This is a genomic window from Neobacillus sp. B4I6 (assembly GCF_050434045.1).
In the GTDB taxonomy this organism is placed as follows: Bacteria; Bacillota; Bacilli; order Bacillales; family Cytobacillaceae; genus Neobacillus.
This window is the reverse complement of the sequence record NZ_JBNPWB010000002.1, coordinates 5,900,515-6,015,857: the sequence shown is the minus strand read 5'-3', so window position 1 is coordinate 6,015,857 and position 115,343 is coordinate 5,900,515. Positions and strand designations below refer to the sequence as shown.

General features: G+C 40.5%; 112 protein-coding genes, 2 rRNA genes, 5 pseudogenes and 2 riboswitches (2 of these 121 only partly in view). Of the genes and pseudogenes, 28 read left to right on the top strand and 91 right to left on the bottom strand.

Features of this window, described 5'->3' with window-relative positions; all coding sequences use genetic code 11:
* Positions 1 to 732, bottom strand: a 23S ribosomal RNA gene (locus QF028_RS31840); it reaches 2,206 nt to the left of the window's first position.
* 196 nt (positions 733 to 928) lie between these two features.
* Positions 929 to 2,478, bottom strand: a 16S ribosomal RNA gene (locus tag QF028_RS31835).
* Together the 16S and 23S rRNA genes form the textbook arrangement of a ribosomal RNA operon.
* A 413-nt stretch (positions 2,479 to 2,891) precedes the next feature.
* Between QF028_RS31835 and QF028_RS31830 the strand changes: the two genes are divergently transcribed.
* Positions 2,892 to 3,509 carry a LysE family translocator gene (locus tag QF028_RS31830; protein WP_429471712.1) on the top strand — a complete coding sequence of 206 codons (618 nt, stop codon included), beginning with the start codon at positions 2,892 to 2,894 and terminating at the stop codon, positions 3,507 to 3,509.
* A gap of 53 nt (positions 3,510 to 3,562) precedes the next feature.
* On the opposite strand, the gene QF028_RS31825 is transcribed toward QF028_RS31830, so the two are convergent.
* The 3 genes from QF028_RS31825 to QF028_RS31815 form a co-directional block, all read right to left on the bottom strand.
* Positions 3,563 to 3,853 (bottom strand): YheC/YheD family protein, encoded by a 291-nt coding sequence (locus tag QF028_RS31825; protein WP_429471710.1) that lies wholly within the window; start codon positions 3,851 to 3,853, stop codon positions 3,563 to 3,565.
* Positions 3,807 to 3,932, bottom strand: coding sequence for a hypothetical protein (locus QF028_RS31820; RefSeq protein WP_429471708.1), 126 nt, complete (start codon positions 3,930 to 3,932; stop codon positions 3,807 to 3,809). Before QF028_RS31820 ends, QF028_RS31825 begins: the two co-directional genes overlap by 47 nt.
* A 187-nt stretch (positions 3,933 to 4,119) precedes the next feature.
* Positions 4,120 to 4,839 (bottom strand): glycosyltransferase family 2 protein, encoded by a 720-nt coding sequence (locus QF028_RS31815; RefSeq protein ID WP_429471706.1) that lies wholly within the window; start codon positions 4,837 to 4,839, stop codon positions 4,120 to 4,122.
* Positions 4,840 to 5,025: 186 nt separating this feature from the next.
* Here QF028_RS31815 and QF028_RS31810 point away from each other — a divergent pair, with 186 nt between their 5' ends.
* A complete protein-coding gene (locus QF028_RS31810) occupies positions 5,026 to 5,277 on the top strand; it encodes an NAD(P)-binding domain-containing protein (protein WP_429472640.1) in 252 nt (83 codons plus the stop codon).
* Positions 5,274 to 6,227, top strand: a complete 954-nt coding sequence (locus QF028_RS31805) for an NAD-dependent epimerase/dehydratase family protein (protein ID WP_429471704.1) — start codon at positions 5,274 to 5,276, stop codon at positions 6,225 to 6,227. Before QF028_RS31810 ends, QF028_RS31805 begins: the two co-directional genes overlap by 4 nt.
* A 428-nt stretch (positions 6,228 to 6,655) precedes the next feature.
* Here the strand turns inward: QF028_RS31805 and QF028_RS31800 are convergent, their stop codons facing one another.
* From QF028_RS31800 to QF028_RS31790, 3 genes are all read right to left on the bottom strand, one after another.
* Entirely contained in the window at positions 6,656 to 6,796 is a 141-nt protein-coding gene (locus tag QF028_RS31800; protein WP_429471702.1) for a hypothetical protein, read from the bottom strand.
* 54 nt (positions 6,797 to 6,850) lie between these two features.
* A complete protein-coding gene (locus tag QF028_RS31795; protein WP_429471700.1) occupies positions 6,851 to 7,282 on the bottom strand; it encodes an SRPBCC family protein in 432 nt (143 codons plus the stop codon).
* 140 nt (positions 7,283 to 7,422) lie between these two features.
* The gene (locus QF028_RS31790; protein ID WP_179195958.1) at positions 7,423 to 7,587 is read right to left on the bottom strand and encodes a hypothetical protein; all 165 of its coding nucleotides are present in this window, start codon (positions 7,585 to 7,587) and stop codon (positions 7,423 to 7,425) included.
* A gap of 46 nt (positions 7,588 to 7,633) precedes the next feature.
* A riboswitch (cyclic di-GMP riboswitch) is annotated at positions 7,634 to 7,718 on the bottom strand.
* A gap of 257 nt (positions 7,719 to 7,975) precedes the next feature.
* On the opposite strand from QF028_RS31790, the gene QF028_RS31785 reads away from it, so the two are divergent.
* Positions 7,976 to 8,722, top strand: a complete 747-nt coding sequence (locus QF028_RS31785) for a M15 family metallopeptidase (protein ID WP_429471698.1) — start codon at positions 7,976 to 7,978, stop codon at positions 8,720 to 8,722.
* A gap of 168 nt (positions 8,723 to 8,890) precedes the next feature.
* Here QF028_RS31785 and QF028_RS31780 read toward each other — a convergent pair whose 3' ends face one another.
* Together QF028_RS31780 and QF028_RS31775 are read right to left on the bottom strand one after the other, a co-directional pair.
* Positions 8,891 to 10,069, bottom strand: a complete 1,179-nt coding sequence (locus QF028_RS31780; RefSeq protein ID WP_429471696.1) for a toxic anion resistance protein — start codon at positions 10,067 to 10,069, stop codon at positions 8,891 to 8,893.
* Positions 10,066 to 10,722, bottom strand: a complete 657-nt coding sequence (locus QF028_RS31775; protein ID WP_429471694.1) for a 5-bromo-4-chloroindolyl phosphate hydrolysis family protein — start codon at positions 10,720 to 10,722, stop codon at positions 10,066 to 10,068. Before QF028_RS31775 ends, QF028_RS31780 begins: the two co-directional genes overlap by 4 nt.
* Before the next feature lie 440 nt (positions 10,723 to 11,162).
* On the opposite strand from QF028_RS31775, the gene QF028_RS31770 reads away from it, so the two are divergent.
* The gene (locus QF028_RS31770) at positions 11,163 to 11,744 is read left to right on the top strand and encodes a hypothetical protein (RefSeq protein ID WP_429471692.1); all 582 of its coding nucleotides are present in this window, start codon (positions 11,163 to 11,165) and stop codon (positions 11,742 to 11,744) included.
* A gap of 164 nt (positions 11,745 to 11,908) precedes the next feature.
* On the opposite strand, the pseudogene QF028_RS31765 reads toward QF028_RS31770, so the two are convergent.
* From QF028_RS31765 to wecB, 3 genes and pseudogenes are all read right to left on the bottom strand, one after another.
* Positions 11,909 to 12,133, bottom strand: a pseudogene (locus QF028_RS31765) (TM2 domain-containing protein); the annotation flags it as partial.
* Positions 12,134 to 12,413: 280 nt separating this feature from the next.
* The gene (gene gloA2 / locus QF028_RS31760; RefSeq protein WP_168245785.1) at positions 12,414 to 12,800 is read right to left on the bottom strand and encodes an SMU1112c/YaeR family gloxylase I-like metalloprotein; all 387 of its coding nucleotides are present in this window, start codon (positions 12,798 to 12,800) and stop codon (positions 12,414 to 12,416) included.
* A gap of 174 nt (positions 12,801 to 12,974) precedes the next feature.
* A complete protein-coding gene (gene wecB, locus QF028_RS31755; RefSeq protein ID WP_429471690.1) occupies positions 12,975 to 14,117 on the bottom strand; it encodes a non-hydrolyzing UDP-N-acetylglucosamine 2-epimerase in 1,143 nt (380 codons plus the stop codon).
* Between the two features lie 235 nt (positions 14,118 to 14,352).
* Between wecB and QF028_RS31750 the strand changes: the two genes are divergently transcribed.
* The 3 genes and pseudogenes from QF028_RS31750 to QF028_RS31740 all read left to right on the top strand — a co-directional run bounded on the left by QF028_RS31750 (position 14,353) and on the right by QF028_RS31740 (position 16,618).
* Entirely contained in the window at positions 14,353 to 15,735 is a 1,383-nt protein-coding gene (locus QF028_RS31750; RefSeq protein WP_429471688.1) for a trypsin-like peptidase domain-containing protein, read from the top strand.
* Positions 15,736 to 15,865: 130 nt separating this feature from the next.
* Positions 15,866 to 15,973, top strand: a pseudogene (locus tag QF028_RS31745) (zinc transporter ZupT); the annotation flags it as partial.
* A gap of 84 nt (positions 15,974 to 16,057) precedes the next feature.
* Positions 16,058 to 16,618, top strand: a complete 561-nt coding sequence (locus QF028_RS31740; protein ID WP_429471686.1) for a glycerol-3-phosphate acyltransferase — start codon at positions 16,058 to 16,060, stop codon at positions 16,616 to 16,618.
* 108 nt (positions 16,619 to 16,726) lie between these two features.
* On the opposite strand, the gene QF028_RS31735 is transcribed toward QF028_RS31740, so the two are convergent.
* Both QF028_RS31735 and QF028_RS31730 read right to left on the bottom strand, forming a co-directional pair.
* A complete protein-coding gene (locus QF028_RS31735; protein WP_429471684.1) occupies positions 16,727 to 18,220 on the bottom strand; it encodes a YifB family Mg chelatase-like AAA ATPase in 1,494 nt (497 codons plus the stop codon).
* On the bottom strand, positions 18,205 to 18,813 hold the full coding sequence (locus QF028_RS31730) for a transposase (protein WP_429471682.1): 609 nt from the start codon (positions 18,811 to 18,813) through the stop codon (positions 18,205 to 18,207). The genes QF028_RS31735 and QF028_RS31730 overlap by 16 nt, the downstream gene beginning before the upstream one ends.
* Before the next feature lie 354 nt (positions 18,814 to 19,167).
* Between QF028_RS31730 and QF028_RS31725 the strand changes: the two genes are divergently transcribed.
* Positions 19,168 to 19,479 carry a hypothetical protein gene (locus QF028_RS31725; RefSeq protein ID WP_429471680.1) on the top strand — a complete coding sequence of 104 codons (312 nt, stop codon included), beginning with the start codon at positions 19,168 to 19,170 and terminating at the stop codon, positions 19,477 to 19,479.
* Between the two features lie 127 nt (positions 19,480 to 19,606).
* On the opposite strand, the gene QF028_RS31720 is transcribed toward QF028_RS31725, so the two are convergent.
* A complete protein-coding gene (locus QF028_RS31720) occupies positions 19,607 to 20,047 on the bottom strand; it encodes a ferritin family protein (protein WP_429471678.1) in 441 nt (146 codons plus the stop codon).
* 325 nt (positions 20,048 to 20,372) lie between these two features.
* On the opposite strand from QF028_RS31720, the gene QF028_RS31715 reads away from it, so the two are divergent.
* Positions 20,373 to 20,822 carry a DUF6376 family protein gene (locus QF028_RS31715; RefSeq protein ID WP_410889502.1) on the top strand — a complete coding sequence of 150 codons (450 nt, stop codon included), beginning with the start codon at positions 20,373 to 20,375 and terminating at the stop codon, positions 20,820 to 20,822.
* Positions 20,823 to 21,041: 219 nt separating this feature from the next.
* Entirely contained in the window at positions 21,042 to 23,084 is a 2,043-nt protein-coding gene (locus QF028_RS31710; RefSeq protein WP_429471676.1) for a molybdopterin-containing oxidoreductase family protein, read from the top strand.
* A gap of 26 nt (positions 23,085 to 23,110) precedes the next feature.
* Here the strand turns inward: QF028_RS31710 and QF028_RS31705 are convergent.
* The 11 genes and pseudogenes from QF028_RS31705 to QF028_RS31655 all read right to left on the bottom strand — a co-directional run.
* Positions 23,111 to 23,701 (bottom strand): annotated as a pseudogene (locus QF028_RS31705) (YitT family protein); the annotation flags it as partial.
* A 197-nt stretch (positions 23,702 to 23,898) separates the two neighbouring features.
* On the bottom strand, positions 23,899 to 24,870 hold the full coding sequence (galE, locus tag QF028_RS31700; RefSeq protein ID WP_429471674.1) for a UDP-glucose 4-epimerase GalE: 972 nt from the start codon (positions 24,868 to 24,870) through the stop codon (positions 23,899 to 23,901).
* Between the two features lie 137 nt (positions 24,871 to 25,007).
* Complete coding sequence (locus QF028_RS31695; protein WP_429471672.1) at positions 25,008 to 25,541, bottom strand: PepSY-associated TM helix domain-containing protein; 534 nt, start codon at positions 25,539 to 25,541, stop codon at positions 25,008 to 25,010.
* 222 nt (positions 25,542 to 25,763) lie between these two features.
* On the bottom strand, positions 25,764 to 26,921 hold the full coding sequence (locus QF028_RS31690; protein WP_429472638.1) for an ABC transporter permease: 1,158 nt from the start codon (positions 26,919 to 26,921) through the stop codon (positions 25,764 to 25,766).
* Positions 26,908 to 27,618: an ABC transporter ATP-binding protein gene (locus QF028_RS31685; protein WP_251033367.1), complete on the bottom strand. Its 711-nt coding sequence runs from the start codon at positions 27,616 to 27,618 to the stop codon at positions 26,908 to 26,910. Before QF028_RS31685 ends, QF028_RS31690 begins: the two co-directional genes overlap by 14 nt.
* On the bottom strand, positions 27,618 to 28,589 hold the full coding sequence (locus tag QF028_RS31680; protein WP_429471670.1) for an efflux RND transporter periplasmic adaptor subunit: 972 nt from the start codon (positions 28,587 to 28,589) through the stop codon (positions 27,618 to 27,620). Before QF028_RS31680 ends, QF028_RS31685 begins: the two co-directional genes overlap by 1 nt.
* A 469-nt stretch (positions 28,590 to 29,058) precedes the next feature.
* Positions 29,059 to 31,215 (bottom strand): alkaline phosphatase PhoX, encoded by a 2,157-nt coding sequence (locus QF028_RS31675; protein ID WP_429471668.1) that lies wholly within the window; start codon positions 31,213 to 31,215, stop codon positions 29,059 to 29,061.
* 148 nt (positions 31,216 to 31,363) lie between these two features.
* A complete protein-coding gene (locus QF028_RS31670; protein WP_429471666.1) occupies positions 31,364 to 32,293 on the bottom strand; it encodes a phosphate ABC transporter substrate-binding protein in 930 nt (309 codons plus the stop codon).
* 218 nt (positions 32,294 to 32,511) lie between these two features.
* Entirely contained in the window at positions 32,512 to 35,634 is a 3,123-nt protein-coding gene (locus tag QF028_RS31665; protein WP_429471664.1) for an efflux RND transporter permease subunit, read from the bottom strand.
* Positions 35,635 to 35,802: 168 nt separating this feature from the next.
* A complete protein-coding gene (locus tag QF028_RS31660; protein ID WP_429471662.1) occupies positions 35,803 to 38,160 on the bottom strand; it encodes a bifunctional YncE family protein/alkaline phosphatase family protein in 2,358 nt (785 codons plus the stop codon).
* Between the two features lie 322 nt (positions 38,161 to 38,482).
* Positions 38,483 to 38,650 carry a hypothetical protein gene (locus QF028_RS31655; RefSeq protein ID WP_214998612.1) on the bottom strand — a complete coding sequence of 56 codons (168 nt, stop codon included), beginning with the start codon at positions 38,648 to 38,650 and terminating at the stop codon, positions 38,483 to 38,485.
* 305 nt (positions 38,651 to 38,955) lie between these two features.
* Here QF028_RS31655 and QF028_RS31650 point away from each other — a divergent pair, with 305 nt between their 5' ends.
* The 4 genes from QF028_RS31650 (at position 38,956) to QF028_RS31635 (ending at position 43,894) form a co-directional block, all read left to right on the top strand.
* Complete coding sequence (locus QF028_RS31650) at positions 38,956 to 39,459, top strand: Lrp/AsnC family transcriptional regulator (protein WP_214998610.1); 504 nt, start codon at positions 38,956 to 38,958, stop codon at positions 39,457 to 39,459.
* Positions 39,456 to 40,670, top strand: coding sequence for an aminotransferase (locus QF028_RS31645; RefSeq protein WP_429471659.1), 1,215 nt, complete (start codon positions 39,456 to 39,458; stop codon positions 40,668 to 40,670). Before QF028_RS31650 ends, QF028_RS31645 begins: the two co-directional genes overlap by 4 nt.
* A 194-nt stretch (positions 40,671 to 40,864) precedes the next feature.
* On the top strand, positions 40,865 to 42,373 hold the full coding sequence (locus tag QF028_RS31640; protein ID WP_429471658.1) for a diguanylate cyclase domain-containing protein: 1,509 nt from the start codon (positions 40,865 to 40,867) through the stop codon (positions 42,371 to 42,373).
* A 219-nt stretch (positions 42,374 to 42,592) separates the two neighbouring features.
* Entirely contained in the window at positions 42,593 to 43,894 is a 1,302-nt protein-coding gene (locus QF028_RS31635) for an NCS2 family permease (RefSeq protein ID WP_214998651.1), read from the top strand.
* A 221-nt stretch (positions 43,895 to 44,115) separates the two neighbouring features.
* Here the strand turns inward: QF028_RS31635 and QF028_RS31630 are convergent, their stop codons facing one another.
* A complete protein-coding gene (locus QF028_RS31630) occupies positions 44,116 to 44,307 on the bottom strand; it encodes a hypothetical protein (protein ID WP_088089707.1) in 192 nt (63 codons plus the stop codon).
* Between the two features lie 330 nt (positions 44,308 to 44,637).
* Here QF028_RS31630 and QF028_RS31625 point away from each other — a divergent pair, with 330 nt between their 5' ends.
* The 3 genes from QF028_RS31625 (at position 44,638) to QF028_RS31615 (ending at position 47,967) form a co-directional block, all read left to right on the top strand.
* Positions 44,638 to 45,447: an N-acetylmuramoyl-L-alanine amidase gene (locus QF028_RS31625; RefSeq protein ID WP_429471655.1), complete on the top strand. Its 810-nt coding sequence runs from the start codon at positions 44,638 to 44,640 to the stop codon at positions 45,445 to 45,447.
* Positions 45,448 to 45,719: 272 nt separating this feature from the next.
* Complete coding sequence (locus tag QF028_RS31620) at positions 45,720 to 47,342, top strand: N-acetylmuramoyl-L-alanine amidase (RefSeq protein WP_429471653.1); 1,623 nt, start codon at positions 45,720 to 45,722, stop codon at positions 47,340 to 47,342.
* A gap of 208 nt (positions 47,343 to 47,550) precedes the next feature.
* Positions 47,551 to 47,967 (top strand): VanZ family protein, encoded by a 417-nt coding sequence (locus QF028_RS31615; RefSeq protein WP_429471651.1) that lies wholly within the window; start codon positions 47,551 to 47,553, stop codon positions 47,965 to 47,967.
* Positions 47,968 to 48,275: 308 nt separating this feature from the next.
* On the opposite strand, the gene QF028_RS31610 is transcribed toward QF028_RS31615, so the two are convergent.
* The 11 genes from QF028_RS31610 to QF028_RS31560 all read right to left on the bottom strand — a co-directional run bounded on the left by QF028_RS31610 (position 48,276) and on the right by QF028_RS31560 (position 59,673).
* The gene (locus QF028_RS31610) at positions 48,276 to 49,298 is read right to left on the bottom strand and encodes an SIS domain-containing protein (protein WP_429471649.1); all 1,023 of its coding nucleotides are present in this window, start codon (positions 49,296 to 49,298) and stop codon (positions 48,276 to 48,278) included.
* A 3-nt stretch (positions 49,299 to 49,301) separates the two neighbouring features.
* On the bottom strand, positions 49,302 to 50,315 hold the full coding sequence (locus tag QF028_RS31605; protein ID WP_429471647.1) for an SIS domain-containing protein: 1,014 nt from the start codon (positions 50,313 to 50,315) through the stop codon (positions 49,302 to 49,304).
* Between the two features lie 218 nt (positions 50,316 to 50,533).
* Positions 50,534 to 51,499 carry an SIS domain-containing protein gene (locus QF028_RS31600; protein ID WP_429471645.1) on the bottom strand — a complete coding sequence of 322 codons (966 nt, stop codon included), beginning with the start codon at positions 51,497 to 51,499 and terminating at the stop codon, positions 50,534 to 50,536.
* A 13-nt stretch (positions 51,500 to 51,512) separates the two neighbouring features.
* Positions 51,513 to 52,736 (bottom strand): MDR family MFS transporter, encoded by a 1,224-nt coding sequence (locus QF028_RS31595; protein ID WP_429471643.1) that lies wholly within the window; start codon positions 52,734 to 52,736, stop codon positions 51,513 to 51,515.
* A 60-nt stretch (positions 52,737 to 52,796) separates the two neighbouring features.
* Complete coding sequence (locus tag QF028_RS31590; RefSeq protein WP_214717278.1) at positions 52,797 to 53,630, bottom strand: TIM barrel protein; 834 nt, start codon at positions 53,628 to 53,630, stop codon at positions 52,797 to 52,799.
* A 198-nt stretch (positions 53,631 to 53,828) separates the two neighbouring features.
* Positions 53,829 to 54,731, bottom strand: coding sequence for a carbohydrate ABC transporter permease (locus tag QF028_RS31585; RefSeq protein WP_429471641.1), 903 nt, complete (start codon positions 54,729 to 54,731; stop codon positions 53,829 to 53,831).
* Between the two features lie 5 nt (positions 54,732 to 54,736).
* Positions 54,737 to 55,624: a carbohydrate ABC transporter permease gene (locus QF028_RS31580; RefSeq protein WP_098932649.1), complete on the bottom strand. Its 888-nt coding sequence runs from the start codon at positions 55,622 to 55,624 to the stop codon at positions 54,737 to 54,739.
* A gap of 112 nt (positions 55,625 to 55,736) precedes the next feature.
* The gene (locus tag QF028_RS31575; RefSeq protein WP_429471638.1) at positions 55,737 to 57,029 is read right to left on the bottom strand and encodes an ABC transporter substrate-binding protein; all 1,293 of its coding nucleotides are present in this window, start codon (positions 57,027 to 57,029) and stop codon (positions 55,737 to 55,739) included.
* Positions 57,030 to 57,121: 92 nt separating this feature from the next.
* Positions 57,122 to 57,964: a fructoselysine 6-kinase gene (locus tag QF028_RS31570; RefSeq protein WP_429471636.1), complete on the bottom strand. Its 843-nt coding sequence runs from the start codon at positions 57,962 to 57,964 to the stop codon at positions 57,122 to 57,124.
* A 71-nt stretch (positions 57,965 to 58,035) separates the two neighbouring features.
* Entirely contained in the window at positions 58,036 to 58,773 is a 738-nt protein-coding gene (locus QF028_RS31565; RefSeq protein ID WP_429471634.1) for a GntR family transcriptional regulator, read from the bottom strand.
* A gap of 429 nt (positions 58,774 to 59,202) precedes the next feature.
* A complete protein-coding gene (locus QF028_RS31560; protein ID WP_429471632.1) occupies positions 59,203 to 59,673 on the bottom strand; it encodes a hypothetical protein in 471 nt (156 codons plus the stop codon).
* 288 nt (positions 59,674 to 59,961) lie between these two features.
* On the opposite strand from QF028_RS31560, the gene QF028_RS31555 reads away from it, so the two are divergent.
* Positions 59,962 to 60,138 carry a hypothetical protein gene (locus QF028_RS31555; protein WP_180247483.1) on the top strand — a complete coding sequence of 59 codons (177 nt, stop codon included), beginning with the start codon at positions 59,962 to 59,964 and terminating at the stop codon, positions 60,136 to 60,138.
* 254 nt (positions 60,139 to 60,392) lie between these two features.
* On the opposite strand, the gene queF is transcribed toward QF028_RS31555, so the two are convergent.
* The gene (gene queF, locus QF028_RS31550; RefSeq protein WP_429471630.1) at positions 60,393 to 60,893 is read right to left on the bottom strand and encodes a preQ(1) synthase; all 501 of its coding nucleotides are present in this window, start codon (positions 60,891 to 60,893) and stop codon (positions 60,393 to 60,395) included.
* Positions 60,894 to 61,020: 127 nt separating this feature from the next.
* Positions 61,021 to 61,067, bottom strand: a riboswitch (PreQ1 riboswitch).
* A gap of 292 nt (positions 61,068 to 61,359) precedes the next feature.
* Between queF and QF028_RS31545 the strand changes: the two genes are divergently transcribed.
* On the top strand, positions 61,360 to 62,271 hold the full coding sequence (locus QF028_RS31545) for a DMT family transporter (protein WP_214998596.1): 912 nt from the start codon (positions 61,360 to 61,362) through the stop codon (positions 62,269 to 62,271).
* A 90-nt stretch (positions 62,272 to 62,361) separates the two neighbouring features.
* Here QF028_RS31545 and sinI read toward each other — a convergent pair whose 3' ends face one another.
* The 3 genes from sinI to QF028_RS31530 all read right to left on the bottom strand — a co-directional run bounded on the left by sinI (position 62,362) and on the right by QF028_RS31530 (position 63,918).
* A complete protein-coding gene (gene sinI, locus QF028_RS31540; protein ID WP_168240876.1) occupies positions 62,362 to 62,499 on the bottom strand; it encodes a DNA-binding anti-repressor SinI in 138 nt (45 codons plus the stop codon).
* Positions 62,500 to 62,903: 404 nt separating this feature from the next.
* A complete protein-coding gene (locus tag QF028_RS31535; RefSeq protein WP_214998594.1) occupies positions 62,904 to 63,194 on the bottom strand; it encodes a hypothetical protein in 291 nt (96 codons plus the stop codon).
* Between the two features lie 208 nt (positions 63,195 to 63,402).
* Positions 63,403 to 63,918, bottom strand: coding sequence for a DoxX family protein (locus QF028_RS31530; protein ID WP_429471628.1), 516 nt, complete (start codon positions 63,916 to 63,918; stop codon positions 63,403 to 63,405).
* Between the two features lie 225 nt (positions 63,919 to 64,143).
* On the opposite strand from QF028_RS31530, the gene QF028_RS31525 reads away from it, so the two are divergent.
* On the top strand, positions 64,144 to 64,362 hold the full coding sequence (locus QF028_RS31525) for a spore germination protein (protein ID WP_429471626.1): 219 nt from the start codon (positions 64,144 to 64,146) through the stop codon (positions 64,360 to 64,362).
* Between the two features lie 166 nt (positions 64,363 to 64,528).
* Here the strand turns inward: QF028_RS31525 and QF028_RS31520 are convergent, their stop codons facing one another.
* The 7 genes from QF028_RS31520 to QF028_RS31490 form a co-directional block, all read right to left on the bottom strand.
* Positions 64,529 to 64,774 carry a hypothetical protein gene (locus QF028_RS31520; RefSeq protein ID WP_429471624.1) on the bottom strand — a complete coding sequence of 82 codons (246 nt, stop codon included), beginning with the start codon at positions 64,772 to 64,774 and terminating at the stop codon, positions 64,529 to 64,531.
* Positions 64,775 to 65,000: 226 nt separating this feature from the next.
* Positions 65,001 to 66,380 carry an NlpC/P60 family protein gene (locus QF028_RS31515; protein ID WP_429471622.1) on the bottom strand — a complete coding sequence of 460 codons (1,380 nt, stop codon included), beginning with the start codon at positions 66,378 to 66,380 and terminating at the stop codon, positions 65,001 to 65,003.
* A 312-nt stretch (positions 66,381 to 66,692) separates the two neighbouring features.
* Entirely contained in the window at positions 66,693 to 67,838 is a 1,146-nt protein-coding gene (locus QF028_RS31510) for an ABC transporter permease (RefSeq protein WP_429471620.1), read from the bottom strand.
* Positions 67,838 to 68,950 (bottom strand): ABC transporter permease, encoded by a 1,113-nt coding sequence (locus QF028_RS31505; RefSeq protein ID WP_429471618.1) that lies wholly within the window; start codon positions 68,948 to 68,950, stop codon positions 67,838 to 67,840. The genes QF028_RS31510 and QF028_RS31505 overlap by 1 nt, the downstream gene beginning before the upstream one ends.
* A 13-nt stretch (positions 68,951 to 68,963) precedes the next feature.
* Positions 68,964 to 69,902 carry an ABC transporter ATP-binding protein gene (locus QF028_RS31500; protein WP_251032808.1) on the bottom strand — a complete coding sequence of 313 codons (939 nt, stop codon included), beginning with the start codon at positions 69,900 to 69,902 and terminating at the stop codon, positions 68,964 to 68,966.
* Between the two features lie 116 nt (positions 69,903 to 70,018).
* Complete coding sequence (locus QF028_RS31495; protein WP_429471616.1) at positions 70,019 to 71,125, bottom strand: sensor histidine kinase; 1,107 nt, start codon at positions 71,123 to 71,125, stop codon at positions 70,019 to 70,021.
* A 1-nt stretch (position 71,126) separates the two neighbouring features.
* Positions 71,127 to 71,768, bottom strand: a complete 642-nt coding sequence (locus tag QF028_RS31490) for a response regulator (RefSeq protein WP_429471614.1) — start codon at positions 71,766 to 71,768, stop codon at positions 71,127 to 71,129.
* Positions 71,769 to 71,984: 216 nt separating this feature from the next.
* On the opposite strand from QF028_RS31490, the gene QF028_RS31485 reads away from it, so the two are divergent.
* On the top strand, positions 71,985 to 72,374 hold the full coding sequence (locus QF028_RS31485) for a hypothetical protein (RefSeq protein ID WP_429471612.1): 390 nt from the start codon (positions 71,985 to 71,987) through the stop codon (positions 72,372 to 72,374).
* A gap of 207 nt (positions 72,375 to 72,581) precedes the next feature.
* Here QF028_RS31485 and QF028_RS31480 read toward each other — a convergent pair whose 3' ends face one another.
* Positions 72,582 to 72,749 carry an aspartyl-phosphate phosphatase Spo0E family protein gene (locus QF028_RS31480; RefSeq protein ID WP_168240888.1) on the bottom strand — a complete coding sequence of 56 codons (168 nt, stop codon included), beginning with the start codon at positions 72,747 to 72,749 and terminating at the stop codon, positions 72,582 to 72,584.
* A 348-nt stretch (positions 72,750 to 73,097) separates the two neighbouring features.
* On the opposite strand from QF028_RS31480, the gene QF028_RS31475 reads away from it, so the two are divergent.
* Positions 73,098 to 73,568 carry a DUF6376 family protein gene (locus QF028_RS31475; protein WP_429471610.1) on the top strand — a complete coding sequence of 157 codons (471 nt, stop codon included), beginning with the start codon at positions 73,098 to 73,100 and terminating at the stop codon, positions 73,566 to 73,568.
* A 259-nt stretch (positions 73,569 to 73,827) separates the two neighbouring features.
* Here the strand turns inward: QF028_RS31475 and QF028_RS31470 are convergent, their stop codons facing one another.
* Positions 73,828 to 74,283, bottom strand: coding sequence for a hypothetical protein (locus QF028_RS31470; RefSeq protein ID WP_429471608.1), 456 nt, complete (start codon positions 74,281 to 74,283; stop codon positions 73,828 to 73,830).
* An 18-nt stretch (positions 74,284 to 74,301) separates the two neighbouring features.
* A complete protein-coding gene (locus QF028_RS31465) occupies positions 74,302 to 75,066 on the bottom strand; it encodes a hypothetical protein (RefSeq protein WP_429471606.1) in 765 nt (254 codons plus the stop codon).
* A gap of 146 nt (positions 75,067 to 75,212) precedes the next feature.
* Here QF028_RS31465 and QF028_RS31460 point away from each other — a divergent pair, with 146 nt between their 5' ends.
* Complete coding sequence (locus tag QF028_RS31460) at positions 75,213 to 75,623, top strand: NUDIX domain-containing protein (protein WP_429471604.1); 411 nt, start codon at positions 75,213 to 75,215, stop codon at positions 75,621 to 75,623.
* Between the two features lie 369 nt (positions 75,624 to 75,992).
* On the opposite strand, the gene QF028_RS31455 is transcribed toward QF028_RS31460, so the two are convergent.
* The 31 genes and pseudogenes from QF028_RS31455 to QF028_RS31305 all read right to left on the bottom strand — a co-directional run bounded on the left by QF028_RS31455 (position 75,993) and on the right by QF028_RS31305 (position 105,697).
* Positions 75,993 to 76,418 (bottom strand): OsmC family protein, encoded by a 426-nt coding sequence (locus QF028_RS31455; protein ID WP_429472636.1) that lies wholly within the window; start codon positions 76,416 to 76,418, stop codon positions 75,993 to 75,995.
* Between the two features lie 150 nt (positions 76,419 to 76,568).
* Positions 76,569 to 76,713 (bottom strand): annotated as a pseudogene (locus tag QF028_RS31450) (PfkB family carbohydrate kinase); the annotation flags it as partial.
* A gap of 195 nt (positions 76,714 to 76,908) precedes the next feature.
* Complete coding sequence (locus QF028_RS31445; protein ID WP_429471602.1) at positions 76,909 to 78,387, bottom strand: glycoside hydrolase family 32 protein; 1,479 nt, start codon at positions 78,385 to 78,387, stop codon at positions 76,909 to 76,911.
* A gap of 75 nt (positions 78,388 to 78,462) precedes the next feature.
* Positions 78,463 to 79,818, bottom strand: coding sequence for a glycoside hydrolase family 172 protein (locus QF028_RS31440; protein WP_214717875.1), 1,356 nt, complete (start codon positions 79,816 to 79,818; stop codon positions 78,463 to 78,465).
* 29 nt (positions 79,819 to 79,847) lie between these two features.
* A complete protein-coding gene (locus QF028_RS31435; RefSeq protein ID WP_429471599.1) occupies positions 79,848 to 80,756 on the bottom strand; it encodes a carbohydrate ABC transporter permease in 909 nt (302 codons plus the stop codon).
* A gap of 5 nt (positions 80,757 to 80,761) precedes the next feature.
* Positions 80,762 to 81,655, bottom strand: coding sequence for a carbohydrate ABC transporter permease (locus tag QF028_RS31430; protein ID WP_429471597.1), 894 nt, complete (start codon positions 81,653 to 81,655; stop codon positions 80,762 to 80,764).
* A 68-nt stretch (positions 81,656 to 81,723) separates the two neighbouring features.
* A complete protein-coding gene (locus QF028_RS31425) occupies positions 81,724 to 83,019 on the bottom strand; it encodes an ABC transporter substrate-binding protein (protein WP_429471595.1) in 1,296 nt (431 codons plus the stop codon).
* Positions 83,020 to 83,058: 39 nt separating this feature from the next.
* Positions 83,059 to 84,078 carry a LacI family DNA-binding transcriptional regulator gene (locus QF028_RS31420; protein ID WP_214998580.1) on the bottom strand — a complete coding sequence of 340 codons (1,020 nt, stop codon included), beginning with the start codon at positions 84,076 to 84,078 and terminating at the stop codon, positions 83,059 to 83,061.
* A 448-nt stretch (positions 84,079 to 84,526) separates the two neighbouring features.
* The gene (locus QF028_RS31415; protein ID WP_429471593.1) at positions 84,527 to 85,135 is read right to left on the bottom strand and encodes a YesL family protein; all 609 of its coding nucleotides are present in this window, start codon (positions 85,133 to 85,135) and stop codon (positions 84,527 to 84,529) included.
* 255 nt (positions 85,136 to 85,390) lie between these two features.
* Positions 85,391 to 86,065 (bottom strand): hypothetical protein, encoded by a 675-nt coding sequence (locus tag QF028_RS31410; RefSeq protein ID WP_429471591.1) that lies wholly within the window; start codon positions 86,063 to 86,065, stop codon positions 85,391 to 85,393.
* Positions 86,066 to 86,209: 144 nt separating this feature from the next.
* Positions 86,210 to 87,172 (bottom strand): VOC family protein, encoded by a 963-nt coding sequence (locus QF028_RS31405; protein ID WP_429471589.1) that lies wholly within the window; start codon positions 87,170 to 87,172, stop codon positions 86,210 to 86,212.
* 34 nt (positions 87,173 to 87,206) lie between these two features.
* Complete coding sequence (locus QF028_RS31400; protein WP_429471587.1) at positions 87,207 to 87,992, bottom strand: SDR family NAD(P)-dependent oxidoreductase; 786 nt, start codon at positions 87,990 to 87,992, stop codon at positions 87,207 to 87,209.
* A gap of 26 nt (positions 87,993 to 88,018) precedes the next feature.
* A complete protein-coding gene (locus QF028_RS31395) occupies positions 88,019 to 88,531 on the bottom strand; it encodes an aromatic-ring-hydroxylating dioxygenase subunit beta (protein ID WP_429471585.1) in 513 nt (170 codons plus the stop codon).
* Positions 88,532 to 88,582: 51 nt separating this feature from the next.
* Positions 88,583 to 89,887, bottom strand: a complete 1,305-nt coding sequence (locus QF028_RS31390; RefSeq protein WP_429471583.1) for an aromatic ring-hydroxylating oxygenase subunit alpha — start codon at positions 89,885 to 89,887, stop codon at positions 88,583 to 88,585.
* A gap of 101 nt (positions 89,888 to 89,988) precedes the next feature.
* Positions 89,989 to 90,771, bottom strand: a complete 783-nt coding sequence (gene nadX, locus QF028_RS31385) for an aspartate dehydrogenase (protein WP_429471581.1) — start codon at positions 90,769 to 90,771, stop codon at positions 89,989 to 89,991.
* Between the two features lie 15 nt (positions 90,772 to 90,786).
* On the bottom strand, positions 90,787 to 92,232 hold the full coding sequence (locus QF028_RS31380; RefSeq protein WP_429471579.1) for an aldehyde dehydrogenase family protein: 1,446 nt from the start codon (positions 92,230 to 92,232) through the stop codon (positions 90,787 to 90,789).
* A gap of 12 nt (positions 92,233 to 92,244) precedes the next feature.
* Positions 92,245 to 93,933: a thiamine pyrophosphate-binding protein gene (locus QF028_RS31375; protein WP_429472634.1), complete on the bottom strand. Its 1,689-nt coding sequence runs from the start codon at positions 93,931 to 93,933 to the stop codon at positions 92,245 to 92,247.
* Positions 93,934 to 93,958: 25 nt separating this feature from the next.
* Positions 93,959 to 94,750 (bottom strand): SDR family oxidoreductase, encoded by a 792-nt coding sequence (locus QF028_RS31370; protein WP_429471577.1) that lies wholly within the window; start codon positions 94,748 to 94,750, stop codon positions 93,959 to 93,961.
* 17 nt (positions 94,751 to 94,767) lie between these two features.
* Positions 94,768 to 95,682 (bottom strand): VOC family protein, encoded by a 915-nt coding sequence (locus tag QF028_RS31365; protein ID WP_429471575.1) that lies wholly within the window; start codon positions 95,680 to 95,682, stop codon positions 94,768 to 94,770.
* 135 nt (positions 95,683 to 95,817) lie between these two features.
* Complete coding sequence (locus tag QF028_RS31360; RefSeq protein ID WP_429471573.1) at positions 95,818 to 96,354, bottom strand: cupin domain-containing protein; 537 nt, start codon at positions 96,352 to 96,354, stop codon at positions 95,818 to 95,820.
* Between the two features lie 159 nt (positions 96,355 to 96,513).
* Positions 96,514 to 97,791, bottom strand: coding sequence for an MFS transporter (locus QF028_RS31355; RefSeq protein WP_429471571.1), 1,278 nt, complete (start codon positions 97,789 to 97,791; stop codon positions 96,514 to 96,516).
* A gap of 284 nt (positions 97,792 to 98,075) precedes the next feature.
* Entirely contained in the window at positions 98,076 to 98,873 is a 798-nt protein-coding gene (locus tag QF028_RS31350) for an IclR family transcriptional regulator (protein WP_429471569.1), read from the bottom strand.
* 80 nt (positions 98,874 to 98,953) lie between these two features.
* Positions 98,954 to 99,754, bottom strand: coding sequence for an alpha/beta fold hydrolase (locus QF028_RS31345; protein ID WP_429471567.1), 801 nt, complete (start codon positions 99,752 to 99,754; stop codon positions 98,954 to 98,956).
* A gap of 205 nt (positions 99,755 to 99,959) precedes the next feature.
* Positions 99,960 to 100,040 carry a YjcZ family sporulation protein gene (locus tag QF028_RS31340; RefSeq protein ID WP_429472632.1) on the bottom strand — a complete coding sequence of 27 codons (81 nt, stop codon included), beginning with the start codon at positions 100,038 to 100,040 and terminating at the stop codon, positions 99,960 to 99,962.
* Positions 100,041 to 100,235: 195 nt separating this feature from the next.
* Entirely contained in the window at positions 100,236 to 100,943 is a 708-nt protein-coding gene (locus QF028_RS31335; RefSeq protein WP_429471565.1) for a DUF421 domain-containing protein, read from the bottom strand.
* A 247-nt stretch (positions 100,944 to 101,190) separates the two neighbouring features.
* A complete protein-coding gene (locus tag QF028_RS31330) occupies positions 101,191 to 101,994 on the bottom strand; it encodes a prohibitin family protein (RefSeq protein WP_429471563.1) in 804 nt (267 codons plus the stop codon).
* 386 nt (positions 101,995 to 102,380) lie between these two features.
* Positions 102,381 to 102,764: a YkvA family protein gene (locus QF028_RS31325; RefSeq protein WP_429471561.1), complete on the bottom strand. Its 384-nt coding sequence runs from the start codon at positions 102,762 to 102,764 to the stop codon at positions 102,381 to 102,383.
* 304 nt (positions 102,765 to 103,068) lie between these two features.
* Positions 103,069 to 103,755, bottom strand: coding sequence for a DsbA family protein (locus tag QF028_RS31320; protein ID WP_429471559.1), 687 nt, complete (start codon positions 103,753 to 103,755; stop codon positions 103,069 to 103,071).
* A 48-nt stretch (positions 103,756 to 103,803) separates the two neighbouring features.
* On the bottom strand, positions 103,804 to 104,208 hold the full coding sequence (locus QF028_RS31315; protein ID WP_410884540.1) for a DoxX family protein: 405 nt from the start codon (positions 104,206 to 104,208) through the stop codon (positions 103,804 to 103,806).
* Between the two features lie 210 nt (positions 104,209 to 104,418).
* Positions 104,419 to 105,279 carry a M56 family metallopeptidase gene (locus tag QF028_RS31310; RefSeq protein ID WP_429471557.1) on the bottom strand — a complete coding sequence of 287 codons (861 nt, stop codon included), beginning with the start codon at positions 105,277 to 105,279 and terminating at the stop codon, positions 104,419 to 104,421.
* Between the two features lies 1 nt (position 105,280).
* Positions 105,281 to 105,697 carry a BlaI/MecI/CopY family transcriptional regulator gene (locus QF028_RS31305; protein ID WP_214998561.1) on the bottom strand — a complete coding sequence of 139 codons (417 nt, stop codon included), beginning with the start codon at positions 105,695 to 105,697 and terminating at the stop codon, positions 105,281 to 105,283.
* A 188-nt stretch (positions 105,698 to 105,885) separates the two neighbouring features.
* Here QF028_RS31305 and QF028_RS31300 point away from each other — a divergent pair, with 188 nt between their 5' ends.
* A complete protein-coding gene (locus tag QF028_RS31300) occupies positions 105,886 to 106,755 on the top strand; it encodes a cation diffusion facilitator family transporter (RefSeq protein ID WP_429471554.1) in 870 nt (289 codons plus the stop codon).
* Between the two features lie 101 nt (positions 106,756 to 106,856).
* Here the strand turns inward: QF028_RS31300 and QF028_RS31295 are convergent, their stop codons facing one another.
* The 4 genes from QF028_RS31295 to QF028_RS31280 form a co-directional block, all read right to left on the bottom strand.
* Positions 106,857 to 107,285 (bottom strand): protein-tyrosine phosphatase family protein, encoded by a 429-nt coding sequence (locus QF028_RS31295; RefSeq protein WP_429471552.1) that lies wholly within the window; start codon positions 107,283 to 107,285, stop codon positions 106,857 to 106,859.
* A gap of 75 nt (positions 107,286 to 107,360) precedes the next feature.
* Positions 107,361 to 107,780 (bottom strand): arsenate reductase (thioredoxin), encoded by a 420-nt coding sequence (gene arsC / locus QF028_RS31290; protein WP_429471550.1) that lies wholly within the window; start codon positions 107,778 to 107,780, stop codon positions 107,361 to 107,363.
* Between the two features lie 12 nt (positions 107,781 to 107,792).
* Complete coding sequence (locus QF028_RS31285; RefSeq protein ID WP_429471548.1) at positions 107,793 to 108,434, bottom strand: aquaporin; 642 nt, start codon at positions 108,432 to 108,434, stop codon at positions 107,793 to 107,795.
* Between the two features lie 440 nt (positions 108,435 to 108,874).
* The gene (locus QF028_RS31280; RefSeq protein ID WP_429471546.1) at positions 108,875 to 109,648 is read right to left on the bottom strand and encodes a phytanoyl-CoA dioxygenase family protein; all 774 of its coding nucleotides are present in this window, start codon (positions 109,646 to 109,648) and stop codon (positions 108,875 to 108,877) included.
* A gap of 89 nt (positions 109,649 to 109,737) precedes the next feature.
* Between QF028_RS31280 and QF028_RS31275 the strand changes: the two genes are divergently transcribed.
* Complete coding sequence (locus tag QF028_RS31275) at positions 109,738 to 110,661, top strand: helix-turn-helix domain-containing protein (RefSeq protein WP_429471544.1); 924 nt, start codon at positions 109,738 to 109,740, stop codon at positions 110,659 to 110,661.
* Between the two features lie 60 nt (positions 110,662 to 110,721).
* On the opposite strand, the gene QF028_RS31270 is transcribed toward QF028_RS31275, so the two are convergent.
* Positions 110,722 to 111,618 (bottom strand): DMT family transporter, encoded by an 897-nt coding sequence (locus tag QF028_RS31270; RefSeq protein WP_429472630.1) that lies wholly within the window; start codon positions 111,616 to 111,618, stop codon positions 110,722 to 110,724.
* 177 nt (positions 111,619 to 111,795) lie between these two features.
* Positions 111,796 to 112,578, bottom strand: a complete 783-nt coding sequence (locus QF028_RS31265; protein WP_429471542.1) for a LamB/YcsF family protein — start codon at positions 112,576 to 112,578, stop codon at positions 111,796 to 111,798.
* 271 nt (positions 112,579 to 112,849) lie between these two features.
* Here QF028_RS31265 and pxpB point away from each other — a divergent pair, with 271 nt between their 5' ends.
* Together pxpB and QF028_RS31255 are read left to right on the top strand one after the other, a co-directional pair.
* Entirely contained in the window at positions 112,850 to 113,584 is a 735-nt protein-coding gene (pxpB, locus tag QF028_RS31260; protein ID WP_429471540.1) for a 5-oxoprolinase subunit PxpB, read from the top strand.
* Complete coding sequence (locus QF028_RS31255; RefSeq protein WP_429471538.1) at positions 113,581 to 114,576, top strand: biotin-dependent carboxyltransferase family protein; 996 nt, start codon at positions 113,581 to 113,583, stop codon at positions 114,574 to 114,576. The genes pxpB and QF028_RS31255 overlap by 4 nt, the downstream gene beginning before the upstream one ends.
* A 96-nt stretch (positions 114,577 to 114,672) precedes the next feature.
* Here QF028_RS31255 and QF028_RS31250 read toward each other — a convergent pair.
* Positions 114,673 to 115,343, bottom strand: a pseudogene (locus tag QF028_RS31250) (IclR family transcriptional regulator) (it continues 84 nt past the right edge of the window).

Genomic DNA, 115,343 nt, shown 5'->3' with positions numbered 1-115,343 from the left:
TCACCTGGTTTCGGGTCTACGACCACATACTCATACGCCCTATTCAGACTCGCTTTCGCTGCGGCTCCGTCTCTTCAACTTAACCTTGCATGGGATCGTAACTCGCCGGTTCATTCTACAAAAGGCACGCTATCACCCATTAACGGGCTCTAACTACTTGTAGGCACACGGTTTCAGGAACTATTTCACTCCCCTTCCGGGGTGCTTTTCACCTTTCCCTCACGGTACTGGTTCACTATCGGTCACTAGGGAGTATTTAGCCTTGGGAGATGGTCCTCCCTGCTTCCGACCGGATTTCTCGTGTCCGGCCGTACTCAGGATCCACTCAGGAGGGAACGAAGTTTCGACTACAGGGTTTTTACCTTCTATGACGGACCTTTCCAGGTCGCTTCATCTACCCCGTTCCTTTGTAACTCCATGTTGAGTGTCCTACAACCCCAAGAGGCAAGCCTCTTGGTTTGGGCTATGTCCCGTTTCGCTCGCCGCTACTCAGGGAATCGCGTTTGCTTTCTCTTCCTCCGGGTACTTAGATGTTTCAGTTCCCCGGGTATGCCTTCCATACCCTATGTATTCAGGTAAAGATACTGTTCCATTACGAACAGTGGGTTCCCCCATTCGGAAATCTCCGGATCAAAGCTTACTTACAGCTCCCCGAAGCATATCGGTGTTAGTCCCGTCCTTCATCGGCTCCTAGTGCCAAGGCATTCACCGTGCGCCCTTTCTAACTTAACCTAAAAGGTTTGTTTCTTCTTATTAAATAAGAAATTGGCATTGACTCGGTTCTTACATTGACTTCTTCATTACGATTATCTAGTTTTCAAAGAACGATTAAAAAAAGCTTTGAGAGAATTGTACTCTCAAAACTAAACAAACAAAGATCGTGTCACAAACTGTTTTGTCTGGCTCACAGGTCCAGCTTTATCCTTAGAAAGGAGGTGATCCAGCCGCACCTTCCGATACGGCTACCTTGTTACGACTTCACCCCAATCATCTGTCCCACCTTAGGCGGCTGGCTCCTTGCGGTTACCCCACCGACTTCGGGTGTTACAAACTCTCGTGGTGTGACGGGCGGTGTGTACAAGGCCCGGGAACGTATTCACCGCGGCATGCTGATCCGCGATTACTAGCGATTCCGGCTTCATGCAGGCGAGTTGCAGCCTGCAATCCGAACTGAGAATGGTTTTATGGGATTGGCTAAACCTCGCGGTCTTGCGGCCCTTTGTACCATCCATTGTAGCACGTGTGTAGCCCAGGTCATAAGGGGCATGATGATTTGACGTCATCCCCACCTTCCTCCGGTTTGTCACCGGCAGTCACCTTAGAGTGCCCAACTGAATGCTGGCAACTAAGATCAAGGGTTGCGCTCGTTGCGGGACTTAACCCAACATCTCACGACACGAGCTGACGACAACCATGCACCACCTGTCACTCCGTCCCCCGAAGGGGAAAATCCTATCTCTAGGAGTGTCAGAGGATGTCAAGACCTGGTAAGGTTCTTCGCGTTGCTTCGAATTAAACCACATGCTCCACCGCTTGTGCGGGCCCCCGTCAATTCCTTTGAGTTTCAGCCTTGCGGCCGTACTCCCCAGGCGGAGTGCTTAATGCGTTAGCTGCAGCACTAAGGGGCGGAAACCCCCTAACACTTAGCACTCATCGTTTACGGCGTGGACTACCAGGGTATCTAATCCTGTTTGCTCCCCACGCTTTCGCGCCTCAGCGTCAGTTACAGACCAGAAAGCCGCCTTCGCCACTGGTGTTCCTCCACATCTCTACGCATTTCACCGCTACACGTGGAATTCCGCTTTCCTCTTCTGCACTCAAGTCCCCCAGTTTCCAATGACCCTCCACGGTTGAGCCGTGGGCTTTCACATCAGACTTAAAGGACCGCCTGCGCGCGCTTTACGCCCAATAATTCCGGACAACGCTTGCCACCTACGTATTACCGCGGCTGCTGGCACGTAGTTAGCCGTGGCTTTCTGGTTAGGTACCGTCAAGGTACCGGCAGTTACTCCGGTACTTGTTCTTCCCTAACAACAGAGCTTTACGACCCGAAGGCCTTCATCGCTCACGCGGCGTTGCTCCATCAGACTTTCGTCCATTGTGGAAGATTCCCTACTGCTGCCTCCCGTAGGAGTCTGGGCCGTGTCTCAGTCCCAGTGTGGCCGATCACCCTCTCAGGTCGGCTACGCATCGTTGCCTTGGTGAGCCGTTACCTCACCAACTAGCTAATGCGCCGCGGGCCCATCTGTAAGTGTCAGCCGAAACCGACTTTCAGCTTTTCCTCATGAGAGGAAAAGGATTATCCGGTATTAGCACCGGTTTCCCGGTGTTATCCCAGTCTTACAGGCAGGTTGCCCACGTGTTACTCACCCGTCCGCCGCTAATCAACAGGAGCAAGCTCCTATTGATTCGCTCGACTTGCATGTATTAGGCACGCCGCCAGCGTTCGTCCTGAGCCAGGATCAAACTCTCCAAGAAAGTTGATTAGCTCATTTTGTTACGTTGGCTTAGCTTCATATTTGAAACTAAAAGTTTTTTTGTTTGTCTACACGTCTTGTTTGTTTAGTTTTCAAAGAACAATTCATTCAATGGGACAACTTTTACATCATACCATTTTCTTTTATTTGTTGTCAACAACTATTTTAATATTTTTAAAGAAAAGATTAATAGTTTCGAAGACAACTTTTATATATTATCATTACGCAATCACATTGTCAATAAGTTTTATAAAACATTAATAATCTCGCTGACAACTTATATATCTTATCACCTACAATACAATAAAGCAACAGAATTTTTATCCTTATTTAAAGTTACTTAATCTCTCGAATTAATTTTTTAAATATTATGATAAAATTAGATATATATTTTATATAAAGGAGCGCGGAAAATTGCTGTCATTTATTATAGTAGTTATCGTATTGTTTCTCATTCCTGGTCCAGCTGTTTTACTAACCATTTCTCAAACCGCTCAAGGCGGGAGGAAAACTGGCATCATCACCGGTATCGGGATTGCGGTCGGTGATTTAATCCATACGATTGCAGCCGTACTTGGACTTTCAGCCATTCTAATGACCTCGGCACTCGCCTTTGAAATCGTGAAATATCTTGGTGCCGCTTATTTGATCTTTTTAGGGATTAAGTCCCTCCTTGAAAAATCCAAAAAACAAGATGCGCCGACCGTAAAAAAGAACAACACAGCCACATCGTTTCGTCAGGCCTTATTAATTGAATTACTCAATCCTAAAACGGCTCTCTTTTTCTTAGCCTTCTTACCACAGTTCGTCCACAACAATGGGACCCCTGTTGTCATTCAACTACTTATTCTTGGACTCACCTTTGTGTTAATGAGCATAATGTACACCACATTGCTAGCATTCCTAACAAGCACGATAGGTGAACGACTTTTCTCAAACCAGAGCGGAAAACTTTCACGCTGGCAAGGGAAGGTTATTGGCTCTATCTATATTGGCTTAGGTCTTCAGTTGGTTTTTCAGAATCAAAAATAATGAAAAGTTATGTACTTATATAGGAAAAGTGAATTTATTAAATATCGCTTTTCCTATTTACGAAAATCCCTGAAATTACGAAGAATTTTTTTGTCGAGGAATTTTTTGAAGATGCCAATGCCTGGTTTGAGGTTTGCTTCGATGATATAGAGTTGCCCCTTGCTGGTAATTCCGATGTCTAAGCCAATCATTCGTGAGTTTTGATAATAGGCTCCTAATTTAGCGGCCTTCCCTGTCACATACCATTCCTCTGCTCCTTGTTTACGCTGGACCATGACGCGGATAACAAATGGACATTTACCTATGCAAGCTAACGGAATCTTTTCTTGAACATTCCATTCCATTCCCTATATCAAATGCTACTTTCCCAAGCATCTCTTTAATGAAACCAGCTATTATGATGGAGTTGGTTCCTGCCGCCAATAAGGCTAAATTGAAATCATAAATAGCGATTTCTTCCTTACTAATATTGTTTTCCTTACTCCTCTTTACTACATGATTCGGAAGCCTGCGAAATTTATAGTGTCATTCAGATATCGAAAGCTTCTCAGTCGTGCTGCTTGGTTAATATAGAAATGGTTGGAAGGGAGGATATCCTGCCTTCTTTTTATCAAGTATTGAAAAATGTTTCAATCGAAGCCGTATTGATGACCAATTTGCTACGTCCTCTTAACATCCGGTCCGTTGCATCGGAGGTATGATGATACGGTAGTCCAGAGCGTACATACACATAATGATCTTTTGATAATGAATACATTTTGACATGGTTCTCAAAGCATCGTCGCTGAAAACCGCTGTCCTCCCCTTGATTAACGTGTGGGAAGGCGATTTTTTTCAAAAGATCTTTCTTAAAAATCAGTGTCGCTCCACTTAAAAAATGGGAGGTTTTATAAAGATTTTGACCATTATTAATGATCCAGCTATTTTCATGATGTGGATTATATAATCTCAGTTCTTGTTTCTTCTTAAAATAAATATAGAAGCTGCTTTTCCCAACTAGTTCTGCCTTCGTTTGCATGAGCGCTTCAAACGCTTCCGTTAGATAGCTGCTCCCGTAATAGTCATCATCGTCCATTTTCCCAATGTATTCAAAATTGGCCTGCTTAGCTCCCTTGTTTAAACACTCCCCTAAACTCATTTCGTCTGGAAATTGGAATAACTGACTGTTTAATTTAGCCTCATCCAATTCCCGCTCAATTTGTTTGAAATTCATTTTAGACGAATTAAGAACTAAAATGAGTTCCTTCTCCTTGAAGGTTTGTTTTTGAAAATTAGCAATGATGTTACTGACAAACTTCTCTCGATTGGTACAAGCAATGATGGAAATCAAGACCTTCCGCCTCCCAAAACCACAAGTTCAACCACTTAGTACAGAATGTATTTTTTAAAAGTTTTTCTATTTCTGTATATTCACCTATCCCCTCCTAAGACCCGTCCGCATAGGATAAGTGAACACGAAACTTAAAAAATAATTATGAGTAAGGGACGGAAAACATGTCAGAAATAACGATAACGGCTGATTTCCTCTTTTAAAAAAATAGGGGTAATTGGATTAGGATATGTTGGTTTACCGCTTGCCCTTCTATTTGCCAACAAGGGATTCGATGTCATTGGAATTGATGTCGACGAGCGAAAAGTGAATAGTTTAAAACAGAATACTTCATATATACCGGAAACTGTTGAATTTCTATCCTTCTATCGATCCGATGAAAGCTTAAGGAAAACAATTGCTTGGTATCAAGCAGAATGGGAGAAGGGTCAAGTATGAGAGTTATGGTAACAGGCGGAGCGGGATTTATTGGCTCCCATATTGTTGATTTGCTGATTACTGAGGGTCATGAAGTGATTGTGGTTGATAATTTAAGTACGGGGAATAAAGAGTTTGTTAATAATAGGGCGACCTTTTATGTCGCAAATATATGCTCACCGCAGTTAGAGGGGATTTTTTCAAAAGAAAAACCAGAGTATGTGATTCATCAAGCGGCCCAAGTCGATGTTGCCAAATCGATTCAGGATCCTGTTTTTGATGCGCAAACGAATATTCTTGGTACGATTCGTTTGTTGGAATGCTGTCGGAAATTTAATGTCCGAAAAATAGTTTACGCTTCCTCCTGTGCAGCCTATGGCGAAACGGACGACCGCAGTATTAAAGAGAGTTCGATGACGGAACCCATCTCCTATTATGGGATTTCCAAGCATACGCCGGAAAGATATATTCAACTCTATTCGCAATTTTATAAGCTTCCCTTTACGATCCTGCGTTATGCAAATGTATACGGTCCACGTCACACTCCCAAAGGAGAAGGCGGTGTCGTGGCTATTTTTCTACAGAAGGCTTTAAAGGGCGAACAATTGACGATTTACGGGAACGGGGAACAAACACGAGATTTTGTTTTTGTGAAAGATGTTGCTGCAGCCAATCTCCTTGCACTTGGCAAAGGAAACAATGAAATCATCAACATTGGTCTAAATCAAAAAACGAGCATTAATCAACTGTTTGGAGTCATTTCCTCGCTGGGTGAAATTCCTCTGGGTGTCCCTGTTTATCTTCCTGCTCGTAACGGTGACATCCTCTACAGTCAGTTAAATAATACAAAAGCACTGCAACTGTTGGGGTGGAAGCCTCGCTATGATTTGCTTAGCGGCCTAAAAGAGACAAAGCAGTTTTATGAAACAGAAGAGTCCTTTAAAGCAGGGGATACAGATGAACAAAAGTGAAGTGACCGTCCTGATCCCCTTTTATAATCCAGGGGCCTATATTAGGGAAGCATTGGCTAGTGTTTTTGCTCAAACCGAATAGATGTGCCGTTGTTAAACCATCGTCGTCATAGAAAAAATCAAACCAATCAGATGGAAATATACGAGGAGAGGATATTAACAAGGTTATCAACATTAATTACCTCTATATCCACACCATATAAGAAGATATCAACAGATTTCAGCCATTTATACACAGATTATGTGAATAACTTTTTCTTTTTCATAAAGGAATTACAAATCAGGGGATTTATCCACATATTCCACAGTATTATCCACAAAACCAACAGATTTGCCCACAATCGACTTATATATATCCACATTTTATATGGATTTTATCCACATTTCTCATTACAAAAGGCCTAGACTAATCTCTAGGCCTTTTGTATTTAACTGTTCGAGTTTTCCTCTGGATTTGCACTGTCATAACGATCGACAATTTCTTTTAACTCACCCTTATCCCCTTTTGCATTAATGATCTCAAACAGTTCATTTAACCCTTCACTAATTTTCTCATCATCCTGTTTCATTGATTTTACCTCCCTTTTTTATTCATAGGATGACCCTTGAGAAAAGAAACTATGTTATTTAACGATTGCTGCCCTTAAATTATGAATCCCAAACTCCAAATACCCCTTTAAACAGGTCAACATATACACCCAGCCTTCTTTATTATCAATCAACTGAGCGATTAACTCATCATCATCTTCGCTAAAACCTTCTTCGATCACTTCAATAATGGTACTTGATTGATCCAATTCTTCCAGAGAAATTGTTACACAATTCCCTTCTCCATCTGTCCCCCACCGGAACACGATTTTCTTATTTACCTCGACTTCGAGTACTTCAATATCGACTTGTGCATCGTATTCTTCATATCTTAATGTGACTGTTTGGCCCTGCTCCCATCTCGAACTTGATGAGAACCAGAAATTCCTGATTTTCGAAGGGTCTACGAAGGCTTCAAATACTTCATTAGCTGGTTTTATTATTTTAAATTTTGTCAGATTGTACATTTCGAAATCATCCCTCTTTTACTATGGTTAATATATGTAATGGTTGTCCTATTGTTTTATTTTATACCTTTTAGTCTATAAAAACATAAAAGCCTGTACCAACTACACAGATACAGGCTTTTTTTAAAATATGATTTCGCTTAGATTTTTAAACCAAACTCGACAACTTTACTATTATGATAGCTTGCTCTAATCATAAACTTGGCTCTTAATTCTTCATCCAGGCAATCTTGCTGTAACAGCGCGTTGTGTCTGTGCTGGATTAAATGATAATAATATTTTCCCTTTAAGAACATTTTCAACACAAAAAATCCTCCTCAATAGTTTACATAAATCGACGGAGTTATCGTGTTCGGTAACTGGCAAGCATCGTCGTTAAACCTTAGCCCCTTTAGTTTTGCGTCACCATTTTTCAATGGCTTTGCCGTTTCGTACGATTTATGTGTTATTAAAAATATATGCAACTGAATTATAAAATAAAAGTGTCTTTATACCTACACTCACTTAAAAGTTAATTTCCTTCTGTCGTTATACGATGGCTGCCAATTGATTCTACCAAACCTATCGATGAAACATCCTTAGATTCACAGCCGTTTTGAAATCATCTTGGACAGAATTTAGAATGACGTTTTAAAGTCTCTAATCCTGTCCATGATGTTTACTGAAGTGAATTTTAAAAAAAGGGAGTTAACTATGTTAAAATTACGTTTCGTCTTTTTGACTCTTATGGTGTTTGCAATCTCTTTGACCGGCTGCACTGGAAAATTTCATTTTATGCAAGACGATGGAAAATTAGACAACAATTCCTCAACTGGTGCAGAAGATCAGCAACAGGATGCTAACGTCCAAGTTGGTTCCTCCCCAAAGGTGATCCCTGTTCTTGTTAATAAGGACAATAAACTGCCCGATAATTATCAGCCAAGTGATTTAATTTACCCTGACATCCCATTTACGTTCGCACAGAAAGCAGAAAAGCGGCAAATGAGGGCCGAGGCAGGTGCGGCGATCGAAAAATTATTCGCAGGCGCAAAACAACAGGGTGTGCATCTGTTAGGTGTTTCTGCCTACAGGTCCTATGCTGCCCAAACAGCTTTATTTAATTACTATGTTGATCAAGATGGATACGAAGCGGCTAGAACTTATAGTGCGGTTCCAGGAACGAGCGAGCATGAAACTGGCCTGGCTATTGATGTGACCGGCGGAAATGGAACATGTGCGGCCGAGGACTGCTTTGAAGGAACAAAGGAGGCAAGCTGGCTCCAAGATCATGCAGCGGAGTACGGCTTCATCATCCGCTATCCGAAAGGTAAAGACTCGATCACCGGCTACCAATACGAACCCTGGCACCTGCGCTATGTCGGCAAGGCAATCGCCAAAGAAATCATGAGCCGCGGCATCACCCTCGAAGAATACTATAATGCCACAGTTGTGAATAATTAATTGATGTGGTGCTTTTATGTGGTGTCAGGCACCGTAAAAAGCGGAGTGCCCGTTTAGCTGGTTTCCGGTGCCTCGATTTCTGGTGCCTGACATCGAAATGGTTCGCGCATGTGTAAGAGTCAAAAAGGCCCTCACTACAACCGGAGTTGTAGTGAAGGCCTTTTGTGTTTATTTCCCTTTTATCTCTAATAATTTCAGGCGAAGGTCGTTTTCCATCGAAGCTAGTTCCTGTTCTGCTTGGCGGCGCTTATGGCGGCCTTCCTCTTGGATTCGCATGGTTTCTTCAAGTGTCGTGATTAGGCTTTCCTGAGTTTTCTTTAAGGTTTCAATATCAACGATGCCGCGCTCATTTTCTTTCGCCGTCTCGATTGTATTGGTTTTTAGCATTTCTGCATTTTTCAAAAGGAGTTCATTGGTCGTTTTCGAAACCTGTTTCTGAGCCTCGACTGCATGACGCTGGCGTATTAACGTCAACGCAATCGCGACCTGATTTTTCCATAACGGAATCGCCGTCATAATCGATGATTGGATTTTTTCCACTAGGGCTTGGTTCGTGTTTTGAATCAAGCGAATCTGCGGAGCACTTTGAATGGTAATTTCCCGGCTTAATTTTAAATCATGGAGACGCTTATCTAAGCGATCCGCAAATTGGATCATATCGTTAACTTCTTGAAATTTCATTTGGTCATTGGTTACTTCGGCTGCTTTTTTCAGATGTGGAATTGTCTTTTCCTGCATTTCTTCAAGCTTGATCTCCCCAGCTGCAATATAGACATTAAGGGCATGGAAATATTCCTTATTCGTCTCATATAACTGTTCAAGCAATTTAATATCCGACATCAGGACATTTTTGCTGCGATCCAGCTTTACACTGATTCGGTCAATTTGGGCGCCTGTTTTTTGATATTTTGAGAGCACTTCTTGAATCGAACCTGAAATTTTTCCAAACATACGAGCAAATAAGGATGGTTTCCCATCCTTCAAATCATCCGGATTCACTTCATCAAGTCTCTTCATTAAATCACTGATGATTTGCCCAATTTCACCCACATCTTGTTTCTGCACATGCTCTAGCATTGTATGCGAGAAGGATAATAGCTTACCTTGGGCTTGGGTACCATATTGAATCATCGACTGATGGTTTGTTGGATCGATTTGTTCAGCAATCTGATACGCCTTTGCGCGATGTTCTTCTGGTATCACATCAATTAATTTAACAGGCCTAGCCTCACTTGTGTGCTGGACCGGATTTTTTGAAAGCTCTAGTTTATCCCCAAACGGGTCGGCAAGGATATCATTTAATAAATTTCCAGTTTTGTTGGGTTGGATTGGGTTGTTTTCGTTCATTTTAGCCACCTATTTTCTTCCGGGAATTTAGCGTCCTTTTCCTTATTAAGGGTATGCTTTGCGACGTCAATTTCAAAATTTAAGTGATCGATATCATCGGAAATCACTTTATATAAATCCTCTTCCAATACCTTTGTTAGTTCATTTAGTGTATGACGAGTTTCAATAAGAGATTGGCCCATTTCCATGTTCTTTTTCGGCTGGGAGGATAAAAAGCTATATTTCTCGGTAAGTTCAACAATTGAATCTAAATGTGAAAAATAAAACTGCTCAGCCTGGTAAAATCGCTTCGGCTCTTTGGTTGTCATCTTGTGTATTTTTTTTGTAATTCGAAGAAGATCAATTCTTTGTTTTACGGATGAAATATCACGAATGGTAAAAAGGTTTTTATTTAAGCGATTGATTTTCTGTTTGGCTTCCATAAGGTTTTTCCGAATGTATCGATATTCTTTTCTTGATATCTGATGCTTTTTTAAAAAGCTTCTATTCATAACGATGGAAAGGATTAAATGGGTAAGAATCCCCCCGGTAATGGCAATGCCCGTTGACGGCCAAAATGCTTGACCCAAAGGAAAAAAGCAGACCAGCCAAGTTACCACTGTTAATGGGACGGCTACAAATGAGCGAAGAAGAAACGACAAAATCGGGTTCATAATAAATCGACTCCTGAGTTAAGACATCTTTATATTCCTACGGATGAATGCAATGGAATGTTTCAATTTCCTAAAAATATAAACCAAAAAGAAAATTATTTCCATTTACTACTTCAACAATACACGAAAAAACTCCTCCCTGCCATAGACCTCAAACGGAAAGAAATCTAGGTCTTGAGACGTATTTTTAGATGGCGTCATATTTATTGGTGCTTTTATGGTGTCAGTTATGGTGTTAGTTATGGTGTCATTATGGTGTCAGGCACCGCTCGTGGACACTTGCACCATTTGTCCACGCACAGTGGACAACGTGTTTTGGGTTTCCATTCTTTTCAAGTGCGATGCCTTTATGAGGAATCCCAATTATCTAGGCTTCTGCCCAAGAGTAAACTAATACGATGCATAGGATAGATACGATAGTGAGGAGAGAGGAGAATATTATGTATAATCCTTATAATATGCCTATAGATTATCAAAGTGGATTGAACCAGCTAAATTATAGTAGACAATATCATGGTGGACAGCATCAGCATCACGGTGGCGGGCAACATCATGGCGGACAACAACAGTACGGTGGACTACATCACCATGGTGGTGGACAACAACAGCACGGTGGGCAACATCACCTTGGCGGCGGACATACAGGTTTTAACCTTGGATCATTGGGATCTAGCTTGCTTGGGCTTGGCTTAGGTTATTTAGGAGGAGCCGCACTAGGAAATGGACCTAATCCAGGAGGATATGGGTATGGCGGCGGTTATGGCGGCTTCCCTGGATACGGTGGGTTCGGAGGATACGGCAGCGGTGGACCAGGTCAGGGATACAATCCTTATGCCCCAGGAGTCGGTGGAGGATTAGGCTTTCCTGGTGTTGGCACGCCAGGTTACCCAGGAGTAGGACCTAATATAAACATGTACGGACAGCAATTCCAACCAAACCCTGGTTTTAATAGTGGCTATGGGTCATGGTCTCCTAACGAATATGGGATCCCAAGTGTAAATCCAAGTTTGGGCACATACTAAATTCAATTCACCTCAAGGATTAAAATACTGCTCATAAATTAACTAATAAAGGGAAGCCCCAATGAGCTTCCCTTTATTAGTATTTTTGAGTTCCAATCCATACATTACTAGATTAATCCCCATGTAATCCCATGGGGATAGACACCGAATGTGAAGGAAATGATTTAATAATTAATAGGAACTTGATAGCCTTTATCATGCTTTCTAGCAAAATCCTCTGGATTTGCAACAAGGTATAGGATACCTTCTATAAAACCTATAATTGTAGGAACATAAGTCCAGCAGAATAACAAATAAAGAATCCCCATACCTGGTCGGCCAAGATAAAACTTATGGGCCCCAATACCACCGAGTAGAATACCTAAGATCCCCGCGGTAGTTTTGTTTTTAGTATACCTAGCAACAAAGCCACCGACTCCCCCACTAGCAGCGCTTGATGAACTAGATGAGCTTGAGGCACCGCCTCCGCCACCCGCATTCATAAACACCATTGGTTGATTATTAGGAAATAGAAAGGTTTGGTTTTGTATACAATAAATAGCAATGGGTGTATTAGCTAAAGAATGTAGAGTTTTAGTTTTGAAGAATTATGAAATTAGAAAGTTGATATAAGATTAAAGATTAAAAAAGCAGGATAACCATAGAGGCAACCCGCTTTTTAAAAAGATATTATCGTTCATATAGTTCAAGCGGCAGCCCATCCGGGTCCGCGAAGAAGGTGAATTTCTTGTTTGTTACGGGGTCCACACGCACGACCTCCACATTCACTTGAAACCTTGTCAAATATTGGACCGCATCTTCGATATCATCTACTTCAAAGGCTAGATGTCTCAAACCAGCTGCTTCAGGATAGCTTGGCCGGACAGTTGGTTCCGGAAATGAAAACAACTCAATCTGATATTGACCATTCACTTCCAAATCCAACTTATAGGAATCTCTTTCCTCCCGATAAACTTCATTAATAGGCGTCAGCCCAAGGATTCGAACATAAAAATCCTTTGATTTTTCATAATCCGAGCAAATCACCGCAATATGATGGATCTTATTTAACTTCATCTATCCACATCCCCCTAAAAAATCATCACTCAAACCAAATACCTCTTGTCTGCTCAAATAGACAAGAGGTTCTATTATCAACTTAACCGTCCACCCTACACGGACAAAAACCTAAAAGTGTCCACGGCTGGTGCCTGACACCACAACTTTTGACACCAAATCTTTCCTCCCACTCTATTCGCCAAAATCCGTTGGGCGGTCGCCATTTTTAAAGTGGTGAAGGATGGCTTTTACTATTCGTTCGGAGGCGAACCCATCTCCGTAAGGATTGGAGGCGTGCGCCATTTGGTCATGTGCGGCTTGGTCTGACAACAGCTCATCTGCAAGTCGAAAGATGGTTTTCTCATCGGTTCCAGCCAGTTTTAATGTACCCGCTTCAATTCCTTCTGGGCGCTCGGTGGTATCACGCAAAACTAGCACCGGTACACCCAAAGATGGTGCCTCTTCCTGTACACCGCCTGAATCGGTCAAAATCAGATAGGCCCTTGCGGCAAAGTTATGGAAATCGATCACATCTAAAGGCTCAATCAGATGAATTCTCTCGTTTTCTCCCAGTACTCGATTGGCAATTTCACGAACCACTGGATTCATATGGACCGGATAAACCACCTGAACATCGGCATGCTTTTCGACTACACGGTAAATTGCACGGAACATATTTTCCATTGGTTCTCCCGTGTTTTCCCTGCGATGGGCCGTCATGAGAATTAACCGGTCATTTCCGAGTTTGTCTAAAACCGGATGAGAATAATTCGCTCTCACCGTTGTTTTTAGCGCATCGATGGCCGTATTTCCAGTGATATAAATAGCCTTTTCTCTCTTATTTTCCACCAAAAGGTTTTGCTTCGATTGGAACGTTGGCGAGAAATGGAGATCGGCCAAAACACCTGTCAACTGGCGGTTCATTTCCTCTGGGTACGGGGAATATTTATTATGAGTCCGGAGTCCGGCCTCCACATGACCAATCGGAATCGAGTGATAGAACGCAGCCAAGCTTGACACAAATGTTGTTGTCGTATCACCATGGACCAGCACAATATCTGGCTTGACGTCCGAAAGAACTTGATTGAGTCCCTCTAAACTGCGTGTCGTAACATCCAGAAGAGATTGCCGTTCCTTCATTATATTTAAGTCATAATCAGGCGTAATTTCAAAAATATGCAACACTTGGTCAAGCATCTCACGGTGCTGCGCTGTCACCGTCACAATCGGTTTAATTTTATCAGGATATTTCTCTAATTCTTTTACCAAGGGAGCCATTTTAATTGCTTCCGGTCTCGTTCCAAACACAGTCATTACCTTCAATTGATTCTCCATAGAGACCTCCAACTATATCTTCAGTCCAATATCATTTCCATTCACTAAACATGATACCAAAGATTATACATTTATGAAAAAACAACCCTCCCTGTTCTGTCATTAAAATTCCTCAACTATCAATGATGCCTTGTAATTATCTAAAAATTTATATGTACAATATTACCTTTTTCCCAAAGGCGAATATATTGCAGAGTATATTTTTAAAATATCCAACCTAGGAGTGAATTATATTTTGAAAAGAAGGGCCCTTTTTACCATCCCTATCAGCTTGCTACTCATCGCAGTAATGGTGGCTTCCATTTTCCTCATCAATCTCAAACCAGCCGCTGGGAAAATCGCTCAAGCCCAAAAGCTCGCTGAATACTCCAAGCCGGCAGTCGTTCGAATCATTGATTATGCTGTTGTCCAGTGGCAATTTAATAATCCCAATGATCCTGAAGTCATCGCCATATTGGAACAGCTAAATAATCAATCCGTAGTGGGCGGCTCAGGTTCAGGGGCCATTATTAGCTCTAACGGCTATATCGTTACCAATGCTCACGTCGTTGAAGCAACTCAAAAGGAAGACGAGGATATTGCCAATGCGGCGTTTGAACAACTGGTAACGATTATCGCGGACTATTTTAAGGTAGACTATGAAACAGCCTACAAGTATATGGTCCAGTATACACAATACACAGGAATAGAGAAGGTTCTAAAAGTAATTTTACCAGGTGGGGATGTACTCGATGGCGAGGTTAAAAGCTATGGTGCTCCTATTAATGAAGGAAAAGATGTCGCCGTTCTAAAAATTGAAGGAAAAAACCTGCCGACTCTACCGCTTGGAGATTCTGATAATATCCAGAACCAAGATAATATTTGGGTCAGCGGCTATCCTGCTGCGGCCGATTCTGATTTATTATCGCCAGATTCTTCGTTAGTTTCATCCATGAATGCAGGCCAAATTTCGGCAACCTCCAAAAAGACCGAACAAGGAAGCCCGGTCATCCAAATTAACGCAGCGGCTACCCATGGGAATAGCGGTGGACCGGTCATTAATGCAAAAGGCGAAATTATTGGCTTGCTCACCTTTAGAGGCGACACAGTCAACGGCCAAGAAGTCCAAGGCTTTAATTTTGCCGTTCCTGTAAATACCGTTAAAGAATTTGTCAACCAAGCAGGCGCGAAAAATGCGAAGAGTGATACGGATAAGCTTTATCAAGAAGGACTTAACCTATACTGGGGCGGCTACTATAAGCATGCGTTAGAAAAATTCGAGGCAGTCCAACGGATTTATCCGAATCATTCCGAAATCAAACAATATATCGCGAACTCCGAGAAAAAGATGGGCAGCAGCAAGACGCTCTGGTCCGATTATGCGACTATCTTCTACATCGTTGATGGTGTTGCCGGATTGCTCATAATTATTCTTCTGTTGTTCACGTTTGCCTTTAGGCCGAAACAGCAAGCAGTTGCTGCGGCACCGGTAGCTCCAAACCCAACGCCTGTAGCCCCACCGCCAACTGAACCTGAAAATACCCTAACAGACTTAAATAACGATGGAAAGATCGACGTTCAAGATATCCTCCTCGCCCTTCAAGAGGCTCAGAAAAAGCAGAAAAAAGACGAGGAATAATGTGGTGCCTGACACCAATATACCTCGATAAAACCTATAGAAAAATGGGATGTAGTTGATGCTACGTCCCATTACTTTAATACGAATCCATATCATTAAGGGAGAAATCGCAGGTTTGATGATCTATCCGGAGGAATTATTGCCTGCAGCCATGAGGAATGATGAAGGAAAGTTATCCATCTACGGGTTAATTGGCAGTATGGCCGTTATGGCCTTAAGCCTGTTATTATTTATATAAGAGTATGCTGATGGGTGTCAGGCACCATGTGAATTTTTCACATGGTGCCTGACACCCAACTATTCTATTAGGAGGTGAAGTCAAATGATTTACTTTTTTCTATTCTTATCCTATTTGATTGGGAGTATCATGTTTGGGTTTCTGGTTACGAAAGCTCTCTACCATAAGGATATTCGCCTTCATGGGAGTGGAAATGTAGGGGCGAGGAACGCAGGACGCCTTCATGGAAAAACGGCCTTTGTATTGATATTTCTAGGGGATGCTCTAAAAGGTGGCCTCGTCATACTGCTGGCTCGCTATTTTGGATTTTCTGACCCCGTTCAACTTGTTGGTTTAGGCATGGCCATTTTAGGCCATCTGAAACCAATTACCCTGAACTTTAAGGGAGGAAAAGGGATCTCAACTTTTATTGGCGGAATAATTATGTTTGAGCCGCTACTTGTTTCCGTTATTATCTTAGCATTTCTAGTACTCTATCCTTTTACAAAGAGCTTCACTTTTTCAGGATTAGGTGCATTCCTATTCATTCCTCCTTTTCTATTAATCATCGACCATGATTGGATAAGTTGTGCAATTGTATTGTGTATCTTAGTTTTCATTTTCCTGGCCCATTGGGACAATATCAGGGTGAGACTGAAAAAATAACATCAGATGTCCACAGTCCACCCCACAAGGACACTTTAGCCATTTTATCCACGGATGGTGCCTGACACCAACTGATGAATTCAACTAATGACACTAACTGAACTCCGTTCACACTTCATTTAACTGAACAGCTTCCCAAATACTTTGATCTGTTATGGCGGGGCTTGCTTGCAGGTCAGAGATGGTGCGGGCGAGACGGATGATTTTGATTTGTGTGCGGTTGCTCCAACTCTTCTTTATTGCGTGTCGTTGCAATGTAGATTGCTGTGTGTCTGTCAATGGGCTTGCCCTTAATAGCATTTCGTAAGGGACTCTGCTATTGCAAACCTCCATTCCATAACGATCATATTGCCTGCTCCTAGCTTCCTCCACTCTCCCCCGGACAATTTTTGAGGACTCTCCTGCCGTTTCAATCGTAGCTGCATTAAAATTAATGGGTCCTAAGGAGAGATTAATATCAAACCGATCCCTGAGCGGACCTGAAAGCCTATTTTGATAGGCGAGTATCTGCTTCTTCGAACAGGTGCAATAATGTGAATTTGACCCTTCATAGCCACATGGGCATGGATTCATTGCCGCTATCAAAATAAACGACGCCGGATAGGTAATGGTCGCATGGGTGCGGCTAATCATGATCAACCCATTTTCTAATGGCTGCCGCAGCATATCTAATGTTTTTTTCGAAAACTCGCCAATTTCATCGAGAAACAAAACACCATGATGTGCTAACGATATTTCGCCTGGCTTTGGGTATTGTCCGCCCCCGATTATAGAAACACCTGAAGCTGAGTGGTGCGGATTTCGATAGGGAGGCATATTGGAATGAGAAAAGGAATTTTGACTCAATTGATACAAGCTGATTACCTCAAGTAGCGACTCTTTTGTTAATGCTGGTAAAATGGACGGGAAACTTTCAGCTAACATACTTTTTCCACAACCTGGTGGTCCCGTCAGTAAGACATGGTGTTCTCCAGCGGCAGCTACCTCTAAGGCATGTTTCGCTCCTGTATGACCAATAATCTGCTGCATATCCAAATAAACAGTGTTGGTGAACCGTTCATCATCCTGCTTTTTATTAAAAGGAGGAATCCATTGCCCAGAAAGATGTCCAATCGCATCCTGTAAACTAGAAACATAGATGATTTCCAATGGCTTAAGATCTAATACCGGCAATTCCTCATCAAAAGGCATATAAAGCTTATGAATCCCCAGCCTCTTTGCCGCAAGAACAGCAGGCAACATTCCTTCGACAGGCTGAATCGATCCATCCAACGATAATGATCCAAGAAAACCAGTATCCTCTGGGACGATTACCTCCAGTTCATGCAAACTTTGCAGTACAGCAATCGCCATCGGAAAATCAAACATAGAACCGTACTTTTTTTGATCCGCTGGTGATAGATTAATAATGATTTTCTGACCTGACAAGTGATAACCTAAGGTTCGAAGCGCAGCAATGATTCGCTCTTTTGATTCTTTTACAGCCGCATCTGGCAATCCAACAATTTTAAACGAATCGTTCCCTACATAAGAGCCAACCTCGACATACACCCGATATCCTTCCATCCCTTTTAAGCCGATACTCGTTACTTTAGCCCACATGTCTTTTCCTCCATCTTAATCATGTGAATTTTTCCATCTTCCCAAAAGAACTTGTCGGTTGGTAATGCCTTTATATAATTTTCATAGTGTTGTATTGGTGGGTCGGGAAAATATGAAAGTAGTGTTTTTGGGGCAATCAGAGGAATACTTTCTCCAAAGACATAGGCTCGGCAGCTGCTCCAAGGGTAATCCTCAGGTTTTGCCACCATACCTGCTGAGTGGGGATTTAAGTGAATATATTTACTCACGTCTATCTCATATTCGGGAGAATTGAGTAGCTCGGCACCATAGCGCTTATCGAATACATGACCGGAGAAATCGTACTTTCTATTAAAATACTTTGCAAATTTGGTGTTGAGATTTTTCATGATATTACTCAAAGGGGTTTTTAGCGTTTCGAGCTGTAAGTGGGTATGATTTGTCATCAAGCAGTAGGTGTGAAGGATGAATGGGTAACGTTCTCTTGTTTCTTGAACTATAGCTAGGTACTTCTCAAAATCTTCATCTTCGAAAAAAAGCGAACTTTTCCTAATTCCTCTAGTGGTAACATGATACTTTGCGCCTTCAAACCAAGGCCGGACACTGCGAACCATTGCAATCACTCCTTATTTAGTATATTGGTAGAATTCAGGTGGGGAATCGAGGTAGAAAAAAATGAGGTCATCCGAAGTAAGCATTCCCCATAAAACAGGAACAGCAAATAGTAACCACTATTACCTTTCGACACCCTCTCCAAAAATCCTGCACAATTCCACAAAATTCACATCATCTATATAATTTTGGGTATTAATGACTGTCCATACACGAAAGGCAAATGTCCACGATCGGTGCCTGACACCATTCTCTTGACACCATTATCTAAAAAGATGTATAAAAAGTCCTGGTTTGTAATATTTATTTTGTATGGATTTATAATTCTTATTTTCTATATGGGGGGATGTCTCGCGGTGAGGGTAATTCAATGGCTGGTGGGTGCATTGCTTCTTGTGTATGGGATTTACCTTATTTTTGGAGTACAGGAGTTCTTTGGAACCTTAGCAATAATCGCGGCTTTTTTTATCTTTCCTAGTTTAGGAAATGGAAGGAAAAGTTCTTATAGCAATGATCATGTACATTATTATGAAAGTAATTCAGACAGCACTAATGACGACCTCGGTTCCGACGGTGACAGGGATTCCGGAGGCGATTCGGGTGGAGACGGCGGCGGGGATTCAGGTGGTGGCGGAGATTCGGGTGGAGATGGCGGCGGTGGAGATTAATCCTCACAGAATGCATCATTGAAAAGACACCCTTGCCTTAGAGACAAGGGTGTCTTTTTTTTGAAGGCTAAACTACTATCTGCATGGGAATAGCAATCAAATCCAACCAAAGGCATGAAGCAAGTGGTTACTTATTTTTAGTAAAATAATATAAAAACCATACGGCATGATTTTGCTCATCTGCTGCCGCTCTTTGAAATGCCTCTTTTATAGTTGGGTCCGAAGTTCCATCAGCTACCTCCATGTAAAAATCCACCGTTGTTTGCTCATCTTGTAACGCAAATTCCAATCCATTTAAATAAACCCCCGGACATTCCTCGCTGATTTTCGGTTGTGGCTTTCGGCCAGTCAGCCTTGTATAGATCTGATCAAATTGTTGATAATGCTTTGATTCATCTTGACGAATTTCAAGGATTCGACTTTTCTCCTTCTCATTAGGTGCCAAATTTGCTAACTTTTCGTAACAATTTATGGCATTGTACTCACCATTAATCGCCTTTTCTAGCTCTCTTATCAACTTTTTATTTTGTCTATATAAAGCATCGTAGTAATTAGTATATGGGTACATTGTAGAACCTCCCGATTATTCTCATGGATATCCTACGTGTGAGACGATGACTGGGTGCTTACTATCCATTACTTTTTTGGAAAAGTAAAATGAAATTATCAGCTGTGGTGCCTGACACCGTTTAGTATGGAGCACTTTTAGAAAGAATGGTAAAAGTGCTCCCTTCAGAAATAAGCGGAACTTCTAAACGAAGATCCTGCTATTTTTATTGATATTAGCGTACGAAACTGCTTATGCCTTAGAAACGAAACAAATTTTCAACCCTATTTTAATGATAGTTAAACGTTCAAAAGCTGCCTTAAAAATTAAAAACGGAGGTTTTTACATGAAAAAGAAGTTATTAGTTTTATCCGCGGTCATTGCTTTGCTCCTGAGCGGTTGTTCCTTGCTAAATGATGCGAAAGATACACTCACATATGTAAATGATGCAAAGGATTACTTAGACAAGGCGACGGCATTTGCAAATGAAGCACCCTCTGTTGCTAAACTTGCCGTTGGAGATCAGCAAGCAGCAGCAGATTTCCAAAACATGCTCCAAGATATGAAAAAAGAAATAAATGCATTCAATAAACTTCAAGCCCCAAACGTAGCTGTTGATTTACACCAGCAAATTGTCGACCAAAACAACAAACTTGCAGCCGGAATTGACGTGTATCTAAAACATATGAAGAATGGCTTACTCGACCCTTCTGTTCTTGAAAACACAGAAATTTTTCAAAGCGTACAAGATATAACCAATATCCTTAATCAAATCAAAGAGCTTGGGCAAAAATAAATTGTCCTCTCGGGTTCGCGTATATCCAAAAAGGCGGTCACATAGAACTTCTACGTGACCGCCTTTTATTATCCATTTATTCAAACCCGGTACATTATATATAAGACTTAATCACCAATAAAAATAGCTCGTCAGATGTGTTCATACCAAAGAATTTGATGTTATGATAGTAGTAATCTTAAAAATTCAAGTTAAACATGAAAGGAGATTGACTAAGCTATGGCTTCTTTTATAGATGAACGAGATGGTGTCTTTCATGCGGTTTGTCCGCTGGATTGCCCGGATCAGTGCGGTTTACTTCTACATAAGGAAGATGGGAAGGTTATTAAAGTGGAAGGCGATCCTGCGCACCCGGTCACCAAAGGGCATATCTGTAACAAAGTCCGGAATATGACGGAACGGATTTATGATGAAAACCGTCTAAAATTCCCATTGAAACGCACAGGCCCAAAGGGCGAGGGCAAATTTGAACAAATCAGCTGGGAGGAAGCCATCCAGACGATTACTTCCCGTTGGAAAGAGTTGATCGAATCCGATGGACCGGAAAGCATTCTTCCTTACAGTTTTTACGGAAACATGGGCAGGCTTAATGCCGAGGGAATGGACCGCCGTTTCTTCCATCGCCTCGGTGCATCGCGTTTAGACCAAACCATCTGTTCAGCTGCTGGTTCGGTTGGCTATAAATATACCATGGGTGGCAGTATCGGAACCGACCCTGAGGATACGCTTCATTCCAAATTATTCATCTTTTGGGGCGTTAATGCGGCGAGCACCAACATGCATCAAGTCGCGTTAGCTCAAAAAGCCCGCAAACAAAATGGCGCCAAAATCATTGTTATCGATGTTCACAAAAATCAAACTGGTAGATTAGCAGATTGGTTTATTCCGATATTGCCTGGAACCGACAGTGCTCTCGCTTTAGGGATGATGCACATCTTATTTGCTGAAAACCTAGTCAACCAAGAATTTTTACAAAAATTTACCCTCGGACACGAAGAGCTGCGCGAACATGTCGTTCAGTACGACCCGATCACGGTTTCTACGATCACGGGTGTATCAGTAGAAGATATTTATAAGCTGGCACGGATATATGGCAAGACGTCACCATCCTTTATTCGCATCGGTAATGGACCACAGCATCACGACAATGGCGGGATGTTTGTCCGGACTGTCGCATGCCTTCCTGCTCTCACTGGTCAGTGGCTTGTCAAAGGCGGCGGCGCGATCAAAGGAAATTCAGCCTATCTAGCTCCGAATACAGCTCACTTGCAACGACCGGATTTATTAAAAAATAAACATACGCGCGTGATTAACATGAATTTACTCGGGGAGGCATTACTTACACTAGACCCTCCTGTGAAATCACTTTATGTGTACGGTTCGAATCCTGCCGTGGTCGCACCTGAGTCTACTAAAGTCCGAAATGGGTTAGCGCGGGAAGACTTATTTACCGTGGTCCATGATTTATTTTTAACAGAGACAGCCAAATACGCGGATATCGTTTTACCAGCGACATCCTCCTTTGAAAACACAGACATCTACACATCGTATTGGCATCATTACATTCAACTGCAGCAGCCCGTTATTGCACCATTTGCTGAGTCAAAATCGAATGTCGATGTGTTCAGGCTACTCGCAAACGGAATGGGCTTTAATGAACCGCTTTTCCAAGAGACAGAGGCACAAATGATTACTCAAGCCCTTGATAATCCGCGCAATCCGTATTTGGAGGAAATTACCTACGAAACATTAGTTGAGCATCAATTTATGAAAGCCAAATTGAAACCGATTTTTCCTGGGAACTTGCCAACCCCTAGTGGAAAAATTGAATTATTTTCACAGAAGATGCAAGAGGAAGGCTATCCCCCATTGCCAACTTATGTACCATTAGTAAACGACGGGGATCATCCGTATCAGTTTGTTCCTGGCCCGAATCATAATTTCTTAAACTCTACCTTTTCCAACAATCCAAAGCACATCAGCTTGGAAAAAGAACCAAAGGTGTATATGAATCATCAGGATGCTTTCACGGCGGGGATTGTAGATGGAGATACGGTCCGTGTCTGGAACGATCGAGGAGAATGCCGGCTAAAGGCGGCTGTCGGAGATCATGTTCTACCTGGAGTCGTCGTTACGCAAGGACTGTGGGCGGATTCTGTTGACTCAAAACAGCTAGTAAACTCCCTCACCCCGGACCGAATCGCCGATATGGGCGGCGGTGCCACCTTCTTCTCAGGGAGAGTAAGTGTGGAAAAAATATAGAAAATGCCTGATACCCACTACGGGTGTCAGGCACCTTTTTTACTCGCCTTGTATCCATGCCCGATCATTTCATGGACATTATGGACGGTGACATAGGCGTTTTCATCTACTTCCTTAATAATACTTTTCAGTTGGACGCTTTCCTGCTTATTGATGACGATATAAAGGACTTCTCTGTTCTGTCCTGTGTAGCCCCCTCGACCGTCTAAAACGGTTAATCCGCGCGACATCCGACTGGTGATGTTGGCCAAGACCTGTTCAGGAGAATTGGAAATAATCATCACTGCTACCTTTTCATCGAGTCCTTCGACAATGAAATCGATCGCCTTCGCTCCGATGAACACAATCAACAGCGTATACATCGCTTTTTCCAAACCAATGATGAAAATCGAGCCAACCACTACTAAAATATCAATAATTAGCATGCCTTTCCCTATGCTCCAACCTAGCAATTGGTTCGCCAATCTAGCTAATATTGTCGATCCTCCCGAGGTTCCTCCCGTCCGGAAAATCAATCCCAACCCAGCTCCGACAAGCAAACCCGCAAAGATTGAGGCCAAAAACGTGATCCTAGTAATATATACAAAATACCCTTCAACGTTTTCTTCATAAAAAAGAGCCCCTTAACGAAATTTATATCCTAATCTTAACCTAGTAAATCATAACCATCAAACTACAAATTAGGCAAAAATCATGACAAAAAAATGCTCCAAGAACATTAAATTCTCACTGCAGTTTTATCTATAACATCCGCCGCTCCGACAGGAATCTAATATAAAAAAGCCCTGCCTACGTATGTAGACAGAGCTGCCAATTAATATGTTTGTTTCTGATGCCAATTCCACGCATCTGCAATAATTCGTTCCAGATTCCGTTCAGCCTTCCAGCCTAGTTCGCTAAGAATTTTTTGAGAGGAAGCGACAAGCATAGCAGGATCTCCGGCACGGCGGTCAGCCATTTCTACGTTTGCCTCCACACCGGTAACTTTTTCACATGTTTCAATGACTTCCTTAACGGAATAGCCAAGACCGTTGCCAAGATTATAAATCTCAGCCGATTTCTTCCCTGTTAATAACGCCTCGAGTGCGAGGATATGGGCACTGGCTAAATCAGTCACGTGAATATAATCGCGAATACAAGTACCATCAGCTGTATCATAATCAGATCCAAAGACAGATACTTTTTCCCGCTGGCCTAACAGTTGTTGAAGGATAATCGGAATTAAATGTGTTTCTGGGTCATGACTCTCGCCAATTACTGCTGATTCGTGGGCCCCTGCTGCATTAAAGTAACGTAAGACCACATAATTCAATCCATAAGATTTTGAGAAATCAGACATGATTTGTTCGATCATCAGTTTGGAATGTCCATACGGATTAATCGGTCTGGTTGGAGTTGTTTCATCAATCAACTCCACATCAGGAATTCCATAGGTAGCTGCAGTGGAAGAGAAAATAAAGTTTTTTACGTTGTTTCTCATCATCACATTTAACAAGGTAAGTGTGGACGCCACGTTATTCTGATAATATTTCAAAGGATCCACAACAGACTCCCCTACCAAACTAAAGGCAGCAAAGTGCATAACCGCCTTTATGGGATAACTTTTGAAGATCATTTGTAAATCTTCTTCATTGCCAAGATCACCTTCGACAAAAACGGCCCGGCTATCAACTGCTGCGCGGTGACCAGTCGATAAGTTATCGAGAACGAGAACCTCTTCTTTTTCTACTAATTCCTTTACAAGATGGCTACCAATGTAACCTGCTCCGCCAACGACGAGAATCATATTCATTTCCCCTTAGCTAGAATTTCAATTACCTTTTTTATTATAGCATTTTGACGAAAAAACGTATATTTTGCGTTAAAGTAAAAAAGTGCCAGGCACCATGTGAATTTTTCACATGGTGCCTGACACCCTGACTGTTAAGCTACTTGGCCATCATTTTTACGGCTTTTTCTCTTTTTATCTGCTTTGAGGACTTTTAAGGATAGGTAAATGCCTGAAACGGTTAGGAAGATCATCGCTAGTGCAACTAGGTCGACCAGCCATTTCACATTAGTCGTGCCGATTTTCCCTTCATGAAGACTTCTAATGGTACTTGTGATCGAACTCGCTCCGCCTTCTCCCCCAGGGCCGCCGGCGCCCATGCGTCCAGGGAATTGACCGGCTGTGTTTGTGCCTGTTTGTCCTTGAGTTTGGCCGTTTGTCTGCGTTTGATTGCTAGGAGGATTCTGCGATTGAGTTTGCCCAGTTGTTTGGCTTGAGTTTGTGGTTGCACCTTGTGGTCCTACACCTTGATTAAATTGACCCGGCTGGAAATTGCCTCGATTTCCTTCCATTTGTGTCTGACCGATTAACCACGGCTCGTTCATTAACAAACCCGTAATTGACTCGATTAGGATAAAGATAGAACAAATTAAACCAATCCATAAATGGGCTTTTCTCGTATTTTTCATATAAATTCTCCTCATTTTGTTATATTTTTATAGATACTCTCGTGTAAAGTGCTGCTTTGAACTACTAAAAACAAGTTTATTTGCGAAAAATCAGCTTTTATTTGCGGATTAACTGGATTTACTTGCTAAAAGAGATAAGTCGGTTTTATTTGCGAATTTACTAGTTTTATTTGCGGATCAAAATTTCGCCATCGCCAATGAGAGATGAAATCCTTATCGTCCTTATTGGTAGCGAAGTGCTTGAATCGGATTTAGTTTGGATGCCTTGTTGGCAGGGAATACGCCGAAGACGACCCCGACCACAAGCGAGAATAAGAACGATGATAGAATCACGGTTGGGGAGTAAGCGATGCTTAAACTCATCAGTGATGAGACAACCTTTCCTAATCCTAATCCGAATAATATTCCAATCAATCCACCCATTGAGCTTAAGACGCCCGCCTCAATTAAGAATTGCAGGAGCACATCACGTCTTTTCGCGCCAATCGCTTTTCTTATTCCAATCTCCTTCGTCCGTTCTGACACGGACACAAGCATAATATTCATGATACCGATCCCGCCGACAATCAAGGATATACTTGCAATTCCTCCAAGCATCATCGTCATCGTGTCGGATACCGAACTCATCGTGTCCATCACATCCTGCTGATTCGTTACGCCATAATAGTCACTTTTGCCGGGATACATACTGGCAAGCGACAATTTAACCTCATTCATGACGAAATCCATTTGATCCTCGCTTTTCCCTTGCAAATAAACGGTGCTTATTGTCGTACTGCCAACTAAACGCTGACCCGTGCTCAATGGGACGATGACCACATTATCCCCGCTCTGCCCGAGTGAACTCCCTTTCGAAGCTAATACCCCGACAACTTTGAACGAGGTGCCTGACACCTGAATATATTGGCCGATTGGATTCTCTGTGCCAAAAAACGTCGCAGCGGTATCCGAGCCAAGAACAACAATTTTTTGGCGGTATTCTACGTCCAGATCGGTAATAAAGCGACCTTGACTAACCTTCGCATCACGTACCGTTGAATAAGCGGCGTTTGTTCCTGTTAAGGTGATCTGTGAGGAGGTCCGCTCCTTCTTCACATAAACACGCCCCGAAACAACCGGTGCAACAGCTTTGACTCCATCAATATCACTTAACTCATTAATTTTATCCTCGGTTAATTCAATATCGGTACTATAGGTATTAACGGTCAAAAGGTTCGTTCCCAATTGATTGATTTGACTTGTGACGTTTTTCGCTGACCCTTGCGCAATCGACACCAGCACAATGACAGACGAGACCCCAATAATAATGCCGAGCATCGTCAAAACAGCCCGGAGTTTATTGCTTCGAATACTCCGAAGGGCCATCTTAATAGATTGCATGATTCCCAAGTAGTACACCCCCATTCTCAAAGAGCTGGCCGTCTTGAATACTAACCATTCTTCTTGCTTGTTTCGCAATCTCTAGATCATGTGTGATTAAAATAATCGTATGTCCTAATTCATTCAATTCCTTCATTAAAAAAAGAATCTCCTTGCTCGTTTTACTATCCAGTGCTCCTGTTGGTTCATCGGCGAGGAGAATCGCCGGCTGCCCAACAAGCGCTCTCGCAATCGCAACCCTTTGCTGCTGGCCTCCGGAAAGTTGAGTTGGAAGATGTCCGGCACGATCCTTCAAGCCCACCTTATCCAATCCTTCTAAAGCGCGCTCGCGCCTTTCTCGTGTCGATACACCGGCATATAACAATGGCAATTCTACATTTTCGAGTGCTGTGAGCTTACTTAATAAGTTAAAGTTTTGAAAAATAAACCCAATCTTACCATTACGAATCGTTGCCAAGCTGTTATCGTCCATTTTTCCAATATCTTTGCCATCTAGGTGATAGGTACCCTTATTGGGTCGGTCAAGGCAGCCAAGCATATTCATTAATGTCGATTTTCCCGATCCCGATGGGCCAATAATCGCTAGAAACTCGCCCTTTTGAATTTCTAATGACACATCATTGAGGGCATGGACCGTTTCACCACCAAGTTTATAGGACTTCATCATATTTTTTATCTCAATAATTGGAGTCCTCATTAATTGCCACCCTTTCCGCTCGAGCTAGTTTGTCCCTGTCCACCACCGCTTGGAGGCATTCCACCGCCAGTCATTGCTCCCATGCCGCCCATGCTGCCTTGCATTCTACCGCTTTGATTGTTAGAAGAACTACTAGTTGCAAGAGCAGGTAATTGAATCGTTTCGCCTGCCGATACCCCCTCTGTTAGTTCCACATAGTCATCAGTAGCCATCCCTGTTTTAACAGTCTTTTGCTGGCTTGCGGAGCTGGCATCTGCAGAAGTGGCAGTCACAATCACATATTTCTCATTATTGCTTGTATACACACCATCAACTGGAACGTAAAGAGCATTTTCCTTACTCTCGGTGAGGATACTTGCTTCTGTACTCATCCCCACCTTTAAATTTTTAGGTTGATCGATATGAATGGTGACATCAAAAGTGGATGTTCCGTTTGCAGAGGTTCCTTCTGCGGCAATATCCGTTACCTTTCCTGTAAAGGTGGTGTCAGGATAGGCACTCACGGTTATGCTAACGGTTTGTTTCTTTTTAATCTTAGTAATGTCTAGTTCATCCACTTGAACCACTGTTTGTAAATTCTCGTAATCGGTGAGATGAGCGATAACCTGTCCATTGGTAACCCGTTCACCATCTGTAACAGAAATGGTTGTAATCTTACCATCGGCTGGGGCCGTAATCGGGTCACTATCATCTGTGAAGGTGATTAACTCATCTCCCTCACTTACGGTGTCCCCTGCAGAAACTAACACTTCATCAATTTCATCATTATCGACCGTCGATTTAATGTCTTCACTAGTCACTGGTGCAACGGTGCCAGATCCACTAATCTTCACTTCGAGTTTGCCTTGTTGAACAACGGCGGTTCGAGTTTGAGCCGTTGTCTCCGTGCTGACTGTTTTCGATTTATAGTATTGAAACCCGACAAAGCCAATCACCAAAACGCTTATGAGAATCCAAATCAACTTTTTCATTCCTATATACTCCTTTTGCTCCCTGCTGCATTACGCCCTCCGACACCAGGGAAGTTTTTATTTGATGAGCCTATTATCATGTCGGTTCCTTAACTTATCCTTAACAAAGAAAAGCGCAAGCGGTCCGTTTAACGGCGTATAGACTGGAGCGCTCCGACTAAGATAAAGGAAACACGGTGAGCATAGCGAACCGATGTTGACTTATCGAAGGGAGGAGAGCGAAGTCTACTAGCCGTTGGGCCGTTTGCGCTAGACAGTTATCTAAGTATAGAGTTTTGCCTTATTTAATTAGGGTGTCAGGCACCATGTGAAAATTTCACATGGTGCCTGACACCCAGCTAAGAGATGCACAATATTTAAAATTGAAAAAACCTTAATTCCTTGTAATTAATGGAATTAAGGCTTTTTCATGTGATTATTCTTAGGCCAATCTAGATAAGGTAACAAGTGTTTGTTTGAGTAATTGTTCCTAATTTACTTTGATGGAGACAGAATTGCTTTTATTACCAGCCTTATCTTTAGAAAAAATTGTCAAGGTAGTACGTTTTTTCTGAGCTTTAATTTTGACTTTGTAATTTCCCTTTGCATCAACAACTGCGTTGCTTACATATGTTTTTCCGTTATAAACATAGATAGTCGAGCCAATTTCAGCTTTTCCTGTAACAATAGTAGACTTAGAGGTTACTTTATTTACTGAAGGTTTAGCAGGAGCTGTGAAATCTGGCATATTTGTAAAGGATGGAAGGCCAGAGATATAGCCAACACCGCCTGTCTTATCAATACCGATTCCTTTTTCCATTGCTTTCTTTAACTCTTCTTTATTAACAGCAGTAATAGCTTTTCCGTCTAATTCATCGCCTGGATGTTGGAAATTACTCATAATATAAGAGAAACCATTACGATCATCGGCAGCGAACAATCCAGTGGATTCCGCCCCTGCTGGGTTCGATAAAATACGTGTTAACTCTTTCGTATCGACATTATAAGCCCATACATAGTTATTCGTATGCTTACTGCTATCTTCGCCAATAAATAAGGTTTTCATTTCTTCAGAGTAGCTTAAGTTATCAGGACTTGCTACTTTATCTACATTCGCTGTATTACCGAAAGCATCAGCCATTGCAAGGTCTTCACCTGCAAGTAAACCTGACATCTTTGTAGCCACATACTTACTAAGAATGCTGCGGTCGCTGTTATCTTTTTGACCACTCATTAAATCTAATTGATAGGTTGCGCCGGACTTAATTTTAGGTAATTGCATATCATCAGCAGGATCTTTTCCTGTGCTGTCTTTTTCCATGCTGCCGCTTTGGTCGGAAATAGCGATATACACCTTGTTATCTTTGGCGTTATATGTGACACCTTCCATTTTGTTGAATTCAGTAGTGGCACCAATGTAAGCTGCATAACGGCGTGATTCAAGAAATGCTGCCGCTTTTTCCATACCAGGCTTAAGTTTTACATATTCTGTTTGACCATAGGAATATTGTTTAATCGCTTTAAAACCTGGTTGCGCTGTATCAGACGTTTCAAAGATGTCACTGAATTTAATATCGTTGTCAATGATCGCTTGTATTTCCTTATCATTGGCATGTCCTAGCTTAACCCATTCTAAATTTCCTGAACCGCCATTTTCAGTCCCAGTTTGGACGAATTTAGCTGCGTATAATGTACCAGCTGATAAATCTTTCGCTTTATCGGCTACATACATGAACATACCAGTATTTGCACCGTCATCACCAAAGTAAGCTGTACGATTGTCAGGCATCATTTTCATTAATTCATGAGAGAAGCGGCCAAGACTGTAATGTTTTTCTACTTTTACTTTACCGTTTTTCTTTACTTGGATTTCTGGAACGTAGCCATAGAAATATGGATTTGCTTTTAATTTATCCCCGAAATAAAGCTGTGAAAAGCTTTCAACGGAAGTTCTTGCCGATGACTTCACGTCAAATTCGTATTTGCGCGCGTCTGGCTCATACTCTTCCGATCCTAAATGTGTATTCCATGGTGAAAGCGATCCATTACAAGGAATCCAAAGTCCATTAACCTCTGAAAAATCAATTTTCTTAACCTCTTTAGCTTTCAATTCACCAGTCTTCTTATTTTGGTCTAAAGTGGTTAAGGACATGGAAGCAGGAACAATTCCATAAGCAGAATTACCAGCTGCATCTAATGTTTGATATTCATAATGTGTAACCATGTAAAGCTTTCCTTTAATCGGATTTAATAAGCTGTTTGAATCAGGTGCATCCGAAACAAATGGAGTTGGTTTTCCAGGAACACTAGTATCCATGATTGGATCCCCATAATAATCAATCGGTGTACCGGCAGGAATCAATTCACCTTTATTAACAGCGATTTTATCTTCTGATTTAAAAAGTCTTTTATATGATAGAGGGAACGTTTTTACTTTTCCATTGCTGTATTTTACATCAACGGAGGCGCTTGTATATGTATCTACCATTTGATCGATAGTAGTTGGGGCAGGCATTCCATTAAATTTAACAGAGTCAACCTTGATTTGGCTATTACCTGCAGCAAATGCTGGTGTGACGGCAGGAATGGTTAACGCAATTGTTAGAGCGACAGCAGCACCTTTTGTTACCATGCTATTCTTATTCATTGGGATCCTCCTATATGAAAGTTTTCTATCATCTACTAAACATTTAATGACAGAGCTAATTTTTAAGGTTCCTAAAAAAATAAAAGTAGAAAGGAATGGTTACATACCTATCTACTTTTATATCAATCTTGTCCATTATAGAAAGATCTTAAAGATTTTTTTGATTACCTTTTGCGTCACGTTCGACTGTCATTTCTGTTACAGGCAGGTAGCCTTGTTCTTTTAATAAATTGTTTTGAACATCATCACTCATCATATAATCGAAGAATGCTTTAGAAAGCTCATCTGGCTCACCTTTAGTATATGAATGTTGATAAGCCCAAACTGGGAATTGACCAGATTGTACATTTTCTGCAGTTGGTTCAACACCATCGATGGCAAGAGGTGTAACAGATTCGTCAGTAAAGTATGAGAATGCTAGGTAACCAATGGCACCGTCTGTTTCGTTAATAATCTTTTTAACTGTGTTTGAAGAATCTTCGGTAATTCCTTCAGCGGGTGTGGCACCATCAAGGGCAAACTTATTGAATACAGCACGTGTACCTGAAGAGTCAGGACGGTTGACAAGAACAATCTTTTGATCTGCTCCGCCAAGTTCTTTCCAGTTTGTGATTTTTCCAGTGAAAACTTTAATTAAATCAGCTTTTTTAATATCTTTAATCCCTACTTTAGGGTTAACAGCAGCAGTCATACCTACTACAGCTACTTTGTGGTCAACAAGTTGATCAGCTGGGATACCTTCTTTTTCTTCAGCAAAAACGTCGGAGTTACCAATTTGAACGGATCCTTCAGCAACTTGTGATAAGCCTGTACCAGATCCACCAGCATTTACTTGAATATCAACTTTAGGATTATTAGCCATAAATTCTTCAGCTGCCGCTGCCACTAAAGGCTGCATTGCCGAGGAGCCGGAAATACTTAATGAGCCAGAAAGTTCTTTCGTTTCTTCAGTCTTTGCCGTTTCTTTCTTCGCAGTTCCTTCTGTCTTTTCTGTAGAAGTTGCGCCTCCACATGCAGCCATGAAAACCATTAACGCAGCTAGCAATGTAAGCAGGCTTAATTTTTTCAAACTTTTCATATCTTTAAATCCCCCTAAATTTTTGTTGTTGTTTACGTGTTTTAGATTAATCCTTTTTTGTTAACTGAGTATTAATGGTTTGTATAGTTTTGTAAAGAAATGATGAATTTTGTAAATTTAAAATAGTTTGTGTCATTTTCTATCTTAAAATCTACCTATCTCCATTTAATAAAAATATCACCGGCCTTCTAGGCAGGTGATATTTGCTTTCTAGTATTTTAAGCTGATAACGGGTGCTGCTTAGTCTTTATTTTTCTGACTTTTCCACTCAGCCAATCGTACATAATCGGGATTACCACGAGACTAATCAGTGTCGAGCTAATCATGCCGCCCACGACGACAACCCCAAGCGTTTTTGAAATAATCGTATTCCCGTTACCTGAGAAAGCTAAGGGAAGCAAGGTTAAGATGGTAGTTCCCGCAGTCATTAACACAGGTCGAACCCTTGAAGAGGTTCCTAACAAAATTGCCTGCTTGGCGTCCATCCCATCAGAAAGGTTACGTTCAATTTTATCGACAAGCACAATTCCGTTGGTGACGACAATGCCTGTGAGCATCAATATTCCAATCAATGCGGCGAGATTCCACTCCATTCCGAAGACTGCCATGCTCCATACCGATCCGATTAACGCCAGTGGAATGCATAGGATGACTGAAACCGGTGCATACCAGCCACGAAAAACACTACTCACAATCATCAGTACTAGCAAAAGAGACAGAGCAAGAGCAAGGCTCATTTCAATCACCATTTGCTTGACTTGCTGAGAGATCCCTCCAAGCGAATAGTCAATGCCTGAAGGCAGGTCCAAACCTTTCATTGTTTCATTAACTTGTTTTGTAACCTTTCCAATGTCGCGTGTAATAATATTGCCCGTCACGGCAGCAAATGGACGACCATCCTGCTCACTGATCACCGTTTGGGTACTTGTCTCCAAGGTCGTAATCTCCGCTAATGACACCTTTGAACCGTCCTTGGCAGTAAACATTTCATGGCCAATTTTTGATAGAATCGTTTTTTCAGGATCCGAGTCACCAGCTGCAACTAGACTTTCCTGATTGTCTAACCGAAGGGCAATTGGGGTAGTCAGGTCACCGGAGGAAACATCCATCCTAACGTCTTTAGGTAAATAGCGATCAATCCGATTAAGAACTTCATCGACATTTATACCCAAGCGTTGAATTTCCTCCTGCTTAAGTGAAAGATAATGTTTCATTGCTGCATCGGCATCATTTGCCGCTCCTTCTATACTTAAACCAGGGATCATCTGCAGTTTACTTCTTACCATAATGCTAGCTTTGGCAAGGTTTTGCTGGTCAGCCCCGGTTAAAATCACCTTTAAGCGGGAATCATCTCCAGAAATATTTTGATTAGAAACGGTATAGACGGCAGCTGTGGATAATCTGCCAAATTGCTGGCGCATTTTTTTTACAAATGAATCGATGTCGCTTTTATCTTTGATTCCAACTGAAATATTGGCGATATTCTGCTTTTGCATCCAACCGCCGCCTTCATCAAAGACATCATCAAACATCGGTGTAAATGTCGAACCGAGAGTCGAAGTGTAGGTATCTACCTCAGGATCATTTTTTAAGATGGTTTCGATATTTTTTACTTCCGCATCCACATCAGATAGCTGCACACCTTCAGGGAGCTCGACCTGGATGGCTATATCCTTTGAATTTCCTCTTGGAAAAAAGTTAACCGGCAGAAATACGGCTTCTGCTATCGTGATGGCAAAAAGCACCACAGCAAGTCCCACTATCACTTTTTTCTTCAGAAATGCCCAATGAAGTAGGTTTTGCGCCCTTGTCTCCATTTCAACTGACTTATTCATTGGCCATTTTTTCCATAATAGGTGAGCCAAGGCTGGTACGACAATAATAGAAACGGCAAGAGATGTCACAAGGGCGATGACAACCGACCAGGCAAATCCTGAAAAAGCCGAACTAATCATCCCGCCGATAATACTTATTGGTAGAAACACAGCAACGGTGGTTGCAGTGGAGGCAAAAATCGCTGGAATCATTTCCACTACCCCGCTAGCCAAATCGCGAACTGTGATCTGTCCGTTGTATTTTTCCATTTGTTTTCTGTACATATTATCGATGACAACGATCGAATCATCCACCACCCGGCCCATCGCTACAATTAATCCAGAAATCGTTAAGATATTCAAACTGACATCCATCGCTTTTAAGATCGCTGTTGCACCAAGAAGGCAGATTGGCAAGGATAAGGCAATAATAAATGTGGAACGGACATTCCTGAAAAATAAAAATACACAGATGATCGAGAACAAAATCCCCAATAACCCCTCTTTGATCAGACCCTTTAAAGCAGCGTTTATGTCTTTCCCCTGGTCCAAAAGAATAGAAAGATCGACTGCTCCTGACTTGATTTCTGGTATTTCTTTAATCCTTTCATCGATCCTTTCAGTCACATCGGTAATGTTTGAAGAAGGTGTTTTTAAAACATCGAGTAGAACACTCGGCTGCCCAGCTGTTCTAGAAATCGTCTGTAGGTCAACAATACTGCTCTCAATGTCTGCTACTTCCTGTAAACTTACTGTTTTCCCGCCGCTTACAGGAATCTTTACACTTTTTAAGTCTGCACTATTAAGAGTCCAATCGGTCACACGAATCGGAATGGATATTTGTCCATCCGGTCCGCCTTTTTCTTTGATGGTTCCCTGCGGCAATACTGGATGAATGGCAGCTAGAGCCTCTTGAATGCCTTTTATGGTTAACCCATATTTTTGGAGGGCATCTGCTTTCAATGTCAACAAGTATCCGGAATTCCCTGCCCCGGTGACACGGACTTCTCTGACTCCCGGAACACTCTTGATTTCATTTGCCACTTTATCTTGAATAGATGTACGTAATTGATTTTCATCAATTTTTCCGGCATCACTTGTTAAACTTACTCGCATGACTGGAAAAGAGTTCGTACTGACCCGTGTAATCAATGGCGTTTTCACACCGTCCGGCAAATTAATTTTATCAACGGCCGCCCTCACTTCAGTTTCCGCCTTTTCCATATCGGTGTGGCCTGGAAAATAGAGGCTCGCCATTAAACCGCCATCAAATGAGTTTGTTTCCAGATAATCAAGCTTATCAACAGATCCGACTGCTTCCTCAACCTTTGCGGTAAGGAGTTGTTTGACCTGATCAGATTGATATTGATCAGCTTGAATCGTTACCATTAGGGCAGTGTTGTTGATTGGAGGTAAGTAATCCCGCTGCATCTGCACGGCAGACATGGCACCCCAGGCGATAATCAGAACCACACATGTCAGGATCAATACGGACCGTTTCATCGATCCTTCAATAAATCGAATCATTTATTAAAACCATCCTTTTAAAATAGTAATTTTTATAATTACAAAAATAAAAGGATGACCCATGGTGCCTGGTCTCACTGACAGAATACTGTATTAAAAGTGGCGAATTTACAGCATTTTATGAATGGTGCCTGACACCCTGCTTTAGGGTCACCCTCCTTACATTATTTAATTATTCTTTTTTTCGCCTGGATAAGGTTTATCACCTTTTGTAGCTTTCCAGAGAATCTTGTTCAATTTTTCCGAATCGGCATGGTCAACTCCTGAGAAATCTAGTTTTTTAGATTCTTGAGCCATTGGAGCCGTTTCTCCATTTTTACGATCAAGTGGATAAGTTGGTTCTTCCACCTTAAATGGAGAAAAGTTAGGTTTCTGGGTGAACGAATTGACCATTGGCACCGCTGATGCATCAAACTGTGTCATAGGTTTCATACCTAAAATCATTTCCATCGTGCGAAGCATCGATGTTGTATCATACATGGTGCTGTCTACTCTGCCTGTTTGAGTGTAAGGGCTGATCACAAGTGATGTAGTCCGGTGAGCGTCCACTGAATCCCAACCATTCTGTGCATCATCTTCGGTAACAAAAATAGCAGTATCCTTCCAATAAGAAGAGTTACTAACCATATCGACAAGTTGACCAAGCGCATAATCGTTTTGTGCCACCATGGCTTGTGGTGTTAGTTCTCCTGGTTTTGTTCCAAGTGTATGGTCGTTAGGCAGGCGAACGATTTGTAGCTGCGGAAGATTGCCGTTCTCTTCGTATTGCTTAAATTCTTCAGACCACGCCTCCAAGCGGGTAAGATCCGAAATTTTAAGATTATAGGAAGGGTAGTCAGGGTCAAAATTATTGCCCATGCTAGCTTCAGCTGCTACATATTTCCCTGTATTTTTGTCATAATTGACGAATTCACCATAGCTTCTGAATGAGACACCCGAGCGACTTGCATTCGTCCATAAGAATCCCGCTTTTGGATAGGCCGCTTCATTGCCTCCTTCAAAGTCATAGCCGCGGTTACGACCTGAATAGTTTGCAAGCCAGTTTTTCTCTACATAGTCGTTGGACTGTGCAGCGGTAGACCAGTTATGTCCCTGAGCACTGATTTCAGCATTCGCATAAAAATTGTCTAATAAAACGAATTGATCGGCCAGCTTATGAATATTCGGTGTAATATCTTTACCAAAGATGGTTAAGCTCGGGTCGCCATTTCCTTTTTCCATATCACCAAATACTTGGTCATACGTACGATTTTCCTTGATTACATAAATGACATGCTTAATCGGTGATTCTTGTCCTTCAAAGCGCGGGATTGGGAATTTTTCACTTCCACTGAATCCTGTTGGTTTATATACTTCATTATTCTTTTCTACTTGTTTCGTATATTTCTTCAGCTGTTTATCATCCGGAACATCGATAAAAGACATGGTTCCTTTCATCATATTACCGATGTACTGGCCTTCTCGGTTGGAACCAGCACCAAGGCCCTTGGCATTCAAAACCATCAATTTGTCATCATGGAAATAGATACCACTTGGATACCAGGCAGTTGGAATTAACCCCTTCACTTCTCCTTTTTGCAGGTCAATGACCGCTACGTCGTTATTTCCACCGTTGGTAACGTATAAAGTTTTGCTATCCTCGCTTAATGTTAGAGCATTAGGCTGGCTTCCCGCAGGAGCATTTTTATATGGGCTAAGCGAAATGGTTTTGATTTCTTTTTGTTGTTTCGTGTCGATGATTGAAACGGAATCGCTGTCGGAATTGGATACATAGATCATGCCGTTCGCTGCATTTTCAATAATCGCATTCGGATGCAGCCCTACTGGAATGGTGCTTTTGATCGTCAGCGTTTCTGGATCGACCACACTAATGCTGCTTTCACCCCAGTTGCTGACATAAAGGGATTTCCCATCATTGCTCATTACAGCTGCATACGGATGTTTCCCAACAGCGGTTGTCTTTACGATTTGATTTGTGGCAAGGTCTATTTTTGAAACGGAATGATTTAAATTATTCGCAACAAAGAGCGACTTTCCATCCCTTGAAACGGAAATTCCAGCAGGATAAAAGTTTGTTTTGCTGCTATCTTTAAGCATAATTGGAGATTGTTCAGTTAACGTTCCATTTTCAAATCCATAGACACGGATCTTGTTATTCCCTCCTGCTGAGGCATAGACGGTTTTTCCATCGCTGCTAAATGCAACCCCAAAATAGAGGGATTCAGGAGATTTGTATGGAATGGTCTGTACGACCTTCTGGGTGTTAACGTCAACCACTTGAAGAGATTGTTCCCCTTGTCCATCGTTGGAAACAATAAGATAACGGTGATCTTGGCTTAATACACCACCCATTGGGAAATCACCAAGCGTTACTTGGCTACCAGAAGGAGTAACGGGCCACCCATGAGAGGTAACTGCCGTTCCATCTGCCTTAGGTCCAACAAATTGTGTGTAACCTGCATAGGCTGACGTTGAACCAAGAAGCAAAGTAGCCAGCGATGCTGCCAGTATCTTTTTGCGTTTCATAAAAACATCTCCTTATTAATATGTAGTCCTTACACGCTCCATCCTACTCCCACTTTGTAAAATAGAAGTTAAGTAGAGTTAAAGAAATATAAAGAAAAATAGGAAAATTTTAGGGTTGTTTTCTCGTTTAGTAGTTTTAACTCAGTCGACATCTGTCTATATGCCCAGAAAAAACAAGTAAAAAAACAAGGTGCCTAAAAGTTTAGGTCACCCTGTTAGCTGCTCTTTTTAATCCAGTAGAAATTTCGTTTTTACATACGAGTTTCCCAGTTAGAGCATGATTTATTGTAATCTCTGATTGGTTACTTTTTTATTATTTCCCTTATTTTCCTGACTCTTGATCAGTTCCGCTGTCTGGGGAACCAGTATCGCCTGAATCTTGATTTTGCTCTGTATCCGCATCTGTCTTTGTATTGCTACAACCTGAGGCAACTCCTACCAACATGAAAGACGCCATTAACACTAACATCCAATTTTTTAGATCCTTCATTTTTTCTTCCTCCTTGATTGTTTCAAATTTTAGTACAATCTCATGATATAAAAATCTGTGAGAAAAAGAAGAAGAATCACTCATTCTTTACAATCATCAACTAATTATTTATAATTTTCACAATAATTTAACAAAACGTTGAAATAGACTAGTCCATTTCAACCTTTCTTTTTTTATCTTAATCCATTGGTCCCATAATTCTAAAATGATTTTAATAAAATTGAATAATCACTCCACTTTCATTTGAGTTAAAAAGCTTCCTCCTATAAAATCAATAATATGAAATATAAATCAGGAGGCACCCGATGAAATTAAGTAATGAAGAACTCGAAATTTTAAGACTCATCGAAGAAAATCACAAAATCTCAGAAGAAACAATCGCCTTAATGGTGATGAGCAGCGAAGAAACCGTAAGAAACACCATTAAAAAATTAGAAGAAGAAAAAGTAATTGTCAGTTACCCGGCCTTAATCGATTGGAGCAAAGTCGAGGGGCAGGAGAATATCATTGCGATGATCGATGTTAAAGTAACACCGAAGCGCGGAGTTGGATTCGATGAGGTCGCCGAAAGAATTTATCGTTTTCCAGAGGTAACATCTCTTTACCTCATGAGTGGTGCCTACGATTTATCGATCACCATTGAAGGTCAAACCATGAATCAAATCGCGTCCTTTGTATCGGAAAAACTATCAACGATTGATAATGTCATTTCAACCACAACCCATTTCATGTTAAAAAAATACAAACATGATGGGGTGATTTTTGGCGGCGGCGATGAGAAAGACAGGAGAATGGTGATTACACCATGAGAAAAGATTACTCCCACTATATATCTGAAACTGCTAGAGAATTACAGCCATCTGGGATCAGAAAATTCTTCGATTTAGCTGCCGGTATGAAAGATGTGATTTCTTTAGGCGTTGGCGAACCAGACTTCATTACGCCTTGGAACATTAGAGAGGCCGCCATTTTATCGCTGGAACAAGGCAATACCGCCTATACCGCGAATCCTGGCTTATTAGAATTACGGCAGGAGATCTCTAATTATCTTGGAACAAGATTTGCAGTCAATTATGATCCAACAAACCAAATTATCGTCACTGTCGGAGCAAGCCAGGCAATCGACCTAGCCTTTCGCGCCATTCTAAACCAGGGTGATGAAGTACTGATTGTTGAACCAGCGTTTGTTTCTTATGCTCCCTTGGTTTCGATTGCCGGCGGGACACCAATCGCCATTTCTACCTCGCCTTCGAATGGTTTTAAATTAACACCCGAGCAGTTAGAAGGGGCAATTACAGAAAAAACGAAAGCCATTTTGTTTTGCTCGCCCAACAATCCAACGGGCAGTACCCTAAACAAAGAAGAATTGAAAGAAATTGCCGCAATTGTTGAAAAACATGATTTAATTGTTATTTCCGACGAGATCTATGCAGAATTAACCTATGAAGAAACGTATGCAAGCTTCGCAACGATTGAAGGCATGTACGAACGGACGATTTTAATCAACGGATTCTCAAAAGGCTTTGCGATGACTGGCTGGAGATTAGGCATGCTCGCAGCCCCTAAGGAATTTGTGGAGGTCATGTTGAAAATTTTTCAATATACGACGATGTGTGCACCGACCATGCTCCAATACGGCGCTATTGAAGCACTAAGGAATACTTTTCATGAAGTAGAAGCGATGAAACGAAGCTATCGAATGAGACGGAACTTTGTCGTGCATACCTTGAATAAAATCGGCTTGGACTGTCACACACCTGGGGGAGCCTTTTATGTCTTTCCTTCGATCAAAGCAACTGGCCTCAGTTCCGAACAATTCGCCGAAGAACTACTGATGAAGGAAAAAGTCGCAGTCGTGCCCGGCAATGTGTTTGGAGAAAGTGGAGAAGGTTATATTCGCTGCTCCTACGCAGCCTCCATGCCACAGCTGCAAGAAGCCCTGAAAAGAATCCAGAGATTTATCGAGTCAAAGGGCATCTACGGCGAAAAACGAACAGAAGAAATAAAAATAAACCAATAAATCACAAACCTTAAAAGCCCAATTGCTGTATCGATCACATACAAGCAATTGGGCTTTTTTCATGTTTTAGGTGGTGCCTGACACCAATATTTTATAGGCATATTTTGTTAGTGCCTGACACCGCTTTTTTTATGACAGACCTTCCAATCTATGCTAAAATACTCGAGGTAATGGTAAAAAAAGGGGTGAACTATTTGTGGTCCTTTTCAATCAATCTTTTTAATAGAAAGAAAAAGAATTCTCCTCCGAATCAAGAGTATATTCATAGTAACTACGATGTATTATTTGAGCGAATTAAGCTCGTTTCTTATATGTTAATCTCTACTTATCCTTGTTTTTTCATCGTTGACTTTTTCCTGTTTAATAAACTGAGCAGCCCTACATTTAAATTCAATCTTTCTGCCATTCACATCATTGGTCTTATCATCTCCCTTATGTTTCTACTCATTTATCATTTTTATAAAAATATTTCGAAGGGGTTCGTTGTTACTAGTTATATCCTTTTCTATTTATTAATCGGGGCAGCCTCTTCTATTAATAGTCAATTATTTACTGGAAATATATACTCCTATATCATTATTTTATTAGGAGTTGCCGTCTTCTTCCCAGTACAGCCAAGAAACGTATTGATCCTGTTTTTGGGTATACATATATTTTTCATTACAGGTTTATATCTTATCGAACATGAGCACTTCTCATTTTTATCAAAGTTGATTAATTCAACCGGTACCGTCATCATTTCTTTCATGATTGCCCTATCATTCTATTCATTTCGTAAAAATGATTTTTCAAACAAAATGAAACTAGAAAGAAATGAGGAAAATTTCAGGCGTCTATTCAACCTAAATCCGAACCCGATCATCCTTAAAAAGCTTCAGAATGATGAAATTTTGCTGATGAATAAACATGCCATTGAATACTACCAACTCCAAGGTAACGATATGACTCAAATAGACGGGAAATTCTTGTTTCAAAACATCGGAGAAAAACTCGACATCCTAAAGCGTCTGGAAGAGCAAAAAAGTATAAAAAACTTTTGCGTGGAGCAACAAATCACTCCTGATATCCGGAAATGGGTCATGTTGAGTTTAGAATTGATCGATTACTTGGATGAAGCTTGTATCCTGATCGGCGTCACTGACATCACCGACCTGAAAAAAAATGAGGAAGAACTTTTTAAACACGCTTCATATGACATGCTTACTGGAGTGCTAAATCGAAGAAGTGGGATGGAATTGCTTAGCAAGCAGATGAGCGGCGAGGCAGAATCTCAAGAATTCATTATCTGCTATATTGATATTAACGATTTGAAAATAACCAATGATCTTTTCGGTCACTCAACAGGTGATGACTTAATTAAGACCTGCTGCGACACGATTAATCAGCATATTACGAATGTGGATGTCTTATTCCGCCTAGGAGGGGATGAATTTATTATTGTCTTCTTCCAAAAGCAGATGAAGGACGCCCGGCAGCTGGTGAAAAACATTAAGCGTGGGTTCGATGATATTAATGTTACCAATCAGAAGCCTTATTCAATTTCTGCTTGTTACGGTTTTTATCACTATAAACCTGGAACCGAAATAACACTTGAAAAAATTCTCGAAATGGCCGACCAGGAGATGTACAAAGAAAAGTTCGTTCACAAAAATAAATTCACGAGTCCAGCCCCTACCCCTGACTTGGAAAAGACATTTATTTGAGCTTACCAAATTTTTTTACCAGAGAACCACCCGTTCGCTTTGCATATAAGGCACGGGATGGTTCTCTTTTTTAGTCCATTGAAGTGCGTTTTGGTGTCAGGCACCATCATATCTGTTACAAAAATGGAACAAATTAAGAGGTAACTCTTGAATTTTCATCTAAAAACGAATAATATAATTGAGGTCTTATTAAAATGTTCGTATTTTGGAGGAACAGCTATGTTTAAATTAAAAGAAAATCATACCAATACAAAAACAGAACTGCTTGCAGGGATCACCACCTTTTTTACGATGGTCTATATTGTCGTAGTTAATCCGGTCATTCTTGCCGATGCAGGGGTTCCGTTTGGGCAAGTATTCACTGCGACCATTATAGCCGCAGTCGTCGCCACACTATGGATGGCGTTTTTTGCAAACTATCCAATCGCCATTGCCCCAGGCATGGGACTTAACGCCTACTTCGCCTATTCTGTTGTCGGCGGCCATCAGGGGATAACCTACCAAACTGCCTTTGCCGCTGTTTTTATTGCTGGTGTTATCTTTGTCATCTTATCGTTAACTCCCCTTAGGGAAAAATTAATTGATGCCATCCCGGAAAACCTTAAACACGGGATTACCGCAGGAATTGGCTTGTTTATTGCCTTTATCGGCCTGCGTCTTACAAAAATCATTACAGCTCATCCGACGAATCTTGTCGGTCTCGGCGATCTTCATTCAGCTTCCGCCCTTTTAGCGCTAGCAGGACTGGCGATCACACTTGTATTAATGGCGCTTCGAGTCAACGGGGCAATATTTTTTGGAATGGTGATTACCGGGCTCATCGCTTTCTTTACGGGCCAGCTGGAATTCAGTAAAGGTTTTATGTCGCTGCCCACTCTGCCAGAGGGACTAATTATTGCTAATCCAGTGACAGCGCTGACTGACGTAATTCAGCATAGCCTTTATGCTGTTGTCTTCTCTTTCATTCTGGTGACCATTTTTGACACGACGGGTACGATGATTGGTGTCGCCAACCAAGCCGGTTTAATGAAAGGCGGCAAACTGCCGAGGGCCCGCGAAGCCTTACTTGCCGATTCGATTGGTACGGCAGTCGGGGCAATGTTTGGGACGAGCCCAACAACCGCCTATATTGAATCGTCGTCAGGGGTAGCAGCAGGAGGACGAACTGGTCTAACTTCCCTAACGGTTGCGATCCTGTTCATCCTGTCCGCCTTCTTTGGTCCACTGGTTAGTACGGTTTCCGGGATTTCTGCGATTACCGCACCGGCTTTAATCATTGTCGGCAGTCTAATGATGGGAAGCATTGCAAAAATCCGCTGGGACGAGCTGGATGAAGCCTTCCCTGCTTTTTTGACCGTCTTGAGCATGCCGCTCACATCAAGCATCGCAACAGGGATCGCGCTTGGTTTCATCAGCTACCCGCTTCTAAAGTTGGTTAAAGGGAAGTGGCGTGAAATCCATCCATTGCTATACGTGTTTGCTGTCTTGTTCTTTATCCAACTTGCATTTTTACAACATTAAACAATAAAAAGCGGAAGCGCCTGGTTCAGGGGCGACAGGCATAAGACAAGCCGGCGTGAAGGTTGCTTTTTAACCTTCAGGACGGATTGGCTTATGACCCCGAGCCCCTAGGCGCTGGAGCTGGATTCGGAGAACTATCCAACGTTATCTTCAGTAATTTATTTCCATCCAAAAAAGAGTGTCAGGCACCAATTTGGTGCCTGACACTCTTTTTATGTTACCTATTTTTTAGGAAGATCAAGTGCTTGGTACGCTAATTGATACTTTCCGCCGTCTGCCACTTCTGAATGGTACAATGCCTTTAGGGCAGTATTTTTCTCAAGCCCGTGTTCAACTTTCAACTCTTTTAAGCGTGTATGCAATTCTTTATTATCCTTAATTAGCTGCTGCATTTGTGATTTTAAATACTTCATAAGATGATTAACTCCTTTCAGAAACCAAATCCGTTCCCCAAGTATAGCATTAATCAACTTTATTTAAATAAATCATTCCATATTTATTTTTTCTGACCGTGTCCCTTTTGCCGACTTTTTTCAATATAGAGTGTAATAGGAGGTGGCGGTTTCGGTCATTTAAGACCTCTCTTTCTTACCGAAAGACTGGTACAATTACATTTTCGGTAACTAAGAGAATCAACTGTTGGTGACATCCTGTAACAATTACTGTGACAAGTACCCGAACCTATTTGTCCATACTGACATAACATGTATATATAATCAATTTTTAGAAATGGAGAGGATGAAATGAAGCTTTATTTAGACCCAGGTCATGGTGGACAAGACCCAGGTGCCCAAGGTCATGGATTAGATGAAAAAGATTTGACGTTAGCTATCGCGCTCAAACTACGTTCCATTTTACAAAATGATTATGAAAACATTGAGGTAAAAATGAGTAGGAGCAGTGATACCACAAAAAGCTTAAGCCAGCGATCGAGTGAGGCCAATGCATGGGGCGCAGATTTTTTCTTAGCCATTCATATCAATTCCGGACCTAGTACCGCTCTGGGCTATGAAGACTTTATATACAGCGGCTTATCTGACACTTCTAAGACAGCCCAATATCAAGATATCATCCATACCGAAGTCATGAAAGTGAATCAACTGAAAGATCGCGGCCAGAAAAAGGCTAACTTCCATGTGTTACGTGAATCAAACATGCCAGCACTCCTAACTGAAAATGGATTTATCAGTAACGATCATGACGCCGCACTAATGAAACAATCTTCTTGGATCCAAAAAGTAGCACAAGGTCACGCGAACGGAGTTGCCAAAGCCTTTGGCCTAAAACGGAAACCAATCGATCCGCCGAAACCAGATTCCGGAACACTTTTCAAAGTAATTGCCGGTTCATTTAAATCAAAAGAAAATGCGGACGAGCGAGTAGACCAACTCAAGGCAAAAGGCATCGAATCATTCGTAGATACCACAAAAATAGCGGGCGAAACATGGTACCGAGTTCAAGCTGGAGCCTTTTCCAACCGGGAAAATGCCGAAGACCGCTTAGCTGAAGTTAAAAAAGCTGGAATCAACGATGCTTTCCTAGTTGCAGAATAAGCAGGCATTTAATGTGGTATTTATAGTGTCACAGTTATGGTGTTATATTTATGGTGTTACATTTATGGTGTCAGGCACCATAGATGGACACTTGTCCGTCACAGAAGCACAAACATCCCGAATGATAATATCCTACTAAGGACCTCCTCATCATGAATGCTGGGAGGTCTTTTGTATGGTTTTTCTTCTAACACTGTTCAGATAGAAGCCATTGGATTGGATTTGCCATAACATATATATGAACGTATTTTAAATGAAATGGAGGAGTAAGCATGAAGCTATATTTAGACCCTGGTCATGGCGGTGATGATCCCGGAGCCCAAGGGAATGGTCTGGATGAAAAAGATATTACCCTAGCTATTGCGCTTAAAATACGAAATACCATCCTAAAGGATTATGAAAATGTTCAAGTTAAGATGAGTCGTACAAGCGATACCACCAAATGCTTAGCACAGCGCTCAAGCGAAGCCAACGCCTGGGACGCAGACTTTTTCCTGGCTATTCACATCAACTCTGCTGATAGTTCAGCCCAAGGATATGAGGATTTTATATACAATGGCGCCTCTAACTCAAGTAGAGCAGCCACAGTCCAAGATATCATTCATGCCGAAGTGATGAAAGTGAATCAGCTAAAAGACCGCGGGCAAAAAAAGGCCAATTTCCATGTAATAAGAGAAACAAATATGCCAGCAATCCTAACGGAAAACGGCTTTATCAGTAATAAACATGACGCCCAATTGATGAAAGATTCATCCTGGCAGCAAAAAGTAGCTCAAGGCCATGTCAACGGAATTGCAAAGGCCTTTGGTCTGAAACGCAAAGCAACGAAGGAAACACCGAAAACAACAACTACACCGAAAACAACCCAATCTAGTTTAACAACAGTTTACACCGTCTTTGTTGGATCATATAAATCCAAAGAAAATGCACAAGACAGGGTAGCTGAACTGAAAAAGAAAAACATTAATTCTTCAATTGTTACCACAAAAATATCTGAAGCAACCTGGTACCGAGTGAAAGTAGCAACCTATACGACCAACGCAAACGCAGAAAAACGTCTCAAAGAAATCGAAAAAGCAGGATATAAGGATGCCTTCATTATTATTGAAAAAGCCAGTGCATCGACTACTAAATCAGCTTCTCAAAAACCAACTACGAGTACCAGTAACTCAGCTACCCAAAAACCAACTACGAGCACCAGTAACTCAGCTACCCAAAAACCAACTACGAGCACCAGTAACTCAGCTACTCAAAAACCAACCACAAGCACCAGTATAACCACAACAGCAAAACCAGCCACAACCACCACCGGCAAAGAAACGAATACTGCAGGCGGCACGAAAAAGAACACGAACCCAAGTCCGGCTCCAGCCAACAGTACAAAAGAACTCCCCATCATCGTCGTCCCCGGTCAATTTACCATTTTCGGTCCGACCTTCCTAACTCCGGAACAGATGAATCAATTTGTGAAAAAGGTCAATTCTAACGCGCCGGAATTAGGTCATTTTTACCAAACATTAGGAAAATATTACGGCATTAGAGGCGATGTCGCCTTTGCACAAGCCATCCACGAAACAGACTATTTTCGGTTTACGGGTGTCGTCAACCCTGAACAAAACAACTACTCAGGGATAGGAGCAACTGGTGGAGATACTCGCGGAGCAAGCTTTGAAAATCAAGAAGAAGGTGTCCTTGCACAACTTCAACACTTGTATGCGTATGCAACAGCGAAGCCACTACCAGATCAATATCCATTGGTTGATCCCCGTTTTCATCTAGTCGACAGAGGATCTGCTCCTACATGGACCGCTTTAAACGGAAAATGGGCTGTTCCAGGTACCACATACGGGCAATCTATTCTAAATCTCTATGAAAAAATGATCCATTCCGGATAATTAATAGCTAGAGAAGCAGCAACTCCAGCATCTTCCCAGATTGTCTTCCCCATTTTCAATGACATACTTGGATGATTTCCCCAAACGAAAGACCTCTTTTATTTTTAGAAGAGGTCTTTTCCTTTGTCAGATAGTTAATTCCGCCCCCTCGTTCCGGTATATTACCGAAGAAACGAGACCACAATGATATAAAAAGGGAGGTCTCACCATGCGCGGAATATATATTTTATTATGGGCAGCTGCAATCTCGATTTTGACCTGTACCGCCGATTTTTCTGAATTAATGGCATCTGGCAAAGTCCGCTTTGAGTGGGTCGGTCATCCGAATTTTTCTGAGTTGCTATTCCCCTTACCGCTCGAGCTCAGCCGCGGCTTCCTGCTTCAAAAATGTGGTCATGCCTTTGCCTTTCTCATCCTAACATTTTTACTGCAAACTAAATTCCATTCAAAAGCATTCATTCTAATTCTAGCAATTGCCTTTGCTTTGCTAACTGAAATCCTGCAATTATACTTCTCTCGTGATGGAAGAATGTTTGATATCGGATTCGATCTAATCGGTATTCTTTTTGCATCAGGGACACGGAGTCTACTCACGGTGCACCAATTCAGGCAAACCGGGTTATAATGGAAGTTATTTATGTTAAAAAAGGCGAAAACCAATTAGTTGGTTAACACCCTTGTTAAAAATTTAAATTCATAGCCTTTATAAAAGGGAAGTTCCAAAATGATCAACCCTCGATTTTGATAATCGGTTTACTTTTAGGAATTAACCATTTAATTACCTTCAATAGATCATTTTCAGAAATAGCCGTGCATCCCAATGTATAACGAGTGTTAATTAAATACTAACATTAACACAGTATTTATTATGATTTAAACAGTAAAAAGCAGCCCTCACTAAAGTGAGGGCCGCATCACAAAACAATTATTCTATCAAAATGGCACTTTTTTATAGTATCTCCTGGTTGTCAGCGGGTGGTCCCTTTGTTGTTCCAAATGACAGCTGACTCTCTCAAGGAAAGCCGCGCAGACAATCGGAGAGACAAGACTTCTTAACCCTTCAGAAATACCAGCTAATTCATAATCCTTTGTATCAAAAACCGTTAATTCCTTCGTGTAATGCTCAGCAAAGCGCTCGACTCTCTCTGTGAGCGGACGGGATTTATCCTCCCCTTTTAGTAGAATAACACTCGTATCTTCCTCTACTAATTCCAATGTACCGTGGAAGAAATCGGACGCATGTACCGGCCGTGTTTTAATCCATTGCATTTCCTCTAAAATACACATGCCATAATAATAGGTTTGACCCCAATCGATACCTGTCCCCGTAAGGATATGGTATGGGGTCTCCTTATGTTTTCGGGCAAACTCGGCAGCCCTAGGTTCAACTACTTCCTTTACTTTTAGAAGTGCACTTGGTAAATCCATCATTTCCTCGACAAATTGTTGATATTGCGGGAATTCATTTCGCTTATACATCAAGCGGAACGCTAGTAAATAGGACTGGATATAAAACGATTCACAGGAGGTATCATCTGCCGCATAATTGACAAAGGTATATTCGGTTAAATTCGCTAACGGTGTAGCAGCATGACCCACTAAGCTAATCGTTGTCGCACCTTTTTCCTTACAGAACGCCGCCGCCTCGACGGTTTCTTTGGTCGTGCCAGACAAAGAAGGCAAAATAACTAATGAATGTTCATCTAAATGTTGATGATCCATCAACATTAATTCCGGAGCGATTTCCGTAAAAACGGGTAAAGTGGAATGAGTTTTTAAAATATATTCAGCCGGGTACATGAGAATGGCTGCTCCGCCAGTACCGACAAAGAATACATTTTTCAAACCTCTTTCTATCACCGAATCAATCGCCTGATCAAATTCATCCTTAAGAGACAGTGCTCCATTTTGGATGGCTATATATCTTTCCACATCAAAGTTGAACAAACATCCCACCTCCTAATAGGCCATTTTACGGTAATATCTGCGAATCTCTAACGGATGATTTCTTTCCCTTTCAAGGTAAACGCTGATTCTGCCTGTTAGTGCCCAGTTAAGGCATACGGCAAAGTGCTTTCTGAATTCGTCACTAATCCCTTCCAATGGATAATCCTTTGTATCTAAAATGAACAATTCCTTTGTGATATTTTCTGCAAATCTTTCCACACGTTCCACCAATGGGCGAGTTTCATCTTCGCCTTTAAATAGAATGACACTTGTGTCTTCCTCAACCAGCTCCAGCGTTCCGTGGAAGAATTCAGCAGCATGGATGGATTTGGACTTAATCCATTGCATTTCCTCTAAGATACACATGGCGTAGGAATATGTATTCCCCCAAAGGTTCCCCGCCCCAACCAGCATATGGTAATCTGTATTTTTGTGCTTAATAGCGAATTGCTCGGCACGGGCATCGAAATCCTCGAGTGCATGAACGATACCTTGTGGTAAAAGGGCAATTTCTTTGGCAAACTGATCATATTCCGGAAATTCATCATTGTTATGAATAAAACGGAAAGTAAGCAATTGCAAATGAATAAAGAACGTGTCAAAGGAATGCTTTTCATGACCAGTTGAGATGCAATAATCAACGGCTTCAGCCAATGGAGTGCCAAGTTCAGCCACTAAACCAATCGTTGTTGCCCCCTTGCTCTTACAGAACTCAGCAGCAGCGACGGTTTCTTTTGTTGTTCCAGTAACAGAAGCAAAGATACAAACCGAATCCTTTGTCAGGTGGCGATTATTCATTACAAGCAGTTCAGCTGCAATCTCAGCATGAACCTCCAGCGATGAATTGGACTTTAAGATATACTCATATGGATACATCATCGCAATCGTCCCACCAGAACCGATCAGGAAAATATTCTTAAAACCTTTAGCCGAAATTCCATCCACCACACGTTCAATCTCTTCTCTCTTCGCAAGCGCCTCTTGCCCAACTAACTGTAAATATAAATCAGCATCAAATTTCAACATCCAACATTACCTCCAAATTTAAATTAGAATTTTTGGGACTACAAATTTATATAGAAACATTTGGTGCCTGACACCATTCATGGACATTTGTCCTCATGTCGCGAACAATAAGGGCCATCCCTCAACTGTCCACCCACAGCGGACAAATAGCCAAAGTGTCTTTCTTTGGTGCCTGACACCAACAATGAATCACTCCAACATTGACACCAACAATTTCATTAGTAAGGTACTTTCCACATGTATCTTCTGGTGGTTAGTGGGTGGTTGCGGGCTTCGGCTAGTTCTTCGGCGTATTGGCGCAGGACTGCTTGTAGTACGAGTGGGGCGATGTAGCCTTTGACGCTTTCGGCCACGCCTGTTAGGTCAAATTCCTTTGCATCAAGGACTACCACCCTTTCCCCATATTGTCGGGTGAATTCCAATGAACGTTCTTCTAATGGACGAGTCTCGTCTAAACCTAACAGCTGAATCACTGGAACGTCTTTATCCAATACTTCAAATGGCCCATGGAAATACTCCCCGGCATGGAGGGCGTGCGAATGAATCCACTGCATTTCCATCAGCAGGCAAATCGAGAACCAGTAGGCAATCCCATAATTGGCTCCGCTCGCCATGGTGTAAATCACTTTTTCATCCTTATAGGAATTAGCAAATTCCTTGGCCGAAGCTAAATACTTTGCTTTCTCCTGTGCAAGTATTGGGTCTAGGTTCTCTAACGAAGCAACGACCTCTGAAAACTTTTCATTTCCTTCTTTGATAGCCAGAAGTCCAAAAACAAGCTCCAACATCACAGCCTGCGCCTCGTTTACAAACTTCGCTTCTTTCCCATCTTCATAAACAATGACATATTCAGATACTTGGGCAAGCGGTGATTCCGCATCAAAGGTTAGCGAAACAGTAATCGCACCTTTTTCCCGTGCGAAGCGGGCTGCCTCGACCGTCTCTGGCGTTTTTCCATAGTGCGAGCACGAAATCACCAACGATTTCTCATTGAGTTTCCGTGGGTTACGGTGCACAAACTCATTGGAACTATATAGGTCAGAATCAATGGTGTCACTTTCACGGTCTAACACGTATTTACTCGCATACATGAGGGAAGAAGAGCCCCCGCAACCTACGAAATAGACACGATCAATCGCCCGTTCTTTAAAAACTTCCAAAGCCTTTTGTACGTCAGCTAACATTTGTCATCCTCCTTTATTTATGGACTTTTACGGTTGAAATTTCTTTTTGCGTATATTGGAGCCTTTGATATGTACCAAAACAAATCAAGGCAAAACCACAGATAAAAATACAAGAATACAGCAGCACCAAGGGCCCAAACCCATCGTATAGCAGCCCGCCCAGAAAAGGGCCGATGGTTCTGCCCACATTAGCTGCACCACTTACTAAACCTTGATACATACCTCTTCTATTGAGGGGTGCCAGTCGATCCGCAATCGCTGGCACGGCCGGAAAAATAAGAATTTCTCCGATTGTCATAATCACCATCCCCGTTATAAACCCGCCATACGACTGGCTGTGTGACAGGAGGGCGAAGGTTAATATAAAGAAAATCACACCGGATAGTAGCTGCCACTTCACCGGACGCTTCAGTCGGGCCATGAACCACTGGATCAAAGGCTGCCCTAACAAGATCAGTAAACCGTTGATTGTCCACAAAGCACTATATGCTGACAGCGGAAATCCTAACTGGTGCATATAGTTAGAAATACTCGTTTGCCATTGGATATACGTAACCCAACAAAACATAAACCCTAAACAAAGAATGAATAACGAATGGAAGCTTTGCTTCGTATGACGCACTTCTTTTTTTGGCGTCAGGGCCGCATCCTCTTTTACAGTTGCTTCATAAACGGGTTCCCTCTCATCAAGAGCAAACCAAACAATGAAAATAAACAGGAGATAGGTTAACCCATTGACCCAGAAGACGTATCGAAACGAAAACTGGGCCACGATTCCCCCTAAAGACGTACCTACCGCGACACCAAAGTTTAGAACGAGGTAAATAAGATTGAAGCTTTTTATGCCGCCTTCCTTCCACACCACCCCTGCAAGAGCATAGATGGGAGGAAAGATTGTACCTATACCTAATCCAAGTAGAACCATCGAAAGAATATAAATCGGCCATGATAGACCAATTGAGATAATGAAAATAAGACTCGCTGAAGTTAGAACCGCTAGGAGTAGCGTTCGTTTCCCGCGGATGCGATCATACAAATAGCCGCCAAGAAAACTGCCAATGATTTCAGCTCCCGAATGAAGCATCAACACAAAACCTGCTTCAGATAAGGTTTTCCCCATCCCTTGCGTAATGTAAATCGTATGCAAGGGCCAAAGAAACGCCATCCCTGTTGAATTGACCAACATCGCCAGTAATAAAACTTTTAAACTCCTTGGATAACTCCTCCAAATAGACATAGGATAAAACTCCTTTTATCACTGAACTAGTCACCCGATTCGGAACAATTCCCTCCACTTTTACACAAGAAAGGGTGCAAGACTTCGTAACGATTTTTCAACCGCCTGATTTGGATCTATCAAGTATTGAGAAGAAGTAAACTCCAACGTAAGAGCGCGATTGTAATTGTGGTCACCTAAGGTTTTCATGTATTTTTCCAATGGCAGGCTGCCGTCTCCCCAAGCTAAGTGTCCACCCGGGTCCCCATCAATAAAGTGGATATGGACAAAATCCTCGCGTAATTCTTCAAAGTAGCTGGCTAGCGCTTCTCCTTCAACCGCAAGCGGAATGGTATCGACCATTCCCTTCAGAGCAGGTGAATGGATGGAATCGAGCATTTCTTTTAGATCAGGCAAAGTATTAATCAGATTGGACTCAATTTTTTGTAATGGCTCCAAGGCCAGAACGGTTCCTTGTTTCTCCGCATAGGCGGTAAGCTGCTCTAATGAATCTTGGGTCCGGCTCCAGGCTTCCCGTCTGCTTTCATTGCGGTACCCCCACCCGGCCGTTACTAATACCATCGGGGCTTCTAATTCAAGCGCGGCATCGATTGACTTTTTAAAGTAAGCCACACTTCTTTCACGAATCGCTGACTCCTTTGCCGCAAGATTAATAGGGTACATACACTGTTCAGGTGTAAAGCAAACGACCTCGAGGTCACGCCGGGCAATCTCTTTCTTAATGGCGCGGATTGCAGTTAACGATAAATCCTCCACATATAGGTGCGGTGCGGCACCCCACAGTTCAATTTTTTCAAACTCATACTTCACCATCGCATCTAAAAAATAGTCCAGCGGATAGTGCAGGTAGTGAAAATTCATCCCAGTTATTTGTGACCGTTTGATTTTTCCCATCCAATCCCTCCAACGTAGAAAGTTCGTTAACATCCTAATATTTACCAAAATAACCATTTGGTATATACCATTTAAACCAATCGTACAAAATCCAAGTAATTTGAAAGCGAATAGGGAAGGCCAAACAACCTTCCTATTCTGTACCATCACTTTTCAAAAAATCCATCCATTCAACACAGGACTGACTGGGAAGGAAGATTACCCTTTCACACTGCCAGCAGACAGTCCGCGGACAAATTGCTTTTGGAAAACGATATAAGCAATAATCATTGGCAGCGCTGAAATGGCCAATCCTGCCAATTGAATCCCAAAGTTTGTATTCAACTGGCTTCGCAAATTCATCAGCCCAACTGGAATGGTCCTCAGTGCTGAATCTTCCACAAATACTAACGCGAACATAAATTCATTCCACACGTTCATCCCTGTTAATAAGGCACACGAGGCAATGATCGGTTTACCCATCGGAACAATAATATGCCAATACACCTGCCAAATATTACACCCATCAATAATGGCTGACTCCTCAAGCTCTTTAGAGATGGATAGAAAATAGGACCGCATTAAGAAAATCGCAAACGGCAATTGAAACGCAACATACGGAAGGATTAACGCCCAGTAGGTGTTGTAAAGTCCAACCGCCTGCAGCAATTTGTACAGTGGAATTAAGCTGACCTGCGGTGCCAGCATCAAACCACTTAGGATGAGCAGCAGAAAAATGTTCTGCCCCTTAAACTGAAAACGACTTAACCCAAAGGCGGCCATCGACCCAAGCAGTAACACCGATACGACGGAAGTGACTGTTATGAACACACTGTTTAGGAAAAATTGACCAATCCCTGCATCCCATGCTGCCTGATAATTTCCCCACAGCCATTCCTCTGGCAACGACCAGGTATTCAAGAAGAAATCTGCATTTGATTTTAATCCACTCAGGCCAAGCCAGATAATTGGATAGATGATCACCAATGAAAAGATCCCAAACCATACAAGAACAGCAGATAGGAAAATTCGATCCTTGACCTTCCTGACGGTAAGCTTTGTACTTCCTGTCCCGATTTCTTTCATTTCATTTGTTTTTACTACTGGCGGATTATTTTCCATAGCCCTTACGCCTCCTGTCCTGATTTGCCTATTTTCAGTTGAATTAAGGAGAGGGTTAGGGTTATGACAAAGATAATTGTCCCAATCGTGGATGCATAGCCCATTTCATCATTTCGGAATGCAGCCCGATAAAGCATCGTGCCTAAAACCTCGGTTGAACGGCCAGGTCCCCCATTGGTCATCACATACACCTCATCAAAAACCTTGAAGGCACCGATAACCGTAATCACCGTACCGACAAGAATCATTTCCTTCATTTGTGGCAAGGTGATATAAATGAACGTCTTTATCTTAGAAGCGCCATCAATCATTGACGCTTCATAATATTCAAAAGGAATTTTTTGCATGGCAAGCAAGAAAAGCATCGTCATATAACCGGTATACTGCCATTGTGAAACAGCTACAACCGCATAAATCGCCGTCTTACTGTCACCCAGCCAAGATAAGGCCCATTCTGATTGACCGATCGCTTTTAACACCCCGTTCACTAAACCAACTTCTGGATTATAAAGCAGCTGCCATAACAACCCAACAACAGCAATCGAAATAACGGAAGGGATAAAAAAGACGGTCCGGAAAAAGGGCTGAAATCTTCTAATCAATTTATCTTCTAAAACCGCGGCAATAATTAAGCCCAAACCTACCTGAAAAACTAACGAAATAACCGCGTATAGAGAATTATTTTTCAATGCAGTAAAAAAGATTGGATCCTTGAAAAGTCTGCCATAATACTCTAAGCCAACAAATACTCTTCCAGCCTCAAAGGAATTCCACCGAAACAAACTGTTATAAAGATTTAATACGATCGGTAAAAATACAAAAAACAGGATGAAAAGGAGCGCTGGCATAATAAATAGTATAGCGGTTCGACTGCTTCGAAATGTTTTTGTCATCCCCAACTCCTCCTAGGAGGGGGTAAGCATTTCCCTGCCTACCCTTTCTCAATAATTAAATGTATCGTGACTTAACTTTGAAAACTGTCTAGCTGTGGCGCTTTCGCTTTTCTTATTCCACTTCACTTTGTACTTGCTTAGCTACTTCCTGAACTTCTTTGATAATTTGTTCTGGGGTTTTTGACCCGTCAAGCAACAGCTGGATATTGGATAAATACACATCTGCTACCTTGGCATGGACGTCTGTGTCGAGCCATTCGGCCATACCTTCCGCCTTCTTCATGTAATCCACACCTTCAGCCACTTCCTTCAGAGCCGTATCCGGGTTAGTGGCCCCATCAATCGGACTTGGCCAGCCAATTTGCTTCACAAGCTTCAAGGCATTTTCTTTACTTGTTAAGAACTTCAAGAATTTAATCGCTTCTTTCGGATGCTTGGTTTTTGAAGAAACGATAAATCCATCCGGTGCACCAGTAATGAAACTTTGACTGCCCTTACCCTCTGCAATGGACGGCATTGGGAAAAAGCCCCAGTTTCCTTTCATATTATTCTCGACCGTTTGGAACTCTTCTAATTCCACATAGAAGATCGCTCCCTTACCAGCTGCAAATAATTGTTGTCCCATATCATGGGAACTAGAATTAACATTCTTCATAAAATAACCCTTTTTATTCAAATCTACTAACATTTGCATCGCCTTCACATAGCCAGGATCGGTGAACTCTCCTGATTTAGGATTATAGTCTTTCATTCTCACATCCTGTGCGACCATCTTTTGGTTTAGACCTGTTAAGTAATGGATCGCTGCCCATGGGCTTTGGTTTCCGAGAATGATCGGTGTTTCTCCGCCCTTTTTCAGGGTTTCCAACACTTGTAAAAATTCATCCCATGTAGTCGGTGCCTGTAGTTGATATTTATCAAAAATCTTCTTGTTGTAAACAAAGAATTTTCCATTGAAGCGAAGAGGAATGCCATAATTTTTTTCGTTGGATGTGAAAGGTTGAAGGGATGCCGGAATAAAACTGTCCTTCCAAGCGGTATCTTCATTTAAATATGGAGTCAAATCTAAGGCTGCATCAGCACGAACGAATTTTCTGGCAAATTCACCTGACCATGAAAACATAATGTCTGGAACTTCGTTACCGCCTAAAATAACACGGAGTTTGTCTTTAATCGGTTCATCCGCAACCGCTTCCATTTTAACCTTGATATCTGGATTTTCTTTTTCAAATGCTTTGACTACTTCTTCAAAATAAGGAGCGTATTCTGGCTGCGGCCACTTATGCAAAAATTTTAATACGACTTTCCCTGAATCCTCATTGGTGGAAGAAGAACTAGAACATCCCGTCAGGACGAGCGCGAACACCAACAGTCCTGCTAATAAAACGTTTATTTTCCTTCTCATTTCATTAACCCCCTAATTTTTTTTAAAGATCAACCAGTTAAAATCCTTTCACCCCCTATCCTTCTATCCTTATTTCAATCCCTTTTAGGAGATTAAAAGGGAATCCCAAAACCAAATGCCCCATCAACCAGACATGTTTGTGCCGCAAATTTCGCCCCTTCTTCCAAACTATTTTTCAGGAGGACTGCTTCCTGCACATCAGGATTTGCCTTCTTTTCAGAAAGATAATGTAAGATAAAGGCGGTAAAAAAGGAATCTCCTGCTCCAAGCGTATCAACCGGTTGCACAAAATGCGGTTCTTGTCGGTAGAACGATTGGCCGTCATAGATCATCGAGCCGCGTGAACCCATCGTGCCCAAAACTAATTGACTCCCAAACGAATGGACACGTTTTAATAGATTCTTAACTTCCTCGTCGGCCAATTGCCCGCAACTTAGTAAACTGATATCAATATGCTGGCAATTTCTCTCGAGCAACGCATCGGTATAATCACTTGAAAAATCATAGGATACCAGGATTCCGGAATCTTTTAACTTTTGTAACTCTGAATCCATTTCACTGTAGATGCTGCTATGGGCAATATCGAAGCTTTTAATATAGGCCAAGTCTTCTGCGCTTAGGACAACGGGATGATCGCTTTGAACACCGCCCCCATTCCCGCCAATAAACACTCGGTCACCGTCCACTAAATCAACCGCGGCAAATCCATTCTCTCCCTCATGCTGGCGGCAATGAGAAATATCTATTTCCAAGCTTTTTAAGGTAGTAATAATATGCTCTGCAGCCCGATCGTTGCCGAACACTCCAAGATAGGCCGATTCAACCCCTAACTGCTTAGCGTAGACACTGAAATTCAAAGCATTTCCACCTGGATACATCGTTTTCTTATAAACATATTTATCAACCACATTATCGCCAATGCCGATTACCTTCATGAAAAAAACCTCCAATTACCACTAAATGGTATATACCATTTGGTTTATTTTTTAAGCTGAAATGATTTTCCTCATTTCAGCTTTAATTCCGAATAAAATTTGACAATGTCACTTCTTGTTAATGAACTAGAGAATTCGATTTCCTTTTCATTTTTATCAAAAGCAACGGATTCTTGTAAGATGCACGGACTCTCAGTACGTATTTTTAACAGCTTGCTCTCACCTTCGTCCGACACGGTCACCTGCATGTACTCTTTTGCCATGACAAGGACAATTCCGTACTCTCTTTCTAAAATTTCATACAACGAATCATTTTCCGTAATAATTTCATCAAGCCTTGGGCAAAGCTTCTCTGGCAGGAACGATTCCTCAATCGAGATCGGTGTCTCATTAACAAGCCGAAGCCGTTTAATAGCAGTCATCACTTCCCCCGAGGGAAGCTTTAATTTTTGCGCTAAATGAGCGTGGGCTTCCATTTTACGAATGGACAGAATTTGTGTACTCGGAATCAATCCTTTACTCAACATGTTTTTGGTAAAACTGTTAAAGGTAACAAAATCCATCTCAATTTTACTTTGATTGATAAAGGTACCCGCTCCTACACGCCGTTCTACCACACCTTCCCTTTCCAGGATCGACAGGGTATGTCTTGCGGTCATACGGCTAATTTGAAACTGCTCGGCCAATTCCCTTTCCGAAGGAAGTTTATCACCGTGCTTAAGTTTCCCACTCTCAATCTCCTCAAGAATTTTATTCCTTAATTGTTTGTAAAATGGAGTTGCCTCTTCATCTCTTATCATTCTACTCATCTCTAATTTCTCCCATTTATGCAGATATTCAATACCATACATAAAGGATATAGTATTTCTACTTCTTTTGTAAATTTTTGTTTTGCAGTGGTATATACCATTAAGAATAGAGTTATGATAATCTTTTTGGAAGTTTGAAAATAGGTAATTTGTAAGCGCTTTAAATATAATGTTTCAGAATACTTAATTAATTTTAGGATAATCCATATCTTTAACCTTGTCAACCGAAGAAATTTCTACAAAATCAGCTATGAGAATACTAATTAAACGTTTGATTAGTTTCACCTTAAGCCTTGTCAAGGCTAGGTTTCCCTCTCCAACTGCGCAAGTATATTGTCGAGGATTGTCCAGCTATTTCACCGAATATACCTAAGGCATGTCCCTTTAGCATTGAAAAAGAGAGCATGAACCACCTCTCTTTGATCTAAATTACTGATTATAATCCCACATAATCCTCCACTCACCTTTTTCTTTTACTACAAAGACCTCTTGCTTTAAATCAAAATTTCCATATTTCCCTTTATAGGTTTGGGTGACAGGAACCTTGTATACATCTTTCAGCAAAGGTCCAGTTTTAGACATCTTCCACTTTTTCACATCTTCCGGCTTGCCGATTGTATGGGTGAAGGTTTCCACCCCAAAATGGTTCATAAACACATGGGCACGATCCTGGATGTAGTTTCCTTTAGTGAACTTTTCCTTCATAGCAGAATGAAATAGATTCCATGAATTCGCGAAATCACCGTCAGCTTCATACCTATAAAACTCGTCGACCATTTCCTTAGCCTGATTGCTAGGAGAAAAGAAAGCAAACTTCATTGCCAGAAAAATTGTTAAGCTACTAACAATCAAAACGATCACAATAATCATACCTTTGGAAGGTCCATATTTTTTAGCCATGGTTATCTCCTTATGTTCCAAGCTTTATATAAAAATATGTCTCACCATGTCCAAATAGTATTTTGAATTGATTTGGATGTGTAAAATCTCCCCTGCTCCTTCCCTTTAATAACTTCTGGTGAAAACGCTCAGCAGGGTGTCAGGCACCAGAATTATAAATTTTATTCATTAGACTAGATATATTAAAACCACCAATTCCCACTAATAACACCAAGCTTTCTTTTCTCCCACCTTTAATATTATAGTCACGAGAAAATTGGCAATGATAGTAGAGGAGGTGAAAAAAAGATGACAAACGACCCGAATCTTCGTGGAAATATGATCGATAACGAATGGAATAGTGAAGAGGTTCAAAATGAAATCATGTTCAGCGGAATAATCGACGATGAATGGCTTGAAAACAGACGAACAGATGATGAAGACTATGACTATCAAGATGATGACCATAACGATTACGTATGGTAACCCAGCTCAAAAAGCCACGGAAAGGTTCCGTGGCTTTTTAACAAACTTAAAAACCGCTTACTGGCGGATAAGTGACATTTACTAGCGGATAAGCTACTTTTACTGGCGGATATGCCTCTTTACTAGCGGATAACTTAATTATACTAGCGGATAAGAACATGTTACTGTCCAAGATGTATTAAAACTCCATAAGTCTCCTCTACATCAGATCGCAACCACAATACAAATAAGGCCGGAATCCCGGCCTCATTTTTCTAACGATTATCCACTTTCTCCGGATAAAGATCATGGTTCATCAAACGGAAATTTGCCATCTCTTCGTACTTTGTTCCCGGCTTTCCATAGTTACACCATGGATCAATCGAAATCCCGCCGCGTGGAGTAAACTTCCCCCAAACCTCAATGTATCTTGGGTCAAGCAGCTTAATTAAATCATTCATGATGATATTCACACAATCCTCATGGAAATCCCCATGATTCCTGAAACTGAAAAGATATAACTTCAATGACTTACTCTCAACAATCTTTTGATCCGGTACATACGAAATATACATCGTCGCAAAATCCGGCTGGCGCGTCAACGGACATAAACTAGTAAACTCCGGGCAATTAAATTTTACAAAATAATCACGATCCGTATGAAGATTATCGACCGCCTCCAATACCTCTGGAGCATATTCAAATGAATAGGTAGTCCCTTGATTACCTAATAAAGTTAAATCCTTTAAACCTTCTTCATGGCTTCTGCCAGACATACAAAAACCCCCTTGTAATCTGTCCCGACACTTCACTAGAGTAGAGTTTCCCGCAGCAGCTCTATTTTTCAAACTAAAAGGATCCCACAAAAAAGCCACGTCCAGTATGGACATGGCTGATCGTCATGTATCCATAGTTTTTTATAGAGGGTATCAGCTATGAACCTCTCCCGCAAGTACGGGCATTCTCTTCTTCATATCATATAGAACACCATAACATTCGTCAATGGCAGATCACGGCAATTTCACAACCTCTTTTTTTAAAAAGGAACCCATCATAGTGACTGAACAAAAGCTGTCCCTTGACCTCGCCTTCCCGTTTTTTAATTAGTCCTCTCGCCAAGGTGAATTTTTGCAGCGCTGGTGCCTGACACCATGTGGTATAATAAAAAATATTTGCCCGACTTTCGGGTTTCGAAATTCTTATTTTATGAAAAAGTCCTGTTACAAGGCATAGGGGGATATGATGAAACAACAAGAAGTAGGATCACGATCGATTGGGCTGCCGCTGACCATTTCAATCATTGCCATCTCATTTTCGGCTATATTTGTCAAATGGTCAGACGCACCGGCCTCGATTTTGAGTATGTACCGGATGTGGTTTGCTAGTATCTTAATGGTTCCCATCGTCTGGAAAAAACGCAGTGAATTTAATAATATCATGAAAAAAGATTGGTTCTTTTTATTTTTTTCAGGCTTCTTTTTAGCCTTGCACTTTGTCCTTTGGTTCGGGTCCTTGAAATTAACAACCGTCGCAAGCTCGACCATCATCCTTGCCTTGCAGCCGATTGTCTCCTTGCTCGGAGGCTTTCTCCTATTTAAGGAACGAACCACCTTGTCCGCATTGATGACCATGGGTATTGCCATTATCGGAGCGATGATGATTGGCTGGGGGGATTTCGGTTTAAGTAAGGATGCAATCATGGGGGACCTGCTGTCGTTTTTCAGTGTCATCTCAGTAGTTGGCTACTTATTAATCGGTCAGACGATCGTCAAAAAGGTATCACATTGGCTTTATAGCTTTTGCGTATTTTTCTCTGCTTCGATTATTCTTACCATCTATAACCTCTCAACAGGAGTTTCCTTAACTGGATATCCTGCCAAGGAATGGGGCATCTTCTTGTTACTCGCCACCGTTCCAACGGTCAGTCATGTGATTAATAACTGGCTCTTAAACTACGTCAATGCGACAACGATCTCGATGAGTATTTTAGGCGAACCCGTCGGTGCCACCATTCTAGCGGTCCTCTTATTAAATGAACATCTCGTCAGCTGGCAAATTGTTGGCGGCCTGCTCGTCCTGCTCGGTGTCTTCTTCTTTTTAAGCCAGCAGCAAAAACCACTGCCACAAGCGGTAAAAGAAGGGACTTTTAATTAGCTATTAAGAGAACAATAGTACAGAAAAAAGGGGCTAAGATTAGTCCCTTTTTTGAATACATATAGCTGGTGATCAATCACATTGAAATGTTCATTTCATACCTTTTACCTCATTCTTTTTTAGAAAACTCTTAATTGATTCTACTGATAATCCAAGTTCTTTTGCTTCCAAAATTAGTACAAACCATTCATTATCGATAACCGCAACTTCACTTTCTGAAACATTCATATTCTTCCTCCTAAAATGCTCTCCGTTCTCAATTATCCATTTATCTATTAAAATAGTCTCTACTGCTCAATATAAGCTATTATATCTAGTACTTTTATAACAGTGTGTTGGATTCTGTCGCATTTATAAAATTTTCCCAACTATTATCTGCTGAATTCATCTAAATTATTACAAATTACTACACTATCCTTCTTAGAAATTATGATAACCAAATCTTGAACATACGAAAAAGGGCTGCTTACAAAAGACATGTATATGCCTCTTGAAGCCGCCCCTTAGAAGAACTTATTTACCTGTGCTTCCTTTCGGGATCGTCGGTAGCCGTACCTCTAGTCGTATTTCCTGCGATCCACACTTTCAGCAGGTCAATTGAACCTTCTGCCTATCAACGATTTTCCCAATTTTCACAGCTTCCAAGTTGGGAAATCCGTTTCTTTTTGTTTTTCATACTCTTTCATTCTTGAGTAAGAGTTTGATAGTTTTGATAAAATGTATCCTTGAGGGCTTGGTGTTTTGACTTGTTTGCTTAACTCTTGAATTTTTATATTCGTAAACATGTTAGACACTTGAGCTAAATTTTCAATCGTGTCCATTAATTCAGGGTTATCATTGTAATTGCTTTTCGCGATATAGTAAATATAATCAAGTTTGTTCCTTATGTGCTTTAGCGTCTCGAGATCAAATTGTTCAGTCATTACATCACCCCTTATCTTAAAGCATATGGAACAAAAGGTGATTTGGAACAAAATCCAAAAATAAATTTTAGTGGCAAAAAAATAAAGGGTGGCAACTTAAATGGAAATCAATGAGATCCACATATCGGATGGCATTAAATGAGTTTGAACTTAAAATAGAAAAGCAGAAGTGGAACCCTAAGGTTAACTTCTGCTTTTTGATGTTAAGTTAAGCTGTGACTTTTGCTTTTTCGTGATCTGGACCTTTTTTGCTCATTTTTCCAACAAATGGAACCACCCAGCGGTCTATACCGATTCTTCCAGCGTTATAACCAGCTGTTAAGATGATGAATCCAAGGAAAATGTCTCTAGGGTTATGAGATACAGTACCTGCTAAGAAGAAGCTAAAGTTCATTACTAAACCAAAGAACATTGCAGTTGTTGTTAAGCAGCCTAAGATTAAGCCTAAGCCGATTAGTGTTTCGCCCCAAGGGACGATGACGTTAAACACATCCACGTTTGGTAAGGCAAAGTGTTTTAAGAAGTCAACATACCATCCAAATACAACTGCACCATCTGGACCTTTTACTGGGTTCGCAATGGCTCCTTTTAAGAATCCAGCCGCATCGAAGCCGCCTGTTAATTTATGAAAACCTGCTGTAAACCAAGAATAGCCAAGGTATAAACGTAAGACAGTTAAGATAGCGGCAGCGATTTTATTTTCTCTTAAAAATTTGTTAAACATAATTCATTCCGCCTTTCCATTTTTGTTTGTTCTTTATGATTACACTATATTCCCTTTTTCTATTAAACAACATAGGTATAGTGATAAGTTCACAGTTTGTTAAAAATGTTATGACGAACTGTTGAACAGCACCAAGTAATCCATCCTATCTGCAGTCATTGCTTTCGAACCATTCCCTTTAAGTTGGCATATAGTAAGTTATTAAAATGCAAAGGATGTTCATCTATGTCAGAATTTCCAGTTCCAGTGAAGATTGATACAGTCAGTGGCGGGATTGTTCAATTTGGTAATTCGTTGTTTGTTTCTCCAAAAAGCGCCTCCAAGAGTTCACTTGGCTCAGGTGCTTCGAATACAGGGGTTCATATCACGACTATTACAGGTCAAAGTACAACCACTTCGGTCAATGCGGATCTACTTGACCAACCCATCGTGCAGGATAACTAACCAGGTTTATACGGGGATAGGCCGGGGGGTTCTAAAGTATCATGACCCGCAGAAATTCTAATCAAAGCAAGAAGACGACTCGGAAGCCCGAATCGTCTTTCTTTAAATAGAACAGTTAAGCATTTACTTTTGCTTTTTCGTGATCCGTTTCTATTTTTCCAGCTGATTAACAACTTAGATCATTTATTTCAGAATCTGGTGAGAAAATCCCACCGAGATATTCAGCGTGTTCGAGATATTGTTGCACAAAGTCCTTCAATGTCATCGCGATCCCCGTATCTTCTAACCAATAATCATAACTAATCGCCAAAGTCTTTTTGATCATGTCATTTTCTTGCCAGTTAGGGGCTAATTTATGCTCAAGACCGGCAAGGACATTAGCAATTTCTTGAATTGTGGTTATGTTTATCACCTTCTTCGAAAAAAGTTATATCACCCTTTTCTAGTATATGTGATTTTCGGCAAAAAAAATTCTAAAACCATTCCATTTCTTATAGTTCGCAGTCGGTATCACATTCCTTCTATTTCTCACCGAGTTCGGTCGCTTAGACGTAAAATTATATAACTGAAACAGGTTGATCTATACCAAACAGGCTTGGAGTTTTCATCCAAGCCTGTTTTTTCTATTCATTTATACTCTAATGCAATACTCTTGATGCAGTTGTAAATTTAGCCGGATTATACGTAGAAATTTTCACAACATCACCCGTTTGCGGGGCATGAATATATTTCCCGCCTCCAATATATATGCCGACATGATAGGCAGGGTTACCCCTAAATACTAAATCACCTTTCTGTACATCATCCGGGGAAATTCTGGTTCCAACATCCTGTTGGTCACGGGAAACCCTTGGAAGACTAATACCAACATATCGGTACACATATTGAGTGAACCCTGAGCAGTCAAACCCGCTTGGAGATGACCCGCCCCAAACGTATGGAACACCCAAATATTGTTTAGCTGCTGCTATTAACGTATTTGCCTTGTCAGAGTTAGTTGCTTGAATTGTCGGCGAACTGGAAGCTGATGGGCTCTTTACCGAAGACTGTGGTGCCTGTTGTCTTGGCCTTTTTGGTGCTTCTTGCTGTACTTCTTCTGATGCTTGTTGCCGTACCTCTTCTTGTGCTTGTTGCTGTGCCTCTTCCTGTGCTTGTTGCCGTACCTCTTCTTGTGCTTGTTGCTGTGCCTCTTCTTGTGCTTGTTGCTGCGCCTTTTCTTGTGCTTGTTGCTGCGCCTTTTCTTGTGCTTGTTGCTGTGCCTTTTCTTGTGCTTCTTGCTGTGCCTTTTCTTGTGCTTCTTGCTGTGCCTTTTCTTGTGCTTCTTGGCGTGCTTTATCTTGTGCATTTTTTTGTGTTTGTTGTTTAGCTAGTTCCGTTTGCTTTTGCTTTAAGGCGCTTTTTGAATTTGACAATACCTGGTTCAGTTCTACTTTATCAGCTTCAACCTGCTTCTGTTCTGAAGCTAATTCAGCCTGACTCTTTTTTAATTGGGTTAATTCATTTTCAAGCTTTTGCTCTGCGGCATTTAAGGTTTCTTCTTTTTTAGCTAGAGCCTGCATTATATCTGTATTACTTTCAAGAATTTGCATAACTGCAGTAGATCGAGTTAATAACTGTGAAAAATCTTTAGACGAAATGATAAATTCTGCGTAAGTGATAATGGACTGTTTCCCTTGTGCCTGCATGCTTCTTAGTCTGGAAGAATAGTAGTCTTTATTCGTTTCTAAGTCTTTTCTGGCACTTTCAATTTCAGCCTTTGTGTCTTCCATTTGACCTTGTTGTGCTTTAATATCATCGTTTAGTTGTTTGCTTTTTTCCATTCCTATAATGATGCGGTTGTCTAGTTGTTGTATCTTTGTTTCTAGCTCTTCAATTTGTCCTTCGGTCTCGTTGATTTGACCTTTTGTCTCATTGATTTGTCCTTGGGTAACAGGTCGACTTGCAAAAGTAGGGGTTGCTTGCACGATCGTAGTTAAAAGAGCAACCGATAGCGTATATATTAATGTTTTCCGTTTCAAACTATAATCACCTTTTCTTAGAGAAAATTATTCCAATTCGTATAACTATAGTTTAAGTTTGTTAGAGAATAATAACAATGGAACTGAGACGAATGTAATAAATTTGTAATGTTATGTAGAATCTTCATGGAAAGCGTCGAATATAAAACCTAGTTTTCGTGAGTCTATGTTACCTTTCGTCTTTTTTCAATATATAAAGGAAAGTGAGAGAATAAGAGAAGAGTGGCAAGGAAATGTCAAAAAAAACCTCGAAGAATACAGTCTTCGAGGTTTGTTCTGGATTTTTGAGGCAGGTACATCGCATATCCTTATTTAGACAAAAGTCTGTGTCGAATTATTTCGGCTGAATCGATACACCGCAATCAAGAAAAACGCAGCGGCAAAGGCGAATAGAATCATGAAATTTAAATACAACCCACTAAATTCATTTCCTTCCTGAAGCTTCGTTAACGTATCCAATGTCCAGCGCTGCGGCAGGAAATTAGCAATTTTCTGTAACGATTTCGGCATCACTTCCACCGGCCAGAAGCAGCCGGAAAGCATCACGGTCGGGGTGATAATTAAATTTTGTAAGGCGCCCGCGGCACTGCGGCTGTTTGAAAAAGAAACAATCACTAACGAGATCCCTACGGAAATCAATGAAAATAGCAGCATGACGAACGCCGCTGACCAAAAGGACATATTGATGCCAATACCAAAGATACTTTTCATAATCGTTAACGTGATCAGCACCTGTATCGTCATCACAATCATGTTGACCATGACATTGGAGAAGATATACTTCCTGGCATTAATTGGTGTTGATAATAACCGAAAATAGGTGCGGTTTTCTTTTTCCAAAAGGATGATCTCGGACATATTGCCGGCCGACATCAGCATGATCATAATCAAGAAGCCAATCGTTTGGTTGGTCATAAACTTGTTTTTTGAAAAATCTTCTAAAGCATTTGTGGTCAGCTTATAATCTGTTTGCTGGTAATCCTGATACATCTGCTCAAAAGTCTGTTGATTACCTCCCGCAACATAACTGATCGTCGCAATATTATCGATATACTGATGTAAATAAGATTTCACGTATGCGGTAATTGCTGCACCTTTGATCGAGGTTAGTTGGATATGATCAGGCTCCCCAGCCAAGACACTGTCAGAATATCCTTTTTCAAAGGTAATAACACTATCTAGATCGCCAGACGAGATTTGATCTTGAACATCGGCCGCGTTAATCTTGGAGATTTCCACATTCTCTAATCTTTTTAAAAATTGGATTGTATCCGTAGTAATCTTGCTAGTGTCCTGATTAACAATTCCAACATGGAGGATTGTTTTTTGATCGCCGCCATAGACGAGCAGCGAGATAAAAATCCCGATTAACGGCATACATAGATACATAATAATGTTTTTCTTTTTTCGAAACGTCACACGTAACGTGTTCTGAATTAACCAGAGGATATCCTTCATTATAGCCCCTCCCGTCTTTGCAAAGAAATGATTGCCACGAGTAAAAATAAGAGCGCCCCGCCAAGATTGATTGTTAGTGCCGGAATGGCTGCGGCAAAGTCATTCGCATAAATAATCTTTGTCAGCGCTGTATTCATCCAGGTTAGCGGCGAAAGCTCGGTAATCAGCTTGAAAATGCCCGCCGGGTTTTCGATTTTAAAATAAGCTCCGCCAAAAAAGGACGATAACTGCACAAACAGCATGATGATCACTCTCGGACCTGCACTTGTTTTTGACAGGAAGCTGACGCCAATCCCCATGCTGACCGCAAAAACGACTTCTGTCAGCAGAACAAGGAATACCAATCCAAGATGTTCGCCCCAATTGGCTTTGAAAATGAGCTTGCTAAACAGGATGACGAGCAGGATACAGATGCTATTACTAACAAGACTCCCGAGCACTTTCCCGATGAAAATTTCACTTTTTCGTACGGGAGAAGCAATCAGGCGGTCCGCTGTCTTGCGAACTCTTTCGCTTATGATTAACGAGCTTGACGACATCGCGCCGTAAAGAACAATCATCGTTGTGATGACAATTGCATAATAATCCATCGATCCCGGCTGTTTATCGGGAAGCAGCGAAGTTTCCTTAATGAAATCTGCCGGCTTTTCACGCGTGAAGGCACTTTCTAGCTTGTTCGGAGCCACCTTCATGACTTCAGAAGCAATATTGTATTGATCGACAAAGGAGGCGAGCATCCCTTGCAGAATATTTCCTTCAATACTGGTCCCATTATTGACATAGAGCTGAATCCCTTTATCGGTTACTTCTATATAACCATCATAGTTACCTTGCTTCACTTCTTTTTCGCCATTGCTATGTTCAGTTGCTTTTTTTAAATGAAGCCCTGATTTTTCGGCCTCAGTGATGAAGTGAGGAAAGTACTCACCCTTCGTTGTATCTTTATATAAGACATCGATATCATCGACGCGCAGACTGGTCGTAAACGTGTTCGACAGTGCCGTTCCAAGGACAAGCATTAACACAATTGGGAAAGCTAACATAAAAAACAAGGTTCGGGTGTCCCGGAAGTCTGTTTTAATACCCTTCCACGCAATATTGAGTATGTTCAAAGTGAGTCCCCCCTTATTGGTCACGTAGATTTCTACCCGTTAATGTTAAAAATACCGTTTCCAGGTTCGGTGCTTTTTCTTGTAGGGAGCGGATTTCGATCTGGCTGCTCATAAAATGCTCAATGATCTTATTTAAGTTATTGACGCCCGTATCTGAGTTAATTTTAATCAAGTTTTCATCGACTGAAACAGCTTCGACCCCGTTTATATCTTTAATCGATTCCAGGTTCACCTTTTCAGTGGATTTAACCTCAATCCAGACATCCTTTGTATTGGTAATGATCGACTTCAGCTGTTCCTGCGTTCCTTCGGCAATGATTTTTCCATGATCAATGATTGCAATCCGGGAACAGATCTCTTCGACTTCCTCCATATAGTGGCTCGTGTAAATAATCGTGCAGCCCATTTCATTCAGCCTTTTTACTGATGTAAGGATATAGTTACGGGACTGCGGATCAATCCCTACCGTGGGTTCATCCATGATGATCAACTTTGGACGATGGGCAATCGCACAAGCAATATTTAAGCGGCGCTTCATGCCGCCGGAAAAACTTTTCGGATAGCTTTTATGTTTATCCTGAAGACCGACGAAATCAAGGGCCTCCTCGACCCGTTCATTTAATTCGGCACCACGCAGACCGTAAAGTCCAGCAAAGAATTTTACATTTTCATAAGCCGTCATATCCTCATAGATCGCCAAATCCTGCGGCACCATGCCAATATTCATTTTCGCAAATCGGCTGTATTTAGCACTATTTTTTCCGAGAATACTAATCGTTCCATCATTGCTGCGCAGCAGGCCGGCAATCATGTTAATCGTCGTACTTTTCCCGGCTCCATTGGCACCCAGAAAACCGAATATTTCTCCCTCTGCTACAGATAAACTCATATTATCAACTGCGATAAAGTCAGCGAATTTTTTCGTTAAGTTGTTAATTTCTAAAACGTTCATCCTCTCACCCCTAAATCGTTTGTCTGTTTCCAGTATATAGAAAAAGAATGAACGCGCATAAGTGCAATCGTTCATTCTTTTCACATGAAAATATTCATATTGTGAGTGTGAGATTCTCATAAACCCAGTGGCAGGAGCGTAGTGACGGAAAAACCATCACTGCTGTCGACAATCATTTTTCCATGGACAGATGCCGTCCGCTCCTCCATTCCGATGATACCTAGGCCTTTTTTAATCGTTGCTGTTCCCGCACCATTATCCTTCACTTCAACTCTGATTATTTTGTTTAAAACCTTTAGATCGACGGAAACTTGTGTTGCATGTGAATACTTCATCGTATTCGTCAGTGACTCTGTGACATTTTCATGGATGATTTTCCATTGAATCGGCGCGATAATATCTAAATTGCCTTCATGGGTGAGGACGGTTTTTATCTGTTGTTTGGCGTTAAAATCATCGATTAGCAGCTTCAAGCGGTGAATCCCCACCTGTTCCGTGGGGGGCTTCATATTTTTTAGGGTCAGTCGGATGTTTTCGATCCCCTCTTTCGAAATGTTGATCGCATTTTGGAGGAGCTCGGTTGCTTTTTGTGGATCGGTCTCCATTACTCGTTTGGACGCTTCCATTTGAAAAAGCGCACCGGTCATCGAGTGGCCAATTTTATCATGAATCTCCTGTGAAATTCGGTTGCGTTCCTCTAATTTAAAGGTGTATTCGGACTGCCGTATGTATTCGGTATTTTCATTGATATTTTTCGTTAACTTCTGGAGTTTTTTTCGCATCGAATCGATTTGCGCTTCATTTTTTACCAGTATATCGCCATAGATGGTCGTGACCGAAAAAATCATAAAAGAAAGACACGCCACTAAACCGTACAGGGGCTGCAACGATTCATTCATATACAAGATAGGAAGCAAGGAAAGAATCATTAGCGTTATTTTTTTATCAAAAAAACCAGCTGCCAATTCCACAATCGATAAAGGCAGGAGCAAGCTAAACAAGGGATCCACGATGAGATAGGCTCCTGTCGTAATAGCGATGGACAGCATATGCAGAATCCTTTTGATGGTGTTATTTTTAAAAATATAAAGCGTAATATTGGCACAAAAATACACGAGAAAGGCGAGGACAACCCAGGAGATATGACTGATATTCGTTTGTACTGCCAGGTAAGCAATATACACTAACATGATCAGCTTTGTAAAAATAATCCAAAACTCCATCTTAGTCTACTTTCCCCGTCAGATAGTAAATCGCGATTTGAGTTCGGTGCTCAAGTTCGGTCTTGCCTAAAATAGACGTGATGTAATTGGCTACCGTCCCCTCAGAGATAAATAATTCCTTGGAGATTGCTTTATTGGAATACCCCTTCGCAATCAAGGACATGATTTCACGTTCCCGCTCGGTAAATCCTGTGAGATCGATTTTTGTTTCAGGTTCTTTATTAGACGCCGACAAATTGGACTTTATTTTTTCAAGAATAACGTCCTGAAGAATGCTGTTTCCATGGAAAACACTCTTCATCGCATCACGGATTTGTTCGGGGGCATTGTTTTTTAATAGATAGCCCTTGGCCCCATTTTTGATGGCATCGAGGATGTATTCATCATCATCAAATGTCGTTAATATGATTGGCTTGGTGTTCGTTGTTTCAGTAATCAGCTTCGTGGCTTCCACCCCGTTCATATTAGGCATGCGAACATCGAGCAGGGCGATGTCGACTTCATTCTTTTGACAGTAATCGACCGCCTCTTTTCCATCACTGACGGTGTCCAGCACTTCAAATTCCCGGTAGGTAGATAGAATGATTTTCAGACCTTCTCGAATAAATGAGTTATCATCCGCAATTATGACTTTAATTTTCATAAGTTTAAGAGCCACTTCCTTATTTTACTCTCTATACCTGCCATTATAGCAAGAAACCTGGAGGAGGATGCATATCAAATCAAATCGCGGATTTCATAAATGTGTTCATCCGCCCATTCATTGGACGTTTATCATGCATACAGTACAAAAGGTAACCATTTTCAAGGGTACCAAAAGGACGATTTGTTATTGACAAAAAAAGGAGATGTATTTGTAATGATGGGAGGACATTTTGGCGGTCACCAGGGGGGACATTATGGGGGGCACGACTTTGGGCATCACGATGGACACCATGGGGGCTATCACGACTTTGGGCATCATGATGGACACCATGGGGGCTATCACGACTTTGGGCATCATGATGGATACCATGGGGGCTATCACGGAGGCTATCATGGAGGGTACCACGGTGGGTATCACGGAGGCTACCCTGGCTATGGTGGTTATGGCGCTCCATTTGTAGGGGGAATGTTAGGCGGCCTAACGGGCGGGGCATTGTCATCTGGCGGAGGGTATCCATACCCAGTACCTGCCCCCTACCCAGCACCCTATCCGGCACCTGTAACATATCCAACCAGCTATCCATATAAAGGGTATCCATATTAGTAGTTGAGTAAGAGACTGATTTCAATGAAGTGGAACTGACACTAGGTCGGTACCTTTTGAGCCAAAAAATAAAGCGTAGAAGGCCTCCTCAAAGGACTTTTACGCTTTTTCTCTATGAGAGAGTTACCATGATATACTGCATGGTATCTAGTGCCTTTTCTTTCAAACTTAATCATTATGAATATATTGGATAAATATAATAAGTAATTAAGCAGATATTTTCTCTAGTAAACCCATTTGTAAGTTGATTAATTTATCAAGCTTTTCACTTAGTTTTACCGTCTCAACTGAAGTAAAACCTTTGGATAGCCCCACTGAAATCATTGTTTTTCTAAGATGTTCGATTTTGGTAAATAGATCGTCGTTAGTCATCATCAGAAACTCCTTATTTTAGAACTTGTACTAAGTGTACCAATTGAAAGCGAATACAATAAAATAGTTTTCATCATCAAATATCGACACTTTTTACTATCTTCATAATGTTTATGACATTTAATTTTATAGTGACACTCGGAATATGCCGAATACTGGATTCAGCCAAGGAAAAAAGTTCATTTTTTGGACACAAAGATACATAAAGTCAATAGGATGATGAATTTCAGAAACAGCATCCTGTTCTACAAGCACTAGAATGAATATTATTTTTGTATCTGAATACATAAATAAGAAGAGCGTAAAAAACTGTTTCTTCTAAAATACTTATGGTGAAACGGAGGTTTTTAGATGAAAAGGTGGTTGACTGTTTTTTCTGCCAGTCTATTGCTGCTCCTGAGTGGGTGTTCTTATTTAAACACGGCGGCTGACACGCTTGATTATGTAAAGGAAGCCACAAGCTACGCAGCAACCCTAGACAAATTTGCCGCTGAAACTCCTCCACTTATCAAACAGGCGATAGACAACCAAGCAGCAGCAGATGAACTCACGGCACAACTCCAACAGATGAAAAATGAGATACAATCCTTTAATACTCTTGATGTCCCGGAAACGGTAAAGGGATTTCATCAGGAAATTATTGAACAAAATAACCTCTTAACTCAACAAATTGACCTCTACCTAAAGGATCTCAAAGACGGCAAACTTAACCCATCAATCCTTGAAGACAGCAAACTACTTCAACCCATTCAAGAAATCACAACGATAATCGAGCAAATCCAAAAGCTCGGGGCGCAAGTGAACGAAACACTTGGTGCCTGACTCTTAGAAAAGCGGAAGCGTCCGTTTAGCGGCGTATGGACTGGAGCGCTTTGACTGAGATAAAGGAAACACGAAGAGCGACAGCGATTCGATGTTGACTTATCGTAGGGAAAAGAGCGAAGTCCACTAGCCGCTGGGCGCTGGAGCTAGACAGTTTTCTAAGTTCAAAAACTTATATCTCCTTATAATAAAAAGACGAGATTTTTCCTCTCGTCTTTTTTTAATACTTTAACGCTTTAAACATATAACAGCGCGGGGGTCAGGCCCCCTTTATTCTTGTCATCCCAAGTGCGTTATTTTCCCAGATGATTTTTTCTACAGACTCCCATTGATGTTCTTCACACCGAATCATGAGGACTATTTCTGATCTAATGTTTTTTACTCCACCTTTACTTTTTTTCACAAGTAACAATTTAATCAAAAATCCTAGTAGTAAACCGCTCACTGCCCCAATAATTCCCCATATAATCGGCCCCCATTTTAATACATAGCCGTAAATGGCCCCAAGTAGCATGAAACAGGTTCCTAACATGGCGGCTGCATCAAAAAGACTCAACCCGTCCTCCCGATGAATCGTATCAAATAATTTTCGCGGTTCAGATCTTTTATCGAGCGGGGCCGCTAATATCTTATCATTTGAAATTCCGTTTTGTTCCAAGGCTGTGATAGCTAACTCAATAAAAATGCTATTCTCGAAAGTGACAATGACAAACAATGGACAAACACTCACTTTCTACAAAGGGTAAAGGAAATCTTTGCTTTGATATTTTTGCCGCAAATATTTGGACATTTCTTTTTCAAACAGTTTGTTGTTTTCAATCGTTAAAACATAAGAATCATAAATGATGAAAAAATAAATAGAAGGGAAATAAAGGGTCCATTGCATATTTAGTTCATTTATAGCCTTTGTAAACTCTCCCACCATTGAGAAGTTAATCGCTTTGGGAATATGCCCCAAATAACATATGGCTACCGCATAAACAAATATAAAGAATCCTGTAATAACATTATGGAGATAAAGATGACCTAAACCAGGAAATAAGGCTGACCAGATGAGAGCTATTGACGGTTTTCGTTTATCCAAGTAATTGACATCAAATGTTCCCATTTCCATGATCAAGACCTGAGCGTCCTCTCGGTCAGCTAATATATACTGCTTGTTTAAATCAACGGTTGTCCGATAACTATCCCAAATTCCAAACATATAAATAGCCAGATAGAGAATTAACCACCGATTATCCAATACGTCTTTTGCTTTTTCAAATTCACCCAATAAGGTATATAAAATTCCGAGGTTTACTTTTGCCCGATCATTAATAAATGTCTCCCAGAGAATGAGAATATACCCAGCCGCGTAACGATGCTGCATGATATGCCCAAATCCTGGATAGGAAAAGGAAAAAAAGGCTGAAATCCATGGGTTTTTTAAATGCAGCTGTCCTGTCGAAAATTGGGATAAATACGACCTTTGTCTTCGAAACGGAGGTATTTGATTCAATAGTAAGTTCTTCTCCTTTAAAATTGTACGTCTTCGATTATCGTTTGCAAATTATGGGATAAATATCCACGTCGGGTATAATTAGTCAATCAGCCACAATCCATGTAAAATAGTTTAAAGATAATGAAATGTAGAGGTGAATGGGTATGGTTTGGAAGATTAGTAGTTCCATTAAAGAACAGGTAGATCGCTTCGGGGTGATTATAGAAAAGGTCATTGTCCCGAATGGAGAGGAAAAGAACTTTTCTTATTTAGATTTTGCAAAGGGCGTATGTATCCTGCCGATCACTGCGGATAAAGAGATTATTTGTTTAAAACAATATCGACATGCGATAAAGAGTTGGCAATGGGAGCTTCCTGCCGGGATGATTGACAAAGAAAGTGATGCTCCACTAGAAACCGCCAAAAGAGAGCTTGAGGAGGAAACAGGCAATAAAGCAGTAATATTGGCTGGATTTAGGAAGCTTTTATCCTTCTCCCGGTTCAACAAGCGAGGAAATCTATTTATTTGCAGCAACAGGCCTCATTGCTACAGAGCAACGATTGGAAAGCAGTGAACAAATTGAGTTACATAAGCTAACCATGGAAGAAGTCATGACTTTAATTATAAACGGGGAGTTCAAGCATGGTGCGGGCCTCGCCGCGATATTACGATATATGTTAATGACGGAGAATAATTGATGTAGGTTATGGATGGTTATAAGAGAACGATTTAGTCGGCGAAGAGCCATTTGTGTTACGTGACCGTAATCTCTGATATTCCTGGTTTCGGTCACGTAGAACCTTTCTACGTGACCCCACTCTCTGTTATTCCTTGGTTTGGGTCACATTATAGAACCTTACTAGGTGACCCCAAAACTCAATAAATTTCTTTACAAAGCATATAAATAAGAAGTAACACCAGTTGGTTGTTACTTCTTTCAATGTTATATTGTCTTTTCACCTTTTACCCCATTAATAGAGTAGCTGACGGATATTTCTGAGTTCAAGGAATGGGAGACGGAACAGTATTTGTCTTTCGATAATTGAATCGCCCGAATCACTTTATCTTCAGGCAATTTTCCTTCTAACGCATAATGAATGTTAATCGTTGTAAAGCGCTTAGGATGATCTTCGGCACGTTCGCCTTTAACATCCATATGAAAAGCAGATGGCTCGAGGCGCATTTTATTCAAGATCGAAATGATATCGATCCCTGTACAACCTGCCACCGCCTGTAGCAGCAGTTCCGTCGGTCTTGGTCCTGAATTCTCTCCTCCGACTTCCGGTGCTGCATCCATCGTAAATTCATGTCCGGAAGGAGTAACCCCAGTAAACGCCATTTTCTCTTTCCAATTAATTGTTAACTCCATACTCATTCCCCTTTCACTTTTAATATTCTTACCCATTCATCACTTCCTTATTTTACATAATCGTTTAAATAATAGCATTTAACAGGTCTTCACTGTTTCCTCAAGGGTCGGTATTGCCGAAATAGCACCCACTTTCGTACAAACAAACGCACCTACACGATTGCTGAAGGCAATCATATCCTAATCTGGAAATAGCAGCGCAAACATTTGCAGGAGCTCCCCCAGCCTGTTTTTCAAAATGTTGACCATCAACTAAATCAGTATCAACATCTGTACAAAAAAAGTCGATTAACAATTCTCAAATACAAGCCACAGATGAATTTAAAGTCATTACTCTCAACCGTCCTTTTAAAAAATTAATAATATTAAAAAAGCACTCGCGAATGAAATGTTGTGCTATTAGATCCTTCAATATCTGTTTTTGTTCAAAAACAAAGCTCTAATCATATATATTCGATTAGAGCCCTATCTTTATTTCAAAAAGAAGTATTTAATTCCACACAGAATCTAACTTCCATGATTCAATACTATTTACAGAAACCTTGCCGCCCTTTGTAAAAAGGTTAAACTGCTTGCTAGTCTCCTCCGGGAAGATTCGATTAGTAATGACCTGCTCCCCCTCATTAACAAATAGCTCAATAGATGTAGTATCCATAAAAATCCGGAGATTCAGGGTGCCATCATGCTTCATTATCAGTGGTGCTTTGCTAATTCCTTTTTCACCGCAGCCCGAGTGCTCCCGGTCCATGACTATCTCTTTATTTTCCAAATCGAGGAGAATTTCTGTTTTTTCTTTTCCATCCGCTGAACATCTTAATTGAATCCCAAATAAGGAAGCCTCTGTCTCGTTGAGGTTAATATCGAGACTGATCTCTGAAACGGATTCTTGTTGTTCATATACTGTCACTTTTTCTGTAACTTCAAGCGCATCTAGTTTCTTGTAGTCGAATCTTAATTCTGCAAGCTCTGAAACTGGCTTTTGCTTTAGAATATTTCCTTCCAAGACAAGTTCTCTTGGAATCGTCATCGCCCCAGCCCAGCCGAACTCTTGAGAAGGCACTTTTGTTAACCATTTTTCCATCCAACCAATCATGATACGACGCCCTTTTTCATCAACCAAAGTCTGAGGGGCATAGAAGTCGAACCCATAATCTAATGTCCTGCTCACACCCTGAGTAAAAATACCTTGGTCATAGTCCATATTACCAATCACATAAAAAGGCCTTTCGTTTTGCGTCCCATACATTGGCGAAACAATTAAGGCATGCGTCTGGTTGATTGGAAAAAGATCTGGACACTCCCACATATCTCCTTGAGAGCCATCACTTTCTGCAGCTACTCCTTTATATGTCCAATCCTTTAAATCATCCGATACGTAGAGTACTGCTTTCCCTTTTCCCTCTTTCTTCGTTCCTACAACCATGTACCATTTGCCATCATGCTGCCAAACTTTTGGATCTCGAAAATCATGCGTACCATCGACTGGGAAGTTATCCACAACAGGGTTTTGTCTATATTTTTCAAAAGATATTCCATCGTTACTTGTGGCAATATTTTGAACCTGTTGTGGCAAGTTGCCATCTACATGCCCAGTATAAATTAGCACCAATTTATCTCCGTCTACGACTGCACTACCAGAGAAACAGCCATACCCAGTGACGTCACCAGAGTCGTAGGACTCTGATGGCGCCAAGGCAACCGGTAAGTGCTCCCAATGTACGAGGTCCTTACTTTTTGCATGTCCCCAGTGCATTGGCCCCCAGCTAGAAGCGTAGGGATAGAATTGATAGAATAGATGATATTCACCCTTATATTGCACTAATCCGTTCGGGTCATTAATCCAGCCAGTCGGTGCCATAAAGTGATAGTGTAATCTATATCGACTTTTCGCAATACTAGCTTTCTTGGCGTCAATTTCTTGGTTTGCTCTTTCAAGAGCCTCTAAGTGTTTCGTATTTATACGATTCATAAATATCACCTATTTCCATTTAATATAAGCTGATATATAGATTGATAGAAACATTTATCCCGAATTTTATTAATCTTAATTCCATTTACCCTTAAGGCTTTCTTTTACACGTTGAGCATGCTCTTTATTTCCAATAGAAGATTCTCTTGTTTTGTTGTATTTAATTTCCATTTGTTTCTTCTTCTCTTCCACATAGAATGCTTCTCTTTCTTTTGCTGATTCAAATGCCTTTTGCTGCTCTTCATTTAGTTCTTTCTTAGCCTTTTGTTTCACAACTGGCATTTGGGCAACATGCGGTAATCTATCTTCCACTGGAAGGATATCAAGCTTTGGCGATGGTAACGTCTGATACCAATAAGCAGTTGACGACCAGTCATCTGACAAGTGATTTGCATGTCCATGCTCTATTGTAACCTTAATGCTTTCAGAGAAATGAATGGGATCTGCGATGTGGAATCTATAGGAAACCTGGTAACCGGGTTTGTCACTCTCATGAATAATCGATCCGTTATACAAGAATGCATTCTTTTGCATTCCCCATGCGTGTCCAAAGTAATCCTCAGTACCTGTTCCATCAATGCTAGGTTCTTTTTCACCGTCGATGAAGATCATATCATCACCTTCACCCCACCAACTTCCCTGGAAGTGATTTACTGATAAGTTACAACCCACATAATGCCCCTTACCTTCTGTTTCTAAAATCACATAGTTATCTTCACCTGTTAGATTTGATACACTCTGGACAGCAGGGCTATTTACTTGAAGGTCATTTCCCCAGCCTTCACAAGGATTTTCACGATGCCAGTTCGCATGGAAGTAGACAGTATCTTTAGGCAACTCTTCTTTATATAGCTCATAATCGATATAGAAATACAGACCAAATGGTAATGAGTTTTCGTTCACGATTTCAATTTTTGCCTTTTTGTTAAATGGCATTGGGAAATAGCAGTTTAAGGCAGCGGGCGCACCAAACTTATTTGCTTCCTCTGGTTTAACCGAAACATTGAATGGTACGGATTGAAAATTACCTGGTAACGAATGTCCCACGCAGAAAAAATCTCCAAATGGCGCCAAAACGCTTGGTGTATCTTGATCATCCCAAGTAATTTTAATCAATGCTTTTCTGTAATAAAATGGATCTTGTTCTTCCCACGTAACACCTAGCGCATTGTGGATTTCATTTACTGGTGCTACATTACTGCCTAAAACTGGATCCACGATACTTGGCCCCATAATTTTTCTGCAGAAAGATGTCATCCAAAAGTGTGTTAAGCAGCCTGGTCCTTCGATTTCTCCTAATACTACTGACTCGTTTGGTGGAATCAGCCAATAATCTTGGTTTCTTCCTGATTGGTCAGAACTTGAAACCCTTGATGATCTCACATCCGTATGTCTAGTTAAATTTTGCATAAGTCCGTTAGAAGTTTTCATAATAAAGTTGCCTCCATATCTTTGTTTTTTTATCCTTTAACTGCTCCAGCAGTCATACCCTTAATAATGTGTTTTTGGAAAACTCCATAAAACACTAATTGTGGAATAATAAATAGTAAGCTTGCTGATACAATTCCACCGTAATCAATGTTGTATCTTCCTTTAAATTCCGATATCGCAAGTGGAATGGTCATATGATCTGGATCACTAATAAGTGTGACTGCAAAAGGGAATTCATTCCAGATATAAAGAATATTAAAGATAAAGATCGTCATGACCACTGGCCTGATGATCGGGAAAACCACTTTTGTACACAATGTAAATAAGTTACAGCCATCAATTACTGCTGCTTCTTCAATTTCAGCCGGGAAATCTTTTAGAAAGCCGGTAAACAATAACGTATTAAATGAAATCGAAGTAGCAATATACGGTAAAATAAGTGATAGATACGTATTTTCAATTCCAAGCGAAATCGTAATTCGATAGATTGGAAACAATAAGATAAACGGTGGAATGGCAAGCCCAATAATAAGAAAATAGTACAAGCCATTTTTTAATTTCTCACGTTTATATATTAATCTACTAATGGCATATGAGCTCATAAAGGTAATGATCATTTCGAGGAATACCGATACAATGGCAATAATAAAGGTATTCTTATATAGCAAGCCCATATCTAAGGTTTCAAAGGCCCGCTTATAGTTATCGAAGTTTAGACTATCAGGTAATGAAAATGGGTTTGTAAGGATCGTCTGGTTATCTTGAAAGGATAAGATAATCATCCAAATAAAAGGAACCATTACAAGTAATGTGACTGCATAAGTAAGGATGCTGGAAAGCTTATTCAATCTAGATTCTTTACGAGTCAATGATTCAATCGAAGTGTCTTGTGACACCGTTGGCTTCATTGGAGCAATATAGGTATCTTCTGACTTCATCCTTCTCACACCCCTTCCTTATTACTTAGTCTTTTACCTACTGTAAAGATTCCAAGGAAAACACCTGCAAATAGAATCGTCGCGAGTAATGATATTACTGCTATCGACATCCCATAACCATACTCCCCTGAAGTAAAGGTGGTACTGTACATAAACGTTACCAATACATCTGACAAGTGATTTGGTCCACCATTGGTTAATTGGAGTACGGTTTCAAAGATTTTAAAACAAAGGGTAATAACTAATATAGTGTTTAATTTAAACGTTTCATTAAGCAAAGGGATGGTGATGTTTACCAATTGCTTGAATTTACTTGCCCCGTCCATTTCAGCAGCTTCATAGAGTTCTGCTGGAATTAATGTTAATCCTGCTAAAAATATTGTGGCTATGTAACCTAAACTCTGCCAACTTTGGACAATGGCAACTGAAAATGGAGTTAAGGTATCGCCGCCAATCCACTCAAAAGTAAGGGACTCGAGACCAATTTTTCCTAAGAAGGTATTCACCAAGCCAATTTGAGGATCTAAAATAAATACCCAAATTAACCCAACCATGATTGGCGCTATGATAGAAGGAGAATAGTTTATAGCTCGTAATGCACCTACACCCTTCATTTTCTTATTTAGTAATAGTGATAGCAAAAATGCACCGGGGATTAGAATAACTATGGTAACCAATAGGACGATAAAGGTATTCTTAAGCGCGATTATAAATATTGGATCATTGAATAATCGCTGATAGTTAGACAGTCCCACAAACTGGGGTACACCAATACCTGTAAAACTTGTAAAACTGTAATAGGTTGCAATTACTATTGGCATTATAATGTACATTAAATAGACTAGAATTGTTGGTAATAGCAGGATTATTTTGTTTTTATTATTACTAAACCATCGCATTTTTCCACCTACTTTATGAGTTGGCTAATGCAATAAACAAATCTATTACATTAGCCAATTACTAATAATTATTTAATTGCCGAAATTTTTTCATCCACAACTTTTGCCGCTTGCTCTGGGGTGTAAGTTCCATTAATTACACCATAAATACTGTCGTACATGGCACTTCCGATTGCTTCAGGAACCACAAGGTCAGGTTGGTTTTGTTGACTGTTCCAGCCTTCAAGCTGTACTTGATCAACTAACTTTTTAAACAATGGATGTGCAGCTTCATCTACATTCACCGTGGCATTCGTCATTGGGGCTACTTGGTTATCTACCATAATTTGAGTACCCTTTTCACCATAGTAGAACTTCAACAATTTCAAGACAGCTTCTTTCTTCGCTTTGTTCTCTCCTGCTTTTTTACTAACCAGCAACGGAGCAGAAGGTACAACTGAACTTACTTTTTGGTCGCCTACGCCATCAGTAAAGGTTGGTCCCCACCAAAAACCTACATCTTTTCCAATAGGGCTTTGTTCAATTTTTTGAACATCCCACATACCAGAATCCAACATTGCTGCTTTGCCCGCTAAAAATTGCTCAACGGCTTGGAAATAGGTTTGTGTAGTAACGTTTTTAGGAAACGCACCTAACTTCTGTAACTCACCGATTTTTTTGTAGTAGTTGACAAAGTCTGTGTTGTTATAGCTTTCTTTTCCTGCAAGAATATTATCGATTTTGTCAAAGTACCCATATCTTGAAAGCATTGTTAAAAAGGCCCATACAGAGTAATCATCTTTAGCACCTTTTGAAATCGTGGTAATACCGTTCTTTTCAAATACTTTTGTTGCTTCTGCTAAATCCTCAAAGGTTTCAGGAATCTTTACCCCGAACTTATCGAAAAGTGCTTTGTTATAGAATAGGCCCGTGATCAGTGGTTGATATGGTAAGCCGTACTGACGGCCATCCTTGTTAAAGGATTTGATCATGTTTGGTTTTAGTGATCTCTTAATATCTGGATTATCATCAAGAAATCCTGTTAAGTCCATTAACATACCAGCCTTCTCTAACTCAGCTGCTGAAGCTGGCAGCATCCAGAAAACATCCGGGAGTTTATCCGATTGAGATTGCATTTTAATACCTTTCACATGTTCTTGTTGCTCTTTCCCAATAAGGTTAACTTTAATATCTGGGTTTTCCTCCTGGAATTTTTCAATTACTTTATAAAAAGCAGGCTCTTGTTCTTTTGGATTCGCTACATGAATCGCAAAATCTATAGTTGTTTTACCATCTGCAGATGTTGCAGATTCTTTTTTTCCACAACCAGCTAGAATCAAACCAATAAGCATTACCAAACTTAATAAAATTTTAAATTTTTTCATGCTGAACCTCCGCCCATTTTTTAGGTTTAGTTATTAACCCTATAAGGAATTTCTAAGAACGATTGTCGATTCTATACAAATTTCTTCTGCCTCCTTTGTGTGATCCTCCAGCCTCTCTAAAAGAAGCCTTGCTGCGGTCTGCCCCATCTCAAATGATGGTTGTCTTATGGTGGTAATAGATGGCTCTGTTAGCTCCATCCAATTAAAATCATCATAAGCAATGAACGATACCTCTTCTGGGATTTGGATATTCTTTTCTTTTAGTACCTTGTAAACTCCCATAGCAATAACATTATTGACTGCTATAATGCCATCAACTTCTTGTGTAGAAAAAAGTTCTTTTGCCATTTGATATCCTTCATCAAAGGAGGACTCCCCTACAAATATTAGCTCTTCATTCAGTTCAATCTGGTACCTTCTAAGGACATCTTTATATGCCTCAAAACGCTCAATCGTACTTGAAACATCGATTGGACCAGAAAAGAAGGCAATTTTTCTTCTTTTCTTCTTAACCATCATTTCAATTGCTTCATAGGTAACAGAATAGTTATTAGAATATACTGTATCTACTTTTTTCGTTGAGTTCGGTTTGCGATCGACATAAACCGCTGGATATCTATTAAATGCTTCGTTAGTTTCATTACCAAGGTTAGAAGTAGGAGCAATGATTAATCCATCAATATACTCAATAAATTGGGTGTTAAACATATCGATTTGCTCTAGTTCGTCATTTATATTTTCACGAGAATTGCTAATAACCAACTTGTATCCTACTTTATTTAAGACACTTTCAACACCAATCGAAAGCGAGAGGAAAAAATCTGCTGAAGTATCATTTGGAAGGATCGGAATGATTAAACCGATCACTTTCGTATCTTTTCCCTTTAATGATTTTGCTACAGCACTCGGGGTATAATTCAACTCTTCCATTGCTTGAAGGACTCTTATTCGTGTATCTTCTTTTACAAATCTTGAAGAATTCATTACATTTGAAACAGTAGCTGTTGATACATTGGCTTTTTTAGCAACATCCTTTATGTTTGCTCTTTTAGTTTCCAAAAAACTACACTCCTAATTAATTCTCAATTTCTAACATTACTCGTTTAGTATTCTTAACTTGATTGTAATTAGTTAGTTTTTCTCACCTCCTATCTAAATTTGTAAAAAAATTATTGCTCCATTTTGATTTAATCGTTTAAATAATATTCTAAAATGAACCCTCGTACGATTAAATCATTGTATTTTTTATAATTAATCGATTAATTAAAAGGATAAATATGTAATAATCTTGATGTTGGATTCTCTATTTAATCGATTAACTAAACGGTTAAATAAAAAGGACGACCCAATATGTGCTATCCTATTTAATCGATTAAATGAATAATGAAATAAAAAAGGTTTGGTTACGACCTTATCTAATCGATTAAATATAAAAATAAGTTTCCTTTTCATGTAATCGTTTTCTATGATGTTAGTTTAATTTATTTTGAATTGTCTGTCAATATACCTAACTATAAAGTTTTTTTGCAGTTTTTTGTACAATCATTAAAACGATTAAACTAAAAACGGATCCAGAAAACAATAAGGATAGGCCAGCTACCTTTAATGTCAAGAAATGTAGCAATAATAACCCTGTTAAAATATATAGGTTGGTCATCGGATTATTAAATAATATATAGAGAGAACTCTTAAAAATTTCTTTTTTCCCACGGGCGCCATAGATATAAACGACAAGGCTATATAAGAAAATCATGGCCAATAGAAACAACAATACATAAAATAATTTAACTACCAAGCTATTAAATGCAAAATCCAAAGAAGAAATAAAACGGATATCAGCAGCGACAATAATAGCTAATAAAATAAAAGGAAAAAATAGTAGGTTGCTCTTTTTGAACTCTTTTTTATAGAGTATAGTAAATTCCTTTATGATACTAAAATCACTTTTCTCCAAAAACATTCTTTTAATAATAAAAAACATAGCTATGGTTGCAGGAAAAATTCCTAATAGTACTCCACCTAAAAGTGTAAACGTCAGCCAAAGAATATTAATATAGGCTAAATTGGAGATCCAGGTAGAAAGACTATGAAACTTGTTTAATATGCCATTATTCAAACTTAACCCTCCTTATTTTGCAGACAATTCCTAATTGTAAAAATTTAAATGTAGTTCAATTTTAAGACCTATGAAACAACTTTGTAAAGGTCATTATTTCATTTAATCCTCAATGCTTGCGAGCTTTGTGGACAACAGATAGTTGAACCCCCTATAGACGTTGGTGCCTGACACCAGTTAACAAAATAAAAATGGAAACAGCCACATTCATTTCGGGAATGTGGCTGTTTCCTCATATTTCCATACTCTATCGTTTTAAACTTTAGCCGATTGGGTGTCAGACCCCATTGACCCTACAAAGTTAATTTCCATCTTTCCGTCCTGATTGGTAATTTCAATGACTTTTTCCTCAAAAAAGTATGGGGCATCATATTTATCTTGTTTCTTGATCGTTGCATAATTGTTTTTCGCGGTGAGAACTGGGAAAACTACATTTGTTTTCTTACCTCCACCGTTCTGCACAATCTCCACTTCAGCCATTAACATGACCTGTTTACTAGCGATGGCAAAAAACAATTGACCGATCTCTCTTCCGTTTTCAGTAATTTTCACATGCTGTAGTATCGAGATAACACACACAATAATATCGTTAACTTGTTCATTGGATATGCCCTTTAATTGGAAATCAACCAGCACTTGATTGATGCCATTTTTTATTTCCCTGAATGAAAATACCTCTTCGATTTTAAGAGCCGTGTTCATTTTTGCGAGATTAGCAAACTTATTTCTTGTCTCGCAAAGATACTCCGTGACAACTCCGGGCTTCGTACCTCGGCTCACAACAAAGCCCGCCAGCTCCTGAAGACAGCTATTGCCATTGCTCTTATTGCTAAGTAGAATTAAAAAGGCGTACGCATCCTTCTCATCCAAGCGATTATCCAATAATTTTTCATAGTAATAATTAATTAATGTCCGTTCTTTTCTATCCATTTTCCGACCCCTAAACATAATGTTTTTCGAAACCTAAGTGTATTTTCCAACTTCTATTGTACAATTTTTCACAATGAAATACAGGGCCAATAAATAAGACAAAACGGAGAGTCCAAGGGCTCTCCGTTTTGTTTTTTCTAGTAATCAAAATCTTTCAAGTAATTCAATGATTACTTTGTATGTAGATGAAGTATCCATGTAAGCGTATCGGCCTTTACCGTTCCAGAAATTACCTCTTTGGATGACGGGATAGCCCAGGTCCTCCAGCAATTTCACTTTTTCCTCGATATCATTAACTACAAAGGAAATATGATGAACACCTTCGCCTTGTGTTTCGAGGTGCTTTTTCCAAGTGCTTGGTGAATCACCCGGCTCAATTAATTCAAGTTGAAGTAAAGGGGTATTAATAAACATATATTTCGAGTCAGCTTCAGTTGGCTTTCCTTCAAAAATAACCTGAGTAAGTTCACTCGGACCTGATTGAATGACCGGAGGTTTTTCCACACCCAATAACTTGCAATACGCTTCGGCAGCAGCATCCAGATCTTTTACGACAATTGCCAACTGCTCGATTTTATTGGTTCCTAATAAAGAGGTGAAGATATCTGTGGTAGGGGCCGTATCCCTCGGAACAGCACTTTCTAGGAGTTCCATTAGTGTCTTATGACTTTTTAACGTATCGACATAAACATATCTTCCATCACTAGACGTAAATTCCCCGCTCTGCAGCAATGGGCAACCGTTCTCCTCAAAAACAGGAAGTTTCTCTTTAATAGAATCGACATCAAAGGCGATATGATGAATTCCTTCCCCAACAGTATCCAAAAATTCACGCATCGTCCCAGGTTCTTGGTTGGGTTCAATCAATTCGATTTGCACTGTTGGGGTGTTTAAAAATACTAGTTTACTACGGGAATCAGTTGGCTGACCTCGAAAGAACACTTTAGAAACTACACGATCGCCTGTTAAGAACCAATTTGGTTTTGGTATCCCAAGAAGTTTCGCATATGCTTCCGATGCCTGCTCAATATCACGAACCACGAAAGCAATTTGGTTAATGACGTTATTTCCAGCTAACGGCTTATTTTCCGTCAATGATTCGGTCAATTAAATTCACCTCAATTAGTAATTCGGATACAAATCAACCTAGCCCGCGAACAGCTAATCCCCCATCACTTGAAATCACTTCACCTGTAATCGCGCGGGCCTGATCCGAAGCTAGAAGGAGATAAGCCCCCACATGATCTTCAGACTTCATCGCAATTTGAAGGGGGTTCCGTTTTTTTATGCTTTTCTCTTTCGTCTCATTATCGACTATTTTTACAAAAGGCTGCAGTGGTGGAATGACATGTAATGCTGTTAACGTTCCTCCAGGCGCCACCGCGTTCACCCGGATTTCCGGTGCTAATTCAAACGCCAGTTGGCGCATTAGTCCAATTTGAGCATGCTTGCTTGCTGTATACCAAACCCCTCCGCCATCCGGATAGAACCCCGCACCTGAGACAGTGAAAATCATATTTCCTGATGTTTTCTTTAGTTCCGCAGTGACTGCCTTTGCCCCATTAAAATATCCCTTTACATTGATATTGAAGAGGAGGTCATAAGCATCTGACATGGCTTCCGGTGTGACGGTTTCAAATTTGGCAAAACCATCGAATACACCTGCATTGGCCACAAAGACATCTAACTTCCCAAATGTTTCTACAGCCGTTTGCACTGCTCGTACATGATCATCATAGATCGTAACGTCGCCCTCAATGCATTGAACCTGTTCCCCAAATTGCTGTTTGAGCTCATTTAATCCTGCTGCAGACCGATCAAGGATGGTCACAACGGCATCCTCTTTTACAAATGCCTCAGTGACAGCCCTTCCAATCCCGGAGGCACCTCCGGTCAAATAAATTGATTTCCCACTAAGCTGAGCCATCAAGGTGCTCCTTTCTACATTGGCTTCTATACAAATATAGCCAGATTTCTAGTATTTAAAGTCGTTTGATCTACAATGAATACGCGCTTAGAAAGCTTCCATTCCCCGTCAACAGACGTGAATTCATCCTGACGTTCACCTGAAATTAAATCGTGATGAATATCGGTACTTCGGCTGCGATAAATCGTCAAATAGCTGTTAACAACCGCTGTTTCATTGGGAACATACTCAAGAAGCCTTACATTATTGACAGACCTTCGTGTACGAGACGGCGGGATTTCGGCCCAGGCGTAATCTGTTTTTAAACGGTCCACGCGAATTTTCAATAATTCAATGTCATCATTAAAAGCAAACATATCGAATGAATAATCGGGACGTTCAATCCCTTCCTTATTAACCCTTACCGGCATTTGATAAGAAATGTCTGGGTGCAGCAAACTAAACCAGCCATCAAAATCAATATCATCGAGAAACTTCGCTTCCCGGTATAACCATTGCTCCATTTCAAAGGTTGCAAGCATCTTCTCTAAACTCATCATGACTCCTCCGATCTTTTTTGTAGGCACTTTCTCTCTTCAAAAAATAAAACCTTAAGAAGTCATGAGATCGAGCCAGTAACGATAAAAGTTCCTTTGATTGGCCTCGGTGAATTTATCATCAAAAACGACACCCGGGCCAATAAAATCTTCCACAGGCTTTCGATGTAAGCCCATCGTATAATTAAAGGTCAGCTGTTTCACTAATGGCATCGTCCCGGAGGCTGCAGCAGTAATATCGGTAAATACCTCTGTGTCATCTTGTTCAAAGATTCCTGACGGGCTGAAGGTCAAAACAAACGACTCACGCGAACGTCTTTTCCAATCGGCTGAAGCATTTTTCTCCACTAAAAACCAAGTAATCACTTCCATTTTATCGACACCAACCGGCCGCCATAGACGAACCGAAGTATTCGAAATCAACTGGCCTTTTACCTTCGTATGAGAAATTAAGAAAGATAGATTGGGAAAAATATTGCCAATCATATTTTTTAGATTAGACAAAACGTCATACTGCTCTGCTGTTAAATTAGACTTATATTCTTCTTTAAGTTCCTCTGGAAAGGCAAAATCAGGATTAGGCGTGCCTAGATTTAAGCCATGCCCCTTGTCAGTATGAATTTGATAACCCTTTTTGGAATAGGTAGCACTTGGGACCATTCCCAATTTGACAATCGAGCCATGCGTAACCATGGTATGATACGAATCACCCACAAAGTTATCCGCGCCAATTTTCCAGTTCGAATGAATAATAAATCGTTGCGGCGGCCCCAATACTTCCATTTCCGCCCGGCCTGCCAAAATATCGAGATACCATTTAAAATCGCCTAAGAAATCTTCTAATGGTTCAGCCTCGTCATTCCACGTCCCGAACATAAGACCCTTGTAGGTTTCGATTCTAACTTGATGAAGCCCTAAACCAGATTTATCAAATCCCTCACCATAAATATCTTTTTGCAGCGGTACCCCAACACAATCCCCATTGTTTTTAAAATTAAACCCATGATACGGGCAAGTAAAAGAAGATTTATTTCCTGCATCCGCCCGGCAAAGCTTCATGCCGCGGTGGGTACACATATTATAGAGACAGCGAATTTCACCATCAGCGCCTCGTGTAATAATGACGGAATAACCAGCAACATCTCTTGTAATGAAATCATTTTTATTGGGAATTTCTGATTCATGACCAACAAATATCCATGTTTTTAAAAACAGCTTTTTATGTTCAAGATCATAGATTTTTGGATCTCCTAATAGAGAGGCAGGAATCGCGCCAATTTCCGGCTGAACGGATTCACTTAAGTATTCAACTACATCTTTTTGAGACATGTCTTCCAGATTTATGTTTGTTTTAACCATCAACTATTCCCCCTAACACTATTTTTCTTATACTTTTTCCAGGAGAATGAGATCAAAAATCTTCGGGTTTCCCCTGTTCTACCTAATAAAAATTTTAACATTTATCCCACTTTAATGACCGCATCTATATTTTTCAATGTTGACAACACACTTAATGCAGCCAAGTAACTTGTTTTGGGATTATTAGGCATCGGATCATTTTCCACCTTTAGTGATAATGTTCCGAATGAACCAGTCGCCTCGATTGAATGACTATTCTTCATCACAGCTGGATCAGAAATAATTTTAACACCTGTTTGATCCGATCCTAGCCCTGCTAATGACAAGATGATCGATACATTAATATTTTTCGGGAATAATTCAATCGCTTCTGCCGCAGAGCCCTCGAATATCACTTGTTCTCGATCGGCAGGAGCACCAGGCAATGCTTGTGGAGGTTTCCTAGTAGTAATAGAAACAGCTTCTAGTTCGCCAATGGATTTCGCCGCTTTTAGGACATCTAATCCGCTAATGGCACCTGATGGTAAATAAATTTTTGTACTGCTTTCTTTACATATTCTTTCTAGATTTCGAAAAAAATCTACATCGGCTAAGGCGCCAACACTGCTTAACACTAAATCTTTACCGCTTGCTAAGATCGCCGCTGCATAATCTTTCACCACTTGAATGGTCGCCGCTTCAACAACAAGGTCAATATTAGACTGGATAAGTGATTGAATATCCGAATAGTTTTCTATGGCAAACTCAGCAGCAAGCTCCCCGGCTGCGTGCTGATTCCGTGTATAAATACCTACAATTTTACCATCTGAAAGAAGACCATCGGTATTGATGCTTTGAAGGAGGAACTTTCCAATATTTCCTCCGCCAATTAATCCTATTCTCATCTGATACCCTCCTTCTTAGTTGGCCAAACCGTATGAATCAGCAAAATATTCGAGTCCGCAATGTCTCGTTTCACGGGACAAGCCGCTTTCTTTTAGGCCAGGAAAATCAAGATGGAGATCCTGGAAAACCGTATGATTATTATGAAAGACAGCGCCTGCTTCTAATCGATCAGCTAATTTCACGGCGAGTAATTCATCCTCCGTCCAAACAGACGCTCTTAACCCGAATTCACTGTCATTAGCGAGCTGCACTACTTCATCTACATCTGAAAACGGTAAGATCGGAATAACTGGGCCAAATTGTTCGGCACGAACGATTTCACTCTGTTGGTCCACACCAGTAATGATCGTCGGCATAATAAAATAACCTTGTTCCCACGATTCCGGATCTAACTGAATTCCTCCAGTAATGACATTTGCTCCTGATTCACTTGCTCGATTGATTAGGCCATTTACATAGTCATATTGGGATTTGTTATTTAATGGACCCATTTCAACATCCGGTTGAATCCCATTCCCAACCCGAATACGGCTAAATTCCTTCGTTAATTTATCAATAACTTCCTCATATCTGGATTCGTGTACATAGATCCTTTTGATGGCGGAGCACACTTGCCCTGCCGCGCGAAGAACCCCAAAACGGAGACGTTTGATTGCTTCGTCATCCAACTTAGCATCAGCAAGGAGAATTGCTGCATCATTCCCGCCCAGCTCCATATACAGTTTCTTTACCGTCCCAGCAGCAGAACGCATAATTTCTTTGCCTGTTTCCGTACTGCCGACGAACGCAATCGTACGGACGCGTGGATCAGAACAAAGGGCATCACCAATCACACCCCCAGAACCGGTGACAACATTGATAACCCCGTCTGGAAAATAGGAAGCTACCACTTTTAAGAACGTCATGATCGTTAATGGACAGCTGGTTGCAGGCTTAACGACCACCGTATTTCCTGTCAACACAGCGGGAATGACTCGCTTAAAGGTAAGAATCAGCGGTGAATTCCAGGGAGAGATGATAGCTGCAACCCCGCGCGGACGCTTGCGGATTTGCACCTTTTGACCTCCAGACAAACTCTCAGGTTTCCACCATTCTAGTAATTCTTCTGCCCCTTGTTTCATAATATCAACTACTCGAAGCAAATCCTTTTTCGCTTCAACCAGGACCTTGCCATTCTCGCGAACTAACAAACTGACATTCTCTTCCACGATTGCTTTAATCTCATCAGCTGCGAGCTTCATCCGGTTTGCCCGATCCTCTATGTCACTTTGAGACCAGCTTTGATAGACTTTAGCAGCTGTTCCCACCGCTTGATCTACATCCGCTTTTGAACATAAGGCAACTTCACCGACCACTTCACTGGTATGTGCTGGATTGGTGACATTGGCTGTTCTTTCCGCTTGAAGCCACTGCCCGCCAATCAGGTATTTTCCTGAAACAAATGGATGTGTTGAAATCACACTAATTCCTCCCTATAACTTTTTCGGTTTGAAAGCATCTGCTGCACCTGGAGGACCTCCAAAGGGTTTCGCCATTGGTCCAACCGCTTCCATGTCTACCACAATCATCGTTGGCTTTTTACCAGCAACGGCCTTCTCTAGTTCAGTGACAAATTCTGTGGCTGAACCGATCCGTGAGGCATCAAATCCCATCGATTGCGCTAGTAGCACAAAGTCAGGGCTCATTAAATCAACGGCAACTTGACGACCATAGGCCGCACTTTGAATATTTCGAAGCACCCCGTAACCCGCATCATCAAACAGGACCACAATCAACGGTAGTTTTTCCTGGGCAGCAGTGGCCATTTCACCGACATTGACCATAAATCCGCCATCGCCTGCCATCAGCACCACCGGACGATCCTTAAAAGCCATTTGCGCACCAATCGCTGTTGGCAGCCCTTGGCCAATCCCGCCGCCGGACGCGTGAATCGATGTCCTAGGTTGATAGATTTCAAATAAGCGGCTTCCCCACACATTCGCCTGAACGGTTACATCCCGGACTAAAATCGTGTTTTCTGGTAACACGTTTCGCATCCCATCGAGGATTTGCTCATAAGGACCCAGTGTTGCTCGTAACTGTGTCCGCAATTCTTCCCGAACGGACTGTACTTCATCAAGATAGGCAGGATCTGGAACGATTGATTTTTGCGATAATGCCTGATTTAATCCTTGTAAAATTTGTTTCGCATCGCCTACTAATCCATAGGTCGCTTCATAGTTACGATTAATCGCCTGCCAATCCGCGTCAATCGAGATATGTTCTTTTGGAACAGGGACTTTCCAATTGACTGTTTCATTCCCTCTAAAACGAACCCCAATACTGATCAACAGGTCTGAATTTTTCAGTAGGGTTTTCGTTAATTCATTCGCAGCAAAGTGACCGATACATTGTGAATGATTTTCAGGAATGCTTCCTTTTCCAGATTGGCTTGTGATCACGGCCGCCCCAATCGTTTCTGCCAACGCGGTAACCTCATTTGAGGCGCCAGAGGTAATCACTCCTCCTCCTGCCCAAATGACCGGCCGGCGAGCATGACTAATTTTGGCTAATGCCTCTTCAGGAATGGACGGAATGGTATTATTAGTTGGAGCTTTTATACTGATATCCTCAATCGGATGATTTGGGATAATGGCTGATTGAAAATCAATGGGGATTTCAAGTGTTACTGGTCCTGCCGGATAGGCAAACGCGTCTTGTATGGCTTGCCGGACGACGGCAGCTGCCTGCTCTGGTCTTCTTAAGCGAACTGCTTTTTTACAAGACCCTTCCATCATCGACAACTGGTCTTTACATTCATGGATATATCCTCTGCCCGTTCCTAAGTAAGGGGAAGCCACCTCACCGGTAAGATGAAGAACAGGTACACCTGCGGCCCAAGCTTCAATTAACGAACCTGCCGCATTACCGGCACCTGTTCCCGTACTCGTAATCACGACTCCCAATTTACCCGTTGCTCTGGCATAGCCATCTGCCATATTTGCCGCGCCGCTCTCACCGCGGGAACAGACTAAATGAATGCTTCCTTCCCGGAGAATCGCATCATAGATCGGCATATTGTGGATACTGACAATTCCAAACGCTGTTTCCACTCCAGCACGGACAAGTTCTTTTACAACTGCATCTGCTGTGGTATATTCCATCTGATTTTGTTCGCTCATCATTCATTCCTGCCTTTATCAGTAATTAAAGCGCTTTCCCGAGCGCTCCAGCTGTTTCAATGGTTGAACCGGCTACATAACTTGCTTTGCTTGATGCTAAAAATAAAATCACACTGGCCACTTCTTCTGCTTCGCCAACTCTCCCTAAAGGGATATTTCGCTTTTTGGCTAAATCAGAATAATAGTCTTCTGCGTTCATATCAGGGGCATTTTTCAATCTTCTTCGCTCCCATTGATCGGTACGAATCAACCCTAAACTCACTGAGTTGACTAAAATATTATCTGATGCAAGCTCTTGTGATAGAGTCTTACTTAAATTCAATAATCCGGCTCTTGTTGCCGCTGTTGCAATCATATGTCTTTCCGGCTCTTTCGCTAATGTAGCATTGATATTGATGATGCGGCCGCCGCCATTCTTAACCAAATAAGGATGAACCGCCTTCACCGCATAAATAATCGCAAAGTATTTCAATTGGATTTGCTGCTCCCATTGTTCATCCGTCACATCAAAAAAGTAACCCATGACACTTTGTCCAGCAGCATTCACAAGGATATCAATCCCGCCAAAGTGTGTGGCTGTCCCGTTGATAAACGCGTTAACATCATCCTTATTAGTCACGTCACAGGTTGCTGCAAAAATCGAATCGGCTGGTCTAAATTTCAGCAGGTGATCATAGGCTTTTTCTTTCCGCTCGCTATTTCTGCCGCAAACCGCGACGCGGGCACCTTCCTGAAGAAACATTTCTGCCGTCTTTAAGCCAACTCCAGAGGTTCCTCCCATGATGACCGCTACTTTACCCTTTAATCCTAAATCCATCCTGACACCCCTTTTCGTCAAACCAATGCTTTAACATCTACCCAGCCTGGGTCTGGCCCGCCGCCCATTGCTGCCCGTGTTTCCGGTTTTGGAGGTCCGGCGATTCCCCATTGGTCCATTAAATGAGGCACTCGCTTCCAAACACGCGCTCTCCATTCTGACTCATCTTCAATCGTTTCCAAATAACAGGTATACTCCATCACAAACTTCCCTGGATCTTGGAAGTAGCAAAAAACATTGTTTCCAGGACCGTGGCGCCCTGGGCCCCAAATCTCTTGATAGCCTGCTTTTCTGACATTACTGATTCCTCGCATCACTTCATCCACCGTATCCACTTCGTAGGCAATATGATTAACGGAGGCGTGAGCATCCTGATTGAAGGCAATCGAGTGGTGTTTCCTGTTACAGCGTAAGAAGGACATTTGGTGCTCGCTCCAGTCGGTCACCTTAAACCCTAGGACATTCGTATAAAAATCAGTAATCATATCAAGGTCTTTCGTATTCATGACGACATGGTTCAGTTTGACTGGATCGACATTTTTCTTGTTCCAAATCGAGGTATGAATTTCCACCCAGGCGGATAATTCGATACAGCGATTTTCTGGATCGACAAAACGCAAGCCATAGCCTTTTCCTTCCTCATCCAAATAACCAGGCGGGGAAACAATCTTCACACCTTTTGAAGCAAGGATTTCTGCCGCTCTGTCGACTGCGTTTTTATCTACCATTCCGAATGCAATATGGTGTAACCCTCTTTTTTCTCCTGCATGCAGGCTTAATATATGGTTTTCAGGGCCGGCCCCGCGAAAGTAAACAGACTGTTCATCTTGAGAAACCTTATCCAAGCCCCATATTTTCTCATAAAATTCAGCTTGTTCCTTGAGAACGGGGGTAATTAAGCTTATATGTCTTAAATGTGTGATTCCTAACATCCTGCCACCTCCATTTTTCGTTTAAAGTTAACAAGGATGATCCCGCATGAAAATAAGAGGACCATCCCTGTCAACGAACAAATTTCTTAAGTTTCAGGGAGTATGTTTGCTGAGAAACATCTGCCTATTGAAAAATTATTTTCCGTTAATAATTGCTTCTCTCTCTTTAGCCCGCTTAAGACGAAGTTCCTCTAATGCGCTTCCTTTTGGATAGGTCGGTAAATTCGGCTTAACAGCACCTAGCATAACGAGCATTAATGCCTCTTCATCGCTATCATTGCGCAGTCCGCGATAGACTCCAGGAGGAGAACTGATACAATCCCTTTCATTTAAGACGATTTCATGGACTTCACTCTCACCCTCTTCTTGGATAAGTGCAGTCACACTGCCTTTTAAGATAAAGAAAACTTCTTCCACATCATCATGTAAATGAAGTGGTCCTTTACACCCTGCTGGTAAAACCATGGTGCTTAATGTGAAGTGTTCTGCAGCAATCACATTTGCATCATTATTAGCCGTGGCACCGCGGCCGATATATCTCATCTGTGCTCTGCGATAAGCTGGGTCCACTTCTTCCTGAAACTTCAACACGTTAAAATCTAGTGAGCGATCCTTTAACCTCGCCACATATTTATTCTCAAACGCTTCTACTGAAAATTTTTCCTCAGACATTTACAACACTCCTTCTCGAATATGTTTTATATACAAAACATTGTTTTCTTTATAAACTAATATTAATTCCCAATACTATAATTGTCAATTATAAATATTGAGAATTTTTAATATTTAAAACTACGTTTTATATACGTAACATTTAAATAAATTAACATTTTATAAAATCACCCGTTGAGGAGGTAGATTCTCAATCTTTAGCTCTGCTGCTTCCCTTTTCAATGTAAATAGATACGCAATGAACCCAAGCGTAGCTGCGATAATCAGCATCACAATGGAAGGTCCAAAGTCCCCACCGGCAATATCAACCATCCAGCCCATAATATAACTTGAAAACCCGCCAAGAATGTTAGTAAATCCCATCAATCCCGCAGCACGTCCAGCTGTTTCAGGCGTCGAGAATTTAACCATGAATAAATTACTTAAATGGAATACGCCGCCTTGTGTTCCCATTGCTAAGCCCATGCATACCCCGGCCATAACTGGCTGCGGAGAAAGAATGGCCGCAGTTAAAAATGATGCCGTCAATAGAAATAGAATCGTCGCAAGTAAACCAGGACGCTTGGTTTTATCCGCTAGAAATCCGCAAATTAATACGAATCCTAAAGCAAAAAGCCAAGATAAAGAGGTGATTCCAGTCATAGCCTCCCTTGTGAAACCTTTCGCTCCGACTAAATAAGTAGGCAGCCAAATACTAATACCGAAAAATAAAAATGACGACACTAACATGCCGAACCAGACAATCCAATAACGATAGTCTTGAACAAAGCTTTGTTTTTTCGTTGATACTTTGGAATCTGACTGTCGAATATACGCTAATTCCCTTTGATCTAGTCGTGGATGTTCTTCAGGTGTATCGCGAGTAAGGAAGATAAACATAGGAAGAACGATTAAAATATTAAAGGCTGCTAAAGCGAAAAAGGCGGCTTGCCAATGGAAGGTGGCAATAACAAGCGTTAAGATAATCGCTCCACTAGCAGGTCCTAAATAGTTTCCTGCAAGCCATGAGGATTGTGCCCGCCCAAGTTCACGCTGATTAAACCAGTTAGAGATAAATTTTCCGCAAATCGGAATCATCATCCCCTCACCAATACCAAGAATGACACGGCTCAAGATAAACATCTCGTAGGAAGTAGATAACCCGCCAATAATCATGGTAATAGCCCATACAGTCAGACCGATGATACCTGTCTTCCTTGCTCCAAGCTTGTCAATGATAAATCCCCAAAAGATATTGGATAAGGCATAAGCTATGGTAAAGATAAATGTGATCATCCCAATTTTTGCATTCTTATCTGCACCTGTTAATCCCAGATCATTTAAGAAACCTTGATCCGTTTGGATAATTGAAATACCTAATTTATCAATTTGTCCAAAAAACCAAAAAAAGAAAATAGGCATAGCAATATAAATCCAACGTTTATTAGTTCTCAGCATTAAAGGGCCCCCTTTTGATTTCAATCGAGTGAATGCGCTTCCAGAAAATTTTATTATTAATTATATAATACTTCAAACGCCCAAACGGACTCTTATCACTCCTTTTTTTATTTTTCGCAGCAAGGAAAATGTTTTATATACAAAACATAGTTTACCACTAAGTTTATTTTAAAGTTTTGAGAATATTGTGTCAACAAAAATCATCTATTTTGTTTCACAAAATAAAACACGTTTTATATATAAAACACAACAACAAAAAAAAGCTTGCGGATTTCGCAAGCATTCTAATCCATTTTTGAGTGGTAGCCCATAAAGCCGGATAATATTTCGGAAGCTTCCAGCACTTTAGGTAAGGCTATTTTTTCAATAAATTCTTGATTGAAGGTAGCTTCTGTTGCGACCACATTGATCGCTGCCCTGACTTGACCCGTGCGCTCAAAGATAGGAGCAGCAACCGATTGAATTCCATGATGGAATTCACCCTTTGTTATCGCATAGCCCTTTTGCCGAATCATAGCTAATTCTTGTTGAAAATCCATGTAATCTGTTTGCGTTCTTTCCGTATATGGTTTTAAATTGGAGCCAAATAAGATTTGGTTTAATTTGTCTTGGGGTTGATAAGCCAGCTGTACTTTTCCATTGGCGATCGCATGGGCGGGCAGTCTCAACCCAATATTCACATTAACTGCCGAGACTCCTCGGACTGGTGCACTGCCAACATAGACAACTTCCTGACCATCCAATATCGATAAATGACAAGATGCCCCAGTTTCATCCCTTAATTTTTCTAAATATGGCTGTGCAATTTCAGGGAGTTTTAAGGTACTTAAATAGGCAAAGCCTAATTCCAACACCTTTGGGGTTAAACTGTAGCGCTTCGTATGTTCATCTTGATAGAGATATCCAAGTGTTTGGAGTGTATACAATAACCGGAACGGAACCGTTCGACTTACATCCAGTTCTTTCGCGATTTCAACCAAGGATAATGTGGGGCGCTCTTCACTAAATAGCTTTAAAATTTCCAATCCTCGCACTAAGGCATTGGCATTATAGCGTTCCTTCTCATCTTTTGCCATCAGCATTTCACCATCTCATTGTTATTAATTTTCTTATACTACAATCATATCAAAGTTCATGCAAAGAAGGGTAATCTCGTCTTGATTTATACTTTCACCAAGGAGGTCAGAAAGTCTAGAACGATTGCATTAAAGTTATTGGGATCTTCTTGATAACACAAATGACCAGTCCCAGGGATGGTAACAAATGTTGAATCCTTTATTGTCTCATGAAAAATCTGCGATTCACTAACCGGTGTTACTCTATCCATTTCTCCGCAAATAACAAGGGTAGGTGTAGTGATCGAAGATAAGATATCCATTTGATTTAAAGAAAAAAGTGAATAGGCGACAGAGAGGAATCCCATCGGTCTGATTTGCGAATAGATTCTTTCTGCCTCTTTCTTTATTTCCGGATCTGGCTGCGGTGAAAGGAGCTCCTTTACACGAAGCTTCGCCAGTTCTGCCGGCTCTACTGTTTCAATGGTATGTAGACGATTTTTTAATTTCCGTTCATTCTCTTCTTTACTTAGTGCCGCTGCCCCTCTTGTTGCATCTGAAATAATTAACGCGTCAACCATTTCGGGAAAGCGGTAACTAAAATCGAGTGCAATCGCCGACCCCATTGAATGTCCTAGCAGCGTGACAGATTCATAGTTTAATTTTTCGATCAATCCTTTTAAAACGTCAGCAAATTCCTTAAATTCCCTAAATTCCACTTTTGGATCAGAACTTTTTCCATACCCAGGTGCATCCCATGCAATCACCGTGAATTGATTGGATAAGCCCGTTAATTGTTTTTTCCATGATTGAGAGTTGTTCCCCATTCCATGTAAGATAATTAATGGGGCACCCTCTCCTTCGATTTCATAATGGATCTGTAAATCTTCCACTTGTAAAAAAGGCATATTCTCCCTCCTATTTGTTTTATAAGTAAAACGTTGTTTTATATTTTCTATAATAAAACAACTGTAGGATAAGTCAACCGAATTTTCAGAAGTTCCTGAAATCTTTATAAAGGCTTCAAAATCCCATGGACTTTATTAATGAAGTATAGTTTCAACCAAAAAAGCCCTTGTAGGGCTTTTTTAAGTTAAGACTAATCGTTTTTTCTTAGAAACAGATGGAGGCTCCAACGATGATCAACAAGATAAACAATACAACGATTAAAGCAAAACCGCCCCCGTAGCCGATACCACCGTAGCCATAGCCACCACAACCACCAAATCCACCATATCCAAACATTTTATACCCCTCCTTGGACTTATTCCCTACAATTTATGTTAAGAAATAAGAATCGGAAGGGCTCTTTCCCTAGGATTTTTATAAGGACAAACAAATTTCTATTTCATATAGAATATGTAGGCTCCCCAGCCAACTATACTTAATTTAATTATCTCTCCCTGGTTTGTAGTAATATGGATCGCCTTTATGTTCCTTCATTTCATTATTGTCTATAAATAACTTTCCATCTTCTAAAAAAGTTGCTAATAGAATATTCTCTATTTTTTCACCCGATTTTTCGAGCTGGTCCATTAGCCAACTACGGTCTAATTCCAGATATTTTAAATTATGGTAAATGATTTGACCGTCCATGATTAGTGGGATAGGAAGATATTCTCTCTTTACCTGTAACTTTAAATCATTAGGTTGAACTGGTCGGTATTCCGACTTGGGGATAACACTAATACTTCCTGTTTCCTCCATCACTGCAATGGCAATGTTTTGAGTATCCGTGTACCCTTGTACTCTTAAAGATGACAATAATTCAATTATTGTCATACGCACCTTTTTCAGCCCTTTTCGATCGATATCCCCGTTATGAATTAATACCGTTGGACTTTCATAAAGAATCCATCTTAATTTATTATGTAAGGATAAACGTATAAAGATTTTATATAGAATGACTGTGATTCCGGCATAGGTAATAGCCATTCCCATATTTTTAACCTCTATAGGGGTACTGATGATATTGGTTAGGACAAGAATATACAATAAATCGAAACTGTGCATTTGAGCTACAGCTTTTTTTCCAGTCAACCTTAAAAACAAATATCCTACCACAAAAACCAAAAATGCATGGTAAATTTTTTCCAAATTTGCATCTCTCCTTATAAATCCTAACAAGCGCCATAACGGAACTAAAGTTATCTATAGTATTAGAAGTTTCATTCCTGTCTAAACCACCGAAAGATGGTTGCATTACATTATGCGATCTCCGATTTCGTCTCGAACACTTTGGAAACAGCAATTCACCATAGAAAAAGAGAGGCCCATTGCCTCTCCTTTATCACCGTATATTGTTGAGTATCATCAGCATGGTTTGCGAGAGACATATCCCAGCTTATTTTTTCGAAAGTCCCTCCACATCAACAAATGGAGTGGCTCCGCCTGTTACACTTGGCAAGCGGCCATCCCATTTTTCCAAAGCTTTTTCTTGGACTTCAATTTGCTTTAATTGGATTAATTCCGCTGTTACCTCTTGTTTTTTCAAACGTAAGGCTTCAGCTTCTGCACCTGCTTGAGCAATTTTCTGCTCGGCTTCGATTTTGATTCTTTCGAGATCTTTTTTTGCACGTAACGCATTTTGTTCCGCGGTTTGTTTCGATTCAATTGCTTTATTGAATTCTTCACTAAAAGCAAATTCTTTGATATTGATATCTTCAAGAATCATATAATATTTTGTTAATTTACTTGCGAGCATCTCTTTCACTTTTGCCGATACTTCCGGTCGTTTGGAAATTAATTCTTCCGCTGTGTACTGGGCGGTGATTGCCTTTAGTGATTCGGCAATCGCTGGGTCAACGATTCGGGTACGATAATCCAAGCCGATTTCTTGATAGAGCTTGTTTACCGCTTCTGGATCAGCAGAATAGTTTACGGCCACCATGGCCGTGACCATTTGCAGGTCCTTTGAGGCAGCTGTTTGCGAGCTTTCTTCTTTTTGGACCCGGACTTCAATGGGTTGAACGGTTTGAATAAACGGAATCTTAAAATGAAATCCTTCCGTTAAAATCGTCGGTTTAACGGCCCCTAATTGTAACAGAACTCCTCTATATCCAGAATCAACGGATGTACTAGAAAAAAAGCCAACCACGATAATAACAAGCGCAATGATTCCGCTTACTATAGATTTCGTATAGTACATTTTGATCCCCCCTTTAAGATAACCTTATGAAAATAGTTCCAGATTTATACAGGGAACAAACAGGAATCAGATTGATTATAATTCAATTTAAAAAGCTCTTTCAATGAACCATAATAGTCCAAATGCTAATATAGCTACTGAGGTGCCAGGGATAACCCATTTAATTGGTTTTAGGGTTAATTTTTTAATCCACAAAATGATTGGAAATGCAAGGAAACGATTAATAGAACTTGATGTTAAGGCACAAGCTAAAGGCAAAACACCGAGATGAATATTTAGTAAATTTAGTGTAAATTTCGAATTATATAAAGAGACAATGCTTTTTAGATTGTATTCCCAATAAAATAAGAGCTGCTGTATGCAACTCTCTTAGTTTTGGGAAACCCTTAAGCGAACATGCTATAAATTTTAAAAATTATCCATCCTAAAACTAATCCCCAAATCAATATGATTATTGTTCCTGCAATCCAGTTCTTAGGTTTACCGTTTCTCATTAATTCCTCTGCCTGAGCTTCACAGTCAATGATGACGTTCCTGGGTATCATCTTTAAAGCCAGCATGATTCCTAATGGGACAATAATTACATCGTCTAAATAGCCAAGAATCGGTATAAAGTCAGGTATCAAGTCGATTGGGCTAAATGCATAGGCAACAACACATGCTGTAAATACTTTTACATGCAAAGATACTCTATTGTCTTTACTTGCAAAATAAAGTGTAATTATTTGTTTCTTTAATTTCCTCGCCCAGGTCTTAATGTTTTTTATCATTTTTTTCTCCGATTTAAACAAATTAGTTTTAATTGTTTTATATCAATTCTTTTATAACATTTCTTTTATTTCCTTTCGGTAGGTTTTTCGATTTCTTCCACAGCAGTTCATAAAATGTAACGTAACCCATGGTTCCAATTTTCATTCCCATCATGACAGTGTTCCATTTTATTGAATCCTAAATACTTCAGGAAGTAAATCAAATGCAAATATATTTCAAATAGGAAAGCAGGTAAAACATAGCGTTTACCTGCTTATTTTATAAATAATTATGAATTTATAAGACGTTTTTTTATTCTAGAAATTACTCTTCCTTTGCTGCTTCGTTTACTCGCTTCTTGAAATCGTCATAAGTGTTCCCTTCAAATTTCACACCATTAATAAAAATCGAAGGGGTACTTGTAATACTTAACTTATTAGCAGCACTCATATCTTTTTCCCATGCCTCTTTTGATTGGTCATTTTTAAAGGAATTAACCACTCTTTTCACCTCTGCTTCAGAGACAATTTCGCTTAAAGTGTCCTTAAGAAAAGACTCTGAATATATATCCATTTGCTCTGCTTCAGTATCATCAGGCTGTTTTTCATATAATAGTTCATGGAACTTCCAAAACTTTCCATTCCCCAGTTCCTTAAAGACGGTTTCCGCAAATTTTGCAGAACGAGTAGAATCAATATTGATAAACGAATAATTCAAAAAATAAAACGATGCTTTTCCTGTATCGATAAAATCCTTTTCGATACTCGGAAAAAGTGTATCATTAAAATTTTTACAATAAGGACATTTATAATCGCCAAATTCAACTATTTTTACTGGAGCAGTCTTTTCCCCTAAAACTGGTTGTCCCTCATAGTCCATTGCTTCTTTTTTAGCCGTATTTGATAAAAAAATTAAACCGACTAAACAAACAGCTATTAAACCAATCATCCAAAATATAAATTTAGATGATTGATTATTCGATTGTTTGGTTTTCTTTTTTCCTGAAGACATCTATTCACCCTCTATTTAAACTTTTAATCTCTCTATGAATTTACATCTTTATTGTGGATTTTTAGAGAACAATTTTGAATCAAGAGAAAGTGCAGAATTTGAATTTAGGAATATATATACTGCCATGACCGCAAAGGCAAGATCCAATTCAAACCCAGCACCTTGTCCATTTCCCATGAAACCTGCTGCCAATTTTACTTTCCAAATGGCTCCAATCATGATAAATACAAAGAGAGCTGCGATATATCGTGTTCCAAATCCAATTGTTAACAACAGACCCCCTACTAATTCAATAATGGCGACTATGTACCCCACAAAACCTGGAATTCCTAAACTATCAAACCAACCTATAGTATTTTCAATCCCATTTTGAAACTTTGAAACACCATGAATAAAGAATGATAGCCCTAAAAATAACCTTAGAATTAGTGTCCCGACTTCTGATTTTTTCAATTTACTTTCTCCTTTCAAAATCCTTTAATATTGCACTACAAATCGTAGTGCAAGAGGGTAACATATTCTCCCTTTTACACATAATAACCTAATTTACACTACTTATTGTAGTGTAAGGTGTTACAAACGGTCAAGCGATAATATATCTCTACCAATTAATCTATTAACCATTCAATTAAATAAAGGATTGGACTTTACCTCCAATCCTTGTTAGGCAATAACTAATAGGAATAATATTAAAATAAACACATTTAAAGAGATTACGATTGATCGTGTCTGAACTTTAACAGGTATGGATTGCTGCGGATTAATCAATTGTTGAAGCCTGTAATCGACTGTACTATCCGCAAAATGCACAATAGCTGGCGTAAGATTTGAATTAACTTTTAGTTGCTTCTTCTTAATTAGCTTTAATAAAGCACTTCCTAATCCAAGTTCTGAACCCATCCGATTAATAGCATATTCATCTGCAACTAGTTCAATCATAATCCGATAATTCTGATAGGACCATCTCGTAAGAGGGATATACCATATAGATTCTGAAATGATTTGTAAAATAAAAACCTTAACTCCATCATAATACCTTTGGTGGGAAGTCTCGTGATAGATGACTGCTTCTAATTCCTTTGCATCTAACATTTCAGTTAAAGTAGTAGAAAGGACAATTACTGGTTTCGAAAACCCAAATGTAAATGCCAACGGATCTTTATGATTGATAACAACAATATCATCATTTTTTCTATTAAAGATTTGATTCAAATAACTGGATTTGTCTTTATTAATAAGTCGTTGAATTTTATTTTCAAATGAACTTAAAAGCAGGATCTGCTGAACGATCTTTTTACCAATGATGAAAGCCGTATAAAAAATATAAGCATTCACGATGAATAAGCTGGCATAATAGGCAAAAGTGCCTTTTTCAAATAGGCTAACGCAAAAATTAAAGAAATTAAAAAGCTCTAATGGGCCAAATAAGATATTAACTAGATACATAGTCATTTGAACAAACAAAATGATCGCAAAGAAAAGAGCTAATCCTAAAACGGCAGTTGATTTATGTTTCCAGATCATGTTACTTTCTGCCCTTTTTTAATTGTTCAATTTTTTGTTCCAGTTTCTGAAGCAAGTTATCATCAACTTCATTTAAAGAATCCAGCATATGATTAACAACTAATCCCCCAAATTCGTCCAAAAGGTTATCTGTTAGTTTTTTTGATTGGTCACTAATAAAATCCTCTTTGGTCTTTACAGGTTTAAAGAGAGATGTTCTTCCTTCCAATCTTTTCGTTAGGATGTTTTTATCGACAAGACGGTTCATAACGGTCATAACTGTATTAAAGTTTATCGGTTTTTCATTTTCTATTTTTTGTTGAACATCCTTTATACTCTTTTCATTGCCGTCCCAAAGAATGTCCATTATTTTAGATTCAAGCGGTCCGAAAAAACGATTAAGTCCTTCTTGGTCAAAACGAAAATTATTGATTGTCATTTAACATCCTCCCATCCATTACATATTGTAGTGTAATATTTTATATTTTTCAATGCTCAGTATAGTTTCCTCAGCGAAACTTTTTTTCACTGCGATTACTTAGTTTGAAAGGTGACAAAAGGTTTCTCTAGACCCACTAGATATTTTTATTCCATAATATAAATGGAGAAATGGTGGGGGATAGAAACATGAACGAACAGGGATATTTGGATCTTAGAAGAGGAGAGCGAGGAGCGATAATAAGTATTATTGCTTACATAATCTTATCTTCATTAAAACTATCAGTAGGTTTTATAGCTAACTCTGAAGCCTTAAAAGCAGACGGTTTAAATAATTTCACAGATATTATTGCATCAATAGCTGTACTTATTGGTCTTAAATTATCACAACGACCGGCTGATGATGACCATCCTTATGGGCACTGGAAAGCTGAAACAGTTGCCTCAATGGTGGCTTCCTTTATTATGATTGCTGTTGGAATACAAGTAACATACGAAGCGATTTCGAGTATATTTTATGGAAGAAATGAAACTCCAGATTTGGTTTCTGCATGGACAGGTCTGTTTTGTGCTTTGGTTATGTATTTTGTTTATCGATATAATAAAAAATTAGCTAGTGAGATAAATAGCCAATCTGTTATGGCAGCAGCAAAGGATAACCTTTCAGATGCATGGGTAAGTGTCGGTACATTTATTGGTATTGTTGGTGCCCAGTTCAATCTTCCTTGGCTCGATCTTATTACTGCTATAATTGTTGGATTACTCATCTGTAAGACAGGTTGGGAGATTTTTAGAGATGCTTCCCATCATTTGACCGATGGATTTGACGAAAAACAAATAGAAACATATAAAGAAACAATCATTGATTGTTATGGTGTAAAAGGGGTTAAAGACATCAAAGCTCGGAATTACGGGAATAACGTAGTTGTGGACATTGTGATTCTGGTCAATTCCGATTTAGATATTCGCAGAGCCCATGATATTGCAACCAAGGTTGAAAATGAATTAATAAAAGAACATAATGTCTATGATGTTCATGTCCACGTTGAACCTAATTAAATTAAATGCAGAAAAGTAATAATGAGTTTGGAGCCTTTCTCCAAACTCATTATTGAAATAAAATCTATCAGTCTTATCCCATGAATGTTGGTGTTTTATTACTAAGAATTAGGAAAGATGCGTTGCAATGCTTCTTTCATCTGAGGTTTTACGTTAATTTTTGGACGAGCTGCCTTAGCAATTTTTTCTGCCTCATCAATTGTCTTCGCTTTACCTAATGACAATAAGGTTCCAACTGCAACTGTTCCCGCACGGGTGCTTCCACCACCACAATGGAAATAAACTTTTTTGCCTTCGTTATAGGCACTTACAACATGCTCAATTGACTTTTTGATTGATTCATCTTGATGCTCTGCATCATCAACGATCGGACTATGGATACGATCGTACCCTGACTTGTTCTCATTCGACTCCGCCCGCAAATCGTAAATAACATCGGCTTTTTCATTTTCCATCATGTCCTTCACATCATCTGCTCCGCCGAAATAAATATGATTTTTAATTAATTCGTTATAGTTTTTTGCAGCCATGGTTTTACTCCACCTTTAATGTTTATTTAGTAGCATTGATAAAAGTTTTTAATTGTTACTCTTGGCTTTTAATTCTTACTCACCAGTTTCACCAAAACGCTTAATACGATCTCCGATTTCATCACGGACACGTTGGAAGAAAGCCCATTTTTCTTCTTCTGTACCTTGTGCTTTAGCTGGGTCATCAAATCCCCAATGAACTCGCTTTACTTTTGGTGGAGTAACAGGGCATTTGTCAGCCGCATCACCACATAATGTAACAACCAAATTGGCATTGTTTAAATATTCTGGGTCGATAATATCAGAGTTATGATTTGAAATATCAATTCCTGCTTCTTTCATTGCTTTTACAGCATTGGGGTTAAGTCCATGTGCTTCGATCCCAGCACTGCGTACTTCCCACTCGTCACCTAAATGTTTTTTAGCCCAACCTTCTGCCATTTGGCTTCGGCAAGAGTTACCTGTACATAAGAAGTAAAGTTTCTTTTTAGACATGATGCATTCTCCTTAATTTTCGTGAAGTAGTTTATAAATCATTGCCGCACAAACTGCTCCTAAAATAGTAGCGACAATATACACCCATAGATGTTGTGTTGTACCTGATACGATGGCTGGACCAATAGATCTTGCTGGATTCATTGAAGCACCACTAATTGGACCTGCGAACATAGCTTCCAATCCTACCGTTGCACCAATGGCGATTCCTGCGAAGGATTTTACCGCTTTACCATGGACCGCAGAACCGAATATAACCATCATCAAGAAAAAAGTAAGGATAAATTCCAAAATAAACGATTGTGACCATGATCCTCTTGGTAAGGTGGTACCGAGCGTTGCAACGTTTCCAAATAAACAACACAACGTTGCACTTGCTGCAATCCCTGCAATGATTTGAATAATAATATAATAAAGTGCTTCTCTCTTCTTTATTTCTCCATGAATTAAAAAACCAATGGTAACAGCTGGATTAAAGTGTGCACCAGATAGGTGACCAAACGTGAAAATTAATGCCATTACAACTAGCCCAAATGTAAGGGCTACGCCTACATGAGTTAAACTTTTAGTAATCGAATCTATTACAACTGCACCCGTTCCAGCAAAAACAAGAAAATAAGTTCCTAAAAATTCGCTGATTAACTTTTTTTTCATTTTGTTTTAATCCCCTTGTTGATCAATTGCTTAACAACCACAACGAAGCGTAGGATTGAGTTTTCGAAGATGCTGACTAATAGACGGCTGACTCATATCAAACACTTCAAGTGCTTATATACTAGAGCAATATATAATTGAATTCAAGGACACAATTGTAAAGTTCGTGTAAAAAAAAGATTAATAACCGTAGCTATCAATCTTTTATTTAGAGATTATTATTATTTTTCCATTGCCATAACATCAATAAATTCACTTTCTAGAATCCTCTGGTTTTTTTTAAAATAAGGCTTTGTTATACTTAGCTGTTGATTTCTGCTCCATGCGCTTCGCTTTCCGCGGGCGGTCCGAGGAGCCCTTCTACGTTACCCGCTTCTCTGCTCCTGACTCTTTTCGGTCACGTAGACCTACCCTATTTGTAACTGTTTCCTCTCAATTCACTATTTTAAGGCAAAATTAGCATGATAATCACGGAATGTTGGATTTTCTCCACATACCATCAAGCCTTGTCCCCAGTTTACATGTACATCGGCGGACGGTTTATCGGCAGGATCACGATACTGGAATAATACGTTTCTGCGCGGACGGTTACTGCGATTACTATCCGAACCGTGTACCGTTAGATAATTAAAAAACAGGACATCCCCTGCTTCAGCAGGGCAGGGAGTCCCTATGGACATCGGATATTCCTTATGATTTAAGTAGTGACTGCCTACATGAGAAAGTGGTCCTCCTTGATGAGATTTTGGGATCACCCTTAGGCATCCGTTTTCCAAGTCTGCATCATCAAGGTGAACACTAGCTGCCAGCATGGTATGACTTTCATGTGGGAAATACGGATGATCCTGATGCATTGGAAAAGCTGCTCCCTTTTCAGGCGGCTTCACCAGCATTTTGGAGTGATGTAATTGCACATTCGGTCCGATCAGCTTTTGCAAAATAGACACCATATTAGGATGAATAACCGCTCTTGAGAAAGATGCATCATGATAATGAACGTCATGAAACCCTTTCAAAACAAGTTTTTTTAACTCATTCAGGGGAATGTAATCCCCTTGCCAGGCATGATTTCGATCATGTTTAGTATTTGCAGCACGTTGAATAATGCGTTCAACCGCCGTTTTCATTTGCTCTACTTCCTCTTTAGAAAAAACCCCTTTAACAAGCAAGTATCCATTTTCTTTGTAAAAATCAGCATCCTTTGAAGTAATCATGATAATTTCCTCCTTTAAGATTAATAGTATAATTGTTATAATTTTAAGAAAATAATGGATTCCAGTCTTTATCAAAAGAGGCTGTTTTTTTGTCTTTTGAAGACATCGGAGGGATATTTTTGGTCGTCCAATCATGTAAACTCAGTGAAGGAATGTTGAATCAATATGCAATGCGGCCGATTGGAGAAGAAATTTCCTTTAAGGTGCATTATTGGGGAGTGAACCCGGAGCATTTTAACAATCCGGTCCATAGGCATTCATTTTTTGAAGTTTGTTATGTACTAAATGGAGAAGGACAGTATAAAGACCTGGATGTACAATATCCGTTAAAGAAAGGTACAGTATTTTTATCCCGTCCGAACATTCATCACCAAATTTTAAGCGAAACCGGACTTTTTCTTGTATTTGTTGCTTTCGAGATTTTACATGAACAATCAAAGGTTGATTGCATTAGGAAGTTTAATCTACTGGCGAAAACAAATAGAATTTGTATCAGTGCTGCTGATGATTCCTCAACGGCCTTACTATGGAGGGCATTGGTAGATTATACGTCAAACGGCGGTGCCAACGATTTTAACTTCATTACTAATATGGCACACACGCTCATCCTGTCCTTTAGCACTATGTTTTCCGAAACAAATCAGAGAAGTCGAAATCAAGAAAAAATGTTTTCGAATCGTTCTCCCACCCATTTATATCAAGCAAAGCTGTTTATTCGTGATAATTTATCAGAACCATTGAAGCTAGAACATGTCGCCAACTATCTTCACATTTCTAGTCGTCATTTATCAAGGCTCTTCTCCACTGAACTGTGTGAAAGTTTCTCCAATTATATTCGCAAGGAAAGAGTAAGAGAGGCAGCTCGTCTTCTTGAAATGACAAGCATTCCTATTAAAGAGATAGCTGATGTCACCGGCTTTGGATCAGTGCATTCCTTTACACGTGTATTCACTACAATGATGAACGTTTCACCCGCTAAATATCGCAATGATTATGTGAGTAAGACAATATAGTCAAAATAAGCCCATTAAATAAGTGGGCTTATTAAGGAATATTTAATTGAGTCGATGATTTTATTTATTACTCATCCTTTTGTATTTAGGCTTATACCGGAAATTCACAAAATGAATGCTTGTGGCAACTAATAGCATCCCGACAATCAGGGTATAGGTCACCGTTTCTCCCAAGAAAAGCACGCCGAGGAGAACAGCCACAATAGGAATGAGAAACGTATAGGAACCAACTTTACTTGCCTCACCCGCATTAACAAGCTTGTAGTAAAGGATGTAGGCATAGGGGATGCCAATGGTCGCACCAAAGCAGAGCCCTACTATGTAATATCGATTCCATTCGATTGCAGACCAACTTTCAAACACTGTTCCGGTACTTAGTAGGAAAATGCCTCCAATCACAGATTGAATCGCCACCATCCAAAATGCATCCACTTCTTTGCTTACTTTCTTTACGTAGATAACACCTGACGCCCAACTTACCGCTGTTAGTAACCCGAGTATCACTCCAATTGGTGAGATATGAACGGTCAATCCATCGACACTAACAACTGCGATCCCAACAAATCCAAGCAACAACCCCATGATTTGGATTGGCGATAAATATTCTCCAAGGAACAGCCAAGCGAAAAGGCCAAGTAAAATCGGCTGGAAATAGACAAGTACGGAAAACAATCCACCCGGTAAATAGAGCAATCCTAATGTCTGAAGCCCGAAAAAAAGGATGGAGTTAAAGAAAGCCGCAATAAAGTACTTCTGCCAGTTATTTCGCCAATTGATCGCCTTCCGCGTCTTCCAAATAATTAGTGTCAACAAGATTCCACCTAACAGTGTACGCAGTCCTGCATAAAGCAATGGCGGTGAATAGGGTACTGCTAATTTATTGATTGGCCAGCTTGCGCCCCAGATCAAAATGAGCACGAAAAGCGCAGCCTTCGATTTTGTAGATATATTTTCCATCCCCTTTTTAACGACAAACAAGCAGGTCGAACTCGTCACTGTAAAGTTCAAAGAGACGACACACTGATGCATCACCTCACGATAGTATGCAGACTCTGTTTATCGCAGGATCTTCTATAAGACTACGAAATGTTTAGCCTATTATCAATAGATACGTTTTATAGCACACTGAATGCTTCATCTTCCATAGTAAACCTCCAAGTTACTGATTGCATCTACCGTAATATTGTTCTTTTCTAATGTTTCGTTAATATATTTGGCAAAGGCTAGGGCGTGCGCACCATCACCGTGAATACAAATGGTATCTGCACGCAGCGAAACTTCTGTTTTTTGCTGGGATACTACTTTTCCTTCTGTCACCATTTTTACAATTTGCGCGACAGATTGTTCTTGATCTGTAATCAGTGCATCCATTTGTGAGCGAGAAGTCAAAGACCCGTCCGCTTGATACGTACGATCAGCAAATACCTCATGTGCCGTACGTAAACCGATTTTCTCTCCAGCTTTTGTCAATTCACTGCCGGCAAGGCCGAATAATATTAAGGACGGGGATACATCATAAACCGCTTGGGCAATGGCTTCGGCAAGTTTGCGATCCTTGGCAGCCATATTGTACAAAGCACCATGGGGTTTTACATGCTGCATTTTTTCATTGAACGTCGTTAGAAATCCTTGCAATGCCCCAATTTGGTACACGACCATGTCATATCCTTCTTGAGGTGTAATAGCCATTTCCCTTCGCCCGAATCCGTTTAAATCTGGCAAACCAGGATGTGCTCCAATTTTGACCCCATTGGCAACGGCCATCTTTACCGTTTCTCTCATTACACTTGGATCTCCGCTATGAAAACCGCAAGCAATATTTGCAGTTGTAACGTATTTCAAAATTCCTTCCTGTTCCCCAAGCTTGTACCGGCCAAAACTCTCCCCTAAATCACAATTCAAATCCACTTGAAACATGTTTCTCCCCTCCATCTTGATCACTCGTCCACCAAACAAAAGCGCTTTCATGATTATGTAGTTTCGAAATTCGGAACTCTAGTTTGAAACTTAAACCCATTCTAGCATAAATATTTTCAATTAAATATTGTTTGCGAAATTGCCAAAAAATTATAAATATCATAATATTCTATATTCCTAGTCTTGTTTTTAAATTTAAACTATAATGTTTGTAGTATCCGTTTAACAGAACTTGGTTACCGAAATTCGAAACTCCGAGGAGCTGTTTATAATGGCCCATCAGAAAAATAATGTTAACATAAGGTCTTTAGGGGACTCTGCTCTTGTAATTCAGTTAGGCGATGGAATGAGCCCCGCCATCCATGAAAAAGTGAAAAATCTATCCAACTTATTAGAAAAAAAGCGGTTTACAGGATTCATGGAATCTGTACCATCTTATAATAGCTTGACTATTTATTACAATCCTGTTGTCGTCTATTTGTCCAACCCAGATAAAGAAGCAACAAGTCCTTATAAAAAAGTAAGCACCTTCATTTTAGAGTTACTAGATCAATTAGAAACGAGTGAAAAACCCGAACAACGACTAATAACCATCCCAGTCTTGTACGGAGGAGAATTTGGTCCAGATTTAGAGTACGTAGCAATGTATCATGGACTTTCTGTTGATAAAGTAATTCAAATTCATTCGTCAGCTGATTACTTAGTCTATATGATTGGCTTTGCGCCTGGGTTTCCGTTCATGGGGGGAATGGACGAAAGAATTGCCACACCACGTAAGGATTCACCACGCCTAGCCATCGCGCCGGGATCTGTTGGAATTGCTGGTAAACAAACAGGCATCTACCCGCTGGAAACACCAGGAGGATGGCAAATTATCGGCCGCACCCCGCTTGATTTGTTTCTTCCCGAACTTTCACCGCCAACGATGTTACGGTCTGGAGATAGAATCCGCTATGTACCAATTTCTCATGAAGAGTATGCTTCCTATAGGGAGATGAAACAATGAGCATTAAAGTGCATCAGCCTGGATTATTGACAACAATCCAAGATTTGGGGAGATTCGGTTCACAAAAATTTGGGGTACTCGTAAGTGGAGCAATGGATCCTATTTCTCTTAGAATTGCAAATTTACTCGTCGGAAATAACGAAGGAGAAGGCGCACTTGAAATTACCCAGTTTGGGCCAACTCTCGAATTTGAAACGGATGAGTTAATTGCGATTACAGGCGGTGACCTGCAGCCTGCGATTGATGGAAATGTTGCACCGATGTGGCGGCCGATCCTGATTCGCAAGGGTTCTATTTTAAAATTTAAATCCGCCATTAATGGCTGCAGGGCGTACGTGGCCTTTGCTGGCGGAATCGATGTTCCCGAAGTGATGGGAAGTAAAAGCACTTATCTTCGTGCGGCGATTGGAGGGCTTCACGGCAGAGCATTACAAAAAGGGGATGTGTTTGAGAGCGGAACCTTCAATAGACTCAGTCGGGCATTCGTTCATCAGCTTGAACGAATGACTACTCATATTCCATGGTCAGTTAACTATATAGAATTTATTAGTTTCGATAAAACACAAACGATTAGGGTTATACGTGGGGCTGAGTTCGAGCGTTTCGATACGGCTAGTCGACAAACGTTTTTTTCAAACCGCTATACCTTAACCACTCAGGCGGATCGGATGGGCTATAGGTTGGAAGGAGAATCACTAAACTTATTAGAAAAGTTTGAGCTGCTATCAGAAGGAGTTACGTACGGGACCATTCAAGTACCTTCAAACGGAAAGCCGATTATTTTAATGGTAGATCGACAAACGACTGGAGGATATCCCAAAATCGGTCAAGTCATTTCCGTCGATCTGCCTTGTTTGGCCCAGATGCAGCCCAACGCTAACATGGAGTTCAAGGAAGTTTCACTTGAGCAAGCAGAAATAGAATTAATCATGCAAGAGCAGATGCTCCGTAAATTAGCGTTAGGCATTCGCTTTAAAGCACTTTATGAATGAGAGTACAGGTGCAGATGAAAATGTGGCTTCAAATCGTATGAACGGGGCGGTCTCTACATCAAACTGTGTGTTGATGCAGAGACCGCCCCGTTCTTTTCATTTCGTATAGCCTAATTGCATCGATATTTCCTCTGCAACTTTGTTCACTTTCTTCGCATATTTCTCAATGTTATCACCTTGATAATTCGCTTCAATGCCCGCTATACTAATGCCCGTTATCACTTCACCTAGGTGATTAAAAATGGGGGAGGCAATCGCAGATGTATGGTTTTCCAATTCAGAATGGCTGATGGTGTATCCATCGATTCTCGCCTGTTTTATCGTTTCATAAATTCTCTCTTTGTCAGTAATTGTCCCTTGTGCAAACGATTTGAGCTCAGTTGATTCGAGATATTCCTGCACTTCTAAATCAGGTAAAAAGGACAAGATCGCACGTGGACAGGCCCTGCATAAAGGGGACTTTTCCTTCCAATCGCAGTATACAGACGAACCTTTTGTTTTGTGTCAATTTTCTCGATATAGATGGCTTCGTTCCCTTCTCTAACAATCAAGTTAATGGCTTCCTTAATATTTTTATGTAATTCAACCATAAATGGGTAGGCAATCTGACGTAGGTCAATCCTCGCCAAAACCAGATGGCCAAATTTGAGAAACAAAAGTCCAAGTCTGTACTTCAAATCACTTCCTTTTTCCACAAACCCCATTTCCTCTAACGACGAGAGCATTCGATAGACTGAAGTTTTTGGAATTCCTGATAGATCAATAAT

Bases quoted from the DNA above. Each gene is read 5' to 3' on its own strand.
- QF028_RS31825 (WP_429471710.1), bottom strand. From the start codon at position 3,853: ATGGAATGGAATGTTCAAGAAAAGATTCCGTTAGCTTGCATAGGTAAA.
- QF028_RS31805 (WP_429471704.1), top strand. From the start codon at position 5,274: ATGAGAGTTATGGTAACAGGCGGAGCGGGATTTATTGGCTCCCATATT.
- QF028_RS31800 (WP_429471702.1), bottom strand. From the start codon at position 6,796: ATGAAACAGGATGATGAGAAAATTAGTGAAGGGTTAAATGAACTGTTT.
- QF028_RS31795 (WP_429471700.1), bottom strand. From the start codon at position 7,282: ATGTACAATCTGACAAAATTTAAAATAATAAAACCAGCTAATGAAGTA.
- QF028_RS31785 (WP_429471698.1), top strand. From the start codon at position 7,976: ATGTTAAAATTACGTTTCGTCTTTTTGACTCTTATGGTGTTTGCAATC.
- QF028_RS31780 (WP_429471696.1), bottom strand. From the start codon at position 10,069: ATGAACGAAAACAACCCAATCCAACCCAACAAAACTGGAAATTTATTA.
- QF028_RS31775 (WP_429471694.1), bottom strand. From the start codon at position 10,722: ATGAACCCGATTTTGTCGTTTCTTCTTCGCTCATTTGTAGCCGTCCCA.
- QF028_RS31770 (WP_429471692.1), top strand. From the start codon at position 11,163: ATGTATAATCCTTATAATATGCCTATAGATTATCAAAGTGGATTGAAC.
- gloA2 (WP_168245785.1), bottom strand. From the start codon at position 12,800: ATGAAGTTAAATAAGATCCATCATATTGCGGTGATTTGCTCGGATTAT.
- wecB (WP_429471690.1), bottom strand. From the start codon at position 14,117: ATGGAGAATCAATTGAAGGTAATGACTGTGTTTGGAACGAGACCGGAA.
- QF028_RS31740 (WP_429471686.1), top strand. From the start codon at position 16,058: ATGATTTACTTTTTTCTATTCTTATCCTATTTGATTGGGAGTATCATG.
- QF028_RS31735 (WP_429471684.1), bottom strand. From the start codon at position 18,220: ATGTGGGCTAAAGTAACGAGTATCGGCTTAAAAGGGATGGAAGGATAT.
- QF028_RS31730 (WP_429471682.1), bottom strand. From the start codon at position 18,813: ATGGTTCGCAGTGTCCGGCCTTGGTTTGAAGGCGCAAAGTATCATGTT.
- QF028_RS31720 (WP_429471678.1), bottom strand. From the start codon at position 20,047: ATGTACCCATATACTAATTACTACGATGCTTTATATAGACAAAATAAA.
- QF028_RS31715 (WP_410889502.1), top strand. From the start codon at position 20,373: ATGAAAAAGAAGTTATTAGTTTTATCCGCGGTCATTGCTTTGCTCCTG.
- QF028_RS31710 (WP_429471676.1), top strand. From the start codon at position 21,042: ATGGCTTCTTTTATAGATGAACGAGATGGTGTCTTTCATGCGGTTTGT.
- galE (WP_429471674.1), bottom strand. From the start codon at position 24,870: ATGATTCTCGTCGTTGGCGGAGCAGGTTACATTGGTAGCCATCTTGTA.
- QF028_RS31695 (WP_429471672.1), bottom strand. From the start codon at position 25,541: ATGAAAAATACGAGAAAAGCCCATTTATGGATTGGTTTAATTTGTTCT.
- QF028_RS31690 (WP_429472638.1), bottom strand. From the start codon at position 26,921: ATGCAATCTATTAAGATGGCCCTTCGGAGTATTCGAAGCAATAAACTC.
- QF028_RS31685 (WP_251033367.1), bottom strand. From the start codon at position 27,618: ATGAGGACTCCAATTATTGAGATAAAAAATATGATGAAGTCCTATAAA.
- QF028_RS31680 (WP_429471670.1), bottom strand. From the start codon at position 28,589: ATGAAAAAGTTGATTTGGATTCTCATAAGCGTTTTGGTGATTGGCTTT.
- QF028_RS31675 (WP_429471668.1), bottom strand. From the start codon at position 31,215: ATGAATAAGAATAGCATGGTAACAAAAGGTGCTGCTGTCGCTCTAACA.
- QF028_RS31670 (WP_429471666.1), bottom strand. From the start codon at position 32,293: ATGAAAAGTTTGAAAAAATTAAGCCTGCTTACATTGCTAGCTGCGTTA.
- QF028_RS31665 (WP_429471664.1), bottom strand. From the start codon at position 35,634: ATGATTCGATTTATTGAAGGATCGATGAAACGGTCCGTATTGATCCTG.
- QF028_RS31660 (WP_429471662.1), bottom strand. From the start codon at position 38,160: ATGAAACGCAAAAAGATACTGGCAGCATCGCTGGCTACTTTGCTTCTT.
- QF028_RS31655 (WP_214998612.1), bottom strand. From the start codon at position 38,650: ATGAAGGATCTAAAAAATTGGATGTTAGTGTTAATGGCGTCTTTCATG.
- QF028_RS31650 (WP_214998610.1), top strand. From the start codon at position 38,956: ATGAAATTAAGTAATGAAGAACTCGAAATTTTAAGACTCATCGAAGAA.
- QF028_RS31645 (WP_429471659.1), top strand. From the start codon at position 39,456: ATGAGAAAAGATTACTCCCACTATATATCTGAAACTGCTAGAGAATTA.
- QF028_RS31635 (WP_214998651.1), top strand. From the start codon at position 42,593: ATGTTTAAATTAAAAGAAAATCATACCAATACAAAAACAGAACTGCTT.
- QF028_RS31630 (WP_088089707.1), bottom strand. From the start codon at position 44,307: ATGAAGTATTTAAAATCACAAATGCAGCAGCTAATTAAGGATAATAAA.
- QF028_RS31625 (WP_429471655.1), top strand. From the start codon at position 44,638: ATGAAGCTTTATTTAGACCCAGGTCATGGTGGACAAGACCCAGGTGCC.
- QF028_RS31620 (WP_429471653.1), top strand. From the start codon at position 45,720: ATGAAGCTATATTTAGACCCTGGTCATGGCGGTGATGATCCCGGAGCC.
- QF028_RS31615 (WP_429471651.1), top strand. From the start codon at position 47,551: ATGCGCGGAATATATATTTTATTATGGGCAGCTGCAATCTCGATTTTG.
- QF028_RS31605 (WP_429471647.1), bottom strand. From the start codon at position 50,315: ATGTTGAAATTTGATGCTGATTTATATTTACAGTTAGTTGGGCAAGAG.
- QF028_RS31600 (WP_429471645.1), bottom strand. From the start codon at position 51,499: ATGTTAGCTGACGTACAAAAGGCTTTGGAAGTTTTTAAAGAACGGGCG.
- QF028_RS31595 (WP_429471643.1), bottom strand. From the start codon at position 52,736: ATGTCTATTTGGAGGAGTTATCCAAGGAGTTTAAAAGTTTTATTACTG.
- QF028_RS31590 (WP_214717278.1), bottom strand. From the start codon at position 53,630: ATGGGAAAAATCAAACGGTCACAAATAACTGGGATGAATTTTCACTAC.
- QF028_RS31585 (WP_429471641.1), bottom strand. From the start codon at position 54,731: ATGGAAAATAATCCGCCAGTAGTAAAAACAAATGAAATGAAAGAAATC.
- QF028_RS31580 (WP_098932649.1), bottom strand. From the start codon at position 55,624: ATGACAAAAACATTTCGAAGCAGTCGAACCGCTATACTATTTATTATG.
- QF028_RS31575 (WP_429471638.1), bottom strand. From the start codon at position 57,029: ATGAGAAGGAAAATAAACGTTTTATTAGCAGGACTGTTGGTGTTCGCG.
- QF028_RS31570 (WP_429471636.1), bottom strand. From the start codon at position 57,964: ATGAAGGTAATCGGCATTGGCGATAATGTGGTTGATAAATATGTTTAT.
- QF028_RS31565 (WP_429471634.1), bottom strand. From the start codon at position 58,773: ATGAGTAGAATGATAAGAGATGAAGAGGCAACTCCATTTTACAAACAA.
- QF028_RS31560 (WP_429471632.1), bottom strand. From the start codon at position 59,673: ATGGCTAAAAAATATGGACCTTCCAAAGGTATGATTATTGTGATCGTT.
- QF028_RS31555 (WP_180247483.1), top strand. From the start codon at position 59,962: ATGACAAACGACCCGAATCTTCGTGGAAATATGATCGATAACGAATGG.
- queF (WP_429471630.1), bottom strand. From the start codon at position 60,893: ATGTCTGGCAGAAGCCATGAAGAAGGTTTAAAGGATTTAACTTTATTA.
- QF028_RS31545 (WP_214998596.1), top strand. From the start codon at position 61,360: ATGAAACAACAAGAAGTAGGATCACGATCGATTGGGCTGCCGCTGACC.
- sinI (WP_168240876.1), bottom strand. From the start codon at position 62,499: ATGAATGTTTCAGAAAGTGAAGTTGCGGTTATCGATAATGAATGGTTT.
- QF028_RS31535 (WP_214998594.1), bottom strand. From the start codon at position 63,194: ATGACTGAACAATTTGATCTCGAGACGCTAAAGCACATAAGGAACAAA.
- QF028_RS31530 (WP_429471628.1), bottom strand. From the start codon at position 63,918: ATGTTTAACAAATTTTTAAGAGAAAATAAAATCGCTGCCGCTATCTTA.
- QF028_RS31525 (WP_429471626.1), top strand. From the start codon at position 64,144: ATGTCAGAATTTCCAGTTCCAGTGAAGATTGATACAGTCAGTGGCGGG.
- QF028_RS31510 (WP_429471620.1), bottom strand. From the start codon at position 67,838: ATGAAGGATATCCTCTGGTTAATTCAGAACACGTTACGTGTGACGTTT.
- QF028_RS31500 (WP_251032808.1), bottom strand. From the start codon at position 69,902: ATGAACGTTTTAGAAATTAACAACTTAACGAAAAAATTCGCTGACTTT.
- QF028_RS31495 (WP_429471616.1), bottom strand. From the start codon at position 71,125: ATGGAGTTTTGGATTATTTTTACAAAGCTGATCATGTTAGTGTATATT.
- QF028_RS31490 (WP_429471614.1), bottom strand. From the start codon at position 71,768: ATGAAAATTAAAGTCATAATTGCGGATGATAACTCATTTATTCGAGAA.
- QF028_RS31485 (WP_429471612.1), top strand. From the start codon at position 71,985: ATGATGGGAGGACATTTTGGCGGTCACCAGGGGGGACATTATGGGGGG.
- QF028_RS31480 (WP_168240888.1), bottom strand. From the start codon at position 72,749: ATGATGACTAACGACGATCTATTTACCAAAATCGAACATCTTAGAAAA.
- QF028_RS31475 (WP_429471610.1), top strand. From the start codon at position 73,098: ATGAAAAGGTGGTTGACTGTTTTTTCTGCCAGTCTATTGCTGCTCCTG.
- QF028_RS31460 (WP_429471604.1), top strand. From the start codon at position 75,213: ATGGTTTGGAAGATTAGTAGTTCCATTAAAGAACAGGTAGATCGCTTC.
- QF028_RS31455 (WP_429472636.1), bottom strand. From the start codon at position 76,418: ATGGAGTTAACAATTAATTGGAAAGAGAAAATGGCGTTTACTGGGGTT.
- QF028_RS31445 (WP_429471602.1), bottom strand. From the start codon at position 78,387: ATGAATCGTATAAATACGAAACACTTAGAGGCTCTTGAAAGAGCAAAC.
- QF028_RS31440 (WP_214717875.1), bottom strand. From the start codon at position 79,818: ATGAAAACTTCTAACGGACTTATGCAAAATTTAACTAGACATACGGAT.
- QF028_RS31435 (WP_429471599.1), bottom strand. From the start codon at position 80,756: ATGAAGTCAGAAGATACCTATATTGCTCCAATGAAGCCAACGGTGTCA.
- QF028_RS31430 (WP_429471597.1), bottom strand. From the start codon at position 81,655: ATGCGATGGTTTAGTAATAATAAAAACAAAATAATCCTGCTATTACCA.
- QF028_RS31425 (WP_429471595.1), bottom strand. From the start codon at position 83,019: ATGAAAAAATTTAAAATTTTATTAAGTTTGGTAATGCTTATTGGTTTG.
- QF028_RS31410 (WP_429471591.1), bottom strand. From the start codon at position 86,065: ATGGATAGAAAAGAACGGACATTAATTAATTATTACTATGAAAAATTA.
- QF028_RS31400 (WP_429471587.1), bottom strand. From the start codon at position 87,992: ATGGCTCAGCTTAGTGGGAAATCAATTTATTTGACCGGAGGTGCCTCC.
- QF028_RS31395 (WP_429471585.1), bottom strand. From the start codon at position 88,531: ATGATGAGTTTAGAGAAGATGCTTGCAACCTTTGAAATGGAGCAATGG.
- QF028_RS31390 (WP_429471583.1), bottom strand. From the start codon at position 89,887: ATGGTTAAAACAAACATAAATCTGGAAGACATGTCTCAAAAAGATGTA.
- nadX (WP_429471581.1), bottom strand. From the start codon at position 90,771: ATGAGAATAGGATTAATTGGCGGAGGAAATATTGGAAAGTTCCTCCTT.
- QF028_RS31375 (WP_429472634.1), bottom strand. From the start codon at position 93,933: ATGAGCGAACAAAATCAGATGGAATATACCACAGCAGATGCAGTTGTA.
- QF028_RS31370 (WP_429471577.1), bottom strand. From the start codon at position 94,750: ATGGATTTAGGATTAAAGGGTAAAGTAGCGGTCATCATGGGAGGAACC.
- QF028_RS31365 (WP_429471575.1), bottom strand. From the start codon at position 95,682: ATGTTAGGAATCACACATTTAAGACATATAAGCTTAATTACCCCCGTT.
- QF028_RS31360 (WP_429471573.1), bottom strand. From the start codon at position 96,354: ATGTCTGAGGAAAAATTTTCAGTAGAAGCGTTTGAGAATAAATATGTG.
- QF028_RS31355 (WP_429471571.1), bottom strand. From the start codon at position 97,791: ATGCTGAGAACTAATAAACGTTGGATTTATATTGCTATGCCTATTTTC.
- QF028_RS31350 (WP_429471569.1), bottom strand. From the start codon at position 98,873: ATGCTGATGGCAAAAGATGAGAAGGAACGCTATAATGCCAATGCCTTA.
- QF028_RS31345 (WP_429471567.1), bottom strand. From the start codon at position 99,754: ATGCCTTTTTTACAAGTGGAAGATTTACAGATCCATTATGAAATCGAA.
- QF028_RS31330 (WP_429471563.1), bottom strand. From the start codon at position 101,994: ATGTACTATACGAAATCTATAGTAAGCGGAATCATTGCGCTTGTTATT.
- QF028_RS31325 (WP_429471561.1), bottom strand. From the start codon at position 102,764: ATGATAAAAAACATTAAGACCTGGGCGAGGAAATTAAAGAAACAAATA.
- QF028_RS31320 (WP_429471559.1), bottom strand. From the start codon at position 103,755: ATGTCTTCAGGAAAAAAGAAAACCAAACAATCGAATAATCAATCATCT.
- QF028_RS31310 (WP_429471557.1), bottom strand. From the start codon at position 105,279: ATGATCTGGAAACATAAATCAACTGCCGTTTTAGGATTAGCTCTTTTC.
- QF028_RS31305 (WP_214998561.1), bottom strand. From the start codon at position 105,697: ATGACAATCAATAATTTTCGTTTTGACCAAGAAGGACTTAATCGTTTT.
- QF028_RS31300 (WP_429471554.1), top strand. From the start codon at position 105,886: ATGAACGAACAGGGATATTTGGATCTTAGAAGAGGAGAGCGAGGAGCG.
- QF028_RS31295 (WP_429471552.1), bottom strand. From the start codon at position 107,285: ATGGCTGCAAAAAACTATAACGAATTAATTAAAAATCATATTTATTTC.
- arsC (WP_429471550.1), bottom strand. From the start codon at position 107,780: ATGTCTAAAAAGAAACTTTACTTCTTATGTACAGGTAACTCTTGCCGA.
- QF028_RS31285 (WP_429471548.1), bottom strand. From the start codon at position 108,434: ATGAAAAAAAAGTTAATCAGCGAATTTTTAGGAACTTATTTTCTTGTT.
- QF028_RS31280 (WP_429471546.1), bottom strand. From the start codon at position 109,648: ATGATTACTTCAAAGGATGCTGATTTTTACAAAGAAAATGGATACTTG.
- QF028_RS31270 (WP_429472630.1), bottom strand. From the start codon at position 111,618: ATGGAAAATATATCTACAAAATCGAAGGCTGCGCTTTTCGTGCTCATT.
- QF028_RS31265 (WP_429471542.1), bottom strand. From the start codon at position 112,578: ATGTTTCAAGTGGATTTGAATTGTGATTTAGGGGAGAGTTTTGGCCGG.
- pxpB (WP_429471540.1), top strand. From the start codon at position 112,850: ATGGCCCATCAGAAAAATAATGTTAACATAAGGTCTTTAGGGGACTCT.
- QF028_RS31255 (WP_429471538.1), top strand. From the start codon at position 113,581: ATGAGCATTAAAGTGCATCAGCCTGGATTATTGACAACAATCCAAGAT.